The sequence below is a fragment of the Pseudomonas sp. TE24901 genome (assembly GCF_054058375.1).
Map to the genome: position 1 here is coordinate 112,724 of NZ_JBSSAF010000002.1, position 113,409 is coordinate 226,132.

At 60.6% G+C, this 113,409-nt stretch carries 100 protein-coding genes and 5 tRNA genes (1 of these 105 running past the window's edge); 59 read left to right on the top strand and 46 right to left on the bottom strand.

What is annotated here, in order from left to right:
* Nucleotides 1–62: 62 nt before the first annotated feature.
* The 4 genes from ACVWVP_RS04210 (at nt 63) to ACVWVP_RS04225 (ending at nt 477) form a co-directional block, all read left to right on the top strand.
* Nucleotides 63–138, top strand: a tRNA-Asn gene (locus tag ACVWVP_RS04210).
* 10 nt (nt 139–148) lie between these two features.
* Nucleotides 149–225, top strand: a tRNA-Pro gene (locus tag ACVWVP_RS04215).
* Between the two features lie 5 nt (nt 226–230).
* Nucleotides 231–306: transfer RNA gene (locus ACVWVP_RS04220), tRNA-Lys, on the top strand.
* Nucleotides 307–400: 94 nt separating this feature from the next.
* Nucleotides 401–477 (top strand) — tRNA-Pro (locus ACVWVP_RS04225).
* Between the two features lie 175 nt (nt 478–652).
* Here the strand turns inward: ACVWVP_RS04225 and ACVWVP_RS04230 are convergent.
* From ACVWVP_RS04230 to ACVWVP_RS04240, 3 genes are all read right to left on the bottom strand, one after another.
* Complete coding sequence (locus ACVWVP_RS04230) at nt 653–1,951, bottom strand: NAD(P)/FAD-dependent oxidoreductase (RefSeq protein WP_176995150.1); 1,299 nt, start codon at nt 1,949–1,951, stop codon at nt 653–655.
* A 60-nt stretch (nt 1,952–2,011) separates the two neighbouring features.
* Nucleotides 2,012–2,185 (bottom strand): DUF3094 family protein, encoded by a 174-nt coding sequence (locus ACVWVP_RS04235; RefSeq protein ID WP_176995149.1) that lies wholly within the window; start codon nt 2,183–2,185, stop codon nt 2,012–2,014.
* Between the two features lie 89 nt (nt 2,186–2,274).
* Nucleotides 2,275–2,904, bottom strand: a complete 630-nt coding sequence (locus tag ACVWVP_RS04240; protein WP_083360208.1) for a DUF1780 domain-containing protein — start codon at nt 2,902–2,904, stop codon at nt 2,275–2,277.
* A 101-nt stretch (nt 2,905–3,005) separates the two neighbouring features.
* On the opposite strand from ACVWVP_RS04240, the gene ACVWVP_RS04245 reads away from it, so the two are divergent.
* The 3 genes from ACVWVP_RS04245 to ACVWVP_RS04255 all read left to right on the top strand — a co-directional run bounded on the left by ACVWVP_RS04245 (nt 3,006) and on the right by ACVWVP_RS04255 (nt 4,450).
* Nucleotides 3,006–3,473, top strand: coding sequence for an FAD/FMN-containing dehydrogenase (locus ACVWVP_RS04245; protein ID WP_457404528.1), 468 nt, complete (start codon nt 3,006–3,008; stop codon nt 3,471–3,473).
* Nucleotides 3,470–4,159 (top strand): energy-coupling factor ABC transporter permease, encoded by a 690-nt coding sequence (locus ACVWVP_RS04250; RefSeq protein WP_178919146.1) that lies wholly within the window; start codon nt 3,470–3,472, stop codon nt 4,157–4,159. Before ACVWVP_RS04245 ends, ACVWVP_RS04250 begins: the two co-directional genes overlap by 4 nt.
* A gap of 75 nt (nt 4,160–4,234) precedes the next feature.
* The gene (locus tag ACVWVP_RS04255) at nt 4,235–4,450 is read left to right on the top strand and encodes a hypothetical protein (RefSeq protein ID WP_003171680.1); all 216 of its coding nucleotides are present in this window, start codon (nt 4,235–4,237) and stop codon (nt 4,448–4,450) included.
* Here the strand turns inward: ACVWVP_RS04255 and yacG are convergent.
* Genes yacG through ACVWVP_RS04275 form a run of 4 tightly spaced genes read right to left on the bottom strand, consistent with a single transcriptional unit; the run spans nt 4,447 to nt 7,335 of the window.
* Nucleotides 4,447–4,647 carry a DNA gyrase inhibitor YacG gene (gene yacG / locus ACVWVP_RS04260; RefSeq protein WP_003188437.1) on the bottom strand — a complete coding sequence of 67 codons (201 nt, stop codon included), beginning with the start codon at nt 4,645–4,647 and terminating at the stop codon, nt 4,447–4,449. The genes ACVWVP_RS04255 and yacG overlap by 4 nt on opposite strands.
* Nucleotides 4,644–5,267, bottom strand: coding sequence for a dephospho-CoA kinase (gene coaE / locus ACVWVP_RS04265; protein ID WP_178919144.1), 624 nt, complete (start codon nt 5,265–5,267; stop codon nt 4,644–4,646). Before coaE ends, yacG begins: the two co-directional genes overlap by 4 nt.
* Nucleotides 5,264–6,130: a prepilin peptidase gene (locus ACVWVP_RS04270; protein WP_457404529.1), complete on the bottom strand. Its 867-nt coding sequence runs from the start codon at nt 6,128–6,130 to the stop codon at nt 5,264–5,266. The genes coaE and ACVWVP_RS04270 overlap by 4 nt, the downstream gene beginning before the upstream one ends.
* The gene (locus ACVWVP_RS04275; RefSeq protein WP_457404530.1) at nt 6,127–7,335 is read right to left on the bottom strand and encodes a type II secretion system F family protein; all 1,209 of its coding nucleotides are present in this window, start codon (nt 7,333–7,335) and stop codon (nt 6,127–6,129) included. The genes ACVWVP_RS04270 and ACVWVP_RS04275 overlap by 4 nt, the downstream gene beginning before the upstream one ends.
* Before the next feature lie 202 nt (nt 7,336–7,537).
* Between ACVWVP_RS04275 and ACVWVP_RS04280 the strand changes: the two genes are divergently transcribed.
* The 4 genes from ACVWVP_RS04280 to ACVWVP_RS04295 all read left to right on the top strand — a co-directional run bounded on the left by ACVWVP_RS04280 (nt 7,538) and on the right by ACVWVP_RS04295 (nt 9,956).
* Nucleotides 7,538–7,942 (top strand): pilin, encoded by a 405-nt coding sequence (locus ACVWVP_RS04280; protein WP_178919295.1) that lies wholly within the window; start codon nt 7,538–7,540, stop codon nt 7,940–7,942.
* Nucleotides 7,943–7,978: 36 nt separating this feature from the next.
* Complete coding sequence (locus tag ACVWVP_RS04285) at nt 7,979–9,388, top strand: O-antigen ligase family protein (protein ID WP_457404531.1); 1,410 nt, start codon at nt 7,979–7,981, stop codon at nt 9,386–9,388.
* A gap of 39 nt (nt 9,389–9,427) precedes the next feature.
* A tRNA-Thr gene (locus tag ACVWVP_RS04290) sits at nt 9,428–9,500 on the top strand.
* 150 nt (nt 9,501–9,650) lie between these two features.
* The gene (locus ACVWVP_RS04295; RefSeq protein WP_457404532.1) at nt 9,651–9,956 is read left to right on the top strand and encodes a DUF6388 family protein; all 306 of its coding nucleotides are present in this window, start codon (nt 9,651–9,653) and stop codon (nt 9,954–9,956) included.
* 94 nt (nt 9,957–10,050) lie between these two features.
* Here ACVWVP_RS04295 and nadC read toward each other — a convergent pair whose 3' ends face one another.
* A complete protein-coding gene (nadC, locus tag ACVWVP_RS04300) occupies nt 10,051–10,899 on the bottom strand; it encodes a carboxylating nicotinate-nucleotide diphosphorylase (protein ID WP_457404533.1) in 849 nt (282 codons plus the stop codon).
* 244 nt (nt 10,900–11,143) lie between these two features.
* Between nadC and ACVWVP_RS04305 the strand changes: the two genes are divergently transcribed.
* The 5 genes from ACVWVP_RS04305 to ACVWVP_RS04325 all read left to right on the top strand — a co-directional run bounded on the left by ACVWVP_RS04305 (nt 11,144) and on the right by ACVWVP_RS04325 (nt 17,509).
* Entirely contained in the window at nt 11,144–13,300 is a 2,157-nt protein-coding gene (locus tag ACVWVP_RS04305; RefSeq protein WP_457404534.1) for a DUF1631 domain-containing protein, read from the top strand.
* A gap of 61 nt (nt 13,301–13,361) precedes the next feature.
* Nucleotides 13,362–13,925: a 1,6-anhydro-N-acetylmuramyl-L-alanine amidase AmpD gene (ampD, locus tag ACVWVP_RS04310; protein WP_178919132.1), complete on the top strand. Its 564-nt coding sequence runs from the start codon at nt 13,362–13,364 to the stop codon at nt 13,923–13,925.
* Nucleotides 13,922–14,758 (top strand): regulatory signaling modulator protein AmpE, encoded by an 837-nt coding sequence (gene ampE, locus ACVWVP_RS04315; RefSeq protein WP_457404535.1) that lies wholly within the window; start codon nt 13,922–13,924, stop codon nt 14,756–14,758. The genes ampD and ampE overlap by 4 nt, the downstream gene beginning before the upstream one ends.
* A gap of 1,480 nt (nt 14,759–16,238) precedes the next feature.
* Nucleotides 16,239–16,943 (top strand): methyl-accepting chemotaxis protein, encoded by a 705-nt coding sequence (locus tag ACVWVP_RS04320; RefSeq protein WP_457404774.1) that lies wholly within the window; start codon nt 16,239–16,241, stop codon nt 16,941–16,943.
* A 128-nt stretch (nt 16,944–17,071) separates the two neighbouring features.
* Nucleotides 17,072–17,509 (top strand): hypothetical protein, encoded by a 438-nt coding sequence (locus ACVWVP_RS04325; RefSeq protein WP_178919127.1) that lies wholly within the window; start codon nt 17,072–17,074, stop codon nt 17,507–17,509.
* Here ACVWVP_RS04325 and ACVWVP_RS04330 read toward each other — a convergent pair.
* Together ACVWVP_RS04330 and cra are read right to left on the bottom strand one after the other, a co-directional pair.
* A complete protein-coding gene (locus ACVWVP_RS04330; protein ID WP_457404536.1) occupies nt 17,456–18,232 on the bottom strand; it encodes a TatD family hydrolase in 777 nt (258 codons plus the stop codon). The two genes, ACVWVP_RS04325 and ACVWVP_RS04330, sit on opposite strands and share 54 nt — an antisense overlap.
* A 2-nt stretch (nt 18,233–18,234) precedes the next feature.
* Entirely contained in the window at nt 18,235–19,230 is a 996-nt protein-coding gene (gene cra, locus ACVWVP_RS04335) for a catabolite repressor/activator (protein WP_178919123.1), read from the bottom strand.
* A 294-nt stretch (nt 19,231–19,524) separates the two neighbouring features.
* Between cra and ptsP the strand changes: the two genes are divergently transcribed.
* The 4 genes from ptsP (at nt 19,525) to ACVWVP_RS04355 (ending at nt 26,718) form a co-directional block, all read left to right on the top strand.
* On the top strand, nt 19,525–22,383 hold the full coding sequence (ptsP, locus tag ACVWVP_RS04340; RefSeq protein WP_457404537.1) for a phosphoenolpyruvate--protein phosphotransferase: 2,859 nt from the start codon (nt 19,525–19,527) through the stop codon (nt 22,381–22,383).
* On the top strand, nt 22,384–23,304 hold the full coding sequence (gene pfkB / locus ACVWVP_RS04345; protein WP_178919119.1) for a 1-phosphofructokinase: 921 nt from the start codon (nt 22,384–22,386) through the stop codon (nt 23,302–23,304).
* Nucleotides 23,305–23,315: 11 nt separating this feature from the next.
* Nucleotides 23,316–25,019 (top strand): PTS fructose-like transporter subunit IIB, encoded by a 1,704-nt coding sequence (locus ACVWVP_RS04350; RefSeq protein ID WP_178919117.1) that lies wholly within the window; start codon nt 23,316–23,318, stop codon nt 25,017–25,019.
* A gap of 157 nt (nt 25,020–25,176) precedes the next feature.
* The gene (locus ACVWVP_RS04355) at nt 25,177–26,718 is read left to right on the top strand and encodes an alkaline phosphatase D family protein (protein ID WP_457404538.1); all 1,542 of its coding nucleotides are present in this window, start codon (nt 25,177–25,179) and stop codon (nt 26,716–26,718) included.
* Nucleotides 26,719–26,834: 116 nt separating this feature from the next.
* Here ACVWVP_RS04355 and ACVWVP_RS04360 read toward each other — a convergent pair whose 3' ends face one another.
* Together ACVWVP_RS04360 and ACVWVP_RS04365 are read right to left on the bottom strand one after the other, a co-directional pair.
* Complete coding sequence (locus ACVWVP_RS04360; RefSeq protein WP_457404539.1) at nt 26,835–29,360, bottom strand: PepSY domain-containing protein; 2,526 nt, start codon at nt 29,358–29,360, stop codon at nt 26,835–26,837.
* A 136-nt stretch (nt 29,361–29,496) separates the two neighbouring features.
* Nucleotides 29,497–31,803, bottom strand: coding sequence for a TonB-dependent receptor (locus tag ACVWVP_RS04365; protein ID WP_178919111.1), 2,307 nt, complete (start codon nt 31,801–31,803; stop codon nt 29,497–29,499).
* Nucleotides 31,804–32,009: 206 nt separating this feature from the next.
* On the opposite strand from ACVWVP_RS04365, the gene ACVWVP_RS04370 reads away from it, so the two are divergent.
* Together ACVWVP_RS04370 and ACVWVP_RS04375 are read left to right on the top strand one after the other, a co-directional pair.
* Complete coding sequence (locus ACVWVP_RS04370) at nt 32,010–32,690, top strand: Fe2+-dependent dioxygenase (RefSeq protein WP_176995127.1); 681 nt, start codon at nt 32,010–32,012, stop codon at nt 32,688–32,690.
* Between the two features lies 1 nt (nt 32,691).
* Complete coding sequence (locus tag ACVWVP_RS04375; RefSeq protein WP_178919109.1) at nt 32,692–33,444, top strand: tetratricopeptide repeat protein; 753 nt, start codon at nt 32,692–32,694, stop codon at nt 33,442–33,444.
* A 36-nt stretch (nt 33,445–33,480) separates the two neighbouring features.
* Here ACVWVP_RS04375 and ACVWVP_RS04380 read toward each other — a convergent pair whose 3' ends face one another.
* The 5 genes from ACVWVP_RS04380 to ACVWVP_RS04400 form a co-directional block, all read right to left on the bottom strand.
* On the bottom strand, nt 33,481–34,644 hold the full coding sequence (locus ACVWVP_RS04380; RefSeq protein ID WP_176995125.1) for a type III PLP-dependent enzyme: 1,164 nt from the start codon (nt 34,642–34,644) through the stop codon (nt 33,481–33,483).
* A 478-nt stretch (nt 34,645–35,122) separates the two neighbouring features.
* Entirely contained in the window at nt 35,123–36,280 is a 1,158-nt protein-coding gene (locus ACVWVP_RS04385) for an osmoprotectant ABC transporter ATP-binding protein OsmV (protein ID WP_135307767.1), read from the bottom strand.
* Entirely contained in the window at nt 36,277–36,930 is a 654-nt protein-coding gene (locus tag ACVWVP_RS04390; RefSeq protein WP_016971596.1) for an ABC transporter permease, read from the bottom strand. Before ACVWVP_RS04390 ends, ACVWVP_RS04385 begins: the two co-directional genes overlap by 4 nt.
* A 12-nt stretch (nt 36,931–36,942) precedes the next feature.
* Nucleotides 36,943–37,836 carry a glycine betaine ABC transporter substrate-binding protein gene (locus tag ACVWVP_RS04395; RefSeq protein ID WP_178919107.1) on the bottom strand — a complete coding sequence of 298 codons (894 nt, stop codon included), beginning with the start codon at nt 37,834–37,836 and terminating at the stop codon, nt 36,943–36,945.
* A 9-nt stretch (nt 37,837–37,845) separates the two neighbouring features.
* A complete protein-coding gene (locus ACVWVP_RS04400; RefSeq protein ID WP_016971594.1) occupies nt 37,846–38,562 on the bottom strand; it encodes an ABC transporter permease in 717 nt (238 codons plus the stop codon).
* A 490-nt stretch (nt 38,563–39,052) separates the two neighbouring features.
* Between ACVWVP_RS04400 and ACVWVP_RS04405 the strand changes: the two genes are divergently transcribed.
* The 3 genes from ACVWVP_RS04405 to ACVWVP_RS04415 all read left to right on the top strand — a co-directional run bounded on the left by ACVWVP_RS04405 (nt 39,053) and on the right by ACVWVP_RS04415 (nt 41,498).
* Complete coding sequence (locus ACVWVP_RS04405) at nt 39,053–40,636, top strand: peptide chain release factor 3 (RefSeq protein ID WP_025856262.1); 1,584 nt, start codon at nt 39,053–39,055, stop codon at nt 40,634–40,636.
* Between the two features lie 258 nt (nt 40,637–40,894).
* The gene (locus tag ACVWVP_RS04410) at nt 40,895–41,140 is read left to right on the top strand and encodes a hypothetical protein (protein ID WP_176995123.1); all 246 of its coding nucleotides are present in this window, start codon (nt 40,895–40,897) and stop codon (nt 41,138–41,140) included.
* A gap of 97 nt (nt 41,141–41,237) precedes the next feature.
* On the top strand, nt 41,238–41,498 hold the full coding sequence (locus ACVWVP_RS04415) for a hypothetical protein (RefSeq protein ID WP_178919105.1): 261 nt from the start codon (nt 41,238–41,240) through the stop codon (nt 41,496–41,498).
* A gap of 109 nt (nt 41,499–41,607) precedes the next feature.
* On the opposite strand, the gene ACVWVP_RS04420 is transcribed toward ACVWVP_RS04415, so the two are convergent.
* From ACVWVP_RS04420 to ACVWVP_RS04470, 11 genes are all read right to left on the bottom strand, one after another.
* Nucleotides 41,608–42,579 (bottom strand): peptide ABC transporter ATP-binding protein, encoded by a 972-nt coding sequence (locus tag ACVWVP_RS04420; RefSeq protein ID WP_016971590.1) that lies wholly within the window; start codon nt 42,577–42,579, stop codon nt 41,608–41,610.
* Complete coding sequence (locus ACVWVP_RS04425; protein ID WP_178919104.1) at nt 42,579–43,547, bottom strand: ABC transporter ATP-binding protein; 969 nt, start codon at nt 43,545–43,547, stop codon at nt 42,579–42,581. The genes ACVWVP_RS04420 and ACVWVP_RS04425 overlap by 1 nt, the downstream gene beginning before the upstream one ends.
* A 10-nt stretch (nt 43,548–43,557) precedes the next feature.
* A complete protein-coding gene (locus tag ACVWVP_RS04430) occupies nt 43,558–44,469 on the bottom strand; it encodes an ABC transporter permease subunit (protein ID WP_178919102.1) in 912 nt (303 codons plus the stop codon).
* Nucleotides 44,470–44,479: 10 nt separating this feature from the next.
* A complete protein-coding gene (locus tag ACVWVP_RS04435) occupies nt 44,480–45,490 on the bottom strand; it encodes an ABC transporter permease subunit (protein WP_176995119.1) in 1,011 nt (336 codons plus the stop codon).
* A 74-nt stretch (nt 45,491–45,564) separates the two neighbouring features.
* On the bottom strand, nt 45,565–47,163 hold the full coding sequence (locus ACVWVP_RS04440; protein WP_457404540.1) for an ABC transporter substrate-binding protein: 1,599 nt from the start codon (nt 47,161–47,163) through the stop codon (nt 45,565–45,567).
* A gap of 80 nt (nt 47,164–47,243) precedes the next feature.
* The gene (locus ACVWVP_RS04445; RefSeq protein WP_178919098.1) at nt 47,244–48,641 is read right to left on the bottom strand and encodes an OprD family outer membrane porin; all 1,398 of its coding nucleotides are present in this window, start codon (nt 48,639–48,641) and stop codon (nt 47,244–47,246) included.
* A 172-nt stretch (nt 48,642–48,813) separates the two neighbouring features.
* Nucleotides 48,814–50,418: an ABC transporter substrate-binding protein gene (locus ACVWVP_RS04450; protein WP_457404541.1), complete on the bottom strand. Its 1,605-nt coding sequence runs from the start codon at nt 50,416–50,418 to the stop codon at nt 48,814–48,816.
* Between the two features lie 304 nt (nt 50,419–50,722).
* Complete coding sequence (locus tag ACVWVP_RS04455) at nt 50,723–52,351, bottom strand: ABC transporter substrate-binding protein (protein WP_259171958.1); 1,629 nt, start codon at nt 52,349–52,351, stop codon at nt 50,723–50,725.
* Between the two features lie 258 nt (nt 52,352–52,609).
* Nucleotides 52,610–54,211, bottom strand: a complete 1,602-nt coding sequence (locus ACVWVP_RS04460) for an ABC transporter substrate-binding protein (protein WP_178919093.1) — start codon at nt 54,209–54,211, stop codon at nt 52,610–52,612.
* 132 nt (nt 54,212–54,343) lie between these two features.
* Nucleotides 54,344–57,154 (bottom strand): dermonecrotic toxin domain-containing protein, encoded by a 2,811-nt coding sequence (locus ACVWVP_RS04465; protein WP_457404542.1) that lies wholly within the window; start codon nt 57,152–57,154, stop codon nt 54,344–54,346.
* Nucleotides 57,155–57,340: 186 nt separating this feature from the next.
* The gene (locus ACVWVP_RS04470; protein ID WP_178919089.1) at nt 57,341–58,054 is read right to left on the bottom strand and encodes an SIMPL domain-containing protein; all 714 of its coding nucleotides are present in this window, start codon (nt 58,052–58,054) and stop codon (nt 57,341–57,343) included.
* A gap of 206 nt (nt 58,055–58,260) precedes the next feature.
* Here ACVWVP_RS04470 and ACVWVP_RS04475 point away from each other — a divergent pair, with 206 nt between their 5' ends.
* Nucleotides 58,261–59,523 carry an ATP-binding protein gene (locus ACVWVP_RS04475; protein ID WP_176995111.1) on the top strand — a complete coding sequence of 421 codons (1,263 nt, stop codon included), beginning with the start codon at nt 58,261–58,263 and terminating at the stop codon, nt 59,521–59,523.
* Nucleotides 59,516–60,076: a response regulator transcription factor gene (locus ACVWVP_RS04480; protein ID WP_003171731.1), complete on the top strand. Its 561-nt coding sequence runs from the start codon at nt 59,516–59,518 to the stop codon at nt 60,074–60,076. Before ACVWVP_RS04475 ends, ACVWVP_RS04480 begins: the two co-directional genes overlap by 8 nt.
* A 62-nt stretch (nt 60,077–60,138) precedes the next feature.
* Here the strand turns inward: ACVWVP_RS04480 and ACVWVP_RS04485 are convergent, their stop codons facing one another.
* The gene (locus ACVWVP_RS04485) at nt 60,139–62,838 is read right to left on the bottom strand and encodes a dermonecrotic toxin domain-containing protein (protein ID WP_457404543.1); all 2,700 of its coding nucleotides are present in this window, start codon (nt 62,836–62,838) and stop codon (nt 60,139–60,141) included.
* Between the two features lie 264 nt (nt 62,839–63,102).
* Here ACVWVP_RS04485 and ACVWVP_RS04490 point away from each other — a divergent pair, with 264 nt between their 5' ends.
* A complete protein-coding gene (locus tag ACVWVP_RS04490) occupies nt 63,103–64,827 on the top strand; it encodes an ABC transporter ATP-binding protein/permease (RefSeq protein ID WP_457404544.1) in 1,725 nt (574 codons plus the stop codon).
* A gap of 197 nt (nt 64,828–65,024) precedes the next feature.
* Here ACVWVP_RS04490 and ACVWVP_RS04495 read toward each other — a convergent pair whose 3' ends face one another.
* Nucleotides 65,025–65,462 carry a YhcB family protein gene (locus ACVWVP_RS04495; RefSeq protein WP_003171734.1) on the bottom strand — a complete coding sequence of 146 codons (438 nt, stop codon included), beginning with the start codon at nt 65,460–65,462 and terminating at the stop codon, nt 65,025–65,027.
* Between the two features lie 147 nt (nt 65,463–65,609).
* On the opposite strand from ACVWVP_RS04495, the gene ACVWVP_RS04500 reads away from it, so the two are divergent.
* From ACVWVP_RS04500 to zapE, 3 genes are all read left to right on the top strand, one after another.
* Complete coding sequence (locus tag ACVWVP_RS04500) at nt 65,610–66,239, top strand: alpha/beta hydrolase (protein ID WP_176995109.1); 630 nt, start codon at nt 65,610–65,612, stop codon at nt 66,237–66,239.
* 24 nt (nt 66,240–66,263) lie between these two features.
* Complete coding sequence (locus tag ACVWVP_RS04505) at nt 66,264–67,619, top strand: tryptophan--tRNA ligase (RefSeq protein ID WP_457404545.1); 1,356 nt, start codon at nt 66,264–66,266, stop codon at nt 67,617–67,619.
* A 79-nt stretch (nt 67,620–67,698) separates the two neighbouring features.
* Nucleotides 67,699–68,793: a cell division protein ZapE gene (gene zapE / locus ACVWVP_RS04510; RefSeq protein ID WP_457404546.1), complete on the top strand. Its 1,095-nt coding sequence runs from the start codon at nt 67,699–67,701 to the stop codon at nt 68,791–68,793.
* Between the two features lie 129 nt (nt 68,794–68,922).
* On the opposite strand, the gene ACVWVP_RS04515 is transcribed toward zapE, so the two are convergent.
* On the bottom strand, nt 68,923–69,843 hold the full coding sequence (locus ACVWVP_RS04515) for a GlxA family transcriptional regulator (RefSeq protein WP_259172028.1): 921 nt from the start codon (nt 69,841–69,843) through the stop codon (nt 68,923–68,925).
* 220 nt (nt 69,844–70,063) lie between these two features.
* Between ACVWVP_RS04515 and ACVWVP_RS04520 the strand changes: the two genes are divergently transcribed.
* Nucleotides 70,064–71,200 (top strand): acyl-CoA dehydrogenase family protein, encoded by a 1,137-nt coding sequence (locus ACVWVP_RS04520; RefSeq protein WP_176995106.1) that lies wholly within the window; start codon nt 70,064–70,066, stop codon nt 71,198–71,200.
* Nucleotides 71,201–71,314: 114 nt separating this feature from the next.
* Here the strand turns inward: ACVWVP_RS04520 and ACVWVP_RS04525 are convergent, their stop codons facing one another.
* Nucleotides 71,315–72,355, bottom strand: a complete 1,041-nt coding sequence (locus ACVWVP_RS04525) for an NADP(H)-dependent aldo-keto reductase (RefSeq protein ID WP_176995105.1) — start codon at nt 72,353–72,355, stop codon at nt 71,315–71,317.
* 249 nt (nt 72,356–72,604) lie between these two features.
* Here ACVWVP_RS04525 and rplM point away from each other — a divergent pair, with 249 nt between their 5' ends.
* The 8 genes from rplM (at nt 72,605) to ACVWVP_RS04565 (ending at nt 78,405) form a co-directional block, all read left to right on the top strand.
* Nucleotides 72,605–73,033: a 50S ribosomal protein L13 gene (gene rplM / locus ACVWVP_RS04530; RefSeq protein ID WP_003188508.1), complete on the top strand. Its 429-nt coding sequence runs from the start codon at nt 72,605–72,607 to the stop codon at nt 73,031–73,033.
* A 14-nt stretch (nt 73,034–73,047) separates the two neighbouring features.
* The gene (rpsI, locus tag ACVWVP_RS04535) at nt 73,048–73,440 is read left to right on the top strand and encodes a 30S ribosomal protein S9 (RefSeq protein WP_016971570.1); all 393 of its coding nucleotides are present in this window, start codon (nt 73,048–73,050) and stop codon (nt 73,438–73,440) included.
* A 266-nt stretch (nt 73,441–73,706) separates the two neighbouring features.
* On the top strand, nt 73,707–74,303 hold the full coding sequence (gene petA, locus ACVWVP_RS04540; protein ID WP_122720920.1) for a ubiquinol-cytochrome c reductase iron-sulfur subunit: 597 nt from the start codon (nt 73,707–73,709) through the stop codon (nt 74,301–74,303).
* Nucleotides 74,303–75,514, top strand: a complete 1,212-nt coding sequence (locus ACVWVP_RS04545) for a cytochrome b (RefSeq protein ID WP_178922669.1) — start codon at nt 74,303–74,305, stop codon at nt 75,512–75,514. Before petA ends, ACVWVP_RS04545 begins: the two co-directional genes overlap by 1 nt.
* Nucleotides 75,514–76,293 (top strand): cytochrome c1, encoded by a 780-nt coding sequence (locus ACVWVP_RS04550; RefSeq protein WP_176995103.1) that lies wholly within the window; start codon nt 75,514–75,516, stop codon nt 76,291–76,293. The genes ACVWVP_RS04545 and ACVWVP_RS04550 overlap by 1 nt, the downstream gene beginning before the upstream one ends.
* A 149-nt stretch (nt 76,294–76,442) precedes the next feature.
* Nucleotides 76,443–77,060: a glutathione S-transferase N-terminal domain-containing protein gene (locus ACVWVP_RS04555; RefSeq protein ID WP_016971566.1), complete on the top strand. Its 618-nt coding sequence runs from the start codon at nt 76,443–76,445 to the stop codon at nt 77,058–77,060.
* Between the two features lie 17 nt (nt 77,061–77,077).
* Nucleotides 77,078–77,497, top strand: a complete 420-nt coding sequence (locus ACVWVP_RS04560) for a ClpXP protease specificity-enhancing factor (protein WP_176995101.1) — start codon at nt 77,078–77,080, stop codon at nt 77,495–77,497.
* 158 nt (nt 77,498–77,655) lie between these two features.
* Entirely contained in the window at nt 77,656–78,405 is a 750-nt protein-coding gene (locus ACVWVP_RS04565) for a FadR/GntR family transcriptional regulator (protein ID WP_016976230.1), read from the top strand.
* 164 nt (nt 78,406–78,569) lie between these two features.
* On the opposite strand, the gene ACVWVP_RS04570 is transcribed toward ACVWVP_RS04565, so the two are convergent.
* Nucleotides 78,570–79,727, bottom strand: coding sequence for a phospholipase (locus ACVWVP_RS04570; protein ID WP_259171953.1), 1,158 nt, complete (start codon nt 79,725–79,727; stop codon nt 78,570–78,572).
* Nucleotides 79,728–79,960: 233 nt separating this feature from the next.
* On the opposite strand from ACVWVP_RS04570, the gene kdgD reads away from it, so the two are divergent.
* From kdgD to ACVWVP_RS04595, 5 genes are all read left to right on the top strand, one after another.
* Nucleotides 79,961–80,872, top strand: coding sequence for a 5-dehydro-4-deoxyglucarate dehydratase (gene kdgD, locus ACVWVP_RS04575; protein WP_017138261.1), 912 nt, complete (start codon nt 79,961–79,963; stop codon nt 80,870–80,872).
* Between the two features lie 54 nt (nt 80,873–80,926).
* Complete coding sequence (locus tag ACVWVP_RS04580) at nt 80,927–82,372, top strand: aldehyde dehydrogenase family protein (protein WP_457404547.1); 1,446 nt, start codon at nt 80,927–80,929, stop codon at nt 82,370–82,372.
* A gap of 201 nt (nt 82,373–82,573) precedes the next feature.
* A complete protein-coding gene (locus tag ACVWVP_RS04585; protein WP_176995098.1) occupies nt 82,574–83,938 on the top strand; it encodes an MFS transporter in 1,365 nt (454 codons plus the stop codon).
* 11 nt (nt 83,939–83,949) lie between these two features.
* Nucleotides 83,950–85,503: a galactarate dehydratase gene (garD, locus tag ACVWVP_RS04590; protein ID WP_457404548.1), complete on the top strand. Its 1,554-nt coding sequence runs from the start codon at nt 83,950–83,952 to the stop codon at nt 85,501–85,503.
* Nucleotides 85,504–85,733: 230 nt separating this feature from the next.
* Nucleotides 85,734–86,675 (top strand): AEC family transporter, encoded by a 942-nt coding sequence (locus ACVWVP_RS04595; RefSeq protein ID WP_178922677.1) that lies wholly within the window; start codon nt 85,734–85,736, stop codon nt 86,673–86,675.
* Between the two features lie 109 nt (nt 86,676–86,784).
* Here ACVWVP_RS04595 and ACVWVP_RS04600 read toward each other — a convergent pair whose 3' ends face one another.
* The 6 genes from ACVWVP_RS04600 to gatC all read right to left on the bottom strand — a co-directional run bounded on the left by ACVWVP_RS04600 (nt 86,785) and on the right by gatC (nt 92,008).
* The gene (locus tag ACVWVP_RS04600; RefSeq protein ID WP_065875108.1) at nt 86,785–87,168 is read right to left on the bottom strand and encodes a carboxymuconolactone decarboxylase family protein; all 384 of its coding nucleotides are present in this window, start codon (nt 87,166–87,168) and stop codon (nt 86,785–86,787) included.
* Complete coding sequence (locus ACVWVP_RS04605) at nt 87,165–88,211, bottom strand: calcium/sodium antiporter (RefSeq protein WP_457404778.1); 1,047 nt, start codon at nt 88,209–88,211, stop codon at nt 87,165–87,167. Before ACVWVP_RS04605 ends, ACVWVP_RS04600 begins: the two co-directional genes overlap by 4 nt.
* A 58-nt stretch (nt 88,212–88,269) precedes the next feature.
* Complete coding sequence (locus tag ACVWVP_RS04610; RefSeq protein ID WP_176995095.1) at nt 88,270–88,641, bottom strand: septal ring lytic transglycosylase RlpA family protein; 372 nt, start codon at nt 88,639–88,641, stop codon at nt 88,270–88,272.
* Between the two features lie 155 nt (nt 88,642–88,796).
* Complete coding sequence (gatB, locus tag ACVWVP_RS04615) at nt 88,797–90,242, bottom strand: Asp-tRNA(Asn)/Glu-tRNA(Gln) amidotransferase subunit GatB (RefSeq protein WP_178922678.1); 1,446 nt, start codon at nt 90,240–90,242, stop codon at nt 88,797–88,799.
* Nucleotides 90,243–90,252: 10 nt separating this feature from the next.
* Entirely contained in the window at nt 90,253–91,704 is a 1,452-nt protein-coding gene (gatA, locus tag ACVWVP_RS04620) for an Asp-tRNA(Asn)/Glu-tRNA(Gln) amidotransferase subunit GatA (protein ID WP_178922680.1), read from the bottom strand.
* 16 nt (nt 91,705–91,720) lie between these two features.
* The gene (gatC, locus tag ACVWVP_RS04625; protein WP_178922682.1) at nt 91,721–92,008 is read right to left on the bottom strand and encodes an Asp-tRNA(Asn)/Glu-tRNA(Gln) amidotransferase subunit GatC; all 288 of its coding nucleotides are present in this window, start codon (nt 92,006–92,008) and stop codon (nt 91,721–91,723) included.
* Nucleotides 92,009–92,218: 210 nt separating this feature from the next.
* Between gatC and mreB the strand changes: the two genes are divergently transcribed.
* The 8 genes from mreB (at nt 92,219) to tldD (ending at nt 103,408) form a co-directional block, all read left to right on the top strand.
* Complete coding sequence (gene mreB / locus ACVWVP_RS04630) at nt 92,219–93,256, top strand: rod shape-determining protein MreB (RefSeq protein ID WP_002555108.1); 1,038 nt, start codon at nt 92,219–92,221, stop codon at nt 93,254–93,256.
* Nucleotides 93,257–93,396: 140 nt separating this feature from the next.
* A complete protein-coding gene (gene mreC, locus ACVWVP_RS04635) occupies nt 93,397–94,497 on the top strand; it encodes a rod shape-determining protein MreC (RefSeq protein ID WP_259172026.1) in 1,101 nt (366 codons plus the stop codon).
* Nucleotides 94,497–94,985: a rod shape-determining protein MreD gene (gene mreD / locus ACVWVP_RS04640; RefSeq protein WP_003171788.1), complete on the top strand. Its 489-nt coding sequence runs from the start codon at nt 94,497–94,499 to the stop codon at nt 94,983–94,985. The genes mreC and mreD overlap by 1 nt, the downstream gene beginning before the upstream one ends.
* Nucleotides 94,986–95,036: 51 nt before the next feature.
* Entirely contained in the window at nt 95,037–95,633 is a 597-nt protein-coding gene (locus ACVWVP_RS04645) for a Maf family protein (protein ID WP_178922683.1), read from the top strand.
* A 70-nt stretch (nt 95,634–95,703) separates the two neighbouring features.
* Nucleotides 95,704–97,161 (top strand): ribonuclease G, encoded by a 1,458-nt coding sequence (gene rng / locus ACVWVP_RS04650; protein ID WP_010213134.1) that lies wholly within the window; start codon nt 95,704–95,706, stop codon nt 97,159–97,161.
* A gap of 75 nt (nt 97,162–97,236) precedes the next feature.
* Nucleotides 97,237–101,052, top strand: a complete 3,816-nt coding sequence (locus ACVWVP_RS04655) for a YhdP family protein (RefSeq protein WP_457404549.1) — start codon at nt 97,237–97,239, stop codon at nt 101,050–101,052.
* Between the two features lie 48 nt (nt 101,053–101,100).
* Nucleotides 101,101–101,949, top strand: a complete 849-nt coding sequence (locus ACVWVP_RS04660; RefSeq protein WP_457404550.1) for a carbon-nitrogen hydrolase family protein — start codon at nt 101,101–101,103, stop codon at nt 101,947–101,949.
* 16 nt (nt 101,950–101,965) lie between these two features.
* Complete coding sequence (tldD, locus tag ACVWVP_RS04665; RefSeq protein WP_178922686.1) at nt 101,966–103,408, top strand: metalloprotease TldD; 1,443 nt, start codon at nt 101,966–101,968, stop codon at nt 103,406–103,408.
* A gap of 47 nt (nt 103,409–103,455) precedes the next feature.
* On the opposite strand, the gene yjgA is transcribed toward tldD, so the two are convergent.
* On the bottom strand, nt 103,456–103,977 hold the full coding sequence (gene yjgA / locus ACVWVP_RS04670) for a ribosome biogenesis factor YjgA (RefSeq protein ID WP_457404551.1): 522 nt from the start codon (nt 103,975–103,977) through the stop codon (nt 103,456–103,458).
* 108 nt (nt 103,978–104,085) lie between these two features.
* On the opposite strand from yjgA, the gene pmbA reads away from it, so the two are divergent.
* From pmbA to ACVWVP_RS04700, 6 genes are all read left to right on the top strand, one after another.
* Nucleotides 104,086–105,432, top strand: coding sequence for a metalloprotease PmbA (gene pmbA / locus ACVWVP_RS04675; RefSeq protein ID WP_178922687.1), 1,347 nt, complete (start codon nt 104,086–104,088; stop codon nt 105,430–105,432).
* 147 nt (nt 105,433–105,579) lie between these two features.
* Nucleotides 105,580–105,975, top strand: coding sequence for a FagA protein (locus tag ACVWVP_RS04680; RefSeq protein WP_178922688.1), 396 nt, complete (start codon nt 105,580–105,582; stop codon nt 105,973–105,975).
* Entirely contained in the window at nt 105,968–107,344 is a 1,377-nt protein-coding gene (locus ACVWVP_RS04685) for a class II fumarate hydratase (protein WP_178922689.1), read from the top strand. Before ACVWVP_RS04680 ends, ACVWVP_RS04685 begins: the two co-directional genes overlap by 8 nt.
* Nucleotides 107,345–107,371: 27 nt before the next feature.
* Nucleotides 107,372–107,815, top strand: coding sequence for a hypothetical protein (locus ACVWVP_RS04690; RefSeq protein WP_178922691.1), 444 nt, complete (start codon nt 107,372–107,374; stop codon nt 107,813–107,815).
* Nucleotide 107,816: 1 nt separating this feature from the next.
* Nucleotides 107,817–108,428 (top strand): superoxide dismutase, encoded by a 612-nt coding sequence (locus ACVWVP_RS04695; protein WP_176995083.1) that lies wholly within the window; start codon nt 107,817–107,819, stop codon nt 108,426–108,428.
* A 32-nt stretch (nt 108,429–108,460) separates the two neighbouring features.
* Entirely contained in the window at nt 108,461–109,354 is an 894-nt protein-coding gene (locus ACVWVP_RS04700) for a ZIP family metal transporter (RefSeq protein WP_178922693.1), read from the top strand.
* Between the two features lie 104 nt (nt 109,355–109,458).
* On the opposite strand, the gene ACVWVP_RS04705 is transcribed toward ACVWVP_RS04700, so the two are convergent.
* The 6 genes from ACVWVP_RS04705 to lptB all read right to left on the bottom strand — a co-directional run.
* Nucleotides 109,459–109,731, bottom strand: coding sequence for an HPr family phosphocarrier protein (locus ACVWVP_RS04705; RefSeq protein WP_010213120.1), 273 nt, complete (start codon nt 109,729–109,731; stop codon nt 109,459–109,461).
* A gap of 16 nt (nt 109,732–109,747) precedes the next feature.
* The gene (gene rapZ / locus ACVWVP_RS04710) at nt 109,748–110,605 is read right to left on the bottom strand and encodes an RNase adapter RapZ (RefSeq protein WP_178922695.1); all 858 of its coding nucleotides are present in this window, start codon (nt 110,603–110,605) and stop codon (nt 109,748–109,750) included.
* Between the two features lie 2 nt (nt 110,606–110,607).
* Nucleotides 110,608–111,072: a PTS IIA-like nitrogen regulatory protein PtsN gene (ptsN, locus tag ACVWVP_RS04715; protein ID WP_259171946.1), complete on the bottom strand. Its 465-nt coding sequence runs from the start codon at nt 111,070–111,072 to the stop codon at nt 110,608–110,610.
* 10 nt (nt 111,073–111,082) lie between these two features.
* Nucleotides 111,083–111,388, bottom strand: a complete 306-nt coding sequence (gene hpf, locus ACVWVP_RS04720; protein ID WP_003171804.1) for a ribosome hibernation-promoting factor, HPF/YfiA family — start codon at nt 111,386–111,388, stop codon at nt 111,083–111,085.
* Between the two features lie 75 nt (nt 111,389–111,463).
* Nucleotides 111,464–112,957 (bottom strand): RNA polymerase factor sigma-54, encoded by a 1,494-nt coding sequence (locus ACVWVP_RS04725; RefSeq protein ID WP_176995080.1) that lies wholly within the window; start codon nt 112,955–112,957, stop codon nt 111,464–111,466.
* Nucleotides 112,958–113,141: 184 nt separating this feature from the next.
* Nucleotides 113,142–113,409: the end of an LPS export ABC transporter ATP-binding protein gene (lptB, locus tag ACVWVP_RS04730; RefSeq protein ID WP_016974288.1), read on the bottom strand. 458 nt of this gene lie beyond the right edge of the window; only the last 268 of its 726 coding nucleotides appear in the window; its start codon lies beyond the right edge, outside the window; it ends in the stop codon at nt 113,142–113,144.

Below are 113,409 nucleotides of genomic sequence, written 5' to 3' on the forward strand. Positions count from 1 at the left end.
GCGATACGGGCAAGTCGAAGAGAAGGTAGTAAGCAGTAACGCAGTAATTTGAAATATGTAGTTCCGTGATAGCTCAGTCGGTAGAGCAAATGACTGTTAATCATTGGGTCCCAGGTTCGAGTCCTGGTCACGGAGCCAATTTCAAAATCGGGGTATAGCGCAGTCCGGTAGCGCGCCTGCTTTGGGAGCAGGATGTCGGGAGTTCGAATCCCCCTACCCCGACCATATTTGGGTCGTTAGCTCAGTTGGTAGAGCAGTTGGCTTTTAACCAATTGGTCGTAGGTTCGAATCCCACACGACCCACCATTTTTGAAACCAGTTAACGCTGGAATCGAATCTTAAGATCAGAGGCCAAAAGCGCTGATCGAAGAAGGCGACTGAAAGGTCGCCTTTTTTTTACCGGGGTATAGCGCAGTCCGGTAGCGCGCCTGCTTTGGGAGCAGGATGTCAGGAGTTCGAATCCCCTTACCCCGACCATATTAAAAATCCTCGTATCGAAAGATACGGGGATTTTTTTTGCTCACGATTTCTGAACTGACTGCTGGGCAAATGTGGGAGCGGGCTTGCTCGCGAATGCGGCGGATCAGTGACAGATGTACTGTCTGACACACTGCTTTCGCGAGCAATCCCGCTCCCACACTGGTTTGCGCTGTTAGTGGAGTTTCAGGCGTGGCTCGGTCCCGCGCCCAATCTTGCTGCCCAGCATCAGCATGGCCGTGCGGAAGAACCCGTACAGTGCCATCTGGTGCATACGGTACAGCGACACGTAGAACATCCGCGCCAGCCAGCCCTCCAGCATCACGCTGCCGGTGAGGTTGCCCATCAGGTTACCCACCGCCGAGAACCGCGACAGCGAGATCAGCGAGCCGTAGTCGGTGTACTTGTAAGTCGGCAGGTCCTTGCCCTCGATGCGCAGTTTCAGCGACTTGGCCAGCAACGATGCCTGCTGGTGAGCCGCCTGGGCGCGTGGCGGAACATTGCGGTCGGTGCCCGGTTGCGGGCAGGCGGCGCAGTCGCCAAAGGCAAAGATGTTTTCATCGCGAGTGGTCTGCAGGGTCGGCAACACTTGCAGTTGGTTGATGCGGTTGGTTTCCAGGCCGTCGATGTCCTTGAGGAACCCCGGTGCACGAATGCCGGCCGCCCATACCTTGAGGCTGGCGGGAATGACCTGGCCGCTGCTGGTGATCAGGGCGTCAGCCGTCACTTCACTGACCGCCGAGTTGGTCAGCACGGTCACGCCGAGCTTTTCCAGGGTTTTATGCACAGGCCCGCCGATACGCTCCGGCAGGGCAGGCAGCACCCGTGGGCCGGCTTCGATCAGGGTGATGTGCATGTTTTCCGGCTTGATGCGGTCCAGGCCATAGGCGGCCAGTTCGTGCGCGGCGTTGTGCAGCTCGGCGGCCAGTTCAACACCGGTTGCACCGGCGCCGACGATGGCGACACTGATTTTCTCTTCCACGTCGGTTTGCCCGGCATGGGCGCGCAGGTAGTGGTTGAGCAGTTGTTGGTGGAAGCGCTCGGCCTGTTTGCGCGTGTCGAGGAACAGGCAGTGCTGCGCCGCGCCTTCGGTGCCGAAGTCGTTGGTGGTGCTGCCGACCGCGATCACCAGGCTGTCGTAGCTCAGCACGCGTGCAGGTACCAGTTCACGGCCTTCTTCATCGAGGGTGGCGGCCAGCTGGATTTTCTTCTGCTCACGGTCAAGCCCGCTCATGCGCCCCAGCTGGAACTCGAAGTGGTTCCATTTCGCCTGGGCGACATAATTGAGTTCGTCTTCCGATGAGTTCAGGGAGCCGGCAGCCACCTCGTGCAACAGAGGCTTCCAGATGTGGGTGAGGTTGGCGTCCACCAGCGTGATGCTGGCCGTGCCGCGCTTGCCCAGAGTCTTACCCAGGCGGGTAGCCAACTCCAGGCCGCCGGCGCCGCCGCCGACGATAATAATACGATGGGTCATGGGGATATCTCGCAAGGCTAAAAGAAATCGGAGCAGTTACCCCCGCGAGCGCCAGGCAGCTCATAGCGTCAGGTAACTCAGAAGGCGACTCAGCAGGCCCAGCCCGATCACGGCCGCCAGCACCACAACGAGGAGCAGCCACGGCCTGAAAGGCTTGCGCTCGACTCTGTTCTGGGAGAGTTGCAGGTACTCTTCGACATGCTGTTGGTCATCGGGGTTCAGGCGGCTGGTCATAAAGGCCTCGTCAGGTAGACGTTGCAAAAGGGCGCCACGTTACAGTCTGTGAATGGGCGGCATTGCCACAAGCGTAGCCGGTGCCCGCCTCACAGGCTGATGCCCACGTCGAATACTATGCTGCGCCCCAGGTTGTTGCGCAAGAAATCCGGTGCGTCGGGGTGGGCGAACAGTACCCGTGCAAAGGTCGGCCCCACCAGCGACAGTGAACGCCAACCCTGGCGCAGGTACTCGGTGGGCGGCGGAAAGTGACTGTTGAGGTCCAGCACCTCACGCTTGAGACTGGTGAAGGCGATCAGGTCCAGCTCGCCCAGGTCCATCCCGCGTTCTTTATAGTTATGGGCTTTTTTGCGCAGCGTCGGTGCCAGGCGCAGCAGAAACTCATGGGCGGGGATGCGTCGCGGCTTGGCTTCGCGCCGCACCAGTTGGCTCAGGGAGAAAGCGCTGCGCCGCCTGAGCAGCTCATCGCGCCATTCGTCGTTCAGGCGCCGGCCTTCATCCAAGACGAAAAACACTTCGAAACTGGCGTCGCGAAACAGCACGTCCGGCGGCTCTTGCCCGGCGGCATGAAATTCTTCAGCGCGGTAGGGCACATTCAAGCCTTGCAGCAGGCGCTGGCAGACCCAACGCTCACGCTCCCATTTGCGGGCATTGGACAAGAACGCATTGGCTTGTTCGGCCGCTACGGTGAGCAGGCGCAAGTAATCTGAGTCATCCATGCTTGCAGCTTAGCGCCCAAATGATGACCGCAGGAAGTCCTGCTGCAAAAGCTCGGTGTAGACTGGGTGTGCAGAGGTTTTCCAGGTATGGGGAGTGCGTCGTGAAGTGTTTTGTTGTGCTGTTTTTGAGTCTTCTGCCCCTTTGGGCCCAAGCCGTTGAAGTGGGTGAGCGGCTTGCGCCCTGGACCTTGCTGGACCAATTCGACCAGGCCTATAGCCTGAATGATCAGGCGAAAATTCTGTTGGTCGCCCGCAGCATGGATGCCGCAAAGCGGGTGGACGCGGCGTTGCAAGGCCAACCCAAGGGGTATCTGGAAGCGCGACAGGCCGTGTTTGTCGCTGACATCCAGCGCATGCCCCGGCTGATCGCCAAGTTGTTCGCGGTGCCGGCCATGCAGGCCTACAGCTATCGGGTGATGCTGGATCGCGACGCGCGTGTCGCGCCGCGCTACCCGGGGCCTGTGGATAAAGTGCTGTGGTTGCAACTGGATAAGGGCAAGCTGGTTGCGCAGCGTGAATACGGTTCTGCCGCTGAGCTGCGTCAGGCGTTGGAGCAGGTGGCACCGTGATCAGTGCCGCGGTGCTGGCGCCAGAGACCCTCACGGTCGGGTGGCTGTTGTTCGCACCCGTGGTGATGTGGGCGGTCCTGCGCTCGTCGTGGCTTGAGTTGTTCGCTGACCGGCGGCGTCAGCACCTGTTGTTCGGCACGGTGTTCGCGTTGTTCATGCTATGGCTGGTGCGGCGGGATTTCGACACCGGCGTTTCCTACCACTTTATTGGCATGACCGCCGTCACGTTGCTGCTCGACTGGCCGCTGGCAATCGTTGGCGGTGTTGCGGCCCAGATGGGCCTGGTGCTGTTGGGGCGTCAGGATCTGGCGGCGGTTGGGGTCAACGGTCTGCTGTTGATTGGCTTGCCCGTGCTGGTGACCGAGACCTGTGCGCTGCTGGTCGAGCGGGCGCAACCCAGGAACCCCTTCGTGTACATCTTCTGCTCCGGCTTTTTTGCTGCTGCTTTGTCGGCGTTGCTCTGCCTGTTGATAGGGCTGGGCCTGTTGTGGTTCGACGGCCGTTTCGCGATGCCGGAATGGCTGGAAGATTTCGTCGGCTACCTCTGGCTGATCATCTTCCCCGAAGCCTTCATCAACGGCATGGTGATCAGCGCCCTGGTGGTGTTCTGCCCTGAATGGCTGGAGACCTTCAACCGCACGCGTTATCTCTCGGCGCCCTGGAAGGATGACGATTCGCAGCGTTGACCTGGATCAAATCCCGCGCAGCCGAGCAGGCCCATGCTCTGCGAAATTTTCCTGGGCAAGGTGGGAGCACGAATCATGAGTGTGTACGAATGGGCACGGCAAGAGCTGCGTAGAAGTCAGGATGCTGCGCAGGAAATCGGCTTTGACCCGGGCCTGACGCTGCGCGCCATGCTCAGTGCGGTGGTGCAGCAGAGCAAAGGCGTGCGCAGTTTCGAAGACCTGGCCGACGAGCTGCAATACCTTGCAGAAAATCTCGACGACCAGCAGGAATACGCCTTTATGCGCCCTTAATGGCGAGGCGGCAGGTCTTCGGAAAACAGCTCGTCTTCGGCATCCGGCGCTACGGGAATCTTGTGTTCCTCGGCGGCCCAGGCGCCCAGGTCGATGAGTTTGCAACGGTCCGAGCAGAACGGCCGGTTGAGGTTGGTCGCTTTCCATTCCACGGGTGCGCCGCAGGTTGGGCAGTCGACGGTCAGGGGTTGGCTCATGATCGGCCTCCACGCAAAGTAAGGTAAAAGTGATGCAGTCGCTCGACCTCGCTGTGCAGCCAGGCGAGGTCTCGGTCATTGACCAGCACGTCATCGGCATGGTTCAGGCGGTCTTCGCGGCTGGACTGGGCCTTGAGGATCGCCTGCACCTGTTGCTCGCTGATGCCATCGCGCTGCAGGGTACGCTGAATCTGCAACGATTGCGGCACGTCGATCACCAGGATGCGCTGGGTCATGCTGTACTGGCCCGACTCGATCAGCAGCGGCGACACGAGGATCGCGTAGGGTGAGCGGGCGCGGGCCAGGTGGCTGCGAATCTCTTCGCCAATCAGTGGGTGCAGCAGGGCTTCGAGCCAGCGGCGTTCTTCGGGCACTTCAAAGATCAGTGTGCGCAACGCGGCGCGGTCCAACTGGCCGTCAGGTTGCAGCACACCCGCACCAAAGTGTTCGGCGATGCTGGCCAGCGCCGGTCTGCCGGGTTCGACGACCCAGCGGGCAGCGTGGTCGGCGTCGACGAGGTCAATGCCCAGGTCAATGAAGTGCTGGGCGGCGGCGCTTTTGCCACTGCCGATGCCGCCTGTGAGGCCAAGAATCCAGGGTGTTGCGACAGAAGTGGTCATCTGAAACCGACAGACTGCAAATAGAAGTCGGTTATTTGACCACCCCAGAGCAATGCAATCCAGCCGGCAATGGCCAGATACGGACCAAACGGCATCGGTGTCGATGCCTGGGCCTTGCGCAGGCGCAGCAACAGCAGCCCGACAAACACCCCGACCAGCGATGATATCAGCAGTGTCATGGGCAGCACCTGCCAGCCGCCCCAGGCGCCGAGCAGCGCGAGCAGCTTGAAATCGCCGTGGCCCATGCCGTCCTTGCCCGTGACCAGCTTGAACAACCAGAACACCGACCACAGGCTCATGTAGCCGATCACCGCGCCCCACACGGCATCGGGTAATGCCACCAACAGGCCAAAGCTGTTGACGACCAACCCCAGCCACAACAGGGGCAGCACCAGCACATCCGGCAACAGTTGGTGGTCCACGTCGATCAGGCTCATTGCCAGTAGGCCCCAGCTCAGCAGCAGCACCCCACAGGCTTGCCAGCCAAAGCCGAAATGCCAGGCAACCACGGCCGAGAGCAGCCCGCACGCCAGCTCGGTGAAGGGGTAGCGGGCACTGATGGGCGTTTGGCAATGGGCGCAGCGCCCCTTGAGCATCAGGTAGCTGAGCAGTGGGATGTTTTCCCAGGGGCGAATCGGTTGGTTGCAGTGCGGGCAGCAGGAGTTGGGGCGCATCAGGTTGTAGGTGGGGCCGATAGGGTCAGCGGGTAACCCGAGCACTTCCTGGGCCTGGATGCGCCATTCCCGTTCGAGCATTTTCGGCAGGCGCCACACCACCACATTGAGGAAGCTGCCGACGATCAGGCCAAGCACCAGCGCCATCGCGGTAAACGCCCACGGATGTTCACTCAACAGCAGGTTCAAAATGCCGCACCGAGCTGGAAGACGGGCAGGTACATGGCGACGACCAGCGCGCCGACAATGCCGCCCAGCAGCACCATGATCAACGGCTCCATCAGGCTGGTCAGGTTATCGACCAGGTATTCCACGTCGGCCTCGTAGTGGCTGGCGACCTTTTCCAGCATGTGGTCCAGGGTGCCGGACTCTTCACCTATTGCGGTCATCTGGATCGCCATGCCAGGGAACAGGTTGCTGGCGGCCATGGATTGATTCAACGGCATGCCGGTGGAGACGTCGTGACGCATATGTTCGATTGCCTGTTTGAATGGGCCGTTGCCCACGGCGCCCGCCACGGAGCCCAGTGCTTGCACCAGGGGTACGCCGGCTGCAAAAGTCGTGGAGAGCGTGCGGGCGTAACGGGCGACGGCGGATTTTTTCAGCAGTGTGCCTGCCAGGGGCGTGTTCAACAAACCGGCATCCACCCTGTAGCGAAACCCCGGGGATACCTGATAGGCCTGGCGCAGCCCGACAACCGCCACGCCCAGGCCGAGCGCCACGCCCCACCAGGCCTGTTGCAGGAACTCGGACAAGCCAATGACCTGCTGGGTAAAACCGGGCAACTGGCTGTCGACACCCGCGAACAGGCTCTGGAATTGCGGCACCACATGGATCAGCAGCACTGTACTGACCACGCTGGCGACCACCAGCACTGCGATGGGGTAGGTCATGGCTTTCTTGATGCGGGCCTGGAGCTGTTGGCTTTTCTCCAGATGGAGGGCTATGCGTTCCAGCAGCGTTTCCAAAGCACCCGCCAGCTCCCCGGCGGCCACCAGGTTGCAATACAGTTCATCGAAATGGCGCGGGTGCTTGCGCAGTGCTGTCGCCAGGCTGTTGCCGGTCGCGATCGCGTGTTTCAGGCCCTTTACCAGTTCGCGCACCTGCCGGTTCTCGAAGCCCTCGCCGATGATGTCGAAGGCTTGCAAAAGAGGAATGCCGGCCTTCAGCAACGTCGCCAGTTGGCGGGTGAACAGGGCGATGTCTGCGGGCTTGATCGGTGTAACCAGGTTGGGCATGCCGGGAGATCGCTTGCGCACGCGTTCGGGGCAGATGCCCTGGCGGCGCAGTTGTGCCTTGACCAGCGCCACATCGTGGCCAGCGGTTTGCCCGGAAACCCTGCGCCCCTTGCGGTTGATGCCTTCCCACGCGTAGATCGTCGAAGTGTCGTTCATGTCTTGTTTGCGCACAGAGGAAGTGGAAGATTTATAGCTTAGTCAGATGACGGATTCGGGCCGGCGGGTGTTGCACGATAAAATGTCAGAATGTGCGTCTTGTGCGCGATTGACCCCCTGCGGATGAGTACACTGGCGCGGCTGTACAACACGAGGCGCAGGACGCGCCTTGTCATGAGTTCTATCCTGGAGAGTGAATGTGATGCGTCAGAAAGGCTTTACCTTGATCGAGTTATTGATCGTCGTGGCAATCATCGGCATCTTGGCCACCATCGGCTTGCCCATGTATACCAAGCACCAGGCCAAGGCCAAGTTCACGGCGGGGCTGGCAGAAATCTCCGCATTGAAGGCCGGCTATGAAGACACCCTCAATCAAGGCACCGTACCGACCCTGGCCTTGATTGGCGGCACCAGCCCTACAGCCAACTGCAAGATCGATGTGACCGGGGATGTCGCCACGGGGGCAGGCTCCATCCGTTGCGAGATACTTGACGCCCCAGCGCCTGTGCTGGGCAAGACCATCACCCTGACGCGCAGCGCCACCACGGGCTGGACGTGCGCAACCACGGCGGATGCGCAGTACGTCACCAAGGGTTGCGGTGCCTGATCGCCCAGCCTCTCAACACGGAAGTAAAGGTGGCCCATGTCGTTGTCCATGCAGCAGCGAGGCAATGTATTCCTGGTAGCGGTGGCGTGCCTGTTGGCGGTGGGCATTTGCCTGCCGTTCAGTGGGCATGACCTGCAACGTACCACGCAGATTGTCCTGAGCTTGGGCGCGGTGCTGTATGGGGTGTCTGCCGGTTCGAGCGAGCGGTTGCTGGATCGGCCCAGTGCCTGTGGGCTGGTGGCGATTGTCGGGTTGGGGCTGGTTTCTTCGGCGCTGGCCCACCAGCCGTTGTGGGCGTTCACCGAAGTGGCGCTGTTTATCGGTGGTGGGGCGATCGCCGTCGCGTTTGCCTTGCTCCGTCGTCATGGTGGCGAGCGGATGGATCGCGCCTTGGTCCTGATCGCCATGCTGCTATGCCTGGTCAAGTCGTTCCAGTACCTGTACGCAGCGGCATTGGCCTTTACCAGCGGCAACGATGTACTGAACCTTGATCATCTGCTGTCGGGGTTTTCCAACAAACGTTTCTATGGTCAGTTCCAGACCTTCACCTTGCCGCTGTTGGCGCTCCCATTGCTTCTACCGGGTGTTGCCCGCGCCTTGCGAGCAGGGGTGTTTGCGTTGCTGTGTATCTGGTGGTTAATCGCCATCAGCGGCGGCACGCGCGGTACCTGGCTTGGCCTGGCAGTGGCGGCTGTGGTGTTGACGGTGCTGGGGGCTTGGGGTCGACGTTGGGTGGCCTGGCAACTGGCGGCACTCTGTGGCGGCCTGGCGCTGTATTGGCTGTTGTTCGTGTGCTTGGCGGGCTATCTGGGGATTGAAGTCGGCAGTGGTGCGGGCGATCGCCTGACCACGACGTTGTCGGGGCGTGGCCCGATCTGGTCGCAGGCCTGGCAGATGATTGTCGAGCGGCCCTGGCTGGGCTTCGGGCCCATGCACTTTGCCGATATCGCCAACGAAACAGCGGCGCACCCGCACCAGGCGGTTCTGCAATGGGCCAGTGAATGGGGGGTGCCATCAGCCCTGTGTGTTGCCGCCCTGGCGTGGCGGGCGGGCTGGGCCACGTGCAGGGTCATGCGCTTGCGGGCATCGTCCTCGGCCCCTGGGGATTTGCTGCGGTTGTGCCTGTTTGCGGCGTTGGTGGGGGCCTTGGTGCAGTCAATGGTCGATGGCGTCATCGTGATGCCCAACTCACAGGTATGGCTGGCGCTGGTGGTGGGTTGGCTGATGGCGCTGCATGCATGGCGAACCCCGCTGGGTACCGCGCTGCCGTGGGTGGGTGACGCGTGGAAAATGGCCACGCTGCTGGCCGTTGGTCTGCTGCTGTTTATCGCTGCGCGTGATCTGCCCCACACCATTGAAGACCAGGCCGATTACCTGCGTGCCGGCCACGATCACCTGCAGCCGCGCTTCTGGGCCCAGGGTGTGATCGCCTTCCCGCGCCAGTAAGTTGCCGGACGCCCAATGCGGTGCTAGCTTTAGCCCACCGCCCGTGTAGCTCAGCCGGTAGAGCAGCGCACTCGTAACGCGAAGGTCGCAGGTTCGATTCCTGTCTCGGGCAAAAAGGCAACACTGCTTCAAAGGCAACGTTTTCAGATGATCCCAGAATGGTTCTGAAGGCCAGACGAGCCGGCATTCGTGCCTGTTCTTTTGTATCTGCGCAACCTTGATGACCCAGATGCATCCCCATTCCTCGATCTAAGAGAACAACATGACCACGACTGAAATGACCCTGGAAGTTCGGCACGAAGAAGCCCTCAAGAAATACCTTGAGGACACGCCGCAGCTTAAAGAAGAGATCAAAGACCTGAGCGCCGATGATCAGCGCGACCAGATCCAATGGGCATTCGAGGACGAGGCAGAGAGCCAGGGTTACCAGCCTTGGGAGTTGACCCTCAAGTACACCTCCACACCGGAAGAGTTCGAAGCTGCACGGCTGGCCTTGCACAAGGAGGCTGCCGAGGTGCTGGGTGTCGAGTGGGAAGAATATTGCGAGATGAACGACCTGGTCGTCTGAGACCCTGTAGGAGCCGGCTTGCCGGCGATAGGGCCCGTAAGATCACCTTTAACCGTACAGGCCTCATCGCCGGCAAGCCGGCGCCTACAATGCGTCAGATACTGAGGCGCATCGACAGGTCCACTGCCTTCACATCCTTGGTCATCGCCCCGATGGAAATGTAGTCCACCCCGGTTTGCGCGATGGGCAGCAGGGTGGTTTCGTTGATCCCGCCGCTGGCTTCCAGCTTGGCCTTGCCGGCGTTCAGTCGCACGGCCTCACGCATGTCGTCCAGGCTCAGTTCGTCGAGCATGATGATATCGGCGCCCGCCGCCAGTGCTTCGCGCAGTTCCTCAAGGCTTTCCACTTCGATTTCCACCGGCTTGCCCGGGGCGATCTTGTGCGCGGCCGTGATGGCCTGGGCAATGCCACCGCATGCGGCGATATGGTTTTCCTTGATCAGGAACGCGTCATACAACCCGATGCGATGGTTATGACAGCCGCCGCAGGTCACGGCGTACTTCTGCGCCAGGCGCAGGCCAGGCAGGGTCTTGCGGGTGTCGAGCAGCTTGACCTGGGTGCTGGCGACAAAATCTGCCAGGTACTGCGCACGGGTAGCCACGCCCGACAACAACTGCAGGAAATTCAGCGCGCAACGTTCACCGCTGAGCAGCGAGCGCGCCGGGCCTTCGAGGTGGAACAGCACCTGGTTGGGGCTGACACGCTCACCGTCGGCTACCTGCCAATGCACCGCCACACGCGGGTCCAGTTGGCGGAATACCGCATCCACCCAGGCTGTACCGGCGATCACGGCCGCATCACGGGTGATGATCGTGGCCTTGGCCAGCCGTTCGGCCGGGATCAACTGCGCAGTGATGTCGCCGCTGCCGATGTCTTCCAGCAGTGCACGGCGCACGTTGGCTTCGATTTCGGCGGTGAGGTCGGCAAGACGGAGATTCGGCATAACAGGCTCCACAAACAAAGTGCCTCGATTATAGGGGCAGTGTGCGTTTGAACCCAGCGACCTGCTCATTTACGACCAAATGACAGAGTTCGCTGGCGCAACGGGCCTCGTTTGCAAGATAATCTCGCGCCTTGCAATTGGCGTCATAGCTTTGACGTCTTGGTGATTCCCGGGTATTCGCAGCGCTCATCCCGGCCTGCACCCGAACATTTGCCCATCAATACCGCCGTTTCAGGAGGCCAGGATGCACAATGACGGAAAGGTGGTGCCTATCAATAAGGCACACGCCACGCCATCGCCGCTCGCGCGCCTGCCGGTGGTGTTGCTGCAGGTGCGTGACAAAGCGGCGCAGCAACTGCAGCAGGGCCTGCAAGAACTGTTCGATAACGCCGACGACACCCTGTTCGAAATGGCCGACAAGGCCCGCAGTAATGCCGACCATCACATTTTTTTTGAAGCCATGCGCGACTTGCGCCTCAAGCGCAAGAATTTCGAGCGCGTGTTCATGGAGCACCTGTTTGCTGCCTTCGCTCATCTAGGGCACTCGGGGCGCGGCGAGTTGCACCTGGTGCCGGTGGTCTCGTATGACGCAGTGCCTGGTACGTCCCGCGATGAACTGGAAAAGGCCGTGGCGCTGGAGGCGATGCTCGGTCGCGTGCGACATCGCGATGGCTTGGCGTTGGGGCAACTGACCGCACGCTTGAGTGCGGTGCTGGGCAAGCACCTGGACGACCGCGAAAACCCCTTGGGCCCGGCGCTGCTCTGCGAGTGCTTCCTGCGGGCGGGGCGCAGCCTGGGGGTGGAGATCCGCGTCAAGCTGATCATGCTCAAACTGTTTGAGAAATACGTGCTCAGCGACGCCGACCAATTGTATGGTGAGGCCAATCAGTTGTTGGTCGCCACCGGTGTGCTGCCGCAGCTCAAGGCGGTGCCGTCTCGTCGCCCAGGCGGGCGTGCCGAGCGTGAGAGGCAGCACGAAGATCGGCAGCCGATGGCCGACTCGCCGCTCGATGAAAATGGCCAGCAAGCCTTCGCGGCCTTGCAAGCCTTGCTGGTGGTGGTGCGTGGCCGTGTGGCGCCTACCCTCGAGGCCAGCGCCGAACCGCAACCCATCGCCTCGCGGGACCTGTTGCGCCTGCTCTCTCACCTGCAGCAATACGTGCCAGAGCCCGAGGTCGAAGACGATTTCGACCTGCGCAACCACCTAGAACAACTGCTGACCCGGGTCAGCGTCAAGAGTGGCAAGTCCCGGGTGGTGGAGGACGCTGATGAAGACGTGATCAACCTGGTCGCGCTGTTGTTTGAGTTCATCCTCAAAGACACTGCCGTGCCGGACGCCTTCAAGGCCTTGATCGCGCGTTTGCAGGTGCCGCTGCTGAAGGTCGCGGTGCAGGACAAGAGCCTGTTCAGCCGTGCCAGCCATCCGGCGCGGCGCCTGCTCAACGAGATTGCCAGCGCCGCCATGGGCTGGAGCCCGAGCGATGACTACCTGCGCGACAGCCTGTACCTGCGCATCGAGCAGGTGGTGCAACGCTTGTTGAATGAGTTCGTCGAGGACCCGGCGATTTTCTCCCAGTTGCTCGCCGAGTTCAGCGCGTTCACTGCCGAGGAGCGTCGACGCTGCGAGCTGCTGGAACAGCACACCCGTGATGCCGAAGAGGGGCGCATGCGCACGGATGCCGCCCGCCAGCGCGTGGCCGACGTGCTTAATCGGCGCCTGCTGGGCAAGACCCTGCCCCAGGCCGTGGTGCAATTTCTGCAGCAGGCCTGGAGCCAGGTGCTGTTGTTGGCCAGCCTCAAGCACGGCGAACAGTCGGTGCAGTGGCAAGCGGGGCTGCGCACCATGGACGAACTGATCTGGAGCGTGGGCCTGCAGAAAGACACCGAAGCCGGTCGACATCTGCTGGAGCAACTGCCCGGGTTGCTCAAGGCGTTGCGGGACGGGTTGACCAGCGCCGCGTTCGACCCGTTCAGCACCCGTGAATTTTTCGTGCGCCTGCAGGCCATGCATGTGCAGGCGCCTGACGGTGAGGGGCTCGAGGCGTTGATCGAGGTGCGCGAGCCGTTCGTGCTCGACAGCGGCTTGCCCGATGCCGTCGACAACCTGCCCGGTGATGATCCCGACCTGCTCAAGGCCCGGCAATTGCAGGTTGGCCGCTGGTTCGAGTTCCAGGAAAGCGAGGCGCTGACGGTGCGCTGCAAGCTGATGGCGATTGTTACGCCGGCCAATACGTATGTTTTTGTCAGCCGCATGGGGCTCAAAGTGCTGGAGAAAAGTGCGGGCCAACTGGCCATGGCGCTCAAGGCTGGCACTTTGCGTAGCCTGGACGAAGGGTTGTTGTTCGAACGTGCGCTGGCGTGTGTGATCGATAACCTGCGTCAACTCAATCGCGGCAAGTGATCGCAACCGCAGGGCTGAACGCGGCATACTGGTAACACCTCGTCTCAATCAAGGAACCCGTATGCAGTTGGACCCCGCCAGCGGTTGGTGCCAGGGCATTCGTCATTGCCCCTCGCCCAACTTCAATGAGCGCCCCGCAGGCGAAATCTCTCTGTTGGTGGTGCATAACATCAGCTTGCCACCGGCGCAGTTCGCCACGGGCAAGGTCCAGGCGTTCTTCCAGAATCGCCTGGATGTCACGGAGCATCCCTACTATGAGGGGATCGCTCACTTACGTGTCTCTGCGCATTTTCTGATTGAACGCGACGGCGCCGTCACGCAGTTTGTGGCGTGCCAGGACCGCGCCTGGCATGCGGGGGTTTCCAGCTTCGAAGGGCGGGACACCTGTAATGACTATTCCCTGGGGATCGAGTTGGAAGGCACCGATGACCTGCCGTTCACCGATGCCCAGTATGCGTCGCTGATCGACCTGACGCGCCAGTTGCTGGCGGCCTATCCAGGCATCACCCGCCAGCGTATATGCGGCCACAGCGACATTGCTCCGGGGCGCAAGACAGACCCCGGCCCCGCTTTTGATTGGACGCGCTTTCGCAGCGCCCTGCAGGATGGAGGACACGCACAATGAGTTTCCTGGTGTTGGTGCTGGCGGTGTGGATCGAGAAATTCTCGGCCTTGCGCCAGCGGTTGCAGCGTGACGGCGGATGGTTGCGTGAGCTGGCCAGGCTGGAGGCGAGCCCGCGCCTGGGCAAACAACCCTGGTTGATCCTGGCATTGCTGGTGTTGCTGCCGGTGGCCTTGCTGGCCTTGTTGCTGGTGGTGCTGGAGCCGGTGGCCTATGGCCTGTTGGCATTGCCGGTGCACCTGCTGGTGGTGATCTACAGCCTGGGGCGTGGTGACCTGCTGGCCGGGCTCGGGCCTTTTCGTGATGCCTGGCGCCGGGGTGACTTGCAGGCGGCCGAACACGTGGCCGAGCGTGACCTGCAACTTGCCGCCGACAGCGGCGAGCAACTGCTCGAACGGGTCCAGGGCCATCTGCTGTGGCAGGCGTACCAGAGCTTCTTCGCGGTGATTTTCTGGTACTTCCTGCTCGGGCCGGTGGCGGCCCTGGCTTATCGCCTGCTGGCGCTGGCCAGCGAACACAGCCAGAACCCTTTGGTGGCCGAGCGCGCCGGGCAACTGCGCCACGCGTTCGACTGGTTGCCGGTACGCCTGCTGGCGGCGAGCTTTGCCCTGGTGGGCAACTTCGTCGCGGTCAGCCGGGTGATGCTCCATGAGCTGTTGAGCTGGGACATCAGCGCCGCTCAACTGGTGGAGAAAGTCGGCCTGGTGGCGGCAGAAATTCCGCCACCGGTGGTCGGTGCCGATGGCATCAACAGCCTGGATCGGCTGTGGGAACTGCTGCTGCGCGCCGCCGTGCTGTGGTATGCCGGGTTCGCCATCTGGACCGTATTGCCCTGACACCCTCCGGCAGGGAGGCGCCCGTCTTCCCTGCCGTTAACCTTACGTTACAAAACTCCCTTTCGAATTGAGCTATACAGACAGAGCGCCAAAAATGGTGGCTATCTGCCGCCGCCCTGCGCCTCAATAAAAATAAAAGAAAGGGAGTTCACCTGTGAAGAGCTTGCTCTATCCCGCCGTCGCGCTGATGAACCGCCTGAGCTTCGGCATGAAGTTCACTCTGATCAGCGTACTGTTCTTGCTGCCGATGCTGGCGACCAACTATTTCCTGGTGCGTGATTCCTGGCGGGAATTCCAGGGCACCCGTGTCGAGCTGCAAAGCCTGGATTTGCTCGGCAGCAGCCTGACCCTGCGGCGTGACCTGGAAACCCTCAACAACCAAGTGCAAATCAACGCCACCCTCGGCCAGTCCGGCAAGGCGGGTGATCTTGAAGGCCAGATCAGTACCCTGGAAAGCAGCGTGCTCGCGCGCCTGCAAGGCCTCAGCGCCATGGCCACCGACGCCGAGCAAATCGCGGCCTTTGATAGCAAGCGCGACGAGCTGATCGCCGCGTTCAAGGCCCAGCAACAGGAAACCTCACTACTCAACAAAACCGCGCTGATCGGCAAACTGCTCAACAAAGCCCAGATGTTCAGCCAGATCATCGCCAGCCAATCCGGCTTGAGCCGTGACTCGCAAAGCGACCTGCGCCAGCTCAGTGACCTGGTGACCGGCGTGACCCCGCAAGTGACCCAGGTCCTTGGCGAAGGGCGAGCAATGGGCGCTTATTCCCTGGGCCAAGGGTTTATCAACTCATCTTCCAGCACGCGGTTTGACGAACTGCTGCAGCAACTGGAAAAGCTGCAAGGCGAATATGCGTTGAAGCTCCAGGATGCACTGGGCGCCAGCAAAGCCGCCCATGGCGCGCTCGATTCACTGGCGCAGGCCAGCCAGGCCAGCCTCAAGCAAGGCAGCGAACTGTTTGAAGAGCAGGTGGTGATGGCCGAAACCCTCGATGCCCCGTGGCCAGGGTTTTATGACAGCGTCAGCCAACTGATGGCCAAGACCTACCAGCTGGATGACGCCACCCTGGCATTCCTCCGGCAGCAACTGGAACAGCGCCTGGCGCAGAACCGCACGCACATGGTGGTGCTGGTGTGTGCCCTGGCAGTGGTGTTTTCCCTTATTTTCTATCTGTATGCCGGCTTTTACGCGTCCACCCGCACCACCCTGCGACGCCTGGGGTTGATGATGGACAATGTGGCGGCGGGGGATATGACCGTAAGCTTTGTGGCGCACAGTCGCGATGAGTTGGGGGAGTTGGGCAAGGTGTTCAACGGTACGGTCGCCAAGATCCATGACCTGATCGAGCGCGTCGGGCAAACCGTCAGCCAGGTCGAACTGCAAGCCGGTCAGGTGGAGACGGTTTCGGCCCGGAGCAACCAGGCGGTTTCCGGCCAGCGTACCCAGATCGAACACGTGGCCACGGCCATGAACCAGATGTCGTCCACCGCCCAGGAAGTGGCGCGCAGTGCGGCGGCGGCGGTCAGCAGCGCCCATAGCGTGAACGATGAGACCGTCAGCGGTCGTGGCTTGGTGCAGTCCCAACAGGGCAGCATCGCGCGCCTGGCGTCGGAGATTGATGCGTCAGTGCAGGTGATCAACCAGTTGGCCACTGACAGCCAGGCCATCAGCAGTGTGCTGGAAGTGATCAAGAGCATTGCCGAGCAAACCAACCTGCTGGCGCTCAATGCCGCCATCGAGGCAGCACGTGCCGGCGAGCAGGGGCGCGGGTTTGCAGTGGTGGCCGATGAAGTGCGTACCCTCGCGCGGCGCACCCAGCGCTCCACCGAAGAAATCGAACAGATGATCGGCCGCCTGCACAGCGGTGTGGAGGCCGCGGTCAAGGCCATGGGCACCAGCCATACGATGGCCAGCGGTACGGTAGGGCAATCGGAAAAGGTCCAGCAGGCCCTGGAAAACATCCTTGGCGCGGTAGGCATGATCGTCGACCAGAACCAGCAGATTGCCGCCGCCGTGGAGCAGCAGACTGCAGTCGCCCATGACATTGACCAGAACATCGTTGAAATCAATCGCGCGGGTGAGCACGCAGCCCAAGGTGCGCATCAGACCGAAGCGGCCAGCCGTCAGCTATCGATGCAGGTCGTCGAGTTGAAGCAATTGATCGGGGCGTTTCGCGTGTAAGGCTTTTGGGTAGGAATAATCGGTGCGGAGCGTGGTGTATGTCTTGATTTCCCCTGCATCCATTTTTTGATCGAGTGAATGGGTGAGAATTTGTTTCAGCTAGTCACGGATCAGGGGAGGGCACCACGGTGACCATTGCCATCGGCATCAAAGGGCACTGTGCCCATTGCGACATCACATTTGAACTCAAGTCTTGGCAATTGAACGCCATTGCCATCCATGAACCTTTTGATTGCCCGTACTGCCAGCGAACCCTGCAACTGAATTGTCCCAAGCAATTGCGTCAGTTCAGGACACTGGACCACTGGGCCCTGGTGCACCCGAGCATGGTGATACTGACCTGCATGGTGCTGATCGTGGCGCTGGTCGCCGAGTGGGTGGGCCTGCTCAGTGTGGTCGGGCAACTGAATATTTCGCTGGCGGTGGTGCTGGTTCACTTCCTGGCACTGCGTTATGCCCATCAACGGCAACGGATCACGCTGAACCTGCAGGCTGCCAACCCTGTTGGCGGGTTACCAATTGAACAGCTCGCACGCATTGCGTGTGCTCGCCTCAGCCAGCCATGAAGGGCTGATACCCATACGCTCGGCCAGGGCGGTGCAGATGTCTGGCAGGTGTTGCGGGCTGTTGCGCTGGCCGGGGTACATGGCGGGTGCCATATCCGGCGAGTCGGTTTCCAGCACCACGGCTTCCAAAGGCAATTGCGTGAGCACCTTGTGCATGCGCAGGGCCTGGGGCCAGGTGGCGGCACCGCCCAGGCCCAGCTTGAAACCGAGCTTGATGTACTCACGGGCTTCTTCGTAGCTGCCGGCAAACGCGTGGATGATGCCGCCCCGTGGCACGGGCATACGCTTGAGTGTGGCGATCACGGCGGCGTGGCTGCGGCGCACATGCAACAGCGCCGGCAGTTGCAAGTCCACTGCAAGTTTCAGCTGGGTTTCAAACAGGCTTTGTTGACGCTCGCGGTCCAGGTGTTCGAGAAAGTAATCCAGGCCGATCTCGCCCACCGCGCACACTTGCCGATGACCCTGGAGGCGGGTGAGCCAGTCGCCCAGCTCCGTCAGGTCGGCTGGGCGATGTTCATCGAGGTAAACCGGATGCAGGCCGAAGGCAGCGAACAGGTTGTCATCGCCCTGCACCAGGTCCCACACGCGTTGCCAATTCTGCTGATACACCCCCAGGACCACCATGCGCCGCACCCCGAGTTGGCGGCTATGGGCGAGGACTTCCCGGCGATCGTTGTCGAAGTCCGGGAAGTCCAGATGTGTGTGGGTGTCGATCAGCTCCACGTTCACGCCTCGTGAATACGCTGCTTGAAGGTACGGCTGATGGCGTGCACGCCCGGTTGATACTGTTCTTCTTCAATCGCGGCCAGGGCCAGGCGCAGGGCGGTGTCGGCGATCAGTTGATGCTGCTGGGCCATGGCGTTGACCGGCAGTGGCAGGAAATCCAATAACTGCGTATCACCAAAGGTACCCAGGCGCAGCGGGCGCGATTTGAGCGGGAAGTCGTGCAGTGCGTCGAACACACCTTGCAGCAGCACGTAGGAAGTGGTCACCAGAGCATCCGGCAAATGCCCCAGGCGCTGCAGGAGTTGTTCCATCAACTGGCGGCCGCAGTCGCGGCTGAAGGCTTCGCCCTGTTCGATCAGCACCTCGCCCTTGAAGTCGCGCAGTGCCTCGCGAAAACCGGCGGCGCGTTCCTGGCTGATGCTCAGCTCGGGGTGCGCACCGATCAGCACGATCTGCTTGGGCAGCGGTTGCAGCAGGCTGCTGGTCAGTTGCTGGCAGGCTTGGCGGTCGTCGCTGACCACTGAGCAGAACTGGCCCGTGTCCATCACCCGGTCGATGGCGATTACCGGCAGGCCCTTGGCTTGCAGCTCGCGGTAGCTGTCATCGCTGGCGGGCAGGCAACTGGCCACGAACAGTGCGTCGCAGCGCCGTGCGCGGAACAGTTGCAGCAATTGGCGTTCGCTGTCGGCCTCGTCGTCGGAGCTGGCGATCAGCAGTTGATAACCCCGGGCCCGGGCGCCTTGCTCCAGCAGCTTGGCGATCCGTGCGTAACTGGGGTTTTCCAGGTCCGGCAGGATAAAGCCCAAAGTGCGGGTGTGCCGGCTGCGCAGCCCGGCCGCCTGGGGGTTGGGCGTAAAGCCATGGGCTTCGACCACCGCTCGCACGCGCTCGACGGTCGCGTTGCTGATGCGTTGCTGTTCGGCCTTGCCATTGATGACATAGCTGGCGGTGGTTACGGACACACCGGCCAGACGTGCGATATCACTGAGTTTCAAACCGGGATTTCCTTGTTTTTTAGAGCTTGCCCCGACATTTTGTCCAATCGTAACCGATTCCTGCACACGACTAACGTCTGGGCTCAAGCGCCGAGTGGTTCTTCAAGGATGCTCAATTAGCGCGTAATCTGCCATAAATTCTAGATTAAACGTTTCAGCTGGCGTATTTTTACGACGTTCGTGACTAAGTGGCTACTGCCAATTGACCACTCAGTCAGTTATTTTTGAACACCTGTAGGCTGATTTATTCAAAACAATACCTAGTGCGCCCCTCGCACTAACTAGGAGAACGGCATGCTTGAGCTCACTGTAGAGCAGATTTCCATGGGCCAGCTGGCTGTGGATAAATCTGCTGCCTTGCACCTGCTCGCTGACAAACTGGTGGCCGACGGCCTGGTCGCCGAGGGTTACCTCAGCGGGTTGCAGGCCCGTGAAGCCCAAGGCTCGACCTTTCTCGGCCAAGGCATCGCCATTCCCCACGGTACCCCCGAAACCCGCGACCAGGTGTTCTCCACCGGCGTGCGCCTGCTTCAGTTCCCCGAAGGGGTGGACTGGGGTGACGGCCAGATCGTCTACCTGGCCATCGGCATTGCCGCCAAATCCGACGAACACCTGCGCCTGCTGCAACTGCTTACCCGCGCCCTCGGTGAAACCGACCTGGGCCAGGCGCTGCGTCGCGCCGGTTCCGCCGAAGCCTTGCTGAAACTGCTGCAAGGCGCGCCACAGGAACTGGCGCTGGATGCACAGATGATCAGCCTGGGCGTGTCCGCCGATGATTTCGAAGAACTGGTGTGGCGCGGCGCACGCCTGCTGCGCCAGGCCGATTGTGTGAGCAATGGTTTTGCCGCCGTCTTGCAGCAAGTCGACGCCCTGCCCCTGGGGGACGGCCTCTGGTGGCTGCACAGCGAACAGACGGTGAAGCGCCCTGGCCTTGCCTTCGTCACCCCCGACAAACCCATGCGTTACCTCGGCCAGCCCCTTAATGGGTTGTTCTGCCTGGCCAGCCTCGGCGAGGCACACCAAGCGTTGCTTGAACGCCTGTGCGCCTTGCTGATTGAAGGTCGCGGCCAGGAACTGGGCCGCGCCACCAGCAGCCGTGCCGTGCTCGAAGTACTCGGGGGCGAGCTGCCTGCCGATTGGCCCAGCGCGCGCATTACCCTGGCCAACGCCCACGGCCTGCATGCTCGGCCGGCGAAGGTGCTGGCGCAGTTGGCGAAGCATTTTGACGGTGATTTGCGGGTGCGCGTCATCGATGGCCCGGTGGGCGCCGTGTCGGTGAAAAGCCTGAGCAAGTTGCTCAGCCTCGGCGCACGTCGCGGCCAGGTGCTGGAATTTGTTGCCGAACCCTCGATTGCCGGTGATGCGTTGCCCGCCCTGTTGGCAGCGGTTGAAGCGGGGTTGGGTGAAGAGGTCGAGCCGTTGCCGACGGCCAGCGCGCAGCCTGCAACCGTTGATAGCGAGCCCGTGATCAGCGCCCCAGTGTCCGGCAGCCAGATTCAGGCGATCGCCGCCGCGCCGGGCATTGCCATCGGCCCGGCGCACGTCCAGGTCCAGCAGGTGTTCGATTACCCGTTGCGCGGCGAGTCTTCCTCCATTGAGCGTCAGCGCCTGCAAGACGCGCTGGCCGACGTTCGCCGTGACATTCAGGGGCTGATCGAACGCAGCCCAGCCAAAGCCATCCGCGAAATTTTCATCACGCACCAAGAGATGCTCGACGACCCGGAACTCACCGACGAAGTCGACACTCGTCTCAAGCAGGGTGAAAGCGCCGAAGCCGCCTGGATGAGCGTGATCGAGGCCGCCGCCAAACAGCAGGAGTCGCTGCAGGATGCCTTGCTCGCCGAGCGTGCCGCCGACCTGCGTGACATCGGTCGGCGTGTGTTGGCGCAATTGTGCGGTGTCGAAAGCGTCCGGGAGCCGAGCCAGCCCTACATCCTGGTGATGGATGAAGTCGGCCCGTCCGATGTTGCGCGCCTGGACCCGGCCCGTGTGGCCGGCATCCTCACGGCCCGTGGCGGCGCCACGGCCCACAGCGCCATTGTTGCGCGTGCCCTGGGCATTCCTGCTTTGGTGGGCGCAGGTTCCGCGGTATTGCTGCTGGCTCCTGGAACTCCCTTATTACTTGATGGCCAACGCGGTCGCCTGCACGTGGACGCCGATGCCGCGACCCTGCAACGCGCCACCGTCGAGCGCGATACCCGCGAACAACGCTTGCAAGCCGCTTCGGCCCAACGCCATGAGCCGGCCATGACCCGCGACGGCCACGCCGTGGAAGTATTCGCCAACATCGGCGAAAGCGCCGGCGTCGCCAGTGCCGTGGAGCAGGGCGCCGAAGGGATCGGCTTGCTGCGCACCGAGCTGATTTTCATGGCCCACCCGCAAGCACCGGATGAAGCCACCCAGGAAGCCGAGTACCGCCGCGTACTCGACGGCCTTGAAGGTCGCCCGTTGGTGGTGCGCACCCTCGACGTCGGCGGTGACAAGCCGCTGCCTTACTGGCCCATCGCCCAGGAGGAAAACCCGTTCCTCGGCGTGCGTGGCATTCGCCTGACCTTGCAGCGCCCCCTGATCATGGAAGCGCAATTGCGTGCGCTGTTGCGCTCGGCCGACAACCGCCCACTGCGTATCATGTTCCCCATGGTTGGCAGCGTGGACGAGTGGCGCGCAGCCCGTGACATGACCGAGCGCCTGCGCCTGGAAATCCCGGTGGCCGACCTGCAACTGGGCATCATGATCGAAGTGCCGTCCGCCGCCTTGCTTGCGCCGGTGCTGGCCAAGGAAGTCGACTTCTTCAGCGTTGGCACCAACGACCTGACCCAATACACCCTGGCCATCGACCGTGGCCACCCGACCTTGTCCGCCCAGGCCGATGGCCTGCACCCGGCGGTGTTGCAACTGATCGACATCACCGTGCGGGCCGCCCACGCCCATGGCAAATGGGTGGGGGTGTGTGGCGAGTTGGCGGCAGACCCGTTGGCGGTGCCGGTGCTGGTGGGCCTGGGGGTGGATGAGTTGAGTGTGTCGGCCCGCAGCATTCCTGAAGTGAAGGCGCGGGTACGTGAATTCAGTCTGAGCGAGGCCCAGGGCCTGGCACAAAAGGCACTGGCTGCGGGTTCGCCCGCCGACGTGCGTGCCCTTGTGGAGGCCGTGTAAATGGCAAGGATTTTGACCCTGACGCTGAACCCGGCGTTGGACCTTACTGTCCGCTTGGCACACCTGGAACCGGGTGAAGTCAATCGCAGCGAAACCCTGCTGACCCATGCCGCCGGCAAGGGCGTGAACGTGGCGCAGGTGTTGGCCGATCTGGGCCATCAGGTGAGCGTGGGCGGCTTTCTCGGTGAGGAAAACCCCCAGGCTTTCGACGCGTTGATTGCCCGTCGTGGGTTTGGCGATGCGTTTATTCGTGTGCCGGGTGAGACACGCAGCAATATCAAGATTGCCGAGCGGGAGGGGCGCGTTACCGACATCAATGCGCCGGGGCCGCTGGTGAGTGAGCGGGCGCAAAAGGAATTGCTCAAGATGATCGCGATCATCGGCCCGGAATTCGATGCCGTGGTGGTGGCCGGCAGCTTGCCGCGCGGCGTCAGTCCGCAATGGTTTCAAGAAATGCTCGAACAACTGAAAAGCCTGGGGTTGAAAGTTGCCCTGGACACCAGTGGCGAAGCCTTGCGCACCGGCTTGCAGGCGGGCCCGTGGCTGGTCAAGCCCAACACCGAAGAACTGGCCGAGGTTCTTGGCAATGCCACAGGCGCTATCCATCGTCTGCATCAGCAGGGCGTGGAGCATGTGGTGGTCTCCGATGGTGCGGCGGGCGTGACCTGGTACAGCCCGCAGACCGCGCTGCATGCCACGCCACCAAAGGTCACGGTCGCGAGTACCGTGGGCGCGGGCGATTCGTTGTTGGCCGGGATGCTTCACGGCTTGCTCGCTGGCGAAGCGCCCGAGCAGACCTTGCGCCGCGCCACGGCCATTGCCGCAATGGCGGTGACGCAGATCGGTTTCGGCATCAACGATGACGCGCAGTTGGCGCGTCTCGAAAGCGGCGTCCACGTGCGTGCGCTCACAGAACAATAAGAGGGTTTGTGATGAAGTTAGCCATTGTTACCGCCTGCCCGAACGGCATGGTCACCAGTGTGCTGTGCGCCCGCTTGTTGGACGCTGCCGCGCAACGCCAAGGCTGGAGCACCAGCGTCGAAGTGGTGGATGGGCAGCGCCCCGAGCGCCAGTTGTCCCAGGCCACCCTCGACGCCGCCGAGTGGGTGCTGCTGGTCAGCAGCACCCCGGTGGACATGCAGCGGTTTGTCGGCAAGCGCGTGTTCCAGAGCACGCCGGCCCAGGCACTGGCGGACGTCGAGGCGATCTTGCGGCGGGGCGCCGAAGAGGCGCAGGTGTACGTCGCCACTGAAGCAACCGCCAGGATCGCACCGCGCATCGTCGCGATCACTGCCTGCCCGACCGGGGTGGCGCACACCTTCATGGCCGCCGAAGCCTTGCAGCAAGCCGCCAAGCGCCTGGGCTACGACCTGCAGGTCGAGACCCAGGGTTCGGTGGGTGCGCGCACACCGTTGAGCGCGCAAGCGATTACCGACGCCGACGTGGTGCTGTTGGCGGCGGACATCGAGGTGGCCACCGAGCGGTTTGCCGGCAAGAAAATTTACCGTTGCGGCACGGGCATCGCCCTCAAGCAATCCGAAGCGACGCTGAAAAAAGCGTTGGCCGAAGGCGCGGTGGAAAGCACCGGCAGTGCAGCGGTGGCCAAGTCGGAAAAAACCGGTGTGTACAAACACCTGCTCACCGGCGTGTCGTTCATGTTGCCGATGGTGGTGGCGGGCGGTTTGTTGATCGCGTTGTCGTTCGTGTTCGGTATTCACGCCTTCGAACAGGAAGGCACGCTCGCGGCGGCGCTGAAAACCGTGGGTGATCGCGCGTTCATGCTGATGGTGCCGTTGCTGGCAGGCTACATCGCCTACTCGATTGCCGACCGCCCAGGCATTGCCCCCGGCATGATCGGCGGGCTGCTGGCGGGGACGTTGGGGGCCGGGTTTATCGGTGGCATCCTCGCCGGTTTCCTGGCCGGTTACTGCGTCAAGTTGATCACCCGTGCGGTGCAATTGCCCCAGAGCCTGGAGGCGCTCAAGCCGATCCTGATCATTCCGTTGCTGGCGAGCCTGTTCACTGGCCTCGCGATGATCTACCTGGTGGGCCCACCGGTGGCGCGCATGCTCACGGGGCTGACGGATTTCCTCAGCACCATGGGCACCACCAACGCAGTGCTGCTGGGCATCCTGTTGGGCGGCATGATGTGTGTCGACCTGGGCGGCCCGATCAACAAGGCGGCCTATGCGTTTTCCGTCGGCCTGCTGGCGGCACAGAGCGGTGCACCGATGGCCGCGACAATGGCCGCAGGCATGGTGCCGCCGATCGGCATGGGCATCGCCACGTTCCTGGCGCGACGCAAGTTTGCCCAGACTGAGCGCGAAGCGGGTAAGGCGGCGATGATTCTCGGGCTGTGTTTTATCTCCGAGGGTGCGATCCCGTTTGCGGCCAAGGACCCGTTGCGGGTGATCCCGGCCAGTATCGCCGGTGGCGCGTTGACCGGCGCCTTGTCGATGTATTTTGGCTGCAAGCTGGCGGCGCCCCACGGTGGGTTATTCGTGCTGGTCATCCCGAATGCGATGAACCATGCGCTGCTGTACCTGCTGGCGATTGTCGCCGGTAGCCTGCTGACCGGTTTGGTGTATGCGCTGATCAAGCGCCCGGACGCAGAACCACTGTTGGTCACGGTCTAAAAATGTGGGAGCTGGCTTGCCTGCGATGACTGACTGACATTCAACATCAGTGTTGTTTGATTAGCCGCCATCGCCGGCAAGCGGGCTCCTACAAGTGTCATCTGGTTTTCATCCCCGCGTGGTTTAGTTTCCTTTTGACGCTCAAGAGGGAACCTGCATGAGCCACTTCGACCTCGGCCGCCGCCGCGTGATGCAAGCCGTCGGCGCTGGCCTGTTGCTGCCGGGCTTGGCGCCGGCGGTGATCGCTTCGGTGAAAGACCGGCCGCAACTCACCGACGGTGTGCAGTCCGGCGACCTGCTGGGCGACCGCGCCATGATCTGGAGCCGCAGCGACCGCCCGGCGCGGATGGTGGTGGAGTGGGACACCCGCAGCGTGTTCAGCAACCCGCGCAGGTTCATCTCGCCCCTGGCCGACACCCGCACCGACTTTACCGCCCGTGTCGAACTCACCGGCTTGCCCGCCGACCAGGCGATTTTCTATCGCGTGCACTTCGAAGACGCCCAGACCGGTGTCGCCAGCGAACCCTGGTTCGGCCACCTGCGCAGCGTGCCGCAGCAGCGTCGCGACATCCGCTTTGTGTGGAGCGGCGACACCGTCGGCCAAGGCTTTGGCATTAACCCGGATATCGGTGGCATGCGCATCTACGAAGCCATGCGCCTGCGTCTGCCGGACTTCTTTATCCACAGCGGCGACACCATCTACGCCGACGGCCCGGTGCCCGCGCAGCTCACCACGGAAGGCGGGCGCATCTGGCGCAATATCACTACCGAAGCCAAGAGCAAGGTCGCTGAGACCCTCGATGAGTATCGCGGCAATTATCGCTACAACCTGATGGACGAAAACGTGCGCCGCTTCAACGCCGAGGTGCCGCAGATCTGGCAGTGGGACGACCATGAGGTGGTCAATAACTGGTCGCCGAGCAAGCAACTGGACGAGCGCTACCAGACCAAGGACATCAACACCCTGGTCGGCCGCGCACGCCAGGCTTGGCTGGAATATTCCCCCATGCGCCGGCAGGCGGCCGACGGTGGCGGGCGCATTTACCGCAAGCTCAGCTATGGCCCGCTGCTGGATGTGTTCGTGCTGGACATGCGCAGTTATCGCGGGCCCAACGATGACAACCTGGGCGGCGAAAAACCCTTCATGGGGCGCGAACAGCTGGAGTGGCTCAAGCGCGAACTCAAGGGCTCCCAGGCGCAGTGGAAAGTCATCGCCGCCGACATGCCCATCGGCCTCGGCGTGCCCGACGGCGAGGTCAGCCCGGGCGTGCCGCGCTGGGAAGCCATCGCCAATAACGACCCGGGCGCACCCCAAGGTCGTGAGTTGGAAATGGCCGACCTGCTGGGCTTTTTAAGGGCACAAAACGTGCGTAACCACGTGTGGCTGACGGCGGATGTGCATTACTGCGCGGCCCACCATTACCACCCGGATCGAGCGGCGTTCCAGGATTTTGAACCGTTCTGGGAGTTTGTCGCCGGGCCGTTGAACGCGGGGAGTTTCGGGCCGAATGTGCTGGATAAAACCTTCGGGCCCGAGGTGGTGTTCCAGAAAGCGCCTGCGGTGCAGAACAGTTCACCGTTTGCCGGGTTCCAGTTTTTCGGCGAGGTGCAGATTGATGGGCAGACGGCGGAGTTGACCGTGATATTGCGGGATCTGGATGGGGTCTCGGTGTTCGAACAAAAACTGCAACCCACCTGACTTGGAATACGATCAAAACGGTGGGAGCTGGCTTGCCTGCGATGACGATAGTGAATTCACCATCGCTATCGCAGACAAGCCAGCTCCCACATTTGAACGTCTTCGTCCGGGAGTCCTTAGTAGACGTCGCGCCGATAACGGCCTTGCTCGATCAACCGCTCCACCGCCTCGCTCCCCAGGATGTCCACCAGCGCCCGGTCAACGCCGGTTGCCATCCCCTCCAGACTGCCACACACATAAATCGCGGCGCCGTCGGCAATCCATTTGCGCAACACATCAGCCGACTCGCGCAGGCGGTCCTGCACGTAGATTTTTTCTTCCTGGTCGCGAGAAAACGCCAGGTCCAGCAGCGCCAGGCCACCGCTGGCCAGCCAGCCTTGCAGTTCGTCCTGGCACAGGAAGTCGTGCTTGATATTGCGTTCGCCAAACAGCAGCCAGTTGCGTGTATGACCCTCGGCGATGCGCGCCTTGAGCAAGCTGCGCAGGCCCGCCAGGCCAGTGCCGTTACCCAGCAGAATCAGCGGCACCGGTGCTTCTGGCAGGTGGAAGCCACTGTTGCGGCGCAGGCGCAGGCTGATGCCCGAACCGATCGCGGCGTGTTCCGTCAGCCAGCCCGAACCTACGCCCAGGCTACCGTCGGGGTGACGTTCCTGGCGCACGATCAGCTCCAGCACGCCGTCGCTGGCAATCGAGGCGATGGAGTATTCGCGCATGCCCAACGGCACCAGCGCGTTCACCAGCGCCTGGGCATGCAGGCCGACCAGATGGGTGCGGTTCTCCGGCAGTTGCCGGGTCGCCAATGCCTGGTTGAGGGACTGCGCCAGCCCGTCGATCACCACACCGTCACTGCCCGCCAGGCCGAGGCCTTCGAGGAAGTGTTCGATGGCCCACGGGCAGTTGCGTGGCAGGACTTCCACCAGGTCACCCGCCAACCAGTTTTGCGGCGACGGCGGTGTGAGGCCCAGCAAGTAGATGTCCGAACCCACACTGTCGCGGTTGAGCAGCGTGCGCTGGCTCAGTGACCAGTTCTCGAACGGCGCCGCTTGCCAGGCCGCGGCGGGCGCCTGGCCGGTGAGTTGGCCCAGTTGCTGTTGCCAGGTGAGCAGGGCGTCGGCGTCGCCGCTGTCGACTTCCACCGGCGCAAACAACGCGTTGCCGCCTTGGTGGGTCAGCCAGAAATGCAGGCGTCGGGCGAAGCCGCAGAAGTGTTCGTACTGGCGATCACCCAGGGCCAGTACCGAGTAGTTCAGGCCCTTGAGGGACAGGTCCTGGCCGAGCACGCTGCGTTCGAAACCACGGGCGCTGTCGGGGGCTTCGCCGTCGCCGAAGGTGCTGACCACGAACAGCGCATGGTGCGACTGGCTCAGGTCGTCGCGGCTGACGCTGCCCAACGGCTGCACCTTCACCGGTAGCCCGGCGGCCTGCAATTGCCCGGCGGTCTGCCAGGCCAGTTGCTCGGCAAAGCCGCTCTGGCTGGCGAAGCCGATCAACCAGGCTGGCGCATCGCTGCTGTTGGCGACGAGGCCTTGGCGGGCATCGCGGACCTGGCGCTTTTTGCGGCGGCGGTCGAGGTAGAGCAACCAGCCGGTAATGAAGAACAGCGGCATGCACAGCGCGCTGATGGTGAGGATGATGCGCCCAATCAAACCGAAGTAGCTGCCGGTGTGCAGCGCATAGACGCTGGTCAGCAGTCGGGAGCCCAGGGACTTGCTGGCGTAGCGGTCGTGGGATTTGACCTCGCCGCTGGCCGGGTCGAGGTTGATCTGGTTCAGCGCCCGGTCATGGGGCGAGTCTTTGAGCAGGTAGTAGACGGTGGCCGGCTGGCCGGCGACCGCTGGCATGCGGATGTTGTAGGCGCTCAAGCCAGGGCCGGCATTGCTGTAGATGCTGCTCCAGATGGCGTCGTAGTTGGCCACCGGCGCCGGGCCTGCGGGCGGAGGACCGCGTTTGCGCATGCGTTCATTTTGTGGCGCGTCCGACAAGAGCTTCGTCACGCCTTGGTTGTACCAATCGTAGGACCAATACAGGCCGGTCAGTGCGGCCAACAGATAGGCCAGCAGGCACCAGGTGCCGAATACCGAGTGCAGGTCCCAATTGAAACTGCGGCCTTTTTTGCGCCAGTCCAGGGTCAGCCAGGCGCGCCAGCTTGTCACTTGGCGCGGCCAGCGCAGGTACAGGCCCGACAGGCAGAAGAACACCAGGATCAGTGTGCAGGCACCGGTGATCTGGCGGCCGGTATCCCCCATGACGAGGAAGCGGTGCAACTGCAAGATAAAGCCGAACACGTCCTGGCCGACGGCGTCGCCCATGTAGTCGCCGGTGTAGGGGTCGAAGTAGCGCATCTGGCCGCGACGCTCACCGGCTGGCGGGGTGAAGAACACGCGCGCGGCGTGGCCGCTTTCGCTTTCGACCCACAGCATCGACACGGTCTTGCCTTCGGTGGCTTCGAGCTTGCGCACCAACTCCGCAGGCGGCAGTACGCCGGCTTCGAGCTTTTGCACACTCAACACGGTCGGGTTGAGCGCCAGCAGTATTTCATCCTGAAACGAGACCGCAGCCCCGGTGATCCCCATCAACGCCAGCACCAGCCCGGCAGTGATGCCGAAGAACCAGTGCAACTGGAACAGGGTTTTCTTCAACACGTCGGACCGCCTCGCTCATCTGGATATTGTTGTCACGGCGCGCATTATGCCGTGGGTTATCGAGAAATATTCTGTTTAACACGCAAAAGCCCCACGCATCCGATGCGTGGGGCTTTTGCGCGTTTGTTGCCCGCGTTTAGAAGTGGAAGCTGGTGGACAACAGGGCGGTGCGACCGGCTGCCTGGTTGGCGAAGTGGGCCGCGTAGGCTTTGTCGTAATAGGTCTTGTCGGTCAAGTTCTGTACGTTCAATTGCAGGTCGACGTTCTTGGTCAACTTGTAGCTGGCCATGGCGTCGTAGCGGGTGTAGGACGGCACGTACACTGTGTTGGCCGGGTCGCCATAGACCTGATCGACGTAGAACGCGCCACCACCGATGGTCAGTTTTGGTGTCACGTCATACGTGGTCCACAGGCTGAATGAGTTTTCTGGCGTGTTAGGCATCTGGTTGCCTTTGTTGGAGCCCGCGACGACGGCACCCGTGCGGTTGCCGTTCTTGCCTGGGTCAACCAGTTCGGCTTTCAGGTAGCTGTAGCCGGCGAACACTTGCCATTGATCGGTGATCTTGCCGCTGGCCGACAGTTCCAGGCCGTCCACTCGCGATTCGCCTGCGGTCTCGTAGGTGTTGGAGTCCACCAGGATGCGCGTGTTTTTCTTCTCGGTGCGGAACACCGCAGCCGACAGGGACAGGCGGTTGTGGAACAGGTCCCACTTGGTGCCCAGCTCGTAGTTGACGGTTTCTTCCGGCTTCAGGTCGCTGGTGTTGATGCCGGTCGGGATCGCGTTGCTGTCCACGCCTTCGCCCACCAGGCCACCGGCCGGCGAAGCCGACGTCGCGTAGGAGGTGTAGATGCTGCCGTTATCCAGCGGCTTCCAGACCAGGCCCGCCTGCCAGTTGAAGAACTGGCTGTCGTCCTTGACCTTGCTGCGCGCCTTGACGGTGGAGGTCGGCACGGCGTTGGTGTTGGCTTCGGTGTCGAAGGTGTCGTAGCGCAGGCCGACGTTCAGCAACCATTTCGGGTCCAGTTCGATGGTGTCGAACACGTAGGCGGCACGGCTGGTGGCCTTGGTGTTGGTGCCCATATAGTTGCGTGCGATGGAGCCGGTCCAGGCGTCGTCGGGGGTCGGGTTGCTCAAGGAGGTGCACTGGCCGTTTGCAGAGCCCTTGATGACGGTGCACGACGGGTTGGTGTTGGGGCTGACGGTGTAGCCGCTGACACGGGTTTCTTCACCGGTGAATTCCAGGCCGGTGGAATAGCTGTGCTTGAAGCCCAGGGCCTGGAAGCTGCCAAACAGGTCGGTCTGGTTGGTGGTGGTCGTGGTGGTGGAAACGCGGGTATTGGCACGACGCCACACGGTGCCGAACTGGTTGACGTTGTGCTGGCTGTCGTCCGGCTGGGTGAGCACGTAGTCCTGGCCTGTACTGCCATGGCGCAGGGTGTTTTTCAGCGTCATGTTGTCGTTCAGGTCGTGCTCGATGGAGAACGTGCTGATGTCGGCGCGGGTCTTGCGGAAGTCACGGCTTTTCAAACCGTAGAAGTTGTTGCTGTCGCCACCGTCGGTGGGTTTGTCGTGGACGTGGGCGGCGTTTGAGGCGCTGCTGCTGTAGCCATACGGGATCCCGGAGTCGGGCAGGTCATTGCTTTCCATGTGGTAGTAGCTGAGGTTGACGCGGGTCGGGGTGCCCAGGCCAAAGGTCAGCGACGGGGCCACGCCCCAACGGTCGTAATCGATTGCGTCGCGGCCGGCGACGTTTTGCTCGTGGCTCATCAGGTTCAGGCGGAACGCGGCGCTGTCGTCGAGGAACTGACGGTTCACGTCGAGCACGTAGCGGCGGGTCTGGTCGGAACCGTAGGTGAAGCCGCCGTTGGTGAAGTCCCGCGCTTGTGGCGTCTTGCTCACCAGGTTGATGCTGCCGCCGGCCGAGCCACGCCCGCCGAACGAGGAGTTGGGGCCTTTGCTGACTTCGATCGATTCGATGTCGAAGATCTCACGGCTCTGGCCACCGGTGTCACGCACGCCGTCCAGGTAGGTGTCGCCCTGCGCGTCGAAACCACGGATGAACGGGCGATCGCCTTGAGGGTTGCCGCCTTCACCGGCGCCGAACGTGATGCCCGGTACCGTGCGCAAGGCATCCTGCAATGAGGTGGCGGCGGTGTCTTTGAGCACTTGTTGTGGCACCACGGTGACGGAGCGCGGGGTGTCCACCAGCGGGGCGGTGTACTTCTGTGATGAGGCTTTTTCCACCTGGTAGGAGGTGTTGTCCTGCTCCTGGCCGGTAATGCTGGTGGCGCCGAGGGAGATGCTGTTGCGCTCGCCTTTTTGTTCGGTGTCTTCAGCCGCTTGCGCCAATTGGGCGGCAGAGCTGGCGCTGAGGGCAACGCCGATGGCCGAGGCCAGCATGCGTGGTGAACTGGCAGGTGTTTTTAGAGTAGTGCGCGGCATGACGTGTCCTTTCCCCAAGGATGTGAGGCCGCGGAATATAGGGTGAACAAGTATTTCTATCAATTGCGATACATTGCTAATTGCACTGAATTTACATTCTTTACACTTTTTGCTTACGGTTTTTACGAACTCGTTCGTCTGCTGTGTTTTACAGGGCGGATAAGAATCAATACCATTAGCGCCTCTCTGATTTCAGGTACTGTCCCATGCTGCTGCACATACCCGGCCTGTTCTCTCGTGAGGAAGTGCAGCGCATTCGCCAGGCCCTGGAAACCACCGAATGGGCCGACGGTAAAATCACCGCCGGGCACCAATCCGCCAAAGCCAAACACAACCTGCAACTGCCCGAAGGCCACCCGCTGGCCAAGGAAATCGGCGCGGCGATGCTTGAGCGGCTGTGGAAAAACCCGCTGTTTATGTCAGCGGCGTTACCGCACAAGGTCTTCCCGCCCTTGCTCAACTGTTACACCGCCGGTGGCAGCTTCGACTTCCATATCGACAACGCTGTACGCCAGGCCCGGGGCAGCCACGAGCGGGTGCGCACCGACCTGTCCTCCACGTTGTTCTTCAGCGACCCCGACGAATACGACGGCGGCGAACTGGAGATCCAGGACACCTTCGGCCTGCAGCGCGTCAAGCTGCCAGCCGGCGACATGGTGCTGTACCCGGGCTCCAGCCTGCACAAAGTCAATGCCGTGACCCGTGGTGCGCGCTACGCCTCGTTCTTCTGGACCCAAAGCCTGGTGCGCGAAGACAGCCAGCGCACCTTGCTGTTTGAAATGGACGGCGCGATCCAGCAACTGTCGCGCGATGTGCCCGACCACCCGGCCCTGATCCAGCTCACCGGCACCTACCACAACCTGCTGCGCCGCTGGGTCGAGGTCTGACATGGGCTTTTTATTACGCCGTGAAGAAGTGCTCAACGTCGAGCAACTGCAATCGATGCTCGACGACTCCCCGGTCCGTGCGGCCCAGGCGATCCTGGTGGCGGCAAAGGAGGGCGTGGTGGACGCCCAGGCGCTGCTCGGGCAAATCCTGCTGGAAGGCCGTGGCATTGCGCGGGATGAAGCCTTGGCACTGCGCTGGTTCCAGATCGCGGCACAGGGCGGCCACCTGATGGCGCGCAACATGGCCGGTCGTTGCCTGGAACATGGCTGGGGCTGCGCCGCCGACGAAGCGGCGGCCGCTCGGGCGTATCAGCAAGCGGCCGAGGCGGGCCTGGATTGGGCGCAATACAACCTTGCCAATTTGCTCGCGACCGGGCGCGGTGTCGCCGAGGATCAGCAACAGGCGTTGGCGCTTTATCGCCAGGCCGCGGAGCAGGGGCACGCCAAGTCGATGAACCTGTTGGGGCGTTATCTGGAAGACGGGCAAAGTTGCCCAAGGGATCTGGACGCTGCCGAGGCGTGGTATCGACGTTCAGCCGAAGGCGGCGATTTTCGCGGGCAGTTCAGTTATGCGGCGGTGCTGGCGGACAGAGGCCAGATCGATGCGGCGTTGGAGTGGCTGCGAGAGGCGTTGGCGGGCGGGAATCTGAAGTTTTTGCGTACGGCGCAAAAGGCGTTGGAAGCGGCGAATGATCCGCAGATTAGGGCGATGGCCGAGGCCTACAAAGAACGCGCTGTACACCTAAACCTGTAGGCGCCGGCTGTGGCGAGGGAGCCGGCTTTTACACGATCAGACGTAGAAGGATTTCAGCGGCGGGAAGCCGTTGAATTCAACTGCGCTGTAGCTGGTGGTGTACGCACCGGTCGACAACCAGTACAGACGGTCACCAATGGCCAGGTTCAGCGGCAGGCCGTACTTGTAGTTCTCGTACATGATGTCGGCGCTGTCGCAGGTTGGGCCGGCGATGACCACTTCTTCCATCTCGCCTTTCTTCTCGGTCCAGATCGGGAACTTGATGGCTTCGTCCATGGTTTCGATCAGGCCGGAGAACTTGCCCACATCCGTGTACACCCAACGTTCTACTGCTGTGCGGGATTTACGCGCGACCAGCACCACTTCGCTCACCAGGATACCGGCGTTGGCGATCAACGAACGGCCTGGCTCCAGGATGATTTCCGGCAGGTCGTCGCCGAAGTCTTCCTTGAGGAAGCGGATGATTTCTTCAGCGTAGGTTTCCAGGCTGTTGGTGCGGGTGATGTAGTTGGCCGGGAAGCCACCGCCCATGTTGATCAGCTTCAGGTGGATGCCGTCTTCTTCTTTCAGGCGCTCGAAGATCACTTTGACCTTGGCGATCGCCGCGTCCCACACGCTGATGTCGCGCTGCTGCGAACCCACGTGGAAGGAGATGCCGTAAGGCACCAGGCCCAGGTCACGGGCCAGGATCAGCAGGTCCATGGCCATGTCGGTCTGGCAGCCGAATTTGCGCGACAGAGGCCAGTCAGCGGTGGTCGAGCCTTCGGTGAGGATACGCACATACACTTTCGAGCCCGGCGCGGCCTTGGCGATGTTGCGCAGGTCGGCTTCGGAGTCGGTGGAGAACAGGCGCACGCCCTTCTCGAAGAAGTAGCGGATGTCCTTGGATTTCTTGATGGTGTTGCCGTAGCTGATACGGTCCGGGCTGACGCCACGGCCCAGTACTTTGTCCAGCTCGTAGATCGAGGCGATGTCGAAGCTCGAACCTTTGTCTTTCAACAGGTCGATGATCTCGACGGCCGGGTTGGCCTTGACCGCGTAATAGACCTTGGCGAATTCGAAACCAGCGCGCAGGTCATCGTAGGCCTGGCTGATCATCGCGGTGTCGATCACCACGAACGGGGTTTCTTGCGTGTCGGCGAAGGCCTTCATTTTGTCAAAAGTGGCGCGCGCGAAATAATCTTCGACGTTAATCGACATGCTGGGAACTCCTAAGGGCAAACTAGATTGATCAATGGGTGCAAATGAACGTCCTCCGTATCCCCACTTTGGTTCGCCTACTTCCCAAGGCATGTCGCCGAAAGCAAAAAGGCCATGGGATCAACCGCTTCCCTTGGCCTTGCTGTCTCGTCGTCAGTACTTGAGCCGGATGGATCGTTTCCAGCATGGACGTTCGGCGCGAACTTTAGGACGTGAGGGGCCATAGATCAACTAAAAATGTCGCGTTTTTGCACGCGTTCGTCGCGGGAACCCGTGCAGCTACTTATGTAACCGACCGGTGTGACGGATTGATGTTCCCCGAATGGGGTAAATCGATGGGATTTCCCTGATACACCACAGACCCAATGTGGGAGCGGGCTTGCTCGCGAAAGCGGTGTATCAGTCAACATATTCAGTGACTGACACTTCGCTTTCGCGAGCAAGCCCGCTCCCATATTTTTGACCGCGTGGTTTCAGGTCAGGCGAGGGCCGTCTCAGCAGGCGACACAATACTGGTCTTGCCCCCACGGGACTTACCAGAACTCAAATACTCGGCAATCGACTCCTGCGTCACCTCACCGAGGAACACCCGCTCAGCATCCATCACCGGCAACCACGAGCGATTGAACTCGTACATGCGCGACAGCAGGATGCGCAAATGCTCGTCATACGCCGCCGTGGCGTTGAACTCACGCAGGTACTGGCCGCAGGTGCCGGTCTGACGGTGCAGGTCGCGACGTCTTACGTACCCCAGCGCCTTGTTCTCTGCGCACGTGACCACCACATAGCGGCGGTCATGCTCATCCATCAGTTCCAGGGCATCGGCCACCGGCGTCTCAGGGCTCACCGACGGTGCGTTATCCGCCGCGTCTTCGGCCTTCACCAGCAGCAGGCGCTTGAGGGTACTGTCCTGGCCCACGAAGTTGCTGACGAACTCGTCGGCCGGGTGCGCCAGCAGCGTGTCCGGGTGGTCGATCTGCAGCAGCTTGCCGGCGCGGAAGATCGCAATCTTGTCGCCCAGCTTGATGGCTTCGTCGATGTCGTGGCTGACCATGATCACGGTCTTGTTCAGCGCGCGCTGCATCTCGAAGAATTCGTTCTGGATCATCTCGCGGTTGATCGGGTCGACTGCGCCGAACGGCTCATCCATCAGCAACAACGGCGCATCGGCCGCCAGCGCGCGGATTACGCCGATACGCTGTTGCTGGCCGCCCGACAGTTCACGCGGGTAGCGGTGCAGGTACTGCTTGGGCTCCAGCTTGATCATGCTCATCAGCTCGCGGGCGCGGTCGTGGCATTTCTGTTTGTCCCAGCCCAGCAGCTTGGGCACCACCACGATGTTTTCCTCGATGGTCATGTTCGGGAACAGGCCGATCTGCTGGATCACGTAGCCGATGTTGCGGCGCAGGGTCACCTCGTCCAGGTCGGTAGTGTCTTCGCCGTTGATCAAGATCTTGCCCGAGGTCGGCTTGATCAGGCGGTTGATCATTTTCAGCGTGGTGCTCTTGCCGCAGCCCGAAGGCCCCAGGAACACGCAAATTTCGCCTTCGTTGACGGTCAGGCTGACATCGTTGACGGCGGTGATGGTCTTGCCGTTGCTTTGAAAGGTCTTGGACAGGTTTTGAAGTTCGATCATTTGAGCAATCCTTTTGGAGTCAGCGAGCGTTGCAGCCATTGCAGGAGCAGGTCGGCGAAGATGGCCAGGAGACTGACCAGCACGGCGCCGACGATCAGCATCGACATGTCGCTGCGGCTGATGGAAGCCAGAATCAGTACACCCAGGCCACCGGCGCCGATGGTGGCGGCGATGGTCATCACGCCGATGTTCATCACCACGGCGGTGCGCACACCGGCGAGGATCACCGGCACGGCAATCGGCAGCTCGACCATGCGCAGGCGCTGGCCGAAGGTCATGCCGATGCCGCGTGCGGCTTCGCGAATGCCCGGTTCCACGCCGGTGAGGGCCAGGTAGGTGTTACGCATGATGGGCAACAGGGAGTAGAGGAACACGGCGGTGATCGCCGGCATCGGCCCCAGGCCCTGGCCGAACTTGGAGTAGAACGGCAGCAGCAGGCCGAACAGGGCGATGGACGGCACGGTCAGCAGCACCGTCGCGCTGGCTTGCAGTGGCCCGGCCAAGGTCGGGAAGCGCGTCATCAGGATGCCCAGGGGCACGCCGATGAGGATCGCGAGGATCACGGCAATGCCGACCAGGGTGATGTGCTGCCCGGTCAGGTGCAGGACTTGGGCCCAATCAAGATGGGAAAAGGCGTTCAGGAATTCCATGTCTTCTCCTCGTTAGTTGATCGGATGCTGGCGCAGGAAATCGGCGGCCACGGCGGAGGGGCTTTCGTGGTCGACGTCGACCCGGGCGTTCAACTGACGCATGGTTTCGTCATCGAACAGCGCGGCCAGCGGCTTGAGGTCGGCGGCCAATTCCGGGTGGGCGTCGAGATACACCTGACGCACCACGGGCGCGGCGGTGTAGTCCGGGAAGTAGTGCTTATCGTCTTCCAGCAACTTCAATTTGAACGCGTTCAGGCGACCGTCGGTGGTGTAGACCAAGCCAGCAAACACTTGGCCATTACGCAGCGCGGTGTAGACCAGGCCAGCGTCCATCTGCCGGGTGTTCTTGCGGGTCAGGTTCATGTCGTACAGCTTGACCATGCCCGCCAGGCCGTCGGAACGGTTGGCGAACTCGGTGTCCAGCGCCACCAGGCGGTTTTCTTTGGTGTTTTCCGCCATGGCCTTCGTCAGGTCGCTGATGCTGCTGATTTCAGGATGCTCTTCGGCAACCTTCTCCGGCAGCGCCAGGGCGTAGGTGTTGCTGAAGCGCGACGGAGAGAGCCAGACCAGGCCTTTTTTCGCGTCGAGTTCTTTCACTCGGGCGTAAGACTGTTCACTGTCGAGTTTCTCGTCGACATGGTTGTAGGCCACCAGCGACACGCCGGTGTATTCCCAGATCAAATCCAGCTGCCCGCTTTCCTGGGCACTGCGCGCCAGGTTGCTGCCCAGGCCGCCGGTCACGCGAGTGTCGTAGCCTTTGGTACGCAGGTACTGGGAGGTGATTTCGGCCAGCAGGGTCTGTTCGGTGAACACCCGGGCGCCGATGCGGATCAGCGGTTTTTCAGCGGCTTGCGCAAAGCCTGCACACAGCAGGACGCAGCTCAGTATCAAGGTCAGTTTTTTCATGTCGATTCCTTAAGACGCCCGCAGCCCGCGTTCCAGCCAGAGGCGGCTGGCCAGGGTCACCAGACCGTCGAGCAGCAAGGCCAGCAACGCGGTACACGCGGCGCCGAGCAGCAATTGCGGCTGATTGTTCAGGGCGATGCCGGGGAAGATCAGGCTGCCCAGGCTGTTGGCGCCAATCAGGAACGCCAGGGGGGCGGTACCCACGTTGATCGCCAGGGCCACGCGCACACCGCCGATGATGATCGGCACGGCGTTGGGCAGTTCCACGCGAAACAGCACCTGGCGCGGCGTCATGCCGATGCCGGTGGCGGCTTCTTTGAGGGAGCCCTGGACGTTTTTCAGGCCTTCGTAGGTGTTGCGCACGATGGGCAGGAGGGAGGCGAGGAACAGCGCGAAGATGGCCGGGCCACTGCCGATGCCGAGGACGCCGAGGGCGATGGCAAGTACGGCCAGGGGAGGGACGGTGTTGCCGATGTTGAAGATCTGCATGAAGCGTTCTGCGCGCCCGACCATGTTCGGTCGGCTGAGCAGGATACCGGCGGGGATCCCTACAACGAGGGCAGCCAGCATGGAGACAAGAACGAGGATCAGGTGAGCTTGCAGGTAAAACAACAAATCGTCGCGGTACAGTTCGATCGTGTTGATGCCGATCCAGTGGACCAGCAGGGCCAGGAGCGCGACGACAACCACGCCTCCTATCAGCCCTTTGCCATAGCGAATAGCCACAGGCGGACTCCTTTTTTCTTTTGTCGGCGAACACATTCCCGAGCTAGGTGGCGCGTGTGGCGAGTTTTGCGCGCCCATCTTCGGCGCCAGAAGCTCATATCCTGCGTTGCTGTTCCTCGCCATAGCGGGCTATGACTCGTCACAGCGCCTTGGCTATGAACTTCTGACGCTCGAATCTGGGCACGCAAAACTCGCCACACGCGCCACATGCCATTCCTGGCTGTCGGCGAATAGGTTCGCGAAAAGCAGCTCGCCGATACCGGCAACGCGGTATGCGATCGAGCCATGAGCGCAGCCTCGTCAGGCTAACTTGCTGATTTATCAGCCCCTGTTCCGAGTGCGGTAGCAGGGGAGTGGACGTCTCGACCTTTTAAAAGGTTCCATACTTGGCAGCATTTAGCCACCCCCAATCGGGTGAACGGTGGTCCGGCGCCCGGGGTTTGCGCTATACTCGCCGCCCTTTTTTGACTCACCTGCCAGGCGATTTCCCATGACCCACCAGGCCGCCGAAGTCGCGAAACGCCGCACTTTCGCCATTATTTCCCACCCCGATGCCGGTAAAACCACCATCACCGAGAAGCTGTTGCTGATGGGCAAGGCAATCGCGGTGGCCGGCACGGTGAAATCCCGCAAGTCCGACCGCCATGCCACCTCCGACTGGATGGAAATGGAAAAGCAACGGGGTATTTCCATTACCACGTCGGTCATGCAGTTCCCGTATCGCGACCACATGGTCAACCTGCTCGACACCCCGGGCCACGAAGACTTCTCCGAAGACACCTACCGCACCCTGACTGCGGTTGACTCGGCATTGATGGTCCTCGACGGCGGTAAAGGTGTCGAGCCACGGACCATCGCGCTGATGGACGTGTGCCGTCTGCGTGACACGCCGATCGTCAGCTTCATCAACAAACTCGACCGCGACATCCGCGACCCGATCGAGCTGCTCGATGAAATCGAAGCCGTCCTGAAGATCAAGGCCGCGCCGATCACCTGGCCGATTGGTTGCTACCGCGACTTCAAAGGCGTGTACCACCTGGCCGACGACTACATCATTGTCTACACCGCCGGCCACGGTCACGAGCGCACCGAAACCAAGATCATCGAGAAACTTGACTCCGACGAAGCCCGCGCCCACCTGGGTGACGAGTACGATCGTTTCGTCGACCAGTTGGAACTGGTGCAGGGCGCCTGCCATGAGTTCAACCAGCAGGAATTCCTCGACGGCCAGTTGACCCCCGTGTTCTTCGGCACCGCCCTGGGCAACTTCGGCGTCGACCACGTGCTCGACGCCGTGGTGGACTGGGCGCCGCGTCCATTGGCCCGTGTCGCCAACGAGCGCACCGTGGAACCGGTGGAAGAGAAGTTCTCGGGTTTCGTGTTCAAGATCCAGGCGAACATGGACCCCAAGCACCGCGACCGTATCGCCTTCATGCGTATCTGCTCCGGCAAATACGAAAAAGGCATGAAGATGCGCCACGTGCGCACCGGCAAGGACGTGCGCATCGGCGACGCCCTGACGTTCTTCTCTTCCGAGCGTGAACAGCTCGAAGAGGCCTACGCCGGCGACATCATCGGCCTGCACAACCACGGCACCATCCAGATCGGCGACACCTTCACCGAAGGCGAAGCGCTGGGCTTCACCGGTATCCCGCACTTCGCCCCGGAACTGTTCCGCCGCGTACGCCTGCGTGATCCGCTCAAATCCAAGCAGTTGCGCCAAGGTTTGCAGCAGCTCGCGGAAGAGGGCGCTACCCAGGTGTTCTTCCCTGAGCGCAGCAACGACATCATCCTCGGTGCCGTCGGTGTGCTGCAGTTCGATGTGGTGGCCAGCCGCCTGAAAGAGGAATACAAAGTCGAATGCTCCTACGAGCCGATCACCGTGTACTCCGCGCGCTGGATCGAGTGCAGCGATAAGAAGAAGCTGGAAGAGTTCTCCAACAAGGCCGTGGAAAACCTCGCGCTCGACGGCGGTGGTCACCTGACCTACCTGGCGCCAACCCGGGTCAACCTGGCGCTGATGGAAGAGCGCTGGCCAGATGTGAAATTCCGCGCGACCCGCGAGCACCACTAAGGTCCGGGCGGTACAGAAAAGGGCGAAGCTGTGATGGCTTCGCCCTTTTTTATTTTGGCAGGCACCGATCAATCCTGTGGGAGCTGGCTTGCCTGCGATGGCATCAACCGGGTGTGCTTGATGCACCGAGGTGTCTGCATCGCAGGCAAGCCAGCTCCCACATTTTGATCTTCATCGGTCAGGACCATTGGCGCTAAGCGCGCATCCGGTCTAGCGTTCACATATTTCACCGATTCACCGACGGAATAGGAGTTCCTGATGCGTTTAACTCGACGCGCCATTCAACTGGTGCTGCTGGGCGTCTTGGGGTTGTCCGCCTCCTGGGCGCTGGCGGGTGCAGGCACCCCTCAGTGGAAGGACACCGGCCCGGTCACCAAACGTAAACAAAACGAGGTCAACTCCGGCAGTTGGCAGCCCCAGGCTCAACCGGCGCCGAAGGAGGATGCAGAAAACCCTTACAACGAGGGGGAAGACAGCGAAACCTACGATGATGGCGATACCTGAGGCGTGATTGGCGCAAACCCGGGATCGGAACTAGCTTAATCCACAGCGACGGCGGAATGCCGGCGTACGTGATTCACTGACTGGACGGAAATCGACCATGACTATCTTTCAACGTGTAGTGCTGTTGCTGAAAGTGTTGGTGATGTTATCGCTGGGCGTTTCGTCTGCATGGGCCAATGCGGCCGTGCAGAGCCAGGCGCCGGGTTTTGTGGCGGCGAAGACGGCGCAGGCCGGTGGTTTGCAACTGGCCAAGAGCGAGTCGGAGCCCGGTGACGAAGACCAGGGCGGCTCAAAGGATGATGACGACCAGCAAGCGCCGCCAGATGACGATGACACCGAAGGTGACAGCGATACATAAGGCGCTATAAAAAAGCCCCACCTACCGGACTGATGCGCAATCCGACGGGAGGGGCGGTAGAACTCATACAATGCCCCGGGCTCAACACCCGGGGCATTTTTGTGGCGGTTCAGGCCACGAACTGCTCCGCGTAGTGGCAAGCCACCTGGCGGTTATCCAAAGCGCGCAACTGCGGCTCTTCGCTGCTGCAACGCGCGGTCGCGTACGGGCAACGCTTGTGGAAGGCGCAGCCAGGCGGCGGGTTCAGCGGGTTGGGCAGCTCGCCGACGATCTTGATCTTCGGCTTGTTCGGGTCCGGGTGGATGGTCGGGGTGGCCGACAGCAACGCCTGGGTGTACGGGTGCAGCGGGCGCGCGTAGATGTCTTCCTTTGGACCGACTTCCACCGGGCGGCCGAGGTACATCACCATCACGTCGTCGGCAACGTGCTGCACCACTGCCAGGTTGTGGGAGATGAACACGTAGGCCGTGTTGAATTCCTGCTGCAGGTCCATGAACAGGTTGAGCACCTGGGCCTGGATCGACACGTCGAGTGCCGAGGTCGGCTCATCCGCCACCAGCACCTTCGGTTGCAGCATCATGGCGCGGGCCAGGGCGATGCGCTGGCGCTGACCACCGGAGAACATGTGCGGGTAGCGCTGATAATGCTCGGGGCGCAGGCCCACTTGCTTCATCATTGCCTGCACTTTTTCGCGGCGTTCGGCAGCGGACAGGTTGGTGTTGATCAACAGCGGCTCGCCGAGTTGATCACCGACTTTCTGCCGTGGGTTCAGCGAGGCGTACGGGCTCTGGAACACCATCTGCACGTCTTTGCGCAGTTGTTTGCGCTGGGCCTTGTCGGCGCCGGCGACTTCCTGGCCGGCGATTTTCAAGGAGCCCGACGACGGCTCTTCAATCAGCGTGAGCGCACGGGCCAGGGTGGATTTGCCGCAACCCGACTCGCCTACCACGGCGAGGGTCTTGCCGGCTTCCAGTTCGAACGACACCCCATTGAGAGCACGCACGGTGGCATGGCCCTTGAACAGGCCACGGGACACTTCGTAGTGACGGGTGAGGTCGCGGGCGGTAAGAACGACGGCCATTACGCCACCTCCTGGTTCAAGGGGTAGAAGCAGCGCGCAAGGCTGTTGGTTTTTGGATCAAGGCCCGGGCGCTGGGCGCGGCAGGACTCCTGCACATACGGGCAGCGCGGCGACAACAGACAACCCTGCGGGCGGTCATAACGACCCGGAACGATACCCGGCAGCGTGGCCAGGCGCGTGGCGCCCAGGCTGTGCTCGGGGATCGCCTTGAGCAGGGCTTCGCTGTACGGGTGTGCCGGAATGTCGAACAACTGTGGCACCTGGCCGACTTCCACGGCTTGGCCGGCGTACATCACACACACGCGCTGGGCGGTTTCCGCCACGACGGCGAGGTCGTGGGTGATCAGCACCAAGCCCATGTTCTGTTCTTTCTGCAAGGCCAGCAGCAGTTCCATGATCTGCGCCTGGATCGTGACGTCCAACGCGGTGGTCGGTTCGTCCGCGATCAGCAGTTTTGGCTCGCCGGCAATTGCCATGGCGATGGCCACACGCTGGCTCATACCGCCGGACAGTTGGTGCGGGTAGGCATCCATACGGCTGGCAGCGCCCGGGATCTCCACTTTTTCCAACAGCTCGATGGCCCGCTTGCGGGCTTGCTTGCCAGACATTTTCAGGTGCAGGCGAAGCACTTCTTCAATCTGGAAACCCACGGTGTAGCTCGGGTTCAGCGCGGTCATCGGGTCCTGGAAGACCATGGCCAGGTCCTTGCCGACGATCTGGCGACGCTGGCGGCTGCTCAGCTTGAGCATGTCCTTGCCGTCGAAGGTCAGCGAGTCGGCGGTGACAATGCCGGGGTGCTCGATCAGGCCCATCAGCGCCATCATGGTCACGGATTTACCCGAGCCCGACTCGCCAACGATTGCCAGTACTTCGCCTTTGTCGACCGACAGGTCCAGGCCATCGACCACCGGCACGGCGGTCTTGTCGCCAAAGCGCACGTTGAGATTCTTGATTTCTAACAGTGACATGGGAATCTCCTCAGGCGGCGTTCTTGAGTTTCGGGTCCAGCGCGTCGCGCAGGCCGTCACCCATCAAGTTGATTGCCAGCACGCTGAGCAAAATGGTCAAGCCAGGCAGGCTCACGACCCACCAGGCGCGTTCGATGTAGTCGCGGGCCGAAGCCAGCATGGTGCCCCACTCAGGGGTTGGCGGTTGTACGCCAAGGCCCAGGAAGCCCAGTGCGGCGGCATCGAGAATCGCCGAAGAGAAGCTCAAGGTGGCCTGCACGATCAGCGGTGCCATGCAGTTGGGCAGCACGGTGATGAACATCAGGCGTGGCAGGCCGGCGCCGGCGAGGCGGGCGGCCGTCACGTAGTCGCGGTTCAGTTCGCCCATCACCGCAGCGCGGGTCAGGCGGACATAGGACGGCAGGGACACGATCGCAATCGCAATCACAGTGTTGATCAGGCCAGGGCCGAGGATCGCGACAATCGCGACAGCCAGCAGCAGCGACGGCAGGGCCAGCATGATGTCCATCAACCGCATGATGGTCGGGCCGAGCAAACGCGGGAAGAACCCGGCGAACAAACCCAGCAGGATGCCCGGGATCAGCGACATCACCACCGACGACAAGCCGATCAGCAACGACAGGCGCGAGCCCTGGATCAGGCGCGAGAGCAAGTCACGGCCCAGTTCGTCGGTGCCCAGCAAGAATTGCATCTGCCCGCCTTCCAGCCAGGCCGGTGGGGTCAGCAGGAAGTCGCGGTACTGCTCGCTCGGGTTATGCGGGGTGACCCACGGGGCGAAGATCGCGCAGAACACGATCAGCAACATGAACAGCAGGCCGGCGACCGCGCCTTTGTTGCGGGAGAAGGCTTGCCAGAATTCTTTGTATGGGGACGGGTACAGCAGGCTTTGATCGACTGCCGACGCTTGGGTAGGTGTGGTCATGGTCATGATCTCAGCGCTGGTGACGGATGCGTGGGTTGGCGAAGCCGTAGAGGATATCCACCACGAAGTTCACCAGGATCACCAGGCAGGCGATCAGCAAAATGCCGTTTTGCACCACCGGGTAGTCCCGCGCGCCAATGGCTTCGATCAGCCATTTGCCGATGCCGGGCCACGAGAAGATGGTTTCGGTCAGGACCGCACCGGCCAGCAGGGTACCGACTTGCAGGCCGACCACGGTCAGTACCGGGATCAGCGCGTTACGCAGGCCGTGCACGAACACCACGCGCGCCGGCGACAGGCCTTTGGCCTTGGCGGTGCGGATGTAGTCTTCGCGCAGCACTTCGAGCATCGACGAACGGGTCATCCGCGCGATCACGGCCAGCGGGATGGTGCCGAGCACGATGGCCGGCAGGATCAGGTGGTGCAGGGCGTCGAAGAACGCGTCCGGCTCGTCAGCCAGCAGGGTGTCGATCAGCATGAAGCCGGTGCGCGGCTCGATGTCGTAGAGCAGGTCGATCCGCCCGGACACCGGGGTCCAGCCCAGGCTCACCGAGAAGAACATGATCAGGATCAGGCCCCACCAGAAGATCGGCATCGAATACCCCGCCAGGGAGATGCCCATCACCCCATGGTCGAACAGGGATCCTCGCTTGAGTGCCGCGATCACCCCGGCCAACAGGCCCAGGACGCCGGCGAACAACAGGGCGGCCATGGACAGTTCCAGGGTCGCGGGGAACAGTGCGGTGAACTCGGTCCACACGCTGGTACGGGTACGCAGGGACTCGCCAAGGTCGCCCTGGGCCAGCTTGCCGACGTAATCCAAGTATTGCGCATACAGCGGCTTGTTAAGGCCAAGGCGTTCCATTGCCTGTGCGTGCATCTCGGGGTCGACGCGCCGCTCGCCCATCATGACTTCAACGGGGTCGCCAGGGATCATGCGTATCAACGCAAACGTGAGCAACGTGATGCCGAAGAACGTGGGGATCAATAACCCCAATCGGCGGGCAATAAAACTAAACATCTTGTTGTGTACCTCAATCAGCCGGTTAGGCAGGTCCGGCACCGTCAGTGTCGACGGTGCCGAGCGTCTCTTATTTACTTCACCTGGGTGGTGGCGAAGTTATTTGTGGTCAGAGGGCTTTGGGTATAACCCTCGACGTTTTTGCGCATGGCGGTGAACATTTTCGGATACGCCATTGGAATCCAGGGTTGGTCTTTCTCGAAAACCTCCTGGGCTTGTTGATAGAGTTCAGCGCGCTGGCCAGGTTCAGCGATGGCACGCGCCTTGTCGATCAAGTCTTGAAACTCTTTGTTACACCAGCGGGCGTAGTTTTCGCCGTTTTTGGCAGCATCGCAACTCAGGTTCGGGGTAAGGAAGTTATCCGGGTCCCCGTTATCCCCGGCCCAGCCGGCTGAAACCATGTCGTGCTCACCGTTTTTAGCACGCTTGAGCATTTCGCCCCATTCCATGACTTTGATATTCACTTTCAGGCCGATCTGCGCCAGATCCGCCTGCATGCGCTGTGCGCCGAGCATCGGGTTGGGGTTGGTCGGGCCACCACCGTTGCGGGTGAACAGGGTGAACTCAGTGCCTTCCGGTACGCCGGCTTCCTTGAGCAGGGCGCGGGCCTTGTCCAGGTCGCGTGGCGGGTTCTTCAACTGGTCGTTGAAGCCCAGCAGCGTCGGCGGGTAAGGGCCGGTGCCGACCACGGCATTGCCTTTGCCGTACAGGGCTTCGGTGTAGCCGGCCTTGTCGAAGGCGATGTTGATCGCGTGGCGCACCCGCGCGTCGCTCATGTACTTGTGGGTGGTGTTCAGTGCGGTGTAGCTGGTAGTCATCGCCGCCAGTTCATCGACCTTCAGGTTCGGGTCGGCCTTGACGCTCGGCACGTCATCGGGCTTGGGGTACAGCGCGATCTGGCACTCGTTGGCCTTGAGCTTCTGCAGGCGCACGTTGTTGTCGGTGGTAATCGCCAGGATCAGTGGGTCAGCCGGCGGCTTGCCACGGAAGTAATCCGGGTTGGCCTTGAAGCGCACCTGGGCGTCCTTGGCGTAGCGGGTGAAGATGAACGGGCCGGTGCCGATCGGCTTGGCATTCAGGTCGTCGGTCTTGCCGGACTTGAGCAACTGGTCGGCGTATTCGGCGGAGTGGATCGAGGAAAACGCCATGGCCAGGTCGGCCAAGAACGGTGCTTCAGGACGGGTCAGGGTGAAGACCACGGTGTGATCGTCGGTCTTTTCTACGCTCTTGAGCAGTTCCTTGAAGCCCATGCTTTCAAAGTACGGGTAGCCCACGCTGGACTTTTTGTGCCACGGGTGATTCGGGTCCAGCTGGCGCTGGAAGCTCCAGAGCACGTCGTCGGCATTCAGGTTGCGCGTGGGTTTGAAGTAGTCGGTGGTGTGGAACTTGATGTCGTCACGCAGGTGAAAAGTGTAGGTCAGGCCATCGGCGCTGATCTCCGGCAGGGCCTTGGCCAATGCGGGGATCACTTCGGTGGTGCCGGGCTTGAAGTCCACCAGGCGGTTGAACATGGTTTCAGCGGCGGCGTCAGCGGTGACGGCCGTGGTGTACAGGACCGGGTCGAAACCTTCCGGGCTGGCTTCGGTGCAGACCACCAGTGGTTTGGCCGAAACGCCGATCGCAACGCTCAGCAGCGCGGCGGCCATGGCGGCTTGGAGTGGGAGCATTTTCATTCAGAGCCCTCTGCAATCGATTGAACCAGACAAGCGTAGACGGCAGGCTCGTCCTGAGCCCGCCGTCTACCTGGCGCTAATTAAAGAATGTTGAACGGGATGGTGGTCACCAGACGGAACTCACGGATGTTGCCGTCAGCCTGTTGGGCGCTGGCACGGTGAGTGACGTAAGTGCCACGGATGGTGGTGGCCTTGAGCGGGCCGCTTTGCAGGGCGTACGACGCGCCAACACCGTATTCCTGGTGGGTTTCGCCGTCCATCAGGCGCAGGTCGCTACGCGATTTGCCAGCTTCGCCGTAGGCGGTGCCGGTGTAGTGAGTACCGTCGATGCCCCAGCCGCGAGCCGAGTACACGTTGAACTTCAAGCCTGGCACGCCGTACTCAGCCATGTTCAGGCCGTAGGCAACCTGGAAGGACTTCTCGTTCGGTCCGTTAAAGTCGGACGTCAGGGAGTTGGCCAGGTAGATGCCGTTGGTTTCGTGCAGGTAATCGAAGTACTCGTTACCGTTGATCGCCTGGTAGGAGAAGGTCAGGCTGTGGGCTTGGTGAGTCAGGCCCAGGGACAGGGAGTAGGTATCGTTATCGATATTCCCCATCAGCTTTTTGCCGGTATCGGTGGTTTTGTAGTAGTTCAGGCCGGTGGTCAGTGCCAGGGTCTGAGCATCACCCAATTCGTGGGTTGCGCCGAAGTAGTACTGGTTCCAGAAGTCTTCGACGTTGGCGGCGAAGAGGCTGGTTTTCAGGCTCTTGAACGGCTGATAGTTAACGCCGAAGGTGTTGACCTTGTCAGTTTCCTGGCCGTTGCCGTACTCGGAACGGAATTTCGACAGGCTCTGCTCGGTACGTGGGGACACGCGATCGAACACGCCGCCCTGGAAGGACAGGTTGCTGAACTCTTCGCTGTTGAAGCTCACACCTTCAAAGCTCGAAGGCAGGGCACGGTTACCGATGGTGTCGACGATGCCGCTGCTGAAGTTCTGGCGACCGGCGGTCAAGGTGGTGTTAGACACACGGAACTTGACGTTAGCCAGGCCCAGTTTGCTCCACTGGCCTACTGCGTCACCGTCGGAGTCAGCCAGGGTACGGTTGGAGCCGCCCTTGATGTCGCGCTTGCTGCGGTCCAGCACCACGGCGTTGTAGGCCGCCACTTCAGTTGCCACGCCTACGGTGCCTTGGGTGAAGCCCGAGGAGTAGTTGAGGATGGTGCCTTGTACCCAGTTGGTACGGTTCGCGTCGGTGCGCGTTTGACCGTGCTTCTCGTAGGAGAAACGCTGACCACGGAATTTATTCTCGCTGGAGAACCAGTTACGCGTTGTACCGCCCAGGCTTTGACCGTCGATAAAGCCTTTGGCCTCGCTTTGGGCGCTGGTGCCGGCCAGGGTGGTAGGAACGAAGTCCTGGCTCTGGGTTTCAGCGAAGGCGGTTGCCGTGATGCTGCTGATGGCCAGGGCCAGAAGCGCTTTGCTGCTCAGTTTCATTTGATGAAGCTCCTTTGGTTCTCTTTTTTAATGCCAGTCTTTTTAGGTGAACCGGCTATTGGGTGTGTAACTCGTTCAAGCCTTTGCAAACGTTTGCCGTAGGAAATCTCCCAATAAAAGGCTGCACGTTTGCAGCAGGGCAGACTTCGCCCTGCGCAATCCGGTTATTTTCTTATGGGTTGATACTGACGCCCGAGAATACGTTGCGGCCGAAGGGGCTCACTTTGAAGCCTTCGACTTTGGCGCTTAACGGCTGGTTGACCGTCGAGTGGGCGACTGGCGTGATGGGCACCTGCTGCTTGAGCAGTTGCTGCGCCTGTTTGTACAGAACAGTCCTTTGTTCGCGGTCGGTCACGACCTTGGCTTGCTTGACCAGCTTGTCGTACGCCGGGTCACACCACATGGAGTAGTTGTTCCCACCGATGGCGTCGCAGCTGTAGAGGGTGCCCAGCCAGTTGTCCGGGTCACCGTTGTCACCGGTCCAACCGATCAAGCTGATATCGTGCTCACCGTTCTTGGTGCGCTTGATGTACTCGCCCCATTCATAGCTGACGATCTTCACTTTCAGGCCGATCTTGGCCCAATCGTTCTGCAGCATTTCAGCCATCAGCTTGGCGTTGGGGTTGTACGGCCGTTGCACCGGCATCGCCCACAGGGTGATCTCGGTGCCTTCCTTCACGCCGGCCGCCTTGAGCAGTTCCTTGGCTTTTTCCGGGTTGTAGGCGGCGTCCTTGATGGTGTCGTCATAGGACCACTGGGTCGGCGGCATGGCGTTGACCGCCAGTTGGCCCGCGCCCTGGTACACGGCGTTCAGGATGCTCTGCTTGTTCACCGCCATGTCCAACGCCTGTCGCACTTCGAGTTGGTCGAAGGGTTTGTGGCGCACGTTGTAGGCGATGTACCCGAGGTTGAAGCCGGGCTTGGTCAGCAGTTGCAGGTTGGGGTCGGCCTTGAGGGCGTCGACGTCGGCCGGGCGAGGGTGCAGGGTCACCTGGCACTCATTGGCCTTGAGCTTCTGCACCCGCACCGAGGCGTCGGTGTTGATCGCGAAAATCAGCTGGTCCAGCTTGACCTTGCTCGGGTCCCAGTACTGTTTGTTGGCCACATAACGGATCTGCGAGTCCTTCTGGTAACGCTGGAACACAAACGGACCGGTACCGATCGGCTTCTGGTTGATGTCGCTGGGCCTGCCGTCCTTGAGCAACTGCTCGGCGTACTCGGCCGAGAGGATCGCGGCAAAGCTCATGGCGATGTTCTGCACGAACGCGGCGTCGACCGAGTTCAGGGTCATCACCACGGTGTGCGGGTCGATTTTCTCGACCTTGGCAATGTTCTTGTTCAGGCTCATCCCGTTGAAGTACGGAAACTCGGTGGGGTAGGCCTTGCGAAACGGGTGTTCGGGGTCAAGCATGCGGTTGAAGGTGAACAGCACGTCGTCGGCATTGAAGTCGCGCGTCGGCTTGAATTCCTTGTTGCTATGGAATTTCACCCCTTCACGCAGGTGAAAGGTGTAGGTCAGGCCATCTGGCGAAATGTCCCACTTGGTCGCCAGGCCTGGCACCACGTTGGTTGCGCCTTTTTCAAATTCAACCAAGCGGTTGTACAGCGGCTCGGCCGCATCGTTGTCGGTGGCGGTGGTGTACTGCGCAGTATCAAAACCCGCCGGGCTGCCCTCGGAGCAGAACACCAGGCTCTTTTTCTCGGCGGCGTAGCCGGTGGTGGCCACAGCCAGCAGGCTGGCGGCAAACAATGCAGGTAGAACGGTGGTATGGCGCATGACGATCCCGATCCCTAGTTGTATTTGTCATCAGCGAGCAATCACCCAGGCATACAGCCTGGGGACATCACTGATCCCACACACAGCAAGTGCCTTTCTCAGACTGAAGCCTCTGCTGTCCTGCGACGTTATGGGTCGTGGACCTTGCAGTAAATGCATCAAATCTGACTGACCTTGTAGGCAGCGGAGCCGCAGATCGCAGTTCATTGCTGTAGGACAACAATGAGTGCGGGCGTGGTCTGATTCCTACGGTCTGGGCGGATGCAATAACGGCGACGCTATGAAGCGTCGCCGTCATCGATCCTTACTTGCCGCTGACGCTAACGCCGTAGAAGGAGTTCAAGCCAAACGGGCTGATCTTGAAGTCCTGCACGGTGTTGCGCATGGGTTGATACACCGTCGAGTGCGCGATAGGTGTGTAAGGCAGTTCTTTCTTGAGGAGTTGCTGCGCCTGTTTGTACAGTTCAGTGCGCTTGGCGACGTCCGTGGTCGACTTGGCCTGGCTGATCAGGTCGTCGTACTGCTTGTTGGTGAACTTGGAGAAGTTGTTACCGTTCAACGCCGAAGAGGCGAAGAGGGTGCCCAGCCAGTTGTCCGGGTCACCATTGTCACCGCTCCAGCCAATGATCATGGCCTGGTTCTCGCCACCTTTGGAACGCTTGATGTACTCGCCCCACTCGTAGCTCACGATGTTGACCTTCAGGCCGATCTGTTTCCAGTCACTCTGCAGCATCTCAGCCATCAGCTTGGCGTTCGGGTTGTACGGACGCTGAACCGGCATCGCCCACAGGGTGATCTCGGTGCCTTCCTTGATGCCCGCTTCCTTGAGCAGTTCCCGCGCCTTGGCTGGGTCGTACTTGGCATCCTTGATGGTGGTGTCGTAGGACCATTGGGTCGGCGGCATGGCGTTGACCGCCAGTTGGCCTGCGCCCTGGTACACGGAGTCGATGATCTGCTGCTTGTTCACCGACATGTCCAGGGCTTGGCGAACACGCAGGTCAGCCAATGGGTTTGGCGTGGTCTGGCCCTTGAGCACAGGCATCACGTTGTAGGCGATGTAGCCGAGGTTGAAGCCCGCTTGGTGCGGCATCTTCATGTCCTTGTCCGCTTCCAGGGGCTTGATGTCCGCCGGGCGAGGATAGGCTGTGATCTGGCACTCGTTTTTCTTCAGCTTCTGGATACGCACCGAGGCGTCGGTGGAGATCGAGAAGATCAGGTTGTCGACCTTGACGTCTTCAGGCTTCCAGTAATCCTTGTTGCCGGTGAAACGGATGTTGGAGTCTTTCTGGTAGCTCTTGAACACGAACGGGCCAGTGCCGATTGGCTTCTGGTTGATGTCCGCGGCCTTGCCTTCCTTCAACAGCTGGGCGGCGTATTCGGCCGACTGGATGGAAGCGAAGCTCATTGCCAGGTTCTGGATGAAAGCGGCGTCCACGGTGCCAAGGGTGAACTTGACGGTGTGGTCATCGACTTTCTCGATGTTCTTGATGTTCTTGTCCATCTCCATGTCGGAGAAGTACGGGAACTCGGTTGGGTAGGCTTTGCGGAACGGGTCGTCCTTGTTGATCATGCGGTTGAACGTGAAGAGCACGTCATCGGCATTGAATTCACGAGTCGGCTTGAAATACGGGGTGGTGTGGAACTTGACGCCTTCACGAAGGTGGAAGGTGTACGTCAGGCCATCCGGGGAAACGTCCCAACGGGTGGCCAGGCCAGGAACCACGGCGGTGCCGCCACGTTCGAACTGGCTCAAGCGGTTGAACACGGTTTCGGCCGAGGCATCGAAGTCTGTTCCGGTGGTGTACTGGCCTGGGTCAAAACCGGCCGGGCTCCCTTCGGAGCAGAACACCAGGTTAGTCGCCGCGTGGGCAAAAGGAGCTGCGGCCATAAGGCCAGCGCTAACTAAAAGCGGAAGGACTGCGTGTTTAAGCATGTTGGCCTCATGATTTGTTGTCATTTTTGGTAGTGAGGGCGACCTCGTGAGTCGACCTGCGGATACTTATGCAGGGGCCATACCCAATGCAAGATGCTGAACCCTTGCAAGGATGAAAGTGTGGTACGAACGTACAGGAATGTCGCATTTATGAAAGTTTGTACATAAATGCATATATATAGAGGTTTTTTTCGGTGCACGAGACGCACCAAAAAAGACCAACCGAGGCGTCTAGCGCACTCGGTTGGGGCGTTGCTGTTACTTATCTAGACTCACGCCGTAGAAGGGCGTCAGGCCAAACGGGCTGATTTTGAAGTCGCGTACTTCCTTGCGAAGTGGCTGGAAAACCGTCGAGTTCGCAATAGGTGTTATAGGTACTTGTTCCTTAAGGATTTTCTGCGCCTGTTGATACCACTTGATGCGCTGGTCACGGTCGTTGCTGACCTTAGCCTGCTGCACCAGTTTGTCGTAGGCCGGGTTACACCATTTGGCGTAGTTGCTGCCCTTGACCGCGGCACAACTGTAGAGCACGCCGAGCCAGTTGTCGGGGTCGCCATTGTCACCGGTCCAGCCATAAATCATTGCATCGTGCTCGCCATTCTTGGCGCGCTTGATGTATTCGCCCCACTCATAGCTGACGATGTTGGCTTTGATGCCGACCTTCTCCCAATCCTGCTGGATCATTTGTGCCGACATCCGCGCGTTCGGGTTGGAGGCACGCTGCACGGTCATCGCCCAGAGGTTGATGGTGGTACCAGGTGCAACCCCTGCTTCTTTTAGTAGCGCCCGTGCCTTGGTCGGGTCGTAGGGCGCATCCTTGATGTTGGGGTCATAAGACCACTGCGCCGGAGGCAGGGCGTTCTGCGCCAATTGTCCGGCGCTCTGGTACACGGCCTTGATGATCGCAGGCTTGTCGATCGCCATGTCCAGGGCCTGGCGTACCTTGAGCTGGTCCAGTGGCGGATGGGTCACGTTGTAGGCGAGGAAGCCCAGGTTGAAACCGGCCTGTTGCAGCACGCGCAGGTTCGGGTCCTGCTTCATTACTTCAATGTCAGAGGGGCGCGGGTAACCACTGACCTGGCATTCGCCGGCCTTGAGTTTCTGCAGGCGTGCGGCGGCGTCCGGGGTGATGGCGAACACCAGGTTGTCGAGCTTCACGTCCTCGGGCTTCCAATATTGTTTATTGGCCGCGTAGCGAATCTGCGAGTCTTTCTGGTAACGCTTGAACACGAACGGCCCGGTGCCGACGGGTTTTTGGTTGATGTCCTCGGCTTTGCCTTCCTTTAATAGCTGCGCGGCGTACTCGGCCGACTGCACCGAGGCGAAACTCATGGCCAGGTTCTGCACGAACGACGCATCGACGTTGTTCAGGTTGAAGCGCACGGTGTGGTCATCGAGTTTTTCGATGTTCTTGATCGTGGTGTTCAAGCCCATGTCGGTAAAGTACGGCGACTCGGACGGGTACGCCTTGCGGAACGGACTCTCGGCGTCCAGCAGGCGATTGAAGGTAAACAACACGTCATCCGCGTTGAAGTCGCGGGTAGGGGTGAAGAAATCGGTGGTGTGGAACTTGACGCCATCGCGCAGGTGGAAGGTGTAGGTCAGGCCGTCTTTGGAAATGTCCCAGCGCGTGGCCAGGCCAGGTTCGACTTCGGTACCGCCGCGCTTGAACTGGGTCAGGCGGTTGAACACGGTTTCGGCGGAAGCATCAAAATCGGTGCCGCTGGTGTACTGGCTGGGGTCGAAACCGGCAGGGCTGGCTTCGGAGCAGTAGACCAGGGCAGTGGCCGCGTGGGCCATCGGCATGAAAGCCAGCAGGCCTGCAGCCAGGAGGAGCGGTTTGAAGGCGATTCTTTCCATGGAGACCCCTGAAGTGGCAGGCTTATAAAAGCCGTCCAAACGAAAACGGCGGAACCGAGGTTACCGCCGTTCGCGTTTATCTGACAGGGGCCGATAGAGCTCTCTGATTTAGCCCTCATCGGTCATCAATAATTAAGAGGGGGTAACTGCAACTTCTATTTTGGTCGGTGCGTTCTTGTCGAGGACATAGGGGGTCTCCACATTGCCAGTGTGATGAATAGTGAATGTTCTGTTGATGGTTATTTTTACATTGCCCAACTTTCCTTCATTCGGGCGGCTGAGACGATATTCGCCAGCGGAAGTCACGCGCGTGACGTTGTTCGCTGGGTCATATTCGATGTGGTACTTCGAAACATCATTCGCGATGAAGGTGTCATTGATCAGTATTCCTTTTTTCAAGTCCCCATTACTCAGGCTGTAACCCAGAAAGTGTTTCATCGCGGGCTCCATCGATCCCTGGTGCGCAACCTCGGAAATGAGGGTGCGCAGTTCGGGGGCTGGAATGAGCTGTTCGAGTTGATTAATCTTGTCCGTTTTTATGTCAGGCTCACTCTTCGCCGCACTGGTCAGGGGGTGCTGCGTTTTTTTGCCGGAAACGTTTATTTCTACCGTGTAGCGATCACGATTGATGTCGTTGATGAAGTTGTGTGAGTAATCATTTGAACCATAGTCGGAGGGACCTGCCTTCTCAGCGGGTAGTACGGCATAATTTTTTTCCTCGAGGGTCCAGGAAACATACAGGCGTTTCTTGATGACGGCGTTTTCTTCATAGCCGACCGAGGACAGTACGTAGTCCGTGTTTTTGTCGAACTCGAAGTAATCGTCCAAGGGCGCTGTGCCCTCCATTTTTGATCCGTCACCTTCCACGAACAGGTCTGAAAGTTTTGGTGGTGACTTCAACTCGTCACTCGGGGTTGGCGACGGCGTTCGCTGCCATGGCCACTTGCGCGCGCCCCCCTGGCCAATCTCGCGGGCCCACTCACCGTCGGCGGTAGAGTGCACGGTCATCACCGGCTTGCGTGTCTCAGGGTCAATGATCTGTACATAGTCGTCGCGCAGTTTGAAGTCACTGCGAATTTCATACACCTTTGGTTGGCCGGTCGCGTGGTTGTAGCGAATAAGCCACCGGTCCGCGCCAGTACCGTTTTTGACCTGGTATATACCTTTTGAATTGCGGGTAGCACCTTCAATCAATTGCTCGCCATTGGGCACGGCGTTAGCACTGATGTCCGACGACTGCGACGGGAGGATGCGATCAACTACGGGCTCAACGCCAACCGGGCCCTTGGGGGGCGACTCAACAGGTTTTATCACGGGTGTCTCGGCGGCTTCATCCACGACTTTACCCGTCGCGACTCCTCCCGTTTCAAGCCCCTTGACCACTCTGCCCGCGCCCCCGGCCACAGCCGGCAGTGCATTCAATACGCCGAACACTACTTGGTCAGTACCACCCGGTTTGCCATGCTTGATATTGTCCGCGCCGATCCCGACTTCAGCCGCGCCGGAGGCCAGGTAAAACACCTCAAGGGCAGCCGCCACTTCGGGCATGACCAAGGCCAGTGGAGTCATCAGCACGGCAACCTTGGTCGCTGTTTCCAGTGCCTCCAGGATCGTTGTCTTAGTGACGTCACCGTCGGTGGTGATTTGGGTTTCTGCATCGGCATAGGAGCGTTCTTTTTGCCGCGTGGTCATGGCCTTGAACGGGTCTTCGTCGAGAGGCTCGGTCGTGATGAAGGTTTGCGGGTTGTACTGGTTCAGTCGCTCCAGCACACCGGCATCCGATGCATCCTTTTTCGGCCACCCGCTGAGGCCTACCAGGGTTTGGTTGACGCCCTCGGACAGTGTCCGGTCGGCTTGATCGCGCAGTGGAAAATGCATCGACAAGGCTTCGCGTTTCACAGGGTCGGCGGCTTGCTCGGCCAGCCAGTTCTTCATCTGCTCCTGGCTGTCGAAACGATGAATCGGCGACGAGTTGCCGGGGATGTGCAGCAGGGTGGTTTTGGTCTGCTTGTCGGTGATGTACATCAAATCCGTGGACTTGAAGCCATTGATCTTCAGCAGGCCGGTTTCTACGTTAGGGTCTTTTTGTGTGGCGGCGTCCAGGTCGTTGAGGGTCATGCCCGACCAGGTTTTGTCTGTTGGCAGGCCTGCTGCGCGCATGGCCAGGCTCACGTCGCTTTCGCTGAGGCTGTCGTTGTCGAATTGCGCCAGGGCGGCGCCGACGAAGGCGGCCTTGCTCAGTTGGGCGTACTTTTGCTCATGCGCTGACCAAAAACCGTTGAGGAACTCGGCGTAGGGTTTGCTCAGTTCGGTGTTCCACACGATGTCGCGAAAGGTGGCGGGCGTTTGCGCAAGTTGGGTGGTCGAGTTGTAGACCTGGCGACCACCGGGTTGGGGGCCGACAAATATGCCCTCATAGGTCTTGGGTTCGTTGAGCTTGTGGACGATGTTGTAGATGGCGATGGGCGCCGCGGCCAGGGGCGCGAGCCTATTGATCCATTTGTGCAAGGTCGACTGCGCTTTTTCGTCGGCCGTCTGGTGCTCATTGTGTTTGTTCTTGTGGCGCATGTTGTGCAATGCGGCGTCGGTCAGGCTGATTTGGTTCAAGACTTTCCCCCCAGGCGGTTTTCGCAGCTTGGGGTCGTAGTTGAAGGTGGTGATGAAGGTATTGTCCGGGTCAATGTCCTTGCCCCAGCGCTTTTTCAGTTCGGCCCGTATGATTTCTGATGTGCTTTGGCTGGCTGTCTTGAAACCCTCGGTAGCACGGCCGACATAGCGGTCTACGGCAGGGTTGTAAGGCAGCCCCGGGATCAACGGTTGGTGATGGTTGCGTCGTTTTGGGCTTTTTTTGCGTGGCAGTTCAGCAGCTGCTTGTGGCGGCTGGGTACGATTATTGACTTGGAGTGGTTGGAAAGCAGGGGTGTTGTGCGTAGTTGTTATCATCGGGTATCGATCTCTGGAGCAGTTATGCGTATCCCTCGCCGTTTAAGATTCCGATACTTGTGTGGGATATGTGTTTGCAGGCGTTCCCCTTCGTCTGTTACCCCTCATGTTTGCGGTTGGCGCGCTACTCCAAAAAAAACGGCGCGTACCTGAGGCCGCGCCGTTTTCGTTGATACCTAGAAACGTTTATTGCAGTACTTCAATCACACCATCGGCACTCATATTGACCTGGCTGGTGCCGGCTTCCACTTCAGGCGTGGGCGCCGAATCGGCCATGGCGGCTTTCATCATCATCCCGCCATTGCGCGCGTAGGGCATCGGGTAGCCGTTGGTGTTGAAGTTCAGGTTGACGATCTTGTAACCCTTGCCGCCTAGCGCGTCGGTTGCCAGTTGCGCGCGGGCCTTGAAGGCGGCGACGGCGTCTTTGAGCAGCGCATCTTCGCTGGCCTTGCGCGTGGCGTCGGCGATGGCGAAGTCCATGTTTTCCATTTTCAGGGTGTTCAGCAATTCGCCGGTGAGCTTGGACAGCGCCGGGAAGTCCGCGCTTTCCAGGCGCAGTTCGGCGCGCTCACGCCAGCCGGTGATCTTCTGGTTCTTGTTGTCGTAGATCGGGTAGCTGTTGCGGCTGCCCTGGCGCAGGGTCACGCCTTTGACTTCGCGGGCTTCGCCAAGAGCCTTGTTCAGGGTGTTGGTGATTTCAGCGGCGAGCTTGGCCGGGTCGCTGTTCTGGGATTCGGTGTAGAGGGTCACGATCATCTTGTCGCGGGCAACCTCCTGGCTGACCTCGGCGCGCAGGGAAATCTGGTTGTAGTTCAGGCCTTCGGCGGCCAGGGCGGGGAGGCTGGCAAGGGTGGCGACGCCGAGGGTGATAACGGCTGCACTGCGAGTGAAACGAGACATGGAAGCTCCTTGGGGGTGTGCGTGTTCGGTATGACTGTAGACGGTGACATCGGGTTCTTCGGGTTTACACATTACCTACAAGTTGTGGCGGTGCCGACGAACGGTCATTTGCCCGGCCTGCGTCAAAGAGCCACACAGGCCGTGGCAGGGGGCCTGCTTCGTTTATACTCCTGCCGATCCGCCTGCAGCGCTCACCGGGAGAGCTCATGCTCGCCGCCGTAAAACTGACTTCCGCCACCCGCCAGAACCTCTGGCGCCTGACGTTCATCCGCACCCTGGTGCTGGCCGCACAGGCCGGTTCCGTCGGGCTTGCCTATTGGTTCGACCTGTTGCCGCTGCCATGGCTGCAACTGGGCGTGACCCTGGGTTTCTCCATCGTGCTTTGTGTGTTTACCGCGATCCGGTTGCGCACCACCTGGCCGGTCACCGAGCTGGAGTACGCCCTGCAGTTGGCCTGCGACCTGTTTATCCACAGTGTGTTGCTATATTTCTCCGGTGGCTCCACCAACCCGTTCGTCTCCTATTACCTGGTGCCCCTGACCATCGCCGCCGTGACGTTGCCGTGGCGCTATTCGGTGGTGCTGTCGGGCATTGCCCTGACGCTGTACACCCTGTTGCTGGCACGCTTCTACCCACTGCAAACTTTCCCCATCGCCCGGGAAAACCTGCAGATCTACGGGATGTGGCTGAGCTTTGCCCTATCTGCCGCGGTCATCACCTTCTTTGCCGCGCGCATGGCTGAAGAGCTGCGCCGCCAGGAAGAATTGCGCGCCATCCGCCGCGAAGAGGGCCTGCGCGACCAGCAACTGTTGGCCGTCGCCACTCAGGCTGCCGGCGCTGCTCATGAACTGGGCACACCGCTGGCGACCATGAGCGTGTTGCTCAACGAAATGACCCAGGACCATCACGACCCTGTGTTGCAAGAGGACCTCGGCGTGCTGCGCGAACAGGTCAAGCAGTGCAAGCAGACCTTGCAGCAACTGGTGCGCGCCGCCGAAGCCAATCGCCGCCTGGCGGTGGAGATGCAGGACGTGACCCAGTGGCTCGACGAGGCCCTGAACCGCTGGCACCTGATGCGCCCCGAAGCCAGCTATCGTTTTCATCTATTAGGGCAGGGCACTGTGCCGCGCATGGCACCGCCGCCCGACCTGACCCAGGCATTGCTCAACCTGCTGAACAATGCAGCCGACGCTTGCCCCGAAGGGTTGGGTGTACAACTGGATTGGGACGCGGAAAACGTCACCATCAGTATTCGTGACCACGGCGCGGGCGTGCCGCTGGCCATTGCCGAGCAGATCGGCAAACCCTTCTTTACCACCAAGGGCAAAGGCTTCGGCCTGGGCCTGTTCTTGAGCAAGGCCAGCGTGACCCGCGCGGGCGGCTCAGTGAAGCTCTATAGTCATGAGGAAGGCGGCACGCTCACCGAGCTGCGCCTGCCCCGTGTCGCACGAGGAGATATCGATGAGTGACGAGATCCAAGTCGAAGGCGAAGAACTGCCGCACCTGCTGCTGGTAGATGACGACGCCACCTTTACCCGGGTGATGGCGCGCGCCATGAGCCGTCGCGGTTTTCGCGTAAGCACCGCAGGTTCTGCCGAAGAAGGCCTGACCATCGCCCAGGCCGACCTGCCGGACTACGCCGCGCTCGACCTGAAGATGGACGGCGACTCAGGCCTGGTACTACTGCCCAAATTGCTGGAACTCGACCCGGAAATGCGCGTGGTGATCCTCACCGGTTATTCCAGCATTGCCACGGCCGTCGAGGCGATCAAGCGTGGCGCCTGCAACTACCTGTGCAAGCCGGCCGACGCCGATGACGTGCTCGCTGCCTTGCTCTCCGAGCACGCCGACCTCGACACCCTGGTGCCGGAAAACCCGATGTCGGTGGACCGCCTGCAGTGGGAACACATCCAGCGCGTGCTGACCGAGCACGAAGGCAATATCTCCGCCACCGCCCGGGCCCTTGGTATGCATCGCCGCACTTTGCAGCGCAAACTGCAAAAGCGTCCGGTACGCCGCTGAACGGTATCGGCTAGTGCCTTTTGCGCGACCACAGCCGATACCGTCCCATGGGTGTCGGCTGCTTAGTACGGGCGCGCAACACTGCCGTCGAACAGGTTGTAGCGTTGATCTGGCATTTTTGCCGGGGACTCCAAGTACACGTATAAAACCCCGTCTTGTGTTTTTGTCGCTTTGACCTCCAATGAGGCTTCCGGCTCGACGGCCACATGGTCAAATAAGAAGCTGCTGGACAGGTTCTTTTTCGGAACTGATTCGTCGAACACATAGACCACGGGCTTGTTATTCGAAGCGCCTGAAGCGTTTTTCGCCCAGGCTCCCCAACTCTTTGCATTGAAGGCTTGGGTGGAGGCTGATTGAACAGCTGCGTCTCTGAACACTTTCCCCACTCCGTTTTTCAATGCGGCTTCGCCATCGGCAGTGACATAGGCGTAGCGATAGGCTTTACCGGTGTAATCCGCTTGGCTGTCGAAATCCGCCAGGAACGCTTGCAGTTGTTCAGAGTATTGACGCTCATCCGGCTGACGGCGCAGTTCACTGTTTATTTCGTCCGATCCCGCTTCGGTATATTCATTCAGGCTTTCAGAGAGCTCCGCTTTGGACGCCCGGATCAGGTTGGATAAATCATCCTGTATTTGCGTGGTCTCGGCCTCGCTGAATGAACTACTGTCCCGGTTAATGTTTGCAATCGCCTCGTTAAGCTGTGCTTTTGCAGAGGGCTGGCTGCGCTGCCATGGAAACTTCATTCCTCCGGCGCCTTCAAACCGTACCCACTCGCCGGCGGTATTCAAATGCACCGTCATGACGGATTGCCTGGAAGCAGGGTCAATAATCTCTACATAGCCATCGCTAAGTTTGAACGTCGATTTGATTTCATAGATGTGTACGATCGCAGAATGATCGGTATGTTTGATCAGCCAGCGGTCCATTCCGTCAGCACCGGGAACCTGATAAATGTGATTGGCGTTGCGTGGTATACCGTCGATAAGCCTTTCGCCATCTGTAACGGCATAGGCGCTGATATTGCCCGACGCTTGCGGGCGTAAGCGGTTGAACGTTTCCCAGGGTGTGTGCTCTTCAGCTAGCGGCATAAGGCTGTCGGGAGTGGGTTCGGCAACGTTGTCCGCAAACGCTATTTCGACGGTCTCTGCGCCTTTGCCCAGCCTGGATGCTCCGCCTGCGATCCCGGGGGCCGCATTGAGTAAGCCAAACACGATCCGGTCTGTCCCGGCCGATTTACCGTGGGCCAGGTCATCAATGCCAATACCTGTTTCCATGAGACCTGCGCCGGCGTAAAGGACGTCCAGTGCCAAGCCAATCTCCGGCATCAGAAATGCCAGGGGGGTCAGCATCAGGGCCGTGGCGGTTGCCGCCTCCGTAACCCTTAATAAGGTTGCCTTGTTGACGTCGGAGTCGGTGGTAATGTCGTGATTGGCGTCAGCGTAGGAGCGCTCTTTCTGGTTTAGGGTAATGGTGTTGAAGGGGCAGCCCTCGATGGGCTCCAGCGTGATATAGCGTTGGGGGTCCCAACCATTGGGTGATGTGAAACCCAGGGGGTCTGGTTTATGGGCCTCGGTCCAGCCACCGAGGCCTTTCAGGGATTGGTCCACACCGTCGGAAAAATACTTGTCGTCCTGATCGGATTTTTTGAAGTGAGCGCGCAAGGCCGCGCGCTTTTTCGGGTCAGCCGCTTGATCCGCGACCCAGGTTTTCATCTCTTCGGGGCTGTCAAACCGGTGGATGGGGGAGGCGTTACCGGGAATATGCAGCAGGGTGGCCTTTATGTCTTTGCCATTGGCGTCCTGCCGGACTGTTTTGTCGATGACATACATCAAGTCGGTGGACTTATCACCGTTGACAGACAGCAGGCCGATCTCAAGTTTTGGATCCTTGGCATAGGTGGCCTCCAGGTTTTTCATACTGGTTTCCAGCCAGGGCTTGCCCGGTGCAAGCCCGGCAGCCCGCATTGCCAGGTGTGCATCCTGTTCACTCAGGCTGCCTTCCTGCGCCTGTGTATGGGCGGCTTGGGCAAACGCGATCTTGCTCAATTGCTGGTAGGTGGTTTCATGGGACCGCCAGAAACTGTCCAGATACTTTTTATACGGGGCGGCGAGTTCCGTATTCCAAACGAGATCACGGAACGCTTGGGGGGCAAACGGGAGTTTTGAGGATAGATCCGGTGATGGTGTTTTTTGGTTCGCAATACTCCCCACGACGTATTCAAACATGTTGTCAGGATTGGGCAGGCTGGGGGGCGAGGGGGCTCTAAATAAATTAAGGAGGCCGCCAACGACCGAGAATTTGCCAATGATATCCAGCACTTTTTTGTTGGTTTTTTGGGCAGATGAGAGCGTGTTGTCGTCGGTGTTGAGGGTGCGCATGTTGGTAAGCGCTGCATCAGTAAGACTGATGCTGTTGAGCATCTTGCCGTCACGTGGTTTGCCTTTGGAAAGGTCGTAGTTAGTGGTGACGATATAGGTTGTGTCAGGGTTGATCGTCATGCCGAATTTTTTGTGCAGGGCACGTGCGATCAATTTTGAAACTTCCTGCGCAGGCGTCAACAGGCTGCTCACATTGTTCTTTATATAGCGCTGCACGTCCTCGCTGCTGTGCGGCAATTGCGTGTGATAAACGTCAGTAGGGCGCCCCGGTGAACTCGGCTTTTTCTCCCGTACGTCGGTTATCGGCTGCGGCGTTCTCGTGGTTGCGTAGTGCGAGGCGGTTGGGAAAAAGGAAACGAAGGGGACGCTCTGGGATCTCGGCATGCTTTCATATTCTCTGAAGTGCCGTCCTGGCTAGGTGCATATTGAATGCTGAGCCGGTAAGTTGGTGAAATTGGCGCTTAAGTTCCTGGCCTTGTATGTGCAGTCTTTTCCTGCGCGGTCCGACCGAGTAGGGAGGGCAAACATTAAATAAAATTCATGAACTGAACGTTGACTGAACGATATGTTTCAGACCGCGTGGCCTATCGGGCTGATCCACTATGATCGAACCGGTGTCATTCATTTTTTTTCGACCGAGCCTGAACAATGAACCATAACGCTGAGTATTCCGCGGTCAACGACGCGGTGCGTGGGCAATTCTTCCGCCGAACCTGGGCGATGATCACACCGTATTGGCGCAGCGAAGAGAAGGGCAAGGCCTGGTTGTTGCTGGCGGCGGTGATTGGCCTGTCGCTGTTCAGCGTGGCGATCTCCGTGTGGATCAACCACTGGTACAAGGATTTCTACAACGCTCTGGAGAAAAAGGACACCGATGCCTTCTGGCAACTGATCGGCTATTTCGGCGGGATCGCCGCCGTGGCGATTCTGGGCGCGGTGTATCGCTTGTACCTGACCCAGATGCTGACCATCCGCTGGCGTGCCTGGCTCACCGAGAAACACTTCGCGCGGTGGCTCGCCGACAAGAACTACTACCAGCTGGAGCAGGGCGGCTACACCGATAACCCGGACCAGCGGATTTCCGAAGACCTCAATAACTTCACTTCCAGCACCTTGAGCCTGGGCCTCGGGTTGCTGCGTAACGTGGTCAGCCTGGTGTCGTTCTCCATCATCCTGTGGGGCGTGTCGGGCAGCATCGAAGTGTTTGGCATCACCATCCCCGGCTACATGTTCTGGTGCGCGCTGTTGTATGCCGCCGTCGGCAGTTGGCTGACGCACTTGATCGGCCGTCGCTTGATCGGCTTGAGCAACCAACAACAACGTTTCGAAGCGGACCTGCGTTTCTCCATGGTGCGCGTGCGTGAGAACGCCGAAAGTATTGCGCTGTACAACGGCGAGCCGAATGAAAACCAGCGCCTGAGCGCACGTTTCGGCAAGGTCTGGCACAACTTCTGGGACATCATGAAAGTGTCCAAGCGCCTGACGTTCTTCACCGCCGGCTACAGCCAGATCGCAATCATCTTCCCGTTCATCGTCGCCGCGCCGCGCTACTTCACCGGCAAGATCGAGCTGGGCGAGCTGATGCAAATCAACTCGGCCTTCGGCAATGTACAAGAGAACTTCAGTTGGTTTATCAGCGCGTATTCGGAGTTGGCGTCGTGGCGCGCCACCAGTGATCGTTTGCTGAGTTTCCATCAGGCCATGAGCGAGAACGAGCAGCGCGCGCCGGCCATCGACGTGCGCCCGGAAGGCGAGCGCCTGGTGGTGCAAGACCTGGGCATGGACCTGGCCGACGGCCGCCATTTGCTCACCCATGCCGATATGACGGTGGAGCCGGGCCAGCGCGTGATGCTCAGTGGTCGTTCCGGCAGTGGCAAAAGTACGTTGCTGCGGGCGATGGGGCATTTATGGCCCGCAGGCCACGGCAGCATTCGCCTGCCGGCGGCGCGCTACCTGTTCCTGCCGCAAAAGCCCTACCTGCCGATTGGCACGCTGAAGGCGGTGTTGAGTTATCCACAGGAGGACACCCTCTACCCGGCCGAACGTTATGCACAGGTGCTGGAGACCTGTCGCCTGCCGCATCTGGTGGCGCGCCTGGACGAAGCCAATCACTGGCAGCGCATGCTCTCGCCGGGTGAGCAGCAGCGCCTGGCGTTTGCCCGCGCGTTGTTGTTCGCACCGCAATGGCTGTACATGGACGAAGCCACCTCGGCCATGGATGAAGAGGACGAGGCGACGTTGTACCAGGCGTTGATCGATGAGTTGCCGGGGCTGAGCATCGTCAGCGTCGGCCATCGCAGCAGCCTAAAGCGCTTTCATGGGCGGCATGTGCGGATCGAGAGCGGGTTGTTGCGGGAGCAACCCGTGGCTTAAGGCCGCATGCGGTCAAAACTGTGGGAGCGGGCTTGCTCGCGAATGCGTTGTGTCAGTTGTAGTTGCTGTGACTGACACAACGCATTCGCGAGCAAGCCCGCTCCCACGTTGGGTTTCCAGTGTTCTTGAGAATGAGCAGGTAACAAAAAGCCCGGCTGATCATCGATCAGCCGGGCTTATTTGTGCGTGAAGAGAAGTTACTTCTTCAAGCCGTAATGCTCATCCAGCATGCCTGGGGCGTTCGGCGTTTTTGGCGCGTAGTCCCGTGGCGGCTCCTGGTTTTCCCGGGGTGGGGTCAGGCGCTCCCGTGGGGTTTGCGGTGCATCGGAATGCAACGCGGCCAGCAGGCGCTGACGGGTGATGTCGTCGAGGGCCAGGCGGTTGGCACCATCGGCGAGGTGATCCTGTACTTCCTGGTAGCTCTGGGTGAGTTTCTTGACCAGGGTCGCGGTGCTGTTGAAGTGGGTAACAACCTCGTTCTGATAACTGTCAAAACGTTCCTGGATGTCATCCAGCTGACGCTGCGTGCGGTTAGGCGCGGCATTGGGCAGCAAGCGAGCAACCAGGAAACCAATGGCGACACCGGCAACCAGGGCAAGAGTCGGCAACAACCAAACTAAGAGCGAGTGTTCCACGAGTCCTTCCTCTATAAACGGCTTTGCTTTACGTTAACGGCTCGGACCTGCGCTGTATACCGCGATTAAGCTCGCAATGATGCCATGCACAGACTTTTAGCTAGACGAGTCGACCCTTTGAGAGGTCACGGAGTTCATTCCTTGCTCATGCGTGAAACCCCCGTTTTGATCGATGGCCCGGTGGGCCAATTGGAAGCCCTGTACCTGGATCACCCCGAGCCACGTGGCCTGGCGCTGATCTGCCACCCCAATCCGGTGCAGGGTGGGACCATGCTCAATAAAGTCGTTTCGACCCTGCAACGCACCGCCCGCGATGCCGGTTTGATTACATTGCGTTTCAATTACCGTGGCGTCGGCGCCAGTGCCGGCACTCACGACATGAGCACCGGTGAAGTGGATGACGCCGAAGCGGCCGCCACCTGGCTGCGGGAAAAACACCCGGATTTGCCGATCACCTTGCTCGGTTTCTCCTTCGGCGGCTATGTGGCGGCCAGCCTCGGCGGACGCCTGGAAGCCAAGGGCGAACAACTCGCGCACCTGTTCATGGTGGCCGCGGCGGTGATGCGCCTGCGTGATACCGACGTGCTGCCACAGGGCTGCCCGCTGACCCTGATCCAGCCGGAAACCGACGAAGTGGTCGACCCGCAGACCGTCTACGACTGGTCCGCCGCCCTGAAACGCCCCCATGAGCTGCTGAAAGTGGCAGAATGCGGGCACTTTTTTCACGGCAAGCTCACCGATCTGAAGGATCTGGTGCTGCCGCGCCTCTCGAATTGATAGCAGTCTGATAAGCGATTACCCATGACGACTCGTACCCGTATCCTCACCGGCATCACCACCACCGGCACGCCGCACCTGGGCAACTACGCTGGCGCGATCCGCCCGGCGATCCTTGCCAGCCAGGATGCCAATGCCGACTCCTTCTACTTCCTGGCGGACTACCACGCCCTGATCAAGTGCGATGACCCGCAGCGCATCCAGCGCTCGCGTATGGAAATCGCTGCGACCTGGTTGGCCGGTGGCCTGGATGTGAACCGGGTGACGTTCTATCGCCAGTCGGACATCCCGGAAATCCCCGAGCTGACCTGGCTGCTCACCTGCGTGGCCGCCAAGGGCCTGCTCAACCGCGCCCATGCGTACAAAGCCTCGGTGGACAAGAACGTGGAAGCCGGCGAAGACCCGGATGCGGGCATCAGCATGGGCCTGTACAGCTACCCGGTGTTGATGGCGGCGGACATCCTGATGTTCAACGCGCACAAGGTGCCGGTCGGTCGCGACCAGATCCAGCACGTGGAAATGGCCCGCGACATCGGCCAGCGCTTCAACCACCTGTTCGGCAACGGTAAAGAATTCTTCACCATGCCCGAGGCGCTGATCGAAGAAAGCGTCGCCACCTTGCCGGGCCTGGATGGCCGCAAGATGTCCAAGAGCTACGACAACACCATCCCGTTGTTCACCAGCGCCAAGGACATGAAAGACGCCATCTCGCGCATCGTCACCGACTCCCGCGCGCCGGGCGAAGCCAAAGACCCGGACAACTCGCACCTGTTCACCTTGTACCAGGCGTTTGCCAGCAAGGCTCAGGAAGAAGAGTTCCGCGCTGAATTGCTGCAAGGTCTGGGCTGGGGCGAGGCGAAGAACCGCCTGTTCCAACTGCTCGACGGCCAGCTGGGTGAAGCCCGCGAGCGTTACCATCAATTGATGTCGCGCCCGTCCGACATGGAAGACCTGCTGCTGATCGGTGCCAAGAAAGCCCGTGCCGTGGCGGCGCCGTTCCTGGCTGAGTTGCGTGAAGCGGTGGGCTTGCGCTCGTTCGTCAATCAAGCGGCAGCGCCGGTGGCGGCCAAGAAGAAAGCTGCGAAAGCGGCGCGCTTCGTGAGCTTCCGTGAAGCTGACGGCAGCTTCCGCTTCCGTCTGCTGGCCGCCGATGGCGAACAACTGCTGCTGTCGCGCAACTTTGCCGACGGTAAAGCCGCTGGCGCGGTGACCAAGCAGCTGCAAAGTGGCGACGCCCTGGACGTACGCAACGAAGCCCAGGGCTTCAGCGTATGGCTGGACGGCGCTGCGGTGGCCGACAGTGCCGAGTTCGCCGACGAAGCGTCGCGCGATGCGGCCATCGACGCCTTGCGCGTTGCGTTGACCCCTATCGAGGATTAACCCGACCAAGGGTTGATTGCCATTATCCAGGGCCGTCGTTACAGTGACGGCCCGTTTTTGTTGCCTTGCTAACGAAATTATGACGCCCCTAGAACGATATCAAGCTGATCTGAAACGCCCTGAATTCTTCCATGACGCGGCCCAGGAAAATGCGGTGCGCCATTTGCAGCGCCTGTACGACGACCTGCTCGCCGCCTCGCAAAGCAAGCCAGGGATGTTCAGCAAGCTGTTTGGCAAGAAAGACCACACGCCGGTCAAAGGCTTGTACTTCTGGGGCGGCGTCGGCCGGGGCAAGACTTACCTGGTAGACACCTTCTTCGAAGCGCTGCCGTTCAAGGAAAAGGTCCGGACGCACTTCCACCGCTTCATGAAGCGCGTGCACGAAGAAATGAAGACCCTGCCGGGTGAGAAGAACCCGCTGACCATCATCGCCAAGCGTTTCTCCGAAGAAGCACGGGTGATCTGCTTCGATGAATTCTTCGTCTCCGACATCACCGATGCCATGATCCTCGGCACCCTGATGGAAGAGCTGTTCAAGAACGGCGTGACCCTGGTTGCCACCTCGAACATCGTGCCCGACGGTTTGTACAAGGACGGCCTGCAACGTGCGCGCTTCCTGCCCGCCATTGCGCTGATCAAGCAGAACACCGAGATCGTCAACGTCGACAGCGGCGTCGACTACCGCCTGCGCCATCTGGAGCAAGCGGAGCTGTTCCATTTCCCGCTGAACGAAGCGGCCCACGAGAGCCTGAAAAAAAGCTTCCGTGCGCTGACACCGGAATGCACCCAGGCGGTGGAAAACGACAAGCTGATGATCGAGAACCGCGAAATCATCGCCTTGCGCACCTGTGATGACGTGGCCTGGTTCGACTTCCGCGCCCTCTGCGACGGCCCGCGCAGCCAGAACGACTACATCGAGCTGGGCAAGATCTTCCACGCGGTGATCCTGAGTGGCGTGGAGCAGATGAGCGTCACCACCGACGACATTGCACGCCGTTTCATCAACATGGTCGACGAGTTCTACGACCGCAACGTGAAGCTGATCATTTCGGCGGAAGTTGAGCTCAAGGACCTGTACACCGGTGGTCGCTTGAACTTCGAGTTCCAACGTACGCTGAGCCGCTTGCTGGAAATGCAGTCCCACGAGTTCCTGTCGCGCGGTCACAAGCCCTAAGAACGCTGTAGATCAAATGTGGGAGCGGGCTTGCTCGCGAATACGGAGTGTCAGGCACTGGAAATGGTGACTGATCCAACGCATTCGCGAGCAAGCCCGCTCCCACATTGTTTACTGCGTCAACCTTTCTTATGCGGCCTGCTGGAACTGTTGCCGATACTGGTTCGGTGACAGTTCCGTGTGCTGCCTGAACAACCGCGCAAAGAAACTCGCATCGTCGTAACCCACCTCATAACTGATGGTCTTGATGCTCTTGCGGCTGCCCGAGAGTAGGCCCTTGGCCGTCTCGATGCGCAGGCGTTGCAGGTAGTGCAATGGCTTGTCACCGGTGGCGGTCTGGAAGCGGCGCATGAAGTTGCGGATGCTCATGCCGTGTTCCCGGGCCACGTCTTCGAAGCGGAACTTGTCGGCAAAGTGCTCTTCGAGCCAGTGCTGGATCTGCAGGATGATCACGTCCTGGTGCAGCTTCTGCCCGCCAAACCCGATGCGTCCTGGTGAGTAGCTGCGTTGCACTTCGTAAAGGATGTCGCGGGCCACGGCCTGGGCGATGTTGGCGCCGCAGAAGCGTTCGATCAGGTAGATATAAAGGTCGCACGCCGACGTGGTGCCGCCGGCGCAATACAGGTTGTCGGCGTCGGTGAGGTGCTTGTCCTGATTGAGCTGGACTCGGGGGAAACGCTCGCTGAAGGCGTTGAAAAAACGCCAGTAGGTGGTCGCTTCCTTGCCATCGAGCAGGCCGGCCTCAGCCAGCCAGAACACCCCGGTGGCTTCGCCGCAGAGTACGGCGCCACGGGCGTGTTGTTCACGCAGCCACGGCAGCACTTGAGGGTAGCGTGCGCACAGCGCGTCGAAATCATCCCAGAAGGCCGGCAATACGATGATGTCGGCGTTTTCCAGGCCGCCGTCCACCGGCATGATCACGTTGCTGAAGCTGCGTACCGATTGCCCGTCGGGGCTGACCAGGCGCGTTTCGAATGCGGGGGTAAGGCCCAGGCCTTGTTGCTTGCCGTAACGCAGGCTGGCGAGGTGGAAGAAATCCTTGGCTTGCATGAGGGTGGAAGCGAATACCCGATCAATGGCCAAAATGCTGACGCGCCGCAGGGGCGTGGAGATTTGGTTAGACATAATTTCATTTATTCTTATAGGGGAAAGTGGTCACCAGACGGCTGGATCGTCTTATTTTTTGTCGCATGTGTCCAGTGTCCCGTGATGCTTTCGCGGCATAGTCTCTGTGGGCTCGTCCTTGTCCGACAATCCACGCAGGTGACCCATGATTCCCAGAACCTTGTACAGCCCGGAGCACGAACTCTTCCGCGACAGCGTGCGCACTTTCCTCGAAAAAGACGCCGCGCCGTTCCATGGGCAATGGGAAAAACAGGGCTATATCGACCGTGGCCTGTGGAGCAAGGCGGGGGAGGCGGGGATGTTGTGTTCCCATCTGCCGGAAGAATACGGCGGCTTGGGCGCGGACTTTTTGTACAGCGCCGTGGTGATCGAAGAGATCAGCCGACTGGGCCTGACCGGCATCGGTTTCTCCCTGCATTCGGACATCGTGGCACCGTACATCCTGCATTACGGCAGTGAGGCGCTGAAGCACAAATACCTGCCCAAGTTGATCTCCGGCGAGATGGTCACCGCGATTGCCATGACCGAGCCAGGCGCCGGGTCCGACCTGCAAGGGGTCAAGACCACCGCGGTGCTGGACGGTGATGAGTATGTGATCAACGGCTCCAAGACCTTCATTACCAATGGCTACCTGGCCGAATTGGTGATCGTCGTCGCCAAGACCGACCCCAAGGCCGGTGCCAAGGGCACCAGCCTGTTCCTGGTGGAGGCCGACACGCCAGGCTTCGACAAGGGCAAGCGCCTGGAAAAGGTGGGCATGAAAGCCCAGGACACCTCAGAGCTGTTCTTCCAGGACGTGCGAGTGCCCAAGGAAAACCTGCTGGGCCAGGCCGGCATGGGCTTCGCGTACTTGATGCAGGAGTTGCCCCAGGAACGGCTGACCGTGGCGATTGGTGCCGTGTCTTCAGCCGAGGCGGCCCTGGCATGGACGCTGGAGTACACCCGCGAGCGCAAGGCGTTTGGCAAGGCGATTGCCGATTTTCAGAACACCCGGTTCAAGCTGGCGGAGATGGCCACCGAGATTCAGATCGGGCGTGTGTTTGTGGACAAGTGCATCGCGTTGCACCTGGAGGGCAAGCTGGATGTGCCCACGGCGGCGATGGCCAAATACTGGGCCACGGATTTGCAATGCAAGGTGCTCGATGAGTGCGTGCAGTTGCACGGTGGTTACGGCTTCATGTGGGAATACCCGATTGCGCGGGCGTGGGCGGATGCGCGGGTGCAGCGGATTTATGCGGGGACCAATGAGATCATGAAAGAGATTATTGCGCGGGCGCTTTGATTTTTTTGGTGTTGCTGAGGGCCTCATCGCAGGCAAGCCAGCTCCCACATTTTGAACTGTGAATACATTCAAATGTGGGAGCTGGCTTGCCTGCGATGGCGGCTTAAAGATCAATCAAGGCGCAGGGTTCGGATGATCCTTCTGAATCGCCTCAATCCCCTCCAACACCTCTTTCGACAATTTCAGGTCGGCACTGGCAATGTTGCTGTCCAGTTGCTCAAGCGACGTGGCGCCAATGATGTTGCTGGTCACAAAAGGTTGCTGCGTCACAAACGCCAACGCCATCTGCGCCGGGTCCAGCCCATGTTCCCGCGCCAGTGCCACATAACGGCTGCAGGCCGCTTCCGACTGCGGGTTGAAGTAGCGGCTGAAGCGGCTGTATTCGGTCAGGCGTGCCTTGGCCGGGCGTGCGCCGTTCTCGTACTTGCCGCTGAGCATGCCGAACGCCAGGGGCGAGTAGGCCAGCAGGCCGCACTGTTCACGAATGGCGACTTCCGCCAGGCCCACTTCAAAGCTGCGGTTGAGCAGGTTGTAGGGGTTCTGGATCGACACGGCGCGGGTCCAGCCACGAGCTTCGGCCAGGGCCAGGAATTTCATGGTGCCCCACGGGGTTTCGTTGGACAGGCCGATGTGGCGGATCTTGCCGGCCTTGACCTGCTCGTCCAGCACCTCAAGGGTTTCTTCCAGTGGGGTGAGGTTGTCTTCGTCCTTGTGCTTGTAGCTCAGTTGGCCGAAGAAGTTGGTGCTGCGCTCCGGCCAGTGCAGCTGATAGAGGTCGATCCAGTCGGTCTGCAGGCGCTTGAGGCTGGCATCCAGGGCTTCGACGATGTGCTTGCGGTTATGGCGCAGGTGGCCGTCGCGGATGTAGTCGATGGTGTTGCCGGGGCCGGCAATCTTGCTGGCCAGGACCCAGTCGGCACGGTCGCCGCGGCTTTTGAAGTAGTTACCGATGTAGCGTTCGGTGGTGGCATAGGTGTCGGCCTTGGGCGGCACCGGGTACATTTCGGCGGTGTCGAGGAAGTTGATCCCCGCGGCCTTGGCCCGCTCGATCTGTGCGAAGGCCTCTGCCTCGCTGTTCTGCTCGCCCCAGGTCATGGTGCCCAAGGCTATCGCGCTCACGTTCAGATCCGTACGGCCCAGCTGTCGATAATCCATCGGGTACTCCTTCGGGGAAAACAATCATAAAAGCAGGTTGAATTTTTTTTGGCAATCTGCATAATTGCCCACCTCTTTCTGCAGTGGAAGTGATGCGCCGCCTGCCGAAGAATCTTGCCGTTGAACGGACGCGCCGACCCGAGCCCCCGATAGCGTCTGTATCCGGCTGCCTTTGACCTTGTCAAAGTACGCACTATTCAGTAAGATCCGCCGTCTAAATTTACAGGCGGCCCCTGAGGCTATTAAAGAATGACAACTTTTACTGCAAAACCGGAAACAGTTCAGCGCGACTGGTTTGTCGTCGACGCCGCTGGTCAGACCCTGGGTCGTCTGGCCACTGAAGTCGCCAGCCGTCTGCGTGGCAAGCACAAGCCTGAGTACACCCCGCACGTTGATACCGGTGACTACATCGTCATCATCAACGCTGAGCAGGTTCGTGTAACCGGCAACAAAGCAAGCGACAAAATGTACTACCGTCACTCCGGTTTCCCAGGCGGTATCAAGTCTTCCAACTTCGAAGGCCTGATTGCCAAGAAGCCTGAAGCCCCGATCGAAATCGCGGTCAAAGGCATGCTGCCTAAGGGCCCACTGGGTCGCGATATGTTTCGCAAGCTGAAAGTCTATGCGGGCGCTGTACACCCTCATGCTGCTCAGCAGCCCCAAGAACTGAAGTTTTAACGGAATAGTTCATTATGTCGGCGACTCAAAATTACGGCACTGGCCGTCGCAAAACCGCAACCGCACGCGTTTTCCTGCGTCCGGGCACTGGTAACATCTCGATCAACAACCGCTCCCTGGACAACTTCTTCGGCCGCGAAACTGCCCGCATGGTAGTTCGTCAGCCGCTGGAACTGACCGAGACCGTTGAAAAGTTCGACATCTACGTCACCGTTATCGGTGGCGGTGTAAGTGGTCAAGCTGGCGCAATCCGCCACGGTATCACTCGCGCACTGATGAGCTACGACGAAACCCTGCGTAGCGCTCTGCGCAAAGCTGGCTTCGTGACTCGCGATGCCCGTGAAGTTGAACGTAAGAAAGTCGGTCTGCGTAAAGCGCGTAAGCGTCCGCAGTACTCGAAGCGTTAATTCGCTTTACGTTCCACAAAAACGCCCAGCCTCCTCACGGAGCTGGGCGTTTTTTATTGCCTGCGATTTATGCACAAATTTGCGCGTGACAACTTGCCACATCCGTAGACCCCCTATACTACAAGGCCTGAGGGCGGAGCCCCGGGCAATTCCCTTGTCATACGTGGGGCTTTTCATTACCATCCGACAAAATTTTTATAAGCAAAGATTCAATACTTAGTAGACGCCTGATTTAACAGGCCAAAAAGCTGATGGGAGAGGACTGAATGAGCAATGACGGCGTGAATGCAGGCCGGCGTCGCTTCTTGGTAGCAGCCACATCCGTGGTGGGTGCTGCAGGAGCGGTGGGGGCTGCGGTCCCGTTCGTGGGGTCATGGTTTCCCAGTGCCAAGGCGAAAGCCGCGGGTGCACCGGTGAAGGTGAATATCAGCAAAATCGAGCCAGGCCAGCAGATGATTGCTGAATGGCGCGGCCAGCCGGTCTTCATTGTTCGTCGTACCGAGGAAATCCTGGGAAATCTCAAGAAAATCGAGGGTCAGCTCTCTGATCCCGACTCGAAGAATTCCGACCAACCCGCCTACGTCGATAAGGAAATCCGTTCGATCAAGCCAGAGATCCTGCTGCTGATCGGTATCTGCACCCACTTGGGCTGCTCGCCTACCTTCCGCCCGGAAGTTGCTCCTGCCGACCTTGGCAAGGACTGGGTCGGTGGCTACTTCTGCCCCTGCCACGGTTCCCACTACGACCTGGCCGGTCGCGTCTACAAGTCACAACCCGCACCTTTGAACCTGCCCGTTCCGCCGCACCAATACGAGACGGACAGCATCGTTATCATTGGCGTCGACCAGGGGGAGAAGGCCTGATGAGCAAGTTCATGGATTGGGTGGATGCGCGCTTCCCTGCGACCAAAATGTGGGAAGACCATCTCAGCAAGTACTACGCGCCTAAAAACTTCAACTTCTTCTACTTCTTCGGCTCCCTGGCCCTGCTGGTGCTGGTCAACCAGATCGTCACCGGCGTCTGGCTGACCATGAGCTACACGCCATCGGCGGAAGAAGCGTTTGCGTCCGTCGAATACATCATGCGTGACGTCGAGTACGGCTCGATCCTGCGCCTGTTGCACTCCACCGGCGCCTCGGCGTTCTTCATCGTTGTCTACCTGCACATGTTCCGTGGCCTGCTCTACGGTTCGTACCAGAAGCCCCGCGAGCTGGTGTGGGTCTTCGGCATGCTGATCTACCTGGCGCTGATGGCCGAAGCCTTCATGGGTTACCTGCTGCCGTGGGGCCAGATGTCGTACTGGGGTGCCCAGGTGATCATCTCGCTGTTCGGTGCGATCCCCGTGATTGGCAACGACCTGACCCAATGGATCCGCGGTGACTACCTGATCTCCGGCATTACCCTGAACCGCTTCTTCGCGTTGCACGTTGTGGCCCTGCCGATCGTGATCCTGGGTCTGGTGGTGCTGCACATCCTTGCGCTGCACGAAGTGGGTTCCAACAACCCCGATGGCGTGGACATCAAGAAGCACAAAGACGAAAACGGCGTACCGCTGGACGGCATTCCGTTCCACCCGTACTACACCGTGAAAGACATTGTCGGCGTGGTGGTGTTCCTGTTCATCTTCTGCTCGATCGTGTTCTTTTTCCCGGAGATGGGCGGTTATTTCCTGGAGAAACCCAACTTCGAACAGGCCAACGCCTTCAAGACACCTGAGCACATTGCCCCGGTCTGGTACTTCACGCCGTTCTACGCCATCTTGCGGGCGATCCCCGACAAGCTCATGGGCGTGATGGCGATGGGCGCCTCGATCGCGCTGCTGTTCGTGTTGCCATGGCTCGACCGCAGCCCGGTCAAATCCATGCGCTACAAAGGCTGGCTGAGCAAGATCTGGCTGTGGGTGTTCTGCATCGCGTTCGTGATCCTGGGTATCTTGGGCGTATTGGCGCCCACCCCTGAGCGTACGTTGCTGTCGCAGGTCTGCACCTTCCTGTACTTCGCCTACTTCATTCTGATGCCGTTCTACACCCGGCTAGAGAAGACCAAACCGGTTCCGGAAAGGGTGACTGGCTGATGAAAAAATTATTCGTTGCATTGATGCTTGCGGCCCTGCCGCTACTGTCCTTCGCTGCCGAGCACGGTGGCCCGGAGCTGGAAAAAGTCGACATCGACGTGTCTGACAAAGCGGCCATGCAAGACGGCGCACGGACGTTCGCCAACTATTGCATGGGCTGCCACAGCGCCAAGTTCCAGCGTTATGAGCGTGTGGCCGACGACCTGGGGATCCCCCACGACGTGATGCTGCAAAAACTGGTGTTCACCGGTGCCAAGATCGGCGACCACATGAGCATCGGCATGCAGCCGGCTGACGCCAAGGTCTGGTTCGGCGCTGCGCCGCCCGACCTGACCCTGGTCGCCCGTGTACGTGGCACCGACTGGCTCTACGGCTACCTGAAGTCCTTCTACGACGACCCGGCACGCCCGCTGGGTGCCAACAACCGCGTGTTCCCGAACGTCGGCATGCCGAACGTTCTGGTCGGCCTGCAAGGCAAGCAAGTGGTAGGATGCAAGCAGATCCAGGTCGTTGAAGACGGCAAGAAGCAATACGATCCACTGACCGGCACGCCGTTGACCCATGAAGCGTGCGATCAGCTGAAGATTGAGACCCCCGGTGCCCAGACCGAGGCGCAGTTCGACGAGACGGTCAAGAACCTCGTGACCTTCCTGGCGTACTCTGCCAACCCGGTCAAACTGCAGCACCAGCGCATCGGCACTTATGTGCTGCTGTACCTGGCCTTCTTCTTCGTATTCGCCTATCTGCTCAAACGCGAATACTGGAAGGATGTGCATTGATCCAACCGTAAGCAATTGCTGTTAATCTTGCGCGCCCAGCGGCATCTCTGAACACGTAGCGCTCTGGTTGTACCAGGCGATACAGAGATGCTCTCTGGGCGCGCTCGTTTTTGAGCTTTCGATAATTTCAACAAGCGAGGAGGACCGCCATGGGCGTGACCAATCGGTTGGCCTGTTACTCCGACCCCGCCGACCACTATTCCCACCGAGTGCGTATCGTGCTCGCGGAGAAGGGTGTCAGCGCCGAGATCATCAGTGTGGAGGCGGGCCGTCAGCCGCCAAAACTGATCGAAGTGAACCCTTACGGCAGCTTGCCCACCCTGGTCGATCGTGACCTGGCGTTGTGGGAGTCGACCGTGGTGATGGAATACCTGGATGAGCGTTACCCGCATCCGCCTTTGCTGCCGGTGTACCCGGTGGCGCGTGCCAACAGCCGCCTGCTGATCCATCGGATCCAGCGTGACTGGTGCGGGCTGGTGGATGTGATTCTGGATTCGCGTACAAAAGAAGCGGTCCGCGTGCAGGCGCGTAAGGAATTGCGCGAAAGTCTGACCGGCGTTTCGCCGTTGTTCGCCGATAAACCTTTTTTCCTCAGCGAGGAACAAAGTTTGGTGGATTGCTGCCTATTACCGATACTCTGGCGTTTGCCGATTCTCGGTATTGAACTGCCGCGGCCTGCCAAGCCGCTGCTTGATTACATGGAGCGCCAGTTTGCGCGTGAGGCTTTCCAGGCGAGTCTGTCTGGCGTCGAACGCGATATGCGCTAAGGCTTAAGGAGCCGCTGATGAACTCCAGTCGACCCTACTTGGTCCGCGCGCTCTATGAGTGGATTGTGGACAACGATTGCACCCCGCACATGCTGGTCAATTCCGAATTCCCTGCGGTTCAGGTACCGCAGGGGTTTGCCAGTGACGGACAGATCGTCCTGAACGTGTCACCCAGTGCTGTGCGACACCTGCACATGGACAACGAAGCCGTGAGCTTCGAAGGGCGTTTCGGCGGCGTGCCGCATACGCTGTTCGTGCCTATTGGTGCCATCCTCGGGATCTACGCCCGGGAAAATGGCCAGGGCATGGTGTTTGATCTGGAGTCGCCTTTCGAGGACGACGAATCGATCGAAAGCGAAGACGGTGATGACCTGCCGCCACCGGATGCCGAGCCACCGCGCCCAAGCGGCCGGCCGAGCCTGAAAGTGGTGAAGTAACGGGCTTTCCCTCGGGGGAGCACTGAAAGAATGCCTCGACCTGTGTCGGGGCATTTTTTTGCGCGAAGGATATAGATGAAAGTCGCGCCCGGACGGTGATCGTACAACCACCATGGGCTATGATGCGTGCTCAAGCTCACCGAGAAAGATGATTCATCATGGAAAACGCCAACACCGCCCCTCGTCTTCCCCGCAAGCGCCGTAGCCTTGCCCAGGAATTGGTCACGGTGTTGTCCGAGCAGATCCGCGACGGCCAGCTCAAGCGTGGCGATAAACTGCCCACCGAGTCGGCGATCATGGATGCCCATGGCGTCAGTCGTACGGTGGTGCGCGAAGCGATCTCGCGATTGCAGGCGGCGGGGCAGGTGGAAACCCGTCACGGTATCGGCACGTTTGTGTTGGATACGCCGAGCCCGAGCGGCTTTCGGATCGACCCGGCCACGGTGGTGACGCTGCGTGATGTGTTGGCGATCCTGGAACTGCGGATCAGCCTGGAAGTGGAGTCTGCAGGTCTGGCTGCGTTACGTCGCAGTGATGAGCAACTGGCGGCCATGCGTGCAGCGCTCGATGCGTTGAATGAAAGCGCGGCCCACGCCGGCGATGCGGTGGCCTCTGACTTTGCATTTCACCTGGAAATTGCCCTGTCCACGGGTAACCGTTACTTCACCGACATCATGACCCACCTGGGCACCAGCATTATTCCGCGCACGCGTTTGAACTCGGCACGCCTGGCCCATGATGACCAGCAGCACTACATGGGCCGCCTGAGCCGCGAGCACGAAGAGATCTACGAGGCGATTGCCCGCCAGGATTCGGACGCGGCACGAGCGGCCATGCGTTTGCATTTGACCAACAGCCGTGAACGGCTGCGCCATGCCCATGAAGAGGCAGAAGCGCAACGCGGTTAAAAGAAGGCAACCGAGTTGTGCCGGATGTAAATCGATCTAATTGTGGGAGCGGGCTTGCTCGCGAATGCGGTGTGTCAGTCTGCACCTGCATCAACTGAAAGGCGCCTTCGCGAGCAAGCCCGCTCCCACATTTTGATCTCCAGTGTCTGGAATGACGTATTTATTTAGTTGGCAGGTTGGTTGGGCTTGTAGTCCTTGAGCAACAGGTAAGTGCTCCACCCCCACCAATCATTGGTCCAGTGCTTGTCGTTCAGGTCATTCACGTCCTTGCGGCGCAGCACCTTGTCACCCTCCATCTTGAACAGCGGCGAGAAGTTGTTCGCCGGGTTCTGCGCGGCATTCAAGTCCGGCACATACAGCGGCGCCTTGAAGTTGGCCGGGGAGGGCGCAACACCGCTGATGAACGTGTCGAAGATCTCATCGGCCGACGCCTGCACCGCACGTTTGACCTGCACGCGGTTGTCCGCATCAATCGCGTCGAAGTAGCGCTTGTCGCCGTAGGCACGCCACTGATCGCCCATGGCGTTGCGCACTTTGAGCCCGAACTTGCTGTCTTCGTCGTGCATGAAGCGGCTGATCAGCGAACCCAGCTCACCCGGTGTCACCACCGCCGCCAGTTGTTTGCGCGGCACCCGCAGATGGCCGGCAGAAAACAGGTCGGTCAGGAAGTGATCCGCAAAACTGTTCATGGCATACGCCAGTTCCAGTGCCTGGTCGGTGCCGGTTTGATGGGCGACCACTGCCTGTTGCAATGCGGCGGTATGGCCGGCCAGGTACGCGGACAGCGCCCACTCACCAAAGTGGTCGGCGTTATCCGCCGCCAGCTTCAAGTAGCGCCCCAGCGGGATAAGCGCAGACACCGCGCTGCCACCTCCGGTGATGCGGTTCCATTCCTCAGACAACGTATCTCCCAGGGCGTCATAGGCTTCATGGGCCTGCTTGCCGTCCTTGATCGCCTGGTTGACCGCGTTGATCTCCTTTTGCATGACCGCGAGAATCTTGCGCGCTTCTTCTCGCGAAGCGGGAAGCACGGCCAACGTGTTGAACGCGGCGGTAAAGCGTTGCACGCGATCAGCCGGGGAGGCGCCGTCGCTGATGGGTTGGCCAGGAATGCCGTAGAAGTCACCACCCAGGGCAATCACTTGGCCGTAGGTGAGGGCCAGCCCGTTGGGCAGGTGCAATTCGACTTGGCGTGCCGGGATGGCCGGTGCGTCCTTGACGAAGCGCAGCAGCGTGTCGTCGCCGATGGCGGTGTGCTCGCCGCCTTCGAAGCGCAGGGTTGGCGGGTTTTTTTCGGGTGCTGCGAGTTCAAGATCTGACATGTTAGCTCCTTGCTATGTCGTAGGAATCTTCCGTAATAACTGTATATATATACAGTTAATTCGAGCATAGAGTAAAAAATTCCTACGTCAAGAAGCCCTGCCTCAACACCTCGAAGAATGAAGGTCGATGAATTGCAGTTGACGAATCTTTTTATAGTTGTACGATGACGTACGACATCAACAAACCAACAACAACCTTTCGACAGAAAGTCTTCGCCCAGGGTGTTCGAATAATGAATCCACAAGAACTGAAGTCCATCCTCTCCCACGGTCTGCTGTCTTTCCCGGTGACCGATTTCAACGCCCAGGGTGACTTCCACCAGGCGGGCTACATCAAGCGCCTGGAATGGCTGGCCCCTTACGGCGCCACCGCCTTGTTCGCGGCTGGTGGTACCGGTGAGTTTTTCTCCCTCGCCGCCAGCGAATATTCCCAAGTGGTGAAAACCGCGGTTGATACCTGTGCCACCAGCGTGCCGATCCTGGCCGGTGTCGGCGGTTCGACCCGCCAGGCCATCGAGTACGCTCAGGAAGCCGAGCGCCTGGGTGCCAAAGGCCTGTTGCTGCTGCCGCACTACCTCACCGAAGCCAGCCAGGACGGCGTTGCCGCCCACGTTGAAGCTGTGTGCAAATCGGTAAAAATCGGCGTGGTGGTGTACAACCGCAACGTCTGCCGCCTGACCGCGCCGCTGCTGGAACGCCTGGCCGAGCGCTGCCCGAACCTGATCGGCTACAAGGATGGCCTGGGTGACATCGAGTTGATGGTGTCGATCCGCCGTCGTCTGGGCGATCGTTTCAGCTACCTCGGCGGCCTGCCGACTGCAGAGGTTTACGCCGCTGCCTACAAGGCCCTGGGCGTGCCGGTGTACTCCTCGGCGGTGTTCAACTTCATCCCGAAAACCGCGATGGACTTCTACCACGCGATCGCCCAGGACGATCACGCCACCGTTGCCAAGATCATCGACAACTTCTTCCTGCCTTACCTGGACATCCGTAACCGCAAGGCCGGCTACGCCGTGAGCATCGTCAAGGCTGGCGCGAAGATCGCCGGCTACGACGCAGGCCCGGTGCGCACTCCGCTGACCGACCTGTTGCCGGAAGAATACGAAGCCCTGGCCGCGCTGATCGACAAGCAAGGTCCGCAGTAACTCATCAACAAGGCCGCTGAGAGATCAGCGGCCTTTTGCGTCAGGAGAAGATTTGTGTCCCAAGCCAAACGTTTTGATAACTACATCAACGGCGAGTGGGTGGCCGGTGCCGACTACTGCGTCAACATCAACCCGTCGGAGCTTTCCGATGCGATTGGTGAATATGCCAAGGCGGATGTAGCCCAGGTTAATGCTGCCATTGATGCGGCACGCGCTGCCTTCCCAGCCTGGTCGACTTCCGGCATCCAGGCGCGCCATGACGCCCTGGACAAAGTCGGCAGCGAAATCCTTGCCCGCCGCGAAGAGCTTGGCACCTTGCTGGCCCGGGAAGAGGGCAAGACCCTGCCCGAAGCCATTGGTGAAGTGACCCGTGCTGGCAACATCTTCAAATTCTTCGCCGGTGAATGCCTGCGTTTGTCCGGTGATTACGTGCCGTCGGTGCGTCCGGGCGTCAATGTTGAAGTCACCCGCGAAGCCTTGGGCGTGGTCGGTCTGATCACCCCGTGGAACTTCCCGATCGCCATTCCCGCGTGGAAAATCGCCCCGGCCCTGGCCTACGGCAACTGCGTGGTGATCAAGCCGGCCGAACTGGTGCCGGGTTGTGCCTGGGCCCTGGCGGAGATCATCTCCCGCGCCGGCTTCCCGGCCGGTGTGTTCAACCTGGTGATGGGCAGCGGCCGCGTGGTTGGCGATGTGCTGGTCAACAGCCCGAAAGTCGACGGCATCAGCTTTACCGGTTCCGTGGGTGTGGGCCGCCAGATCGCGGTCAGCTGCGTGTCGCGCCAGGCCAAAGTGCAGTTGGAAATGGGGGGCAAGAACCCGCAGATCATCCTCGACGACGCCGACCTCAAGCAGGCCGTCGAGCTGTCGGTACAGAGCGCGTTCTACTCCACCGGCCAGCGTTGCACCGCCTCCAGTCGCCTGATCGTGACGGCGGGCATCCATGACCAGTTCGTCGCGGCCATGGCCGAGCGCATGAAGTCGATCAAAGTCGGCCACGCGCTCAAAAGCGGCACCGACATCGGCCCGGTGGTCTCCCAGGCGCAGTTGGACCAGGACCTGAAGTACATCGACATCGGCCAAAGCGAAGGCGCGCGGCTGGTCAGCGGTGGTGGATTGGTGACCTGCGATACCGAAGGCTACTTCCTGGCGCCAACACTGTTTTCCGACAGCGAAGCGGCCATGCGCATCAGCCGTGAAGAGATCTTCGGCCCGGTGGCCAACGTGGTGCGCGTGGCGGACTACGAGGCGGCGCTGGCCATGGCCAACGACACCGAGTTCGGTTTGTCGGCGGGCATCGCGACTACTTCGCTGAAGTACGCCAACCACTTCAAACGCCACTCCCAGGCCGGGATGGTGATGGTCAACCTGCCGACCGCCGGCGTGGACTACCACGTTCCGTTCGGTGGCCGTAAGGGCTCATCCTATGGTTCGCGTGAGCAAGGTCGCTATGCGCAAGAGTTCTACACCGTGGTGAAGACCAGCTACATCGGTTCGTAACACGCAGTACCTGTCGGCACCGGTTCCTGTGGGAGCTGGTCTGTGTGGGAGCTGGCTTGCCTGCGATAGCATCACCGCGGTGTAACGGATGCACCGCGGTGCCTCCATCGCAGGCAAGCCAGCTCCCACATAAAGCAGTCTTCACCGGCAAAAAACACAACGATTACCCGCAAAAAAAATAATTAGTGGGAGTACTTCTTCATGCAAGCGACCAAGCCGACCCACGTCCGCTATTTGATCCTGCTCATGCTGTTCCTGGTGACCACGATCAACTACGCCGACCGGGCCACCATCGCCATCGCCGGCTCCAGCCTGCAAAAAGACCTCGGCATCGACGCGGTCACCCTCGGTTATATCTTCTCTGCATTCGGTTGGGCCTACGTGGCCGGGCAAATCCCCGGTGGCTGGCTGCTGGACCGTTTCGGCTCGAAAAAAATCTATGCCCTGAGCATCTTCACCTGGTCGCTGTTCACCGTGCTGCAAGGCTATGTGGGCGAGTTCGGGGTCTCCACTGCGATCGTCGCGCTGTTCATGCTGCGCTTTCTGGTGGGGCTGGCCGAGGCGCCTTCCTTCCCGGGAAATGCCCGTATCGTCGCGGCGTGGTTTCCCACGGCTGAGCGCGGCACCGCGTCGGCGATCTTCAACTCGGCGCAGTACTTCGCCACCGTGTTGTTCGCCCCGTTGATGGGCTGGATCGTCTACACCTTCGGCTGGCAGCACGTGTTTATCGTGATGGGCGGCATCGGCATCCTGTTCTCGCTGATCTGGCTGAAGCTGATCCACGGCCCACGGCAGCACCCGATGATCAACGAAGCGGAGTTCAACCACATCGCCGCCAATGGCGCGATGGTTGATATGGACCAAGACAAGGGCAAGGGTAAGAAAACCGACGGCCCGAAGTGGGATTACATCCGCCAGTTGCTGACCAACCGCATGATGCTCGGTGTCTATTTGGGCCAGTACTGCATCAACGGCATCACCTATTTCTTCCTGACCTGGTTCCCGGTGTACCTGGTGCAAGAGCGCGGCATGACCATTCTCAAGGCCGGTTTCATTGCCTCGTTGCCGGCGATCTGCGGCTTTATCGGCGGCGTGCTCGGCGGGGTGATTTCCGACTACCTGCTGCGCAAGGGGCATTCCCTGACCTTCGCCCGCAAAGCGCCGATCATCGGTGGCCTGTTGATTTCCAGCAGCATCGTGGCGTGCAACTACGTGGATATCGAGTGGATGGTGGTGGGCTTCATGGCTCTGGCCTTCTTCGGCAAAGGCGTTGGCGCACTGGGTTGGGCGGTGGTGTCTGACACCTCGCCAAAACAAATCGCCGGGCTCAGTGGTGGCCTGTTCAACATGTTTGGCAACCTGGCGTCCATCAGTACACCTATCGTGATCGGCTACATCATCAGCACCACCGGCTCCTTCAAGTGGGCCTTGGTGTTTGTGGGCGCCAACGCGTTGCTGGCGGTGTTCAGCTACCTGGTGATTGTCGGCCCGATCAAGCGTGTGGTGCTCAAGGAGCCGCCAGCCAAGGGCCCTCAGTTGACTAACCTTACCGAAGCGCATTCCTGAGGGGCGATGTCATGCAGTTGATTGAACATGCCGATTCGCCGCGCTCGATTCGCTTACACCCGCGCGACAACGTGGTGATCGTGGTGAACGACCAGGGCGTACCGGCCGGCACCGAGTTCCCGGACGGGCTGGTCACCGTGGACTTCATCCCCCAGAGCCACAAGGTGACCCTGGAAGATATCCCCGAAGGCGGGCAGATCATTCGCTATGGCCAGACCATCGGGTACGCCCTGGCGCCGATCCCGCGTGGCAGTTGGGTGCAGGAAGACCAGTTGCGCATGCCCACCGCGCCACCGCTGGACAGCCTGCCGCTGTCCACCGAAGTGCCAGAAACCCAGGCGCCGCTGGAAGGGTTTACCTTCGAGGGTTACCGCAACGCCGACGGCACCGTGGGCACGCGCAACATCCTTGGCATTACCACCACGGTGCAGTGCGTCACGGGCGTGCTGGACCATGCGGTCAAGCGCATCAAGGACGAGTTGCTGCCCAAGTACCCGCATGTCGATGACGTGGTGGCGCTGACCCACAGCTACGGCTGCGGCGTGGCGATCACGGCGACGGATGCCTATATCCCGATCCGCACCGTGCGTAACCTGGCGCGCAACCCCAATTTGGGCGGCGAAGCGCTGGTGATCAGCCTGGGCTGCGAGAAGCTGCAGGCCGGGCAGGTGATGCATGACAACGACAGTTCGGTGGACCTGAGCGAGCCGTGGCTGTATCGGCTGCAGGATTCCAGCCACGGTTTTACCGAAATGATCGAGCAGATCATGGCGCTGGCCGAAACCCGCCTGAAGAAACTCGACCAGCGCCGCCGTGAAACCGTGCCGGCGTCGGAACTGATCCTCGGCATGCAGTGCGGTGGCAGCGATGCATTTTCCGGCATCACCGCCAACCCGGCGCTGGGCTATGCCTCGGACTTGCTGTTGCGGGCCGGGGCGACGGTGATGTTTTCCGAAGTCACGGAAGTGCGTGATGCCATCTACTTGCTGACTTCACGTGCCGAGACCCAAGCAATCGCCGAGGAACTGGTCCGGGAAATGGACTGGTACGACCGCTACCTGGCCAAGGGCGAGGCGGACCGCAGTGCCAATACCACGCCGGGCAACAAGAAGGGCGGGTTGTCGAACATTGTCGAGAAGTCCCTGGGTTCCATCGTCAAGTCCGGCAGCAGTGCGATCAACGGCGTGCTTGGCCCCGGTGAGCGCTTCAAGGGCAAGGGGCTGATCTTTTGCGCAACGCCGGCCAGCGACTTTGTGTGTGGCACCTTGCAACTGGCGGCCGGGATGAACCTGCATGTGTTCACCACCGGGCGCGGCACGCCTTATGGGCTGGCGATGGCGCCGGTGGTGAAGGTGTCGACACGTACGGAATTGGCGCAGCGCTGGCCGGATCTGATCGACATCGACGCGGGGCGAATCGCCACTGGGCGGGCGAGCATTGAGGAGTTGGGCTGGGAGTTGTTCCACTTCTACCTCGACGTGGCCAGCGGTAAGAAACAGACGTGGGCCGAGCAGCACAAGCTGCACAACGACATCACCCTGTTCAATCCCGCCCCCATCACCTGACGGCTGGCACGGCCCCTGTGGGAGCTGGCTTGCCTGCGTTAGTGGAGTGTCAGTCACAGATCTATCGGCTGACACACCGCCATCGCAGGCAAGCCAGCTCCTACATTTAAAGGTATTCACACATCAATATGTGGGAGCGGGCTTGCTCGCGAAGGCGTCTTACCAGGCGCTACAGGTCAGCATGGCTTATCATTAGCCACCTAACGACGCTCACCAAGGTTCTCCCCGGCATGCTGGCAATTTTCCTCACCACCCTGACCATCACCGCGCCGGTGTTTGCCATGCTGTTCCTGGGCGTGCTGCTCAAGCGCGTCAACTGGATCAACGACAACTTCATCCACGTCGCGTCGTCCCTGGTGTTCAACGTCACCATGCCGGCGTTGCTGTTCCTGGGCATCCTGCATGCCGACCTGCACTCGGCGCTCAAGCCGGGCCTGCTGATCTATTTTGCCGTCGCCACCCTGTTGAGCTTTGCCTTGGCCTGGGGTTGGGCGATCTTTCGCTGCCCCCGTGAAGACCGCGGCATTTATGCCCAGGGTGCGTTTCGTGGTAACAACGGGGTGATCGGCCTGGCACTGGCGGCCAGCATGTACGGCGACTACGGCATCTCCCTCGGTGCGATCCTCGCCGCGCTGGTGATTCTGTTCTACAACACCTTGTCGACCATCGTGCTGGCGGTGTACAGCCCGGTGATCAAGTCGGATCCGTGGAGCATCTGCAAAAGCGTGGTGGCCAACCCGTTGATCATCAGCGTGATTGCAGCCACGCCCTTTGCGGTGTTCCAGATCGGTTTGCCCGGTTGGCTGGAGTCGTCCGGTCAGTACCTGGCGGACATGACCTTGCCGCTGGCGCTGATCTGCATCGGTGGCACCTTGTCTCTGGCGGCGTTGCGCAAAAGCGGCAGCATGGCGCTGAGTGCCAGCCTGGTGAAGATGATCGGCTTGCCCGTGTTCGCAACGCTGGGCGCGTGGCTGTTGGGCTTTCGCGGGCCGGAGCTGGGGATTTTGTTCCTGTATTTCGGCGCACCCACTGCGGCGGCGAGTTTCGTGATGGCCCGGGCGGCGGAGGGCAATCATGAGCTGGCGGCGGCGATTATCGTGATCACCACCTTGATGGCAGCGGTGACCACCAATATCGGGATTTTTGTGTTGCAGGCGGGGGGGTGGATCTGAATTTTCTGCCGTCCGTGAGGGCCAATCGCCGGCAAGCCAGCTCCCACATTTTGATTTGTGAACACATTCAAAGGTGGGAGCCGGCTTGCCGGCGATAGCAATCCAACGGTTACTGCTTATCTGCCTGATACGCCTCGATCACTTCCTGCGCCGCCCGAAACGCATCAATCGCCGCCGGCACGCCGGCATACACCGCGCAATGCAGCAGCGCTTCACGAATCTCTTCTACGGTGCAGCCATTGTTCAGCGCCCCGCGCACATGGCCCTTGAGTTCCTGCGGACACTTGAGGGCGGTGAGGGCCGCCAGAGTGATCAGGCTGCGGGTCTTCAGCGGCAACCCTTCGCGGTTCCACACACTGCCCCAGGCGTGCTCGTTGACGAAGTCCTGCAGCGGCTGGGTGAATTCGGTGGCGTTGCCCAGGGCGCGGTCGACGAACACATCGCCCATGACCTGGCGACGCATCTCAACTCCGGGCTTTTTCTGATCGGTCATTGCGATTCCCTCTTGTGTTGGCGGCGCCAGGCTCGCAGCGTGCTGAACAACAGAAAAGCCACCAGCACTGGCAGGACGTAATACAGCATCAGGTGTTCAAGCTTGGTGGCCAGGGGCATGCCGGTGGTGAACGCCATCACGTGCAGCCCGTAAGCGAGGTACAGGCCCAGCAGTACCAGGCCTTCGGCGCGAGTCACGCGGTAACCGGTGTAGAACACCGGCAGGCACAGCACCACCACGCCGAGCATCACCGGCAAATCGAAATCCAGGGCATTGGGCGATACCGACAGCGGCGAGGGCGCAAGCAGGGCGGTCAGCCCCAATACGCCCAGCAAGTTGAACAGGTTGCTGCCGATCACGTTGCCCACGGCGATTTCGCGCTCACCACGCAGGGCGGCGATCAGTGATGTCGCCAGGCACGGCAGCGAGGTGCCGACGCCGATCAGGGTCAGGCCGATCACGCGCTCCGACAGGCCCAGGTCGCCGGCCACATCCACCGCTGCGCCGAGCAGCAGATGCCCGGCGAGCACCAGGATCAACAACCCGCCGAGCATCAGCAGCATGCTGCTGAACCAGGGGGCGCGGGCCACGGTGTCCAGTGTGCGCGGGCGGCGTGAATGGCGTGTCTGGTAATGCAGCACGCCGAGGTAGGCGACCAGTGCGACCAGCAGTACCAGGCCATCGACCGGCGTCAGTTCCTCATTGGCAGCGAGGGTGAACACCAGCAGGCCGGCGAAGATCATCACCGGGATGTCCAGGCGCACCAACTGGCGCGAGACCCGCAACGGAATAATCAGTGCCGACAGGCCCAGGGTCACCAGGATGTTGAAGATGCTGCTGCCGATCACGCTGCCCACCGCGATATCGGTGTTGCCGGCCAGGGTGGCTTGCAGGCTGACGGTCATCTGCGGCGCGCTGCTGCCGAAGGCGACGATGGTCAGGCCGATGATCAGCGGTCGCACCTTGAGGCTGGCGGCCAGGCGCACGGCGGCGCGCACCAGGATCTCGGCGCCGACGATCAGCAGCACCAGGCCGCTGACCAGTTCCAGCAGGCTCCAGGGCGAGAGGGCGGTTAATCCGAAAATGACCGGTCCTCCATCGTCAATTGCCCAGGGCTTGCACGCGCACGCGCGCGGTACCGCTGCTGATCATGCCCAATTGCTCGGCCGCCTTGCGTGAAAGATCGATCAAGCGCCCACGGGTATGCGGGCCGCGATCGTTGATGCGGACAACCACGGATTTGTCATTGTCGAGATTCGTGACCTTGACCTGGGTGCCGAAGGGCAGTTGCCGATGGGCGGCGGTCAGGGCGTTCTGGTTGAAGGGTTCACCGCTGGCGGTCTTGTTGCCATGGTGCTTGGCACCGTAATAGGAGGCGGTGCCGGTTTCGTCGTAGCCGTTGGGGTTGATGACGCCGCTGGCGCAGCCGGCCAGCAGGGAGAACAGGGCCAGGAGGCCAAGTAGACGCTTCATTGCAAGATGCCCCCATGACAAATGTGGGAGCTGGCTTGCCTGCGATGCAGACGACTCGGTGTTTCAAACACACCGAGGTGATGCAATCGCAGGCAAGCCAGCTCCCACAGGGTATTCGGGCAGGGGGTAAATCCCGCCCGGACCATTGACCGCTGTCAGCCTTCGAGCTTGCTTTTGAGCAATTCGTTCACCTGTTGCGGGTTGGCCTTGCCCTTGGAGGCTTTCATTGCCTGGCCCACAAAGAAACCGAACATCTTGCCGCGCTTGGCTTCGTCTGCCGCACGGTATTGTTCGACCTGCTCAGCGTTGGCCGCGAGCATTTCATCCAGCACGGCCGAAATCGCGCCGCTGTCGGTGACTTGCTTGAGGCCGCGCTTCTCGATGATTTCGTCGGCGCTGCCTTCGCCTGCAGCCATCGCTTCGAACACGGTCTTGGCGATCTTGCCGGAGATGGTGTTGTCCTTGATGCGCAGCAACATGCCACCCAATTGCTCGGCGGTGACCGGGGCTTCGTCGATTTCCAGGCCCTGTTTGTTCAACAGGCTGCCCAGTTCAACCATCACCCAGTTGGCCGCCAGCTTGGCGTCACCGGCAATGCTCACGACTTTTTCGAAGTAGTTGGCTTGTTCACGGCTGGAGGCCAAGACGCTGGCATCGTAGACCGACAAGCCGAACTGCTCCTGGAAGCGCTCGCGTTTCTGCTGCGGCAGTTCCGGCAGGGTGGCGCGGATGTCGTTGAGGTATGCGTCCTCAAGCACCACCGGCAACAGGTCCGGGTCGGGGAAGTAACGGTAGTCGTTGGCTTCCTCCTTGCTGCGCATGGCGCGGGTTTCGTCTTTGTTCGGGTCGTACAGGCGGGTCTGCTGGATGACCTTGCCGCCGTCTTCGATCAGCTCGATCTGGCGACGCACTTCGGTGTTGATCGCCTTCTCGATGAAGCGGAACGAGTTGACGTTCTTGATCTCGCAGCGAGTGCCGAACTCGACCTGGCCCTTTGGCCGTACCGACACGTTGCAGTCACAGCGCAGCGAGCCTTCGGCCATGTTGCCGTCGCAGATGCCCAGGTAGCGCACCAGCGCGTGGATGGTCTTGACGTAGGCCACGGCTTCCTTGGCACTGCGCATGTCCGGCTCGGAAACGATCTCCAGCAGCGGCGTACCCGCACGGTTCAGGTCGATACCGGTGGCGCCCGGGAATTCTTCGTGCAGGCTCTTGCCGGCATCTTCTTCCAGGTGGGCGCGGGTTACGCCGACGCGCTTGATGGTGCCGTCTTCCAGCGGGATATCCAGGTGGCCCTTGCCAACAATCGGCAGTTCCATTTGGCTGATCTGGTAGCCCTTGGGCAGGTCCGGGTAGAAGTAGTTCTTGCGTGCGAACACGTTGTGCTGGCCGATCTCGGCGTCAATCGCCAGGCCGAACATCACGGCCATGCGTACCGCTTCCTGGTTCAGCACCGGCAGCACGCCAGGCATGCCCAGATCTACCAGGCTGGCCTGGGTGTTCGGTTCGGAGCCGAACGTGGTGGCGCTACCGGAGAAAATCTTCGATTGGGTGGCGAGCTGGGTATGAATCTCCAGCCCGATCACAACTTCCCATTGCATAGTGTTCTCCTCAGAAGCCGGTAGGGGTGCGGGTGTGCCAGTCGGTGTGCAACTGGTACTGGTGCGCCACATTGAGCAGGCGGCCTTCCTGGAAATACGGGGCGAGCAATTGCACGCCGACCGGCAGGCCATCGACGAAACCGGCAGGCATGGACAAGCCCGGCAGGCCCGCGAGGTTGGCGGTGATGGTGTACAGGTCTTCGAGGTAGGCAGCGACCGGGTCGCCGTTCTTGGCGCCGAGCTTCCAGGCCGGGTTCGGCGTGGTTGGGCCGAGGATCACGTCGACTTCTTCGAAGGCGGCCATGAAGTCGTTCTTCACCAGGCGACGGATCTTTTGCGCCTTGAGGTAGTACGCGTCGTAGTAACCGGCCGACAGGGCGTAGGCCCCGACCATGATGCGGCGCTGTACTTCGGCACCGAAGCCTTCGCCACGGGAGCGCTTATAAAGGTCGGTGAGGTCTTTCGGGTTTTCGCAGCGGTAGCCGAAACGCACGCCGTCGAAACGCGACAGGTTGGAGGACGCTTCAGCCGGGGCGATCACGTAGTACGCAGGAATCGCGTGCCCGTTGTTCGGCAGGCTGATTTCCTTGATCACGGCGCCGAGCTTTTCCAGCTCCTTGACGCTGTTGTGCACAAGCTCCGCGATGCGTGGGTCGAGACCGGCGCTGAAGTATTCCTTCGGCACGCCGATGCGCAGGCCCTTGATCGAGGTGTTCAGGCTGGCGCTGTAGTCCGGCACGGGCTCGTCGATGCTGGTGGAGTCCTGTTTATCGAAGCCGGCCATGCCTTGTAACAAAATCGCGCAGTCTTCGGCGGTGCGGGCCAGCGGGCCGCCCTGATCGAGGCTGGACGCGTAGGCGATCATGCCCCAGCGGGACACGCGGCCGTAGGTTGGCTTCAGACCGGTGAGGTTGGTGAAGGCGGCAGGCTGGCGGATCGAGCCGCCGGTGTCGGTGGCGGTAGCGGCCGGCAGGAAGCGCGCAGCCACTGCGGCAGCCGAACCACCCGACGAACCACCGGGCACGTGCTCCAGGTTCCACGGGTTTTTCACCGCGCCGTAGTAGCTCGACTCGTTGGCCGAACCCATGGCGAATTCGTCCATGTTGGTCTTGCCCAGGGTCACGGCCCCGGCCGCCGCCAGCTTGGACACCACGGTGGCGTCGTAGGGCGCCTTGAAGTTGTCGAGCATCTTCGAGCCGCAGCTGGTGCGAATGCCCTGGGTGCAGAACAGGTCCTTGTGGGCGATAGGCGCACCCAGCAGTGGGCTGTTTTCACCGTTGGCGCGACGTGCGTCGGCGGCCTTGGCCTGGCTCAAGGCCAGCTCTTCGGTGAGGCTGATGAAGCTGTTGACCTTCGGATCGTGCTCGGCGATGCGCGCCAGCAGGGTCTTGGTCAGCTCTTCGGAAGAAAACTTTTTGTCGGCGAGACCGCGGGCGATCTCGGCCAGAGTCATGTGATGCATGAAAGGCTCTTTCCCTTTAGTCGATGACTTTCGGAACCAGGTACAGGCCGTTTTCGACCGCTGGCGCGATGGACTGGTAGGCCTCGCGATTATTACTCTCGGTCACGACGTCTGCGCGTAGGCGCTGGCTGGCTTCCAGCGGGTGAGCCAGGGGCTCGATACCGTCGGTATTTACGGCCTGCATCAGGTCGACCAGCCCGAGAATGCTGTTCAGGGCTGCAGTGGTCTGTGGAAGATCGGCATCATTGAGGCCAAGCGAGGCCAGATGCGCGATTTTTTCCACGTCGGAGCGTTCAAGCGTCATGGGAATCTCCAGTGGAAAACAGAACGGAGGCTGTCCGTGTGTTAGATTGTCGGAACACTACCGCATTTCTACGGTCTTACGGCCGCGATTGTGGGGTTAGGTGCACAGAAAGTCGGCCAATTTAGCACATTGGCGCCTTGCCCAAAATCCCTGTCGTTGTTAGAGTTTGCCGCACTTTTTTACCCACGCGTTGCCTAGGGTCCCTTTCCCATGTTCAAGAAACTGCGTGGCATGTTTTCCAGCGATCTTTCCATTGACCTGGGCACTGCCAACACCCTTATTTACGTGCGCGAGCGCGGTATCGTCCTGAATGAGCCATCGGTTGTGGCTATTCGGACGCACGGTAACCAGAAAAGTGTCGTTGCCGTTGGCACCGAGGCCAAGCGCATGCTCGGCCGTACACCAGGCAATATTGCCGCCATTCGTCCGATGAAAGACGGCGTGATCGCCGACTTCAGCGTCTGCGAGAAGATGCTGCAGTACTTCATCAACAAGGTTCACGAAAACAGTTTCCTGCAGCCCAGCCCTCGTGTGCTGATCTGCGTTCCGTGCAAATCCACCCAGGTTGAGCGTCGTGCCATCCGTGAATCGGCCCTCGGTGCCGGTGCCCGTGAAGTGTTCCTGATCGAAGAGCCGATGGCGGCTGCGATCGGTGCCGGCCTGCCGGTTGAAGAAGCGCGCGGCTCGATGGTGGTGGATATCGGTGGTGGTACCACTGAAATCGCCCTGATCTCCCTCAACGGTGTGGTGTATGCCGAATCCGTACGTGTGGGCGGCGACCGTTTCGACGAAGCGATCATCACTTATGTGCGTCGTAACTACGGCAGCCTGATCGGCGAATCCACCGCCGAGCGCATCAAGCAGGAAATCGGCACCGCTTACCCGGGCGGCGAAGTGCGCGAAGTCGATGTTCGCGGTCGCAACCTGGCCGAAGGCGTTCCACGTGCTTTCACCCTGAACTCCAACGAAGTGCTGGAAGCTCTGCAAGAGTCCCTGGCCACTATCGTTCAGGCAGTGAAGAGCGCCCTGGAGCAATCGCCACCGGAGCTGGCTTCCGATATCGCCGAGCGTGGCCTGGTACTGACCGGCGGTGGCGCCTTGCTGCGTGACCTCGACAAGCTGCTGGCCCAGGAAACTGGCCTGCCGGTGATCGTCGCCGAAGACCCGCTGACCTGCGTTGCCCGTGGCGGTGGTCGTGCACTGGAAATGATGGATAAACACACCATGGACCTGCTTTCCAGCGAATAAGCATTTGCTGATTAGCCCATGTTTCGCCCGCAGGCAGCACTTTGCAGTGCTGCCTGTTGGCGTTTATCTTCTTCAATCTGCATCCAGGCCGGTTAGATGCCGTATGAATAAAGAGAACATTTGCCTGGGAGGAGCGGCTTATTAAACCGCTTTTCGCCAAAGGCCCCTCATTGGGCGTGCGCCTGTTGGTGCTGGTCGTGCTTTCGGTCGCGCTGATGGTGGTCGATGCCCGCTTTGCACTGCTCAAGCCCGTGCGCAGCCAGATGTCGCTGGTGTTGATGCAGACCTACTGGATCACCGACCTGCCGCAACGTCTCTACCAGGGCGTGGCCAGCCAATTCGGCAGCCGCACCGAGTTGGTTGCCGAGAACGAAAAACTCAAGACCGAAAACCTGCTGCTGCAGGGGCGCATGCAAAAGCTGGCGGCCCTCACCGAGCAGAACGTTCGGTTGCGCGAGTTGCTCAATTCTTCCGCTCTGGTCAACGAGAAGGTCGAAGTGGCCGAGTTGATCGGCATGGACCCCAACCCCTTTACCCATCGCATCATCATCAACAAGGGTGAACGTGACGGTGTGGTCCTCGGCCAGCCGGTGCTTGATGCCCGTGGCCTGATGGGCCAGGTGGTGGAACTGATGCCTTATACCTCGCGGGTTCTGCTGCTGACGGACACCACCCACAGTATCCCGGTGCAGGTGAACCGCAACGGCTTGCGTGCGATTGCCAGCGGCACCGGCAACCCGGAACGCCTGGAATTGCGCCACGTCGCCGACACGGCGGATATCAAGGAAGGCGACCTGCTGGTCAGCTCCGGCCTTGGCCAACGTTTCCCGGCCGGTTACCCGGTGGCGACGGTCAAGGAAGTGATCCACGATTCCGGCCAGCCCTTCGCCATCGTGCGTGCCGTACCGACGGCGGCCTTGAACCGCAGCCGTTACCTGCTGCTGGTGTTCAGCGACAACCGCACTCCTGAAGAGCGCGCCAATGACGCCGCCCAAGCCCAGGAAGCGGAAGACAAGCAAAACGGTGTTGCGCCGATCGTGCCTGCAACCGTGCCAAAACCGGCATTCGTCGGGCCGCCTGCGCCTGCACCTGCTGCGGCGGCGCCCGTAGCCACTCCCGCCAAGCCTGCGGCGCACAATGCGCGTGCGGCTAAACCGGCAGCGACCAAGCCACCGGCCGCGACGCCTGCGGCCAGGCCTGCGGCGACCGCCCCGGCAACCACACGGCAGAGGGAGGAATAATGGCCGGTACTCATTCGCGCAACGGCTGGATCGTCTGGCTGACCTTTGCCATCGGCTTGCTGCTCAGCGTTTCGCCGTTGCCGCAATTCATGGAAATCCTGCGACCGCTCTGGCTGGCGCTGCTGCTGGCCTTCTGGTCGCTGAACCTGCCGCACAAGGTCGGCATGGTCACGGCGATGTTCCTGGGCTTGGCGGAAGATGTGCTCTATGGCACCTTGCTGGGGCAGAACGCGTTGATCCTTACCCTGATCACCTTCCTGGTGCTGTCGTTGCAGCAACGGCTGCGCATGTTTCCGATGTGGCAGCAGTGCCTGGTGATTCTGGTGATCTTCGGCCTGGCTCAACTGGTGCAGCTGTGGCTGAGCGCCTTGACCGGCAACCGCCAGCCCACCCTGGCGCTGGTATTGCCAGCGCTGGTCAGTGCGTTGCTGTGGCCTTGGATCAGTTTTGGCCTGCGTGGGTTACGTCGTCGCTATAAGATCAATTGAACGGATTGCGAGGCTCTGCCTGGTTATCGAACCCTACAGGGAGAGTCTGGAATGAATTCGCTTTATCTGGCCTCGGGCTCTCCGAGGCGGCGTGAACTGCTGACCCAGATCGGTGTGCCCTTCACCGTGGTCAGCGCCACTATTGATGAAACACCTCTTACCAATGAACCTGCCGTTGCCTACGTCGAGCGCCTTGCGCGCGGCAAGGCGGCGGCGGGTTTTGCTGCGCTCGAAAACACCCCGGGCGCCTGCGTGCTGGGCGCTGATACGGCTGTGATCGTCGATGGGAAGATCCTTGGCAAGCCCGTGGATCAAGCCGATGCCCTGGCCATGCTGATGGCGTTGGCGGGGCGTGAGCATGAAGTCCTCACCGCCATAGCCCTGACGGATGGCCGGCGTAGCGAAACTGTTTGTGTAAGCAGTCGTGTACGGTTTCGCGGTATTTCTGTCGAAGAGGCTACAACCTACTGGCACAGTGGCGAACCCCAGGACAAGGCGGGCGGCTATGCTATCCAGGGCCTGGGGTCGGTGTTCGTGGCCGGGCTCAACGGTAGTTATTCCGCCGTGGTCGGCCTGCCGGTGTGTGAAACCGCGCAACTGCTCGGCCAATTCGGCATACCCTGTTGGCAAAACCTTACCGTGCGTTGAACGCCGTATTCCAGCGCCAAGCCTTTAGCGATCGGTCACTATTGTGAAAACGCCTGAACGAGACCCAGCCATGAGTGAAGAGATTCTGATCAATATCACGCCGATGGAATCACGCGTGGCGGTGGTAGAAAACGGTGTTCTGCAAGAAGTGCACGTTGAGCGCACCCAGAAGCGCGGGATCGTTGGCAACATCTACAAAGGCAAGGTCGTGCGCGTATTGCCGGGCATGCAGGCGGCATTCGTCGACATCGGCCTGGACCGCGCCGCGTTTATCCATGCTTCGGAAATCTCCTTGCGCGAAGGCCCTGCGGTGGAAAGCATCAGCGCGCTGGTGCACGAAGGGCAGAGCCTGGTGGTGCAAGTCACTAAGGACCCCATTGGTTCCAAAGGTGCGCGGCTGACGACGCAGCTGTCGATTCCTTCGCGCTACCTGGTGTACATGCCGCGCACGGCCCACGTCGGTATTTCGCTGAAGATCGAAGACGAAGCTGAGCGCGAGCGCCTTAAAAAAGTGGTCAGCGACTGCGTGGCCGCCGAAGGCATCAAGGAGGCCGGTGGGTTTATTCTGCGCACCGCTGCCGAAGGCGCCGGCGCCGATGAAATCCTCATGGACATCCGCTACCTGCGGCGCTTGTGGGACCAGATTGGTGCGCAGATCAAGACCATCGGCGCGCCCAGCGTGATCTATGAAGACCTGGGCCTGGCCTTGCGCACCCTGCGTGATTTGGTCAGCCCGAAGATTGAGAAAATTCGCATCGACTCGCGGGAAACCTTCCAGCGCACCACGCAATTTGTAGCCGAGCTGATGCCGGAAATTGCCGACCGCCTGGAACATTACCCGGGCGAGCGGCCGATCTTCGACCTGTATGGTGTCGAAGACGAAATCCAGAAAGCCCTGGAGCGCAAGGTCCCACTCAAGTCCGGTGGCTACCTGGTGGTGGACCCGGCCGAGGCCATGACTACCATCGACGTCAACACGGGCGCTTTCGTAGGGCACCGCAACCTTGAAGAGACCATCTTCAAGACCAACCTCGAAGCGGCGACTGCGATTGCCCGCCAGCTGCGCCTGCGTAACCTGGGCGGAATCATCATCATCGACTTCATCGACATGGAAGATGAAGAGCACCAGCGCCAGGTGCTGCGTACGCTCGAGAAGCAACTGGAACGTGATCACGCCAAGACCAACATCATCGGTATCACCGAGCTGGGCCTGGTGCAGATGACCCGCAAGCGCACCCGCGAAAGCTTGGAGCAGGTCTTGTGCGAACCGTGCAGCAGCTGCCAGGGGCGCGGTAAATTGAAAACCCCGGAAACCGTCTGCTACGAGATTTTCCGGGAAATCCTGCGTGAGGCGCGAGCCTATCAGGCCGAAGGTTATCGGGTGCTCGCCAACCAGAAAGTGGTGGATCGGTTGCTGGACGAAGAGTCCGGTAACGTCGCCGAGCTGGAAGGGTTTATCGGGCGCACGATACGCTTCCAGGTCGAAACCATGTATTCCCAGGAACAATACGACGTGGTGCTGCTCTGATCCCCATTCGCTTACTTCCACGAGACCGGCAGACCTTGATCTGCCGTCCGACTACTGCCTTGAGGGTCGCCTGACATGGAGCGTCTGATACGCTTTTTTGCCGCTTTGACCCGTTGGGGCCTGGGCCTCTGTGCGTTGCTGCTGGTGTTGGCGGCGGTGTACGTGAGCCTGGGTCGTGAGTTGACCCCGCTGGTGGCCGAATACCGCGCCGAAATCGAAGCCAAGGCCCAGGCCGCAGTGGATATGCCCCTGCACATCGGCAGCCTCGAAGGCCGCTGGAGCGGCTTCGCCCCAGTGTTGCTGGCTCACGACGTGATGCTGGGCGAGGGCAGCAGTGCCTTGCGCCTGGATCAGGTCGAAGTGGTGCCGGACATGTGGGCCAGCCTGATGGCGCGCGAAGTGCGTATCGCCCATCTGGAAGTCAGCGGCCTGCAATTGAGCGTGAAGGAAGACAAGGACGGCCACTGGGCGCTGCAAGGCTTGCCAGTGCAGGACGACCAGCCGCTGGACCCGCAGCAGTTGCTCACGCGCATGCAGATGGTCAAGCGCGTGTCATTGCTCGATAGCCAAGTGACATTGCAGCCGTTCGACCAGGCGCCCATGACCCTGACCTATGTGGGCATGAGCCTGCATACCGGCATGAGTCGGCAACGTCTCGATGCACGCCTGACCCTGCCGGACGGCCAGCCGCTGGCTGTGAGCTTGCGCACGCGCATACGCGCCAGCCAATGGAAAGATGCAGAGGTGCAGGCCTACCTGAGCCTGCCGCAGAGTGATTGGGCCAAGTGGATTCCAGCCAAGCTGACCCAGCAATGGAAACTCACCCAGTTCAAGGCGGGCGGCGAGTTTTGGCTGACCTGGGCCAAGGGCACCGTGCAAAGTGCCGTGGTACGCCTGAATTCACCTCAGGTGAAGGGCAGCTACGCCGACCGCAAGCCGGTCCATATAGAAAACCTCGCACTCACCGCCTACCTGCAACGCAGTGACACAGGCTTGAAAGTGCTGCTGGATTCGCTGGCGATGAACCTGGGAGACACCCGCTGGGAGTCGCGCGTACAACTGCAGCAGACCCTGGCTACCGACAAGGACCAGGAGGTCTGGAAGCTGCAGGCCGATCGCCTGGACCTGACCCCGATCACGCCACTGCTCAATGCCCTGGCGCCACTGCCAGAGGGCTTTGCCAAGACAATCGAACACCTCAAGGCCACCGGTTTGCTGCGTAACGTGCTGGTGGATTTCCGCCCGCAGGACAGCACCGACCAGAAGGTCAGCTTTGCCGCCAACCTTGAGCGGGTGGGTTTTGATGCCTACTTCGGCGCACCTGCGGCGCGTAACGTGTCCGGCAGTATCAGCGGTGACCTGGGCCATGGCGAGTTGCGCATGGACAGCAAGGACTTTTCCTTGCACCTGTTTCCGATTTTCGCCAAGCCTTGGCAGTACATCCAGGCCAATGCGCGCCTGACCTGGAAGCTGGACAAAGAAGGTTTCACCCTGATCGCGCCGTATATCAAGGTGCTGGGTGAAGAAGGCAAGGTGGCCGCCGACTTTCTGATCCGCCTGCATTTTGACCATGACCAGGAAGACTACATGGACCTGCGGGTCGGTATGGTCGATGGCGATGGCCGTTTCACGCCCAAGTACCTGCCTGCTGTCTTGAGCCCGTCGTTGGATGAATGGCTGCGTACGGCGATTCTCAAAGGCGCTGTGGACCAGGGGTTCTTCCAGTACCAGGGCTCGCTGAACCACGACGCGCTGCCGGCGGCACGCAATATCAGCCTGTTCTTCAAGGTGCATGACGCTGAACTGGCGTTCCAGCCGGGCTGGCCACACGTGAGCAAGGTCAACGGCGAAGTGTTTGTCGAGGAGAGCGGCGTGCGCATCCTGGCCAGCAAGGGCCAGTTGCTCGACACCAAGGTCAAGGATGTCTACGTCAATATTCCCCACACGCCGGCCGGTAAAGACAGCCATTTGCTGCTGACGGGTGGGTTTTCCGGTGGCTTGGGCGATGGCTTGAAGATTCTTCAGGAAGCGCCGATCGGTACGGCGTCGACCTTTGCCGGCTGGAAGGGCGAGGGCGACCTGCAAGGCAAGCTGGACCTGGACGTACCCTTGGCCAAAGGCAGCGAGCCGAAGATTGTGGTGGACTTCCAGACCGACAAGTCGCGCCTGCAACTGGCCGAGCCGACCCTGGACCTGACCCAGCTCAAGGGCGATTTCCGTTTCGACAGTGCCAAGGGCCTGAGTGGACAGAACATCACGGCCCAGGCGTTCGACCGGCCGATTACCGCGCAGATCTTTGCCGATGGCAAACCGGGCAATCTCAGCACCCGCGTGACTGCCAAAGGCCAGGTCACGGTCAAGCGGCTCACCGACTGGCTGAAAATCAGCCAGCCGCTGCCGGTGTCCGGCGATATTCCCTACCAATTGCAGCTCACCCTGGACGGGGCCGACAGCCAGTTGATGGTCAGCTCCAACATGAAAGGCGTCGCTGTCGACCTGCCGGCGCCCTTTGGCATGCCTGCCAGCCAGGGCCGTGACAGCGTGTTCCGCATGACGTTGCAGGGCGCCGAGCGCCGCTACTGGTTCGATTACGGCGAGCTGGCGAACTTCACCTTTGCTTCGCCTCCGGACAAGTTCAATGACGGCCGCGGCGAGTTGTTCCTCGGCGATGGCGATGCAGTATTGCCGGCGGCCAAGGGCTTGCGTATTCGCGGCGTGTTGTCGGAGCTGGACATCGACCCGTGGAAAAAACTGATTGATCGCTATGCCGGCAATGACCCGGGCGGCAACGCCAAGCAACTGCTCAGCGGTGCAGACTTCAAGGTGGGCAAGGTCACCGGCTTTGGCACCCAGTTTGATCAGGTCAACCTGCTGCTGGATCGCAAGCCGGCCGCGTGGGGCTTGCAGCTGGACAGCCAGCAGGCCAAGGGTACGGTGAACCTGCCGGATGCCAAAGGCGCGCCGATCGCTATCAACCTGCAGTACGTGAAGTTGCCAGCCGTGGACCCGACGGTGCAGGCTGACGAAAACGCGCCGGACCCCTTGGCCGACATCGATCCGAAGGATATTCCGGCGCTGGATATTGCCATCGACCAGCTGTTCCAGGGGCCGGATCTGGTAGGCGCCTGGTCGTTGAAGATCCGGCCAACCGCCAAGGGCCTGGCCTTCAATAACCTGGACCTGGGGCTCAAGGGCATGCAGCTCAAGGGCGCCGGTGGTTGGGAAGGTGCGCCAGGCAGCAGCGGCAGTTGGTACAAAGGCCGCCTGGATGGCAAGAACATCGCTGATGTGCTCAAGGGCTGGGGATTTGCGCCTACGGTGACCAGCGAAGACTTCCATCTGGACGTGGATGGCCGTTGGCCGGGTTCGCCGGCCTGGGTCGGGCCGAAACGCTTCTCCGGCAGCCTCGACGCCGCCTTCCGCAAGGGCCAGTTCGTTGAAGTGGAGGGCGGCGCCCAGGCTCTGCGGGTGTTTGGCCTGCTCAACTTCAATTCCATCGGTCGTCGCCTGCGCCTGGATTTCTCGGACCTGCTCGGCAAGGGCTTGAGCTATGACCGGGTCAAAGGGCTGCTGGCGGCCAGCAATGGCGTGTTCGTGACGCGCGAGCCCATCACCATGACGGGCCCGTCGACCAATCTTGAACTCAATGGCACCCTGGACCTGGTGGCTGACCGCGTCGACGCCAAGTTGCTGGTGACCTTGCCGGTCACCAACAACCTGCCGATTGCCGCGTTGATCGTCGGCGCGCCCGCCATCGGTGGCGCGTTGTTCCTGATCGACAAGTTGATCGGTGACCGTGTTTCGCGCTTCGCCAGCGTGCAGTACAAAGTGGAAGGTCCTTGGAAGGATCCAAAAATCACCTTCGACAAGCCATTTGAAAAGCCAAACTGAGAGCCTGTGGAGTAGCATGGCCCCATGCTTTTTACGGAGTGTCGGCCCATGTCCTTTGCGGTAATTCAAATGGTCAGCCAGAGCGATGTGCTGGCCAACCTGGCTCAGGCCCGGCGCTTGCTGGAGCAAGCGGCGGCCGGTGGGGCGAAGCTGGCAGTGCTGCCGGAGAACTTCGCCGCCATGGGCCGTCGTGACGTGGCCGATATCGGCCGCGCCGAAGCCCTGGGCGAAGGCCCGATCCTGCCCTGGTTGAAACAGACCGCCCGTGACCTCACCTTATGGATAGTGGCTGGCACGTTGCCGCTGCCGCCAAAGGACCAGCCGAACGCCAAGTCCAATGCCTGCTCGCTGCTGGTCGATGATCATGGCGAAATCGTCGCCCGCTACGACAAGCTGCACTTGTTTGATGTCGATGTCGCCGATGCGCGAGGTCGTTATCGGGAATCCGACGACTATGCTTTTGGTGGCAACGTTGTGGTAGCCGATACCCCGGTGGGGCGCCTGGGCCTGACGGTATGCTACGACTTGCGTTTCCCGGAGCTGTACAGCGAATTGCGTGCAGCCGGTGCTGAATTGATCACCGCGCCCTCGGCCTTTACCGCAGTGACGGGCGCTGCGCATTGGGATGTGCTGATCCGTGCGCGCGCCATCGAGACCCAGTGCTACCTGCTGGCGGCGGCGCAGGGCGGTGTGCACCCGGGGCCACGGGAAACCCATGGGCATGCGGCGATTGTCGACCCGTGGGGGCGTGTGCTGGCACAACAGGATAGAGGCGAAGCGGTGTTGTTGGCCGATCGCGACAGCAGTGAACAGGCGTCGATACGGGCGCGCATGCCGGTGGTCAACCATCGGCGCTTTTTCTCGCAGGGCGCACAGCGGCCTGCTTCAGAACGATGAATTTAAGGCCAAACCTATGAGCGAGTTGTTGTCCTCAGTCAGTGAACACCTCCTGGCACCCGGTGGCGTGACCATCGAAAGTTTGCAAACCGTGCTCGGCGATCTGGCCGGGCCGGGTATCGACGCGGCCGACCTGTATTTCCAGGGGCAGATCTCCGAGTCCTGGGCCCTGGAAGACGGCATCGTCAAGGAAGGCAGCTTCAACCTTGACCAGGGTGTGGGCGTGCGTGCGCAATCCGGTGAGAAAACCGGCTTTGCCTACAGCAATGCGATCACCCTGGAAGCCTTGGGCCTGGCGGCACGCGCTGCGCGGTCGATCTCCCGTGCTGGGCAAAATGGCACGGTGCAGGCGTTCAGCACCCAGGATGTGGCCCAGTTGTATGCGCCGGATAACCCCCTGGAAGTGATCAGTCGTGCCGAGAAGGTCGAGCTGCTCAAGCGTGTCGACGCCGCCACGCGTGCCCTCGACCCGCGTATCCAGCAGGTCACCGTGAGCATGGCCGGCGTGTGGGAGCGCATCCTGGTGGCGTCCACCGATGGTGGGCTGGCGGCCGATGTGCGGCCGCTGGTGCGCTTCAACGTCAGCGTGATCGTCGAGCAGAACGGTCGCCGCGAGCGCGGTGGTCATGGCGGTGGCGGGCGTACCGACTACCGTTATTTCCTCGCCGAGGACCGTGCCATGGGCTATGCCCGTGAGGCGCTGCGCCAGGCGCTGGTGAACCTGGAAGCCATCCCGGCGCCAGCGGGCACGTTGCCGGTGGTGTTGGGGTCGGGCTGGTCCGGTGTGCTGCTGCACGAGGCGGTGGGCCATGGCCTGGAAGGTGACTTCAACCGCAAGGGCAGTTCGGCTTATAGCGGGCGCATGGGTGAAAGGGTTGCGTCCAAGCTGTGCACCATTGTCGATGATGGCACCCTGGCCGGTCGCCGTGGCTCGCTGAGCGTCGACGACGAAGGTACACCCACCGAATGCACCACGCTGATCGAAAACGGCGTGCTCAAGGGCTACATGCAAGACAAGCTCAATGCCCGGCTGATGGGCGTGGCGCGTACCGGTAACGGTCGCCGCGAGTCTTACGCGCACCTGCCCATGCCACGCATGACCAACACCTACATGCTCGGTGGCGAAAGCGACCCTGCGGAAATCATTGCCTCGGTAAAGCGCGGTATCTATTGCGCCAACCTCGGTGGTGGCCAGGTGGATATCACCAGCGGCAAGTTCGTGTTCTCCACCAGCGAGGCGTACTTGATCGAAGACGGCAAGATTACCGCGCCGGTCAAAGGGGCGACGTTGATTGGCAACGGGCCGGAAGCCATGAGCAAGGTGTCGATGGTCGGTAATGACCTGTCGCTGGACAGTGGCGTGGGGACGTGCGGGAAGGATGGGCAGTCGGTGCCGGTGGGTGTCGGCCAGCCAACGCTGAAAATTGATGCGATCACCGTGGGTGGCACGGGTTCGTAAGGAAGGTGGAGCTTCGGGTGGCGAAGATCGCCACCCGGGGAAGAGGATCAACGCAGGCCGCGTTGGGTCTCGTCCAGCTCTCGGATGTACTTGAAGATTTTACGGCTGGTGGCCGGCGCCTTGTTATGCGCCAGTTCGTGTTGAGCCTGTCGGATCAGGGAGCGCAGTTGCTGGCGATCCGCGTCCGGGTACTCGGCCACGAATTTCTCCAGCATGGCGTCATCGCCCGCGATCAGGCGGTCACGCCAACGTTCCAGGTTGTGGAAGCGTTCGTTGTACTGGCGGGTGGAGGCATCGGTTTGATCGAGCAAGGCGAGAATGGCGTCAGTGTCCTGATCACGCATCAGCCGGCCGATAAACGCGATGTGACGTTTACGCGCGATATTCGCGGTGTGCTTGGGTGCATCGGCCAGGGCCCGGCGCATTTCGTCGGTCAGTGGCAGTTTTGCAATCAAATCCTTCTTGAGCGTTGTAAGGCGCTCGCCGAGGTCAACCAGAGCATGCAGCTCACGTTTGACCTGGGATTTGCTTTTCTCCCCATCGAGGGAGTCGTCGTAAGAATCAACCATGGTGGCAGTCCGCAAAGAAACGCCGCCATGATAACCAGTCGGGGGCCGCTTGTCCGGCCCGGTCGCTCGATGGCCTTAACCGAAAGCAGAATTTGAGTGGAGAAAACCATGAGTGCAGCCCAAAGCGTCGGTCCGCAAGCGTTACCGGCACTGCAGGAACAAGTCGAGCAGATCCTTGCCGAGGCCAAGCGCCAGGGGGCGAGTGCCTGTGAAGTGGCGGTGTCGCTGGAACAGGGGCTGTCGACTTCAGTGCGTCAGCGGGAAGTAGAGACCGTCGAGTTCAACCGCGACCAGGGCTTTGGCATCACCTTGTATGTTGGGCAGCGCAAAGGCTCTGCCAGTACCTCGGCCAGCGGCCCGGAGGCGATCCGCGAGACTGTCGCTGCCGCTTTGGCGATTGCCAAGCACACCTCCGAAGATGAAAGCTCGGGCCTGGCTGACAAGGCGTTGATGGCCAAGGACTTGAAGGATTTCGATCTGTTCCACGCGTGGGACATCACGCCGGAGCAGGCCATCGAACAGGCGCTGACCTGTGAAGCGGCAGCGTTCGACGCTGATACCCGCATCAAGAACGCCGATGGCACCACGTTGAGCACACACCAGGGTTGCCGTGTGTATGGTAATAGCCATGGGTTTATCGGTGGGTACGCGTCTACCCGTCACAGCTTGAGCTGCGTGATGATCGCCGAGGCCAATGGCCAGATGCAGCGCGATTACTGGTATGACGTGAACCGTCAAGGTGAGCTGCTGGCCGATCCGGTCAGCATCGGCCAGCGCGCTGCACAGCGTGCCGCGAGCCGCCTGGGTGCGCGCCCGGTGCCCACCTGCGAAGTGCCGGTGCTGTTTTCGGCGGAGCTGGCGGGTGGTTTGTTCGGGAGTTTCCTGGGGGCGATTTCCGGTGGGAACCTGTACCGCAAGTCTTCGTTCCTGGAAGGGGCCATCGGCCAGAAGTTGTTTCCGGAGTGGCTGACCATCGATGAGCGTCCGCATTTGATGCGTGCCATGGGCAGCTCGGCGTTTGACGGTGATGGTCTGGCGACCTATGCCAAGCCGTTCGTCGAGAAAGGTGAATTGGTGTCCTACGTACTGGGCACTTATGCAGGCCGCAAACTCGGCCTGCCAAGTACTGCCAACTCGGGGGGCGTGCACAACCTGTTCGTCACCCATGGCGATGAAGACCAGGCGGCGCTGCTCCGGAAGATGGGGCGAGGGCTGTTGGTGACTGAGCTGATGGGCCACGGCTTGAACATGGTCACCGGGGATTATTCCCGTGGTGCGGCGGGCTTCTGGGTAGAGAACGGTGAGATTCAGTTCGCGGTCCAGGAAGTGACCATCGCCGGCAACATGCGCGATATGTTCAAGCAGATCGTTGCCGTGGGTAATGACCTGGAACTGCGCAGCAACATTCGCACGGGTTCTGTGCTGATCGAGCGGATGACTGTCGCCGGCAGTTGATCCTCACACGCTAAACAAAAAGGCGCGCCATCTTGCAGAGGGCGCGCCTTTTTTCATGGCCGCGTTTCAGTCCGATTAAAGTGCCACTCTTGTTTTGATTCTCAATATCATTTAATAATAAATATCATTACCGAATGAGTGTGGATCATGAGTTCTGTCCTGCATGAGGATCCGTACCTGGAAAGCTGGCGCTGGATGAGTCGTCAGATTCGCTGCGGCCTCGACCCCAATGAACCTCGCCTGATCGAACATTACCTCAATGAGGGGCGATACCTGGCGTGCTGCACGGCGACCCATCCGTGGACGATTGCCGAAACCTCGTTCCGTCTCCTGATCGACACCGCCACCGATATCGCGCTGCCCTGGCACTGGCGATCCCTGTGTTTGGACCAGGCCTGGCGCCCACTGCGCGACCTGGAAAAACTCTCCCTCTGTGCCTGCCGCCTCAAGCGCTGGCAGACCTTTGCCTGGCAATTGGCAACCTGCGAATTGCTGCCGTCTATTTCTCACTCCGACCTGGTGCAAGGATCTAACGATGAGTAACACCCGTATCGAACGCGACAGCATGGGCGAACTGCAAGTGCCGGCCGAGGCCTTGTATGGCGCACAAACCCAGCGCGCGGTGAACAACTTCCCGATCAGTCATCAGCGCATGCCGGCGCAATTCATTCGCGCGCTCATCCTGGCCAAGGCAGCGGCCGCCAAGGTCAACGTCGACCTCAAGCAGATCAGCGAAGGGCAGGGTAAGGCCATCGTCGATGCTGCCCAGGGCCTGCTCGAAGGCGACTTCATGCCGCATTTCCCAGTAGATATCTTCCAGACCGGCTCCGGCACCAGCTCCAACATGAACGCTAACGAGGTGATTGCTACCCTCGCCAGCCGTTTGCTCGGTGAGGCGGTCAACCCCAATGACCACGTCAATTGTGGCCAGAGCAGCAACGACATCATCCCGACCACGATTCACGTCAGCGCCGCTTTGGTCTTGCACGAGCAAACCCTGCCGGCCCTGCTGCACCTGGTGCAGGTGATCGAGCAGAAGGCCGAAGAGGTTCATCCGTTCATCAAGACCGGCCGCACCCACCTGATGGATGCGATGCCGGTGCGTATGAGCCAGGTGCTCAACGGCTGGGCGCAGCAATTGAAGGCCAATATCGGCCATTTGCAGGATTTGCTGCCAAGCCTGCAGGCATTGGCTCAAGGTGGCACGGCAGTGGGCACCGGGATCAACGCGCACCCTGAGTTCGCCGTGCGCTTCAGCCAGCAACTGAGCCATCTCACCGGCGTGACATTCACCCCGGGCAAAAACCTGTTTGCACTGATTGGCTCCCAGGACACCGCCGTTGCCGTATCCGGTCAACTGAAAGCCACAGCGGTCTCGTTGATGAAAATCGCCAATGACCTGCGCTGGATGAACTCCGGTCCTCTGGCGGGCCTGGGCGAAATCGAGCTGGAGGGCCTGCAGCCTGGCTCTTCGATCATGCCCGGCAAGGTCAACCCGGTGATTCCGGAAGCGACCGCCATGGTGGCCGCGCAAGTCATCGGCAACGACACCGTGATTACCGTGGCCGGCCAGTCAGGCAACTTCGAGCTCAACGTGATGTTGCCGATCATCGCCCAAAACCTGCTCGGCAGCCTCGAATTGCTCGCCAATTCCAGCCGTTTGCTGGCAGACAAGGCCATTGCGAGCTTCAAGGTCAACGAAGGCAAGCTGAAAGAAGCCTTGTCGCGCAACCCGATCCTGGTCACTGCACTCAACCCGATCATCGGTTACCAAAAGGCTGCTGAAATCGCCAAGAAGGCCTATCAGCAAGGCCGCCCGGTGATTGATGTCGCCCTCGAGCACACCGACTTGCCCCGTAGCCAACTGGAGGTCCTGCTGGATCCGGAAAAGCTCACGGCTGGCGGCGTGTAACCACCGACCCTGCTTTGGAGGCTCACCATGGAGCACTGGAAACGCACGATCGAACGGGCCAATCGCTGCTTTATGGCGGGCGAGTTGGTCGACGCTCGGGAAGCTTATTTGCAAGCCTTGGCCCTGGCTCAAGTGTTATTCGAGCGCTGGGCGGATGCCGACGAAGCAGTGGCGGCTTGCGTCATTTCCCATCACAACCTGGCGGACCTGCATTTGCGCCTGAACCAGCCGGAGGAGAGCGCGGAATACCTGTGCGCTATTCACCAACGCCTGCTCCAGACCATGCAGGACCCACGGCTGAGCCCGCAACTGCGCGAAGCGGCCTTGCGCCAGAGCAGCAAGACCTATGTCGAGCTGTTGAATTTCATCAGCGATCACGGTGAGTACCCTCGTACCCACCGCTTGCTGGGCGGCACTGCGGCGCAAACGGATGCGTCGACCCGCCACAGTCCTTATTACGGAGCCCATTGAGATGACTTACACGTTGCCAGCCTTGCCCTACGCCTATGACGCCCTTGAGCCGCATATCGATGCGCAAACCATGGAGATTCACTACACCAAGCATCACCAGACCTACATCAACAACCTCAACGCGGCGGTCGAGGGCACCGAGTTTGCGGGTTGGCCGGTAGAGAGGCTGGTGTCCAGCGTGCAGCAATTACCGGAAAAACTGCGGGCTGCGGTCATCAACCAAGGCGGTGGCCATGCCAATCATTCACTGTTTTGGGCCGTGATGTCGCCAAAAGGCGGCGGCAAGCCAGAGGGCGCGTTGGGCAAGGCCATCGATGAGCAATTGGGTGGTTTTGACAGCTTCAAGGAAGCATTCACCAAGGCCGCGCTGACTCGTTTCGGCAGCGGTTGGGCGTGGCTGAGCGTCACCCCGCAAAAGACATTGGTGGTGGAAAGCAGCGGCAACCAGGACAGCCCGTTGATGAGCGGCAACACGCCGATCCTGGGGTTGGATGTCTGGGAGCACGCCTATTACCTGCTCTACCAGAACCGCCGCCCCGAATACATCAACGCCTTCTACAGCGTCATCAACTGGCCGGAAGTCGCCGCACGCTACCAGGCCGCATTGGCCTGATATTCATCCAATAACAAGATCTAAGGCCGACTATGGGCACTGAAACACTGGCGATCAGCAGCGGGCGAATGTTTCGTTATGCGTTTGGCTCGCTGCTGCTGTTGGCAGGTACTGCATTGCTGGTGGCTCACGGGCTGGCCTGGCTGGACCTCGAACCGCGCATCCTGCGGGCGTTGCAGGGCGGGGCGATTTGCGCGCTCGGCACCGCATTGGGCGCGGTGCCGGTGTTGGTGATTCGCCGGATGCCCGTCGCACTCAGCGATACCTTATTGGGGTTTGGGGCGGGTGTGATGCTGGCTGCGACCGCGTTTTCGTTGATCGTGCCGGGCATTGCCGCCGCTGAAACCCTGGGGCTCTCGCCTTGGGGCGCCAGTGGGTTGATCAGCTTCGGCATCATGCTGGGCGCCTTCGGGCTGTACCTGGTCGACCGCAAGGTCTCCGGTGCGAGCCCGGAAATGTTGGTGGGCACACCGGATAAGCCTGTGATTCCTCCACGTATCTGGTTGTTCGTGTTTGCCATCATTGCCCACAATATTCCCGAAGGCATGGCCGTGGGCGTCTCCGCAGGCGGTGGCATGCCAGATGCCGACAGCCTGGCCATGGGCATCGCCTTGCAGGATGTACCCGAAGGCCTGGTGATTGCGTTGGTATTGGCCGGCGCGGGGATGTCGCGGGTCAAGGCGTTCTTGATCGGCGCAGCGTCAGGCTTGGTGGAGCCGGTATTCGCAGTGCTTTGCGCCTGGCTGGTCAGCCTGGCCGAAGTGCTGTTGCCGCTTGGGTTGGCGTTGGCGGCGGGTGCGATGCTGTTGGTCGTGACCCACGAGGTCATCCCGGAGTCGCGGCGCAATGGTCACGAAAAGCTCGCCAGCCTGGGGCTGTGCATCGGCTTCTGCTTGATGATGGTGATGGACACGGCCTTGGGATAAATCGCTTCTGTAGGAGCCCGGCTTGCCGGCGATGGCGTCCTCAGGTCCAACACCTGACTCAAAGGCCTCATCGCCGGCAAGCCGGGCTCCTACAAGGGATGGGGCTATTCGCCTTCGTCGAAGTAGTTGTTGATCAACGCCACCAGTGCAGCCATGGCTTCGTCTTCCTGTTCGCCTTCCGTCTTCAGGTGAATCTTGGTGCCCTTGCCGGCTGCCAGCATCATCATGGCCATGATGCTCTTGCCGTCGACCATCGATTCCGGTGTGCGACCGGCGCGGATCTGGCAAGGAAACTGCCCGGCCACGCCGACGAATTTGGCTGAGGCACGGGCGTGCAGGCCTAGCTTGTTGATGATTTCAATTTCCAGAGCGGGCATCGCGCAGGTGTTCCTTTCAGCTAAGGTCGCGGTGGCGGACCTGGACGTTCTTGAGGGTTTGTTGCAGCACCTGGCCCAGGCGCTCGGTCAGGTAGACGGAGCGGTGGTGACCACCGGTGCAGCCGATGGCAATGGTGACGTACGCGCGATTGCTCGCGGCAAAGCGGGGTAGCCATTTGAGCAGGTAGCTGGAGATATCCTGGAACATCTCTTCAACATCCGGCTGCGCGGCCAGGTATTCGGCTACAGGCAAGTCCAGCCCGGATTGTTCGCGCAGTTCCGGCTTCCAGTAAGGGTTGGGCAGGCAGCGCACATCGAACACCAGGTCGGCGTCCACCGGCATGCCGCGCTTGAAGCCGAACGACTCCACGAGAAACGCCGTGCCAGGTTCCGGTTGGTTGAGCAGGCGCAGCTTGATGGCATCGCGCAACTGATACAGATTGAGGCTGGTGGTGTTGATCTTGAGGTCGGCGAGGTCAATGATCGGGCCCAGCAACTTGGTTTCATCCTCGATGGCTTCTGCCAGGGAGCGATGGGGGCTGCTGAGGGGGTGACGTCGGCGGGTCTCGGAAAAGCGCTTGAGCAGGGTTTCTTCGTCGGCGTCCAGGTACAGCACATCACAATGAATATGCTTGGCCCTGACCTCCTCGAGCAGTTGCGGAAAACGCTCAAGGTGGCTGGGCAGGTTGCGGGCATCAATCGAAACGGCAACCAGGGGCTGGGCCAGCTCGGTGTGGATCAGTGCGCGTTCCGCCAGCTCCGGCAGCAGGCCGGCCGGCAGGTTGTCGATGCAATAAAAGCCGTTGTCCTCAAGGACATTGAGGGCAGTGCTTTTACCCGAGCCGGAGCGGCCGCTGACGATGATCAAACGCATGATTACTGCCCGTTCTGTTCATCCAGGACAACCTGATAAAGCGCCTCATTGCTGCTGGCGCCGCGCAGTTTGTCGCGTACGTCCTTGCGGTCAAGCATGCTGGCGATCTGCCGAAGCAGTTCCAGGTGCGCATCGGTGGCGGCTTGCGGGACCAGCAGGACAAACAGCAGGTCGACCGGGGCGCCGTCGATGGCGTCGAAATCGATGGGAGCTTCAAGGTGCAGCAGGGCACTGACAGGTGTTTCGCAACCCTTGAGACGGCAGTGGGGGATGGCGATGCCGTTGCCAAAACCGGTGGAGCCGAGTTTTTCACGGGCAATCAGCGCGTCGAAGACATCTTGCATCTCCAGATCCGGCACTTCGCGCGCGATCAGGTTGGCAATTTGTTCGAGGGCTTTTTTCTTGCTGCCGCCCGGCACGTTCACGAGTGAACGGCCGGGGGTCAGGATGGTTTCAAGTCGGATCATGGGGGGAGAGTTAACGACCTGTACCTTGCATCAGGTGCAGATTCTTTTCCTTATGCTTTATGAGTTGGCGGTCCAGCTTGTCGTAGAGCGAGTCGATCGCCGCGTACATGTCTTCATGCTCCGCATTGGCGACGAGCTTTGCATTCGGTACGTGCAGGGTGGCCTCGATTTTCTGCTTGAGCTTATCGACCTCCATGATGACCTGCACGTTGGTGATCTTGTCAAAATGCCCTGCCAGCTTGTTCAGCTTGCTTTCGGTGTATTCACGCAGGGGTTTGGTGACTTCCAGCTGGTGTCCACTGATGTTGACTTGCATACAGCTTCTCCTTCGTTGCCAGTGCATAAAGCGGCAGGCCGGGGTGCCTGCCACTGGAACGCTGTGGCCCGCCCGTCACATCAAACGCTTACGCTCGCTGGAAGGCGCGATCCCGAGGGACTCGCGGTACTTGGCGACGGTTCGACGGGCGACCTGAATGCCTTGTGCCTCCAGTAAACCAGCGATCTTACTGTCACTCAATGGCTTTTTCTGATTTTCAGCGGCAACCAGTTTTTTGATGATCGCGCGGATCGCCGTGGACGAGCATTCGCCGCCTTCGGAGGTGCTGACGTGGCTGGAGAAAAAGTATTTCAGTTCATAAATACCCCGTGGGGTATGCATGAATTTCTGCGTGGTCACCCGGGAGATCGTCGATTCATGCATACCCACTGCTTCGGCGATGTCATGCAGCACCAGCGGCTTCATCGCCTCGTCGCCGTATTCCAGGAAGCCGCGCTGGTGCTCGACGATCTGGGTGGCGACTTTCATCAGGGTTTCGTTGCGGCTTTGCAGGCTCTTGATGAACCAGCGCGCTTCCTGCAACTGGTTGCGCATGAAGGTGTTGTCGGCGCTGGTGTCGGCACGACGTACAAAACCGGCGTACTGCGGGTTGACGCGCAAGCGTGGTACCGACTCCTGGTTAAGCTCCACCAGCCAGCGCTCGTTGTCCTTGCGTACGATCACGTCAGGGACGACGTATTCAGCTTCGCTGGACTCGATCTGCGAACCGGGGCGTGGGTTGAGGCTCTGGACCAGCTCGATGACCTGGCGCAGGTCGTCTTCCTTGAGCTTCATGCGGCGCATGAGCTGGCTGTAGTCGCGGCTGCCCAGCAGGTCGATGTAGTCATTGACCAGGCGCTGGGCCTCGGCAAGCCAAGGCGTCTTGGCCGGAAGTTGGCGCAATTGCAGCAGCAGGCACTCGCTGAGGGTGCGGGCGCCAATGCCGGCCGGTTCGAATTGCTGGATTCGGTGCAGGACGGCTTCGATCTCGTCCAGCTCAATGTCCAGTTCCGGGTCGAATGCCTCAAGGATTTCCTCAAGGGTTTCGTCCAGGTAGCCCTGGTTATTGATGCAGTCGATCAGGGTGACGGCGATCAGGCGATCGGTGTCGGACATCGGTGCCAGGTTCAGTTGCCACAGCAGATGGCTCTGCAGGCTCTCGCCGGCTGACGTGCGGGTGGTGAAGTCCCACTCGTCATCGTCATTGCTTGGCAGGCTGCTGGCACTGGTCTGGTAGACGTCTTCCCAGGCCGTGTCCACGGGAAGCTCGTTGGGAATGCGTTCGTTCCATTCGCCGTCCTCCAGGTTGTCCACCGTCGGGGCGGTTTCCTGATAGGAGGGTTCCTGCACGTCGGAATTGGGTTTTTGCTCGATGTTGTCAGCCAGCGGGTCTGCATTGTCGAAGTCGTCGCCTTCTTCCTGGCGTTCGAGCATCGGATTGGACTCCAGGGCCTCCTGGATTTCCTGTTGCAGGTCCAGGGTCGACAATTGGAGCAGGCGGATGGCCTGTTGCAGCTGCGGTGTCATCGTCAGCTGCTGGCCCATTCTCAGGACTAGCGATGGTTTCATGGCAGGGGCTTAACACCTTATTCGCCGGCGCAATGCGCCATCCACGACAGGGCGCGTGAGCGCCAAACATAAGCAAATTATATGCCTGATATCGGGGGCTTTGCCTAGAGCGCGGTAACAATAAAAAAACTGAGGTTTTTATTGACTCCCGCGCGCGCTGGCGTTCGGCCTGACACCGCGACGCTTACAGGCGGAACTCGTGGCCCAGGTACACTTCCTTGACCAGTTCGTTGGCCAGGATGGTGGCGGAGTCGCCTTCGGCGATCAATTGGCCATCGTTGACGATATAAGCGGTTTCACAGATATCGAGGGTCTCGCGAACGTTGTGGTCAGTGATCAGTACGCCGATCCCCTTGGCCTTGAGGTGGTGGATGATCTGTTTGATATCGCCCACCGAAATCGGGTCGACGCCGGCGAACGGTTCGTCCAGCAGGATGAACTTCGGCGCGGTG

What these genes read in the sequence shown, in the direction of transcription:
- ACVWVP_RS04230 (WP_176995150.1), bottom strand. Translation starts at nt 1,951, where the DNA reads ATGACCCATCGTATTATTATCGTCGGCGGCGGCGCCGGCGGCCTGGAG.
- ACVWVP_RS04235 (WP_176995149.1), bottom strand. Translation starts at nt 2,185, where the DNA reads ATGACCAGCCGCCTGAACCCCGATGACCAACAGCATGTCGAAGAGTAC.
- ACVWVP_RS04240 (WP_083360208.1), bottom strand. Translation starts at nt 2,904, where the DNA reads ATGGATGACTCAGATTACTTGCGCCTGCTCACCGTAGCGGCCGAACAA.
- ACVWVP_RS04255 (WP_003171680.1), top strand. Translation starts at nt 4,235, where the DNA reads ATGAGTGTGTACGAATGGGCACGGCAAGAGCTGCGTAGAAGTCAGGAT.
- yacG (WP_003188437.1), bottom strand. Translation starts at nt 4,647, where the DNA reads ATGAGCCAACCCCTGACCGTCGACTGCCCAACCTGCGGCGCACCCGTG.
- coaE (WP_178919144.1), bottom strand. Translation starts at nt 5,267, where the DNA reads ATGACCACTTCTGTCGCAACACCCTGGATTCTTGGCCTCACAGGCGGC.
- ACVWVP_RS04275 (WP_457404530.1), bottom strand. Translation starts at nt 7,335, where the DNA reads ATGAACGACACTTCGACGATCTACGCGTGGGAAGGCATCAACCGCAAG.
- ACVWVP_RS04280 (WP_178919295.1), top strand. Translation starts at nt 7,538, where the DNA reads ATGCGTCAGAAAGGCTTTACCTTGATCGAGTTATTGATCGTCGTGGCA.
- ACVWVP_RS04285 (WP_457404531.1), top strand. Translation starts at nt 7,979, where the DNA reads ATGTCGTTGTCCATGCAGCAGCGAGGCAATGTATTCCTGGTAGCGGTG.
- ACVWVP_RS04295 (WP_457404532.1), top strand. Translation starts at nt 9,651, where the DNA reads ATGACCACGACTGAAATGACCCTGGAAGTTCGGCACGAAGAAGCCCTC.
- nadC (WP_457404533.1), bottom strand. Translation starts at nt 10,899, where the DNA reads ATGCCGAATCTCCGTCTTGCCGACCTCACCGCCGAAATCGAAGCCAAC.
- ACVWVP_RS04305 (WP_457404534.1), top strand. Translation starts at nt 11,144, where the DNA reads ATGCACAATGACGGAAAGGTGGTGCCTATCAATAAGGCACACGCCACG.
- ampD (WP_178919132.1), top strand. Translation starts at nt 13,362, where the DNA reads ATGCAGTTGGACCCCGCCAGCGGTTGGTGCCAGGGCATTCGTCATTGC.
- ampE (WP_457404535.1), top strand. Translation starts at nt 13,922, where the DNA reads ATGAGTTTCCTGGTGTTGGTGCTGGCGGTGTGGATCGAGAAATTCTCG.
- ACVWVP_RS04320 (WP_457404774.1), top strand. Translation starts at nt 16,239, where the DNA reads ATGTCGTCCACCGCCCAGGAAGTGGCGCGCAGTGCGGCGGCGGCGGTC.
- ptsP (WP_457404537.1), top strand. Translation starts at nt 19,525, where the DNA reads ATGCTTGAGCTCACTGTAGAGCAGATTTCCATGGGCCAGCTGGCTGTG.
- pfkB (WP_178919119.1), top strand. Translation starts at nt 22,384, where the DNA reads ATGGCAAGGATTTTGACCCTGACGCTGAACCCGGCGTTGGACCTTACT.
- ACVWVP_RS04350 (WP_178919117.1), top strand. Translation starts at nt 23,316, where the DNA reads ATGAAGTTAGCCATTGTTACCGCCTGCCCGAACGGCATGGTCACCAGT.
- ACVWVP_RS04355 (WP_457404538.1), top strand. Translation starts at nt 25,177, where the DNA reads ATGAGCCACTTCGACCTCGGCCGCCGCCGCGTGATGCAAGCCGTCGGC.
- ACVWVP_RS04365 (WP_178919111.1), bottom strand. Translation starts at nt 31,803, where the DNA reads ATGCCGCGCACTACTCTAAAAACACCTGCCAGTTCACCACGCATGCTG.
- ACVWVP_RS04370 (WP_176995127.1), top strand. Translation starts at nt 32,010, where the DNA reads ATGCTGCTGCACATACCCGGCCTGTTCTCTCGTGAGGAAGTGCAGCGC.
- ACVWVP_RS04375 (WP_178919109.1), top strand. Translation starts at nt 32,692, where the DNA reads ATGGGCTTTTTATTACGCCGTGAAGAAGTGCTCAACGTCGAGCAACTG.
- ACVWVP_RS04380 (WP_176995125.1), bottom strand. Translation starts at nt 34,644, where the DNA reads ATGTCGATTAACGTCGAAGATTATTTCGCGCGCGCCACTTTTGACAAA.
- ACVWVP_RS04385 (WP_135307767.1), bottom strand. Translation starts at nt 36,280, where the DNA reads ATGATCGAACTTCAAAACCTGTCCAAGACCTTTCAAAGCAACGGCAAG.
- ACVWVP_RS04390 (WP_016971596.1), bottom strand. Translation starts at nt 36,930, where the DNA reads ATGGAATTCCTGAACGCCTTTTCCCATCTTGATTGGGCCCAAGTCCTG.
- ACVWVP_RS04395 (WP_178919107.1), bottom strand. Translation starts at nt 37,836, where the DNA reads ATGAAAAAACTGACCTTGATACTGAGCTGCGTCCTGCTGTGTGCAGGC.
- ACVWVP_RS04405 (WP_025856262.1), top strand. Translation starts at nt 39,053, where the DNA reads ATGACCCACCAGGCCGCCGAAGTCGCGAAACGCCGCACTTTCGCCATT.
- ACVWVP_RS04410 (WP_176995123.1), top strand. Translation starts at nt 40,895, where the DNA reads ATGCGTTTAACTCGACGCGCCATTCAACTGGTGCTGCTGGGCGTCTTG.
- ACVWVP_RS04415 (WP_178919105.1), top strand. Translation starts at nt 41,238, where the DNA reads ATGACTATCTTTCAACGTGTAGTGCTGTTGCTGAAAGTGTTGGTGATG.
- ACVWVP_RS04420 (WP_016971590.1), bottom strand. Translation starts at nt 42,579, where the DNA reads ATGGCCGTCGTTCTTACCGCCCGCGACCTCACCCGTCACTACGAAGTG.
- ACVWVP_RS04425 (WP_178919104.1), bottom strand. Translation starts at nt 43,547, where the DNA reads ATGTCACTGTTAGAAATCAAGAATCTCAACGTGCGCTTTGGCGACAAG.
- ACVWVP_RS04430 (WP_178919102.1), bottom strand. Translation starts at nt 44,469, where the DNA reads ATGACCACACCTACCCAAGCGTCGGCAGTCGATCAAAGCCTGCTGTAC.
- ACVWVP_RS04435 (WP_176995119.1), bottom strand. Translation starts at nt 45,490, where the DNA reads ATGTTTAGTTTTATTGCCCGCCGATTGGGGTTATTGATCCCCACGTTC.
- ACVWVP_RS04440 (WP_457404540.1), bottom strand. Translation starts at nt 47,163, where the DNA reads ATGAAAATGCTCCCACTCCAAGCCGCCATGGCCGCCGCGCTGCTGAGC.
- ACVWVP_RS04445 (WP_178919098.1), bottom strand. Translation starts at nt 48,641, where the DNA reads ATGAAACTGAGCAGCAAAGCGCTTCTGGCCCTGGCCATCAGCAGCATC.
- ACVWVP_RS04450 (WP_457404541.1), bottom strand. Translation starts at nt 50,418, where the DNA reads ATGCGCCATACCACCGTTCTACCTGCATTGTTTGCCGCCAGCCTGCTG.
- ACVWVP_RS04455 (WP_259171958.1), bottom strand. Translation starts at nt 52,351, where the DNA reads ATGCTTAAACACGCAGTCCTTCCGCTTTTAGTTAGCGCTGGCCTTATG.
- ACVWVP_RS04460 (WP_178919093.1), bottom strand. Translation starts at nt 54,211, where the DNA reads ATGGAAAGAATCGCCTTCAAACCGCTCCTCCTGGCTGCAGGCCTGCTG.
- ACVWVP_RS04465 (WP_457404542.1), bottom strand. Translation starts at nt 57,154, where the DNA reads ATGATAACAACTACGCACAACACCCCTGCTTTCCAACCACTCCAAGTC.
- ACVWVP_RS04470 (WP_178919089.1), bottom strand. Translation starts at nt 58,054, where the DNA reads ATGTCTCGTTTCACTCGCAGTGCAGCCGTTATCACCCTCGGCGTCGCC.
- ACVWVP_RS04475 (WP_176995111.1), top strand. Translation starts at nt 58,261, where the DNA reads ATGCTCGCCGCCGTAAAACTGACTTCCGCCACCCGCCAGAACCTCTGG.
- ACVWVP_RS04480 (WP_003171731.1), top strand. Translation starts at nt 59,516, where the DNA reads ATGAGTGACGAGATCCAAGTCGAAGGCGAAGAACTGCCGCACCTGCTG.
- ACVWVP_RS04485 (WP_457404543.1), bottom strand. Translation starts at nt 62,838, where the DNA reads ATGCCGAGATCCCAGAGCGTCCCCTTCGTTTCCTTTTTCCCAACCGCC.
- ACVWVP_RS04490 (WP_457404544.1), top strand. Translation starts at nt 63,103, where the DNA reads ATGAACCATAACGCTGAGTATTCCGCGGTCAACGACGCGGTGCGTGGG.
- ACVWVP_RS04500 (WP_176995109.1), top strand. Translation starts at nt 65,610, where the DNA reads ATGCGTGAAACCCCCGTTTTGATCGATGGCCCGGTGGGCCAATTGGAA.
- ACVWVP_RS04505 (WP_457404545.1), top strand. Translation starts at nt 66,264, where the DNA reads ATGACGACTCGTACCCGTATCCTCACCGGCATCACCACCACCGGCACG.
- zapE (WP_457404546.1), top strand. Translation starts at nt 67,699, where the DNA reads ATGACGCCCCTAGAACGATATCAAGCTGATCTGAAACGCCCTGAATTC.
- ACVWVP_RS04515 (WP_259172028.1), bottom strand. Translation starts at nt 69,843, where the DNA reads ATGCAAGCCAAGGATTTCTTCCACCTCGCCAGCCTGCGTTACGGCAAG.
- ACVWVP_RS04520 (WP_176995106.1), top strand. Translation starts at nt 70,064, where the DNA reads ATGATTCCCAGAACCTTGTACAGCCCGGAGCACGAACTCTTCCGCGAC.
- ACVWVP_RS04525 (WP_176995105.1), bottom strand. Translation starts at nt 72,355, where the DNA reads ATGGATTATCGACAGCTGGGCCGTACGGATCTGAACGTGAGCGCGATA.
- rplM (WP_003188508.1), top strand. Translation starts at nt 72,605, where the DNA reads ATGACAACTTTTACTGCAAAACCGGAAACAGTTCAGCGCGACTGGTTT.
- rpsI (WP_016971570.1), top strand. Translation starts at nt 73,048, where the DNA reads ATGTCGGCGACTCAAAATTACGGCACTGGCCGTCGCAAAACCGCAACC.
- petA (WP_122720920.1), top strand. Translation starts at nt 73,707, where the DNA reads ATGAGCAATGACGGCGTGAATGCAGGCCGGCGTCGCTTCTTGGTAGCA.
- ACVWVP_RS04545 (WP_178922669.1), top strand. Translation starts at nt 74,303, where the DNA reads ATGAGCAAGTTCATGGATTGGGTGGATGCGCGCTTCCCTGCGACCAAA.
- ACVWVP_RS04550 (WP_176995103.1), top strand. Translation starts at nt 75,514, where the DNA reads ATGAAAAAATTATTCGTTGCATTGATGCTTGCGGCCCTGCCGCTACTG.
- ACVWVP_RS04555 (WP_016971566.1), top strand. Translation starts at nt 76,443, where the DNA reads ATGGGCGTGACCAATCGGTTGGCCTGTTACTCCGACCCCGCCGACCAC.
- ACVWVP_RS04560 (WP_176995101.1), top strand. Translation starts at nt 77,078, where the DNA reads ATGAACTCCAGTCGACCCTACTTGGTCCGCGCGCTCTATGAGTGGATT.
- ACVWVP_RS04565 (WP_016976230.1), top strand. Translation starts at nt 77,656, where the DNA reads ATGGAAAACGCCAACACCGCCCCTCGTCTTCCCCGCAAGCGCCGTAGC.
- ACVWVP_RS04570 (WP_259171953.1), bottom strand. Translation starts at nt 79,727, where the DNA reads ATGTCAGATCTTGAACTCGCAGCACCCGAAAAAAACCCGCCAACCCTG.
- kdgD (WP_017138261.1), top strand. Translation starts at nt 79,961, where the DNA reads ATGAATCCACAAGAACTGAAGTCCATCCTCTCCCACGGTCTGCTGTCT.
- ACVWVP_RS04585 (WP_176995098.1), top strand. Translation starts at nt 82,574, where the DNA reads ATGCAAGCGACCAAGCCGACCCACGTCCGCTATTTGATCCTGCTCATG.
- garD (WP_457404548.1), top strand. Translation starts at nt 83,950, where the DNA reads ATGCAGTTGATTGAACATGCCGATTCGCCGCGCTCGATTCGCTTACAC.
- ACVWVP_RS04595 (WP_178922677.1), top strand. Translation starts at nt 85,734, where the DNA reads ATGCTGGCAATTTTCCTCACCACCCTGACCATCACCGCGCCGGTGTTT.
- ACVWVP_RS04600 (WP_065875108.1), bottom strand. Translation starts at nt 87,168, where the DNA reads ATGACCGATCAGAAAAAGCCCGGAGTTGAGATGCGTCGCCAGGTCATG.
- ACVWVP_RS04610 (WP_176995095.1), bottom strand. Translation starts at nt 88,641, where the DNA reads ATGAAGCGTCTACTTGGCCTCCTGGCCCTGTTCTCCCTGCTGGCCGGC.
- gatB (WP_178922678.1), bottom strand. Translation starts at nt 90,242, where the DNA reads ATGCAATGGGAAGTTGTGATCGGGCTGGAGATTCATACCCAGCTCGCC.
- gatA (WP_178922680.1), bottom strand. Translation starts at nt 91,704, where the DNA reads ATGCATCACATGACTCTGGCCGAGATCGCCCGCGGTCTCGCCGACAAA.
- gatC (WP_178922682.1), bottom strand. Translation starts at nt 92,008, where the DNA reads ATGACGCTTGAACGCTCCGACGTGGAAAAAATCGCGCATCTGGCCTCG.
- mreB (WP_002555108.1), top strand. Translation starts at nt 92,219, where the DNA reads ATGTTCAAGAAACTGCGTGGCATGTTTTCCAGCGATCTTTCCATTGAC.
- mreD (WP_003171788.1), top strand. Translation starts at nt 94,497, where the DNA reads ATGGCCGGTACTCATTCGCGCAACGGCTGGATCGTCTGGCTGACCTTT.
- ACVWVP_RS04645 (WP_178922683.1), top strand. Translation starts at nt 95,037, where the DNA reads ATGAATTCGCTTTATCTGGCCTCGGGCTCTCCGAGGCGGCGTGAACTG.
- rng (WP_010213134.1), top strand. Translation starts at nt 95,704, where the DNA reads ATGAGTGAAGAGATTCTGATCAATATCACGCCGATGGAATCACGCGTG.
- ACVWVP_RS04655 (WP_457404549.1), top strand. Translation starts at nt 97,237, where the DNA reads ATGGAGCGTCTGATACGCTTTTTTGCCGCTTTGACCCGTTGGGGCCTG.
- ACVWVP_RS04660 (WP_457404550.1), top strand. Translation starts at nt 101,101, where the DNA reads ATGTCCTTTGCGGTAATTCAAATGGTCAGCCAGAGCGATGTGCTGGCC.
- tldD (WP_178922686.1), top strand. Translation starts at nt 101,966, where the DNA reads ATGAGCGAGTTGTTGTCCTCAGTCAGTGAACACCTCCTGGCACCCGGT.
- yjgA (WP_457404551.1), bottom strand. Translation starts at nt 103,977, where the DNA reads ATGGTTGATTCTTACGACGACTCCCTCGATGGGGAGAAAAGCAAATCC.
- pmbA (WP_178922687.1), top strand. Translation starts at nt 104,086, where the DNA reads ATGAGTGCAGCCCAAAGCGTCGGTCCGCAAGCGTTACCGGCACTGCAG.
- ACVWVP_RS04680 (WP_178922688.1), top strand. Translation starts at nt 105,580, where the DNA reads ATGAGTTCTGTCCTGCATGAGGATCCGTACCTGGAAAGCTGGCGCTGG.
- ACVWVP_RS04685 (WP_178922689.1), top strand. Translation starts at nt 105,968, where the DNA reads ATGAGTAACACCCGTATCGAACGCGACAGCATGGGCGAACTGCAAGTG.
- ACVWVP_RS04690 (WP_178922691.1), top strand. Translation starts at nt 107,372, where the DNA reads ATGGAGCACTGGAAACGCACGATCGAACGGGCCAATCGCTGCTTTATG.
- ACVWVP_RS04695 (WP_176995083.1), top strand. Translation starts at nt 107,817, where the DNA reads ATGACTTACACGTTGCCAGCCTTGCCCTACGCCTATGACGCCCTTGAG.
- ACVWVP_RS04700 (WP_178922693.1), top strand. Translation starts at nt 108,461, where the DNA reads ATGGGCACTGAAACACTGGCGATCAGCAGCGGGCGAATGTTTCGTTAT.
- ACVWVP_RS04705 (WP_010213120.1), bottom strand. Translation starts at nt 109,731, where the DNA reads ATGCCCGCTCTGGAAATTGAAATCATCAACAAGCTAGGCCTGCACGCC.
- rapZ (WP_178922695.1), bottom strand. Translation starts at nt 110,605, where the DNA reads ATGCGTTTGATCATCGTCAGCGGCCGCTCCGGCTCGGGTAAAAGCACT.
- ptsN (WP_259171946.1), bottom strand. Translation starts at nt 111,072, where the DNA reads ATGATCCGACTTGAAACCATCCTGACCCCCGGCCGTTCACTCGTGAAC.
- hpf (WP_003171804.1), bottom strand. Translation starts at nt 111,388, where the DNA reads ATGCAAGTCAACATCAGTGGACACCAGCTGGAAGTCACCAAACCCCTG.
- ACVWVP_RS04725 (WP_176995080.1), bottom strand. Translation starts at nt 112,957, where the DNA reads ATGAAACCATCGCTAGTCCTGAGAATGGGCCAGCAGCTGACGATGACA.